Below are 115,343 nucleotides of genomic sequence, written 5' to 3'. Positions count from 1 at the left end.
CTGCATATTACCAAGCGGCGTTTGCCGAACACTGGTAATTACTCCAGCACCGTGACAACGAGGACAAGTTACCGGCGATTTACCTGGTTTGGCACCAGTACCATGACAAGTTTTACATTCTACATCACGATCATACTTAATAGTTGTAGTTTTACCAAAAACTGCATCCATAAAATCAAGTGTCATTGAATATTGTAAATCGCGTCCCTGACGTGGGGCAGTCGGGTCACGACGAGAACGGCCACCGCCACCGAAAAATTGGCTAAAGATGTCATCAAAGCCGCCACCAAAGTTAGAATATGCTTGACCACCGCCAAAGCCGCCGAAGCCTTGACCACCACCTTGAGGACCAGCCGATCCAAACTGGTCGTATTGAGCGCGCTTTTGACTATCGCTCAGTGTCTCATAGGCCTCATTAATCTTTTTAAATTTTTCTTCTGCACCAGGCTCGTGGTTAACATCTGGGTGGTATTTTGCCGCAAGCCGGCGATATGCACGCTTGATGTCTTTTTCGGATGCATCCTTAGAGACACCTAAAATGTCATAATAATCTTGTTCTGCCATATAAATACCTCATTATTTTATTGCTTGTTTAGTTATACCACAGCCAGCAAACGAAAGTAAAAGCCAAAGTCCTTTTTTCTGGCCTTTGGCTTTTACACTAACATTTTAAGACTGTTTACCGCAGGCTATTTCTTGTCGTCTGGTGTAACGTCCTTAAAATCACCATCAACAGTATTATCATCATTACCATTGTTGTTACCATTTTGTTGGTTATTACCACCAGGCTGACCATTAGCAGCACCGCCTTGGGCACCTTGAGCTTGTTGATAAAGCTTTACACTAAGATCTTGAATAACCTTATTTAAGGCATCTTTCTTTGACTTCATCTCATCAAGGTTACCACTTTCTTTAGCCTTCTTTAATTCATCACGAGCACTTTCAGCCTTTTTAATGTCATCTTCAGGAACCTTGCCCTTAACTTCTTTCAAAGTCTTATCAACTTGGAAGAGTTCTTGATCTACTTCATTCTTTAAGTCGACTTCTTCTTTCTTCTTCTTATCAGCTTCAGCGTGCTCTTCAGCATCTTTCTTCATTCGCTCAATTTCTTCATCACTTAAGCCGGAGTTAGACTTAATAGTAATGTTTTGCTTCTTATGAGTTCCTTGGTCTTCAGCTGAAACATTTACAATACCGTTTTTATCGATATCAAATGTAACCTTAATTTGAGGAACACCACGAGGAGCAGCAGGAATATCTGTTAATTGGAAATTACCTAACGTCTTATTATCTGCTGCCATTGGACGCTCACCTTGAAGAACATGAATATCAACAGCTGGTTGGTTATCAGCGGCAGTTGAGAAGATTTGACTCTTTGAAGTAGGAATAGTTGTATTACGATCAATTAATTTAGTGAATACACCACCCATAGTTTCAATACCAAGTGAAAGTGGCGTAACATCAAGTAAAACAACATCCTTAACGTCACCAGTAAGGACACCACCTTGAATGGCAGCACCTAAGGCAACGGCTTCATCAGGGTTAATTGAGTGGTTAGGTTCCTTGCCCGTTAATTCCTTAACCATTTCTTGAACAGCAGGGATACGAGTAGAACCACCATTTAAGATAACTTCATCAATGTCATCAAAAGTAAGATCTGCATCCTTCAAAGCATTTAGTACTGGTTGTTTTGTTCGTTCAACTAAGTCATTAGTTAATTGGTTAAATTGTGCCCGACTTAAGGTCTTTTCCAAGTGTAATGGGCCATTTTCACCAGCAGAGATAAATGGTAAGCTAATTTGAGCTTCCTGAACACCAGACAAGTCTTTCTTAGCCTTTTCAGCAGCGTCCTTTAGTCGTTGAAGAGCCATCTTATCTTGAGATAGGTCAACACCGTGTTCTTCTTTGAAACCAGCAATTAACCAGTCCATAATCTTTTGGTCAAAGTCATCCCCACCTAAATGAGTATCACCATTAGTGGAAAGTACTTGGAAGACACCATCACCTAATTCAAGAATAGAAACATCAAACGTTCCACCACCAAGGTCGTAAACAAGGATCTTTTCATCTTTGTCCTTCTTATCAAGACCATAAGCTAATGATGAAGCAGTTGGTTCGTTGATAATCCGCTTAACATCTAAACCAGCAATCTTACCAGCATCTTTAGTGGCTTGCCGTTGTGCGTCGTTAAAGTATGCAGGAACAGTAATAACTGCTTGGGTAACCGTATCACCAATGTAATCTTCAGCATACTTCTTAATGTATTGCAAGATCATTGCTGAAATTTCTTGTGGTGTGTACTTCTTGCCATCAACTTCAACAGTATAGCCTGCTTCACCCATGTGACTCTTGATGGATGAGATCGTGTTAGGGTTAGTAATTGCTTGCCGCTTTGCTACTTCCCCAACCTGGGTTTCACCGTTTTTAAATGAAACAACAGATGGTGTCGTCCGACTTCCTTCTGGGTTGGTGATAATCTTAGGTTCATTACCTTCCATAACAGCAACCGCAGAGTTAGTAGTACCTAAATCAATACCAATAATCTTATTACTTGCCATAATTTAATTCCTTCTCTCACTAATTTATTGAGCTACAACTACCATTGCAGGGCGTAGTACCCGATCCTTTAGTTGATATCCAGCTTGAAGAACATTAACAACTGTTTCAGGACTTTGACCTTCTTCAACCGGAACAGTTTGGACTGCCTGATGAAGGGTCGGATCAAATGTTTCGCCATCAGCTTTAATTTCAGTAATACCGTGATCATTTAGTGCTTTTACTAGATGATCATGAACCATTTGAATACCCTTTTTTAGTTGTTTACCGTTATCATCAACAACTTCAATTGCTAATGCCCGCTTAAGATTGTCAAGAACAGGTAAAATTGACTTTGCTAAATCCTGACCATCATATTTAAGGATTTGGGCCCGTTCTTTATTAAAACGGTTTGTCATATTTTGAATTTCTGCTTCTGCTCGCAAATACTTGTCATCTTTATCAGCAAGCTGTTTCTTCAAACTAGCAATTTCTTCTTTTAATTTTGAAGTTTGATCTAATTTTTCATTAGAATCATCTTTTTTTGTTTCTTTCTTTGGTGCCTTTTCATTTTCAGCAACCGTTTGTTTTTGTTGATCTTCTTGTTTTTCTTTGGCCAATTAACTCGCCTCCTATGAATCATAATAGTGACGGTAGAAATCTAACAACCGTTTGGCTAATTCCTGTCGAAAAGCATTTACAATTCCGATTGTTCTGGAATACGGCATTCGTGTTGGTCCAAGGACTGCAATAATCCCTCGACCATACTGTTCAACGTTATAGCTTGCTGTAATTAAACTATAATCATCTAGCAGCTTATTCTTAGAAATTTCTTGACCGATTTTAACATTAACTCCATTATCTGACGAAAGAGTAGAATCAAGAATATTTGATAAATTATCATTTTTATCTAGCAGTCCGTACAAAGATTGAATAACATGGGGATCATGCGTACTTGCGAAATCAAGCAAGTTTAACCGTCCGCCAACAAAAAATCTTTCACGTGCTGCTTGGGATAAAACATTATCAAAAATATCAAGAAAGCCATCAGGACTATGCATATAATGCAAAACCCGCAACGGAATATCATCTTTTAGTCGTTTCACTACTTCAGACAGTGGAAGCCCAACCAACTGATCATTAATCATCCTGATAACGGCTTGCATTGCATCAGTATCAATGTCTGGTGGCAAAGTGAATGATTGATTCTCAACTTCGCCACTATCAGTTACAAGAATAGCAATCACTTTATGATTACCAAGTGGAACTACTCGAAAACCGCTTAACCGAACGCTTTCTTGTTCTGGTTTTAAAGTAAATGCAGTATATGAAGTTAAGTTTGATAAGATATCTGCCGAGTGCGAAATAATCTCGTCAATCTTTTGGAAGCCGGTTCCAAGTGAGTTTTGAATAACAACCAGATCATTATCCGTAACTGCCTGTGGATCAAGCAAATTATCTACATAATATCGATAACCGCGCTTTGATGGAACCCGACCTGACGAAGAGTGCTCTTTTAAGATCAAATCATTGTCTTCTAAAACTGCCATCTCATTACGGACAGTCGCTGAACTGACCTTAAAAGGCAACTTTTCTGCTAAATGTTTTGATCCGACTGGTTGACCAGTCGAGGTATATTGACGTACAATCGCTTGCAGAATCTTTTTCTGACGTTGTGTTAGCATTGAATATCACTTCCCCTTTTAGCACTCATTAGGGTCAAGTGCTAAACACACTGTATAATATACCAATTACCACCCTAAAAGTCAAGAAACGTCAAACAATTTTTTAAGGAGAGTATCCATGAAACATAAAGACCAGCGCTATATCCAGCCACAGAATACAAAAGAAGCAATGATAATAATTCAAAAACTGTTTAATAAATACCGTAACGCTCCATTAACTAATGAACTGCTAGAATATCATAACAATCTTATTTATCGTCTCCAGTCAGATATAAAGGATGCTGCCATTAAGGAAAATAATCTCGGACAGCTAAAAGCCCTTAACTCAATGACAGATATTATGCGGAACTGGACGGCTGCCCGCCTAAATGGAAAGCCTTTCAATGGTAAAATGCGTCACTTTAAATTAGTTACTGATGGCGGATTTAAGTTTGAACGAAATATTCATAAAATTAATCAGACAACCAATCATCATAGCAGTCGGCATTAATTACAAAAAGAGGTTTGAAAAGTTAGCCTACATATTTATGGGCAGCAAATTCAAACCTCTTTTCCTTTATATTTTACTTAATTTGCGACGGGCGTCATGTTCATCACGTTTCATTTGTGCTACTAACGCATCGGCACCATCAAATTTCTTTTCGCCACGTAAATACTTATACCAACGCACAACTACCTCTTCACCATATACCATTTGTTGAAAATCAAAGAGATAAATTTCCACGGTAAGCTGGTTTCCATCGCCAAAAGTAATGTTATGACCAACGCTAGCCATACCTTTATACCATTTACCGCCAATTTTGACAGTTACAGCATAAACACCAATTCCGGGAAGACGCTCTTCTTGAGGGTGCTCAACGTTAATAGTGGGAAAGCCAAGGGTCCGTCCACGAGCAAGACCATGAACTACTAGACCAGTCGTTTGGTAAGTATATCCTAGTTCCCCATTAGCAGCTTCAACTTTGCCGTTATCAATCAGTTGACGAATTTCACGTGAACCGACTTTTTCTTGCGTTCCATCCTCAGTAAATTTAGGAACTGTTACTACTTCAAACCGCCCAGCAGCATATTTAGGCAATAAGACCATTGATGCTTCTTCTGCTTCCCCATAGGTATGATCAAAGCCAGCGACAACTGTTTGAGCATGAAAGCTAACAAGATACTGGTCTACAAACTGTTGAGGTGTCAAGCTGGCAAAAGATGACGTAAAACTAATTAAATAAACAAGGTCAACCCCTAATTTATCTAACAATTCTAATTTTCGATTTACTGTCGATAAATACTTAAAACCACCCTTATATTGACGGTAAACCACTCCAGGCGCATGGTCATATGTCAAAACCGCTAAGGGCAATCCCTTTTCATGAGCAATTTCACGAGCACGAGCAATTACTGCTTGGTGACCGCGATGAACACCATCAAAAAAGCCCATCGCAAGAACAATTGGCCCTGCTGGAATCATTTTTTTATCAAAGGGATGGTGAATTTTAATAACTTGCAACTCTTACACTCTCCTCAATTAACTGCGAACATTTTAGTTGGTTTATACATATTATTTTTAGGATCTAAATGATATAGTGCTTTTACTTGTCCATCAAATAATAACACAATTTCATTTTCACCAGTATTAAGTTCACTTGGCGCAAGCCAGCCCCCATTTTGAACCTTTTTCCACTGTTCTGTTTGAAGAGTTAACTGTGGATAGTCCTTTAAGGCATAATCCAATGGATACATATATTGTTGCAAAGTTTGTGTAGCTACTGCATCTCGCACATCATCTAAGCTTAGTGTTTGATCCAATGTAAATCCGCCGCTTTTTAATCGGGTTAATAAACTCATTACGCCCGGATAACCTAATTGACGGGCAAGTTCAACAACCAGCGTTCGAATATAGGTTCCCTTGCTACATTCAACATTAAAGCGAATTCGTTGCTGTTTATTTTCTTTATCATATTTTGAACTAAGCAGCTCAAATTTATTTATTTTAACTTGGCGTTTAGGTCGGTCAACAGTTTCACCGGCACGCGCATATTCGTACAACTTTTTGCCATTTACTTTTACAGCAGAGTACATCGGTGGAATTTGGGTAATCTGACCAGTAAGATTATTCATAGCTGCGACAATTTTATTCGTTGGAATCTCGTTTTCAACCGTTTTCTCCGCAACCTTTTCACCATCAAGGTCTTGAGTAGTGGTTGCAAAACCAATTAATAATTCTCCTTGGTATTGTTTTCCAGAACTCATTAAATAGTCGACTACCTTTGTTGCGTTGCCAACACAAATTGGTAAAACACCTGCAACCCCTGGATCAAGGGTTCCCGAATGACCAATTTTTTTAGTTTTCAAAATTTGGCGTAGTCGACTAACACAAGCGAAACTAGTCATACCACGTTCTTTATATAAAGGGATTATTCCGTCCATCATTATTCCTCCAAAAGGGGAGCGTGATCGCCGTCATAAGTGGCTTTGTTCTCACGCCCAACGATCACAAATAGGCATCTAGAGTTCGACTTTACCGGACTTTAGATGCCATTTGTATACCGCGTTGTTCACTTTTATATCATTAATAGAGCCTATGTCACAACTCTTTTTTACTAATTATTTTTCCTTTTTGTGTAAGTCGTTAATGAGTTGATCAATCCGACTACCATAAGCAACTGATGGGTCTTTTACAAATTTAATTTCCGGAGTCTTGAAAATATTAAGACGTGCGCCTAACTCACTCCGAATCAGACCAGTTGCCTTATCTAATCCCGCTTGTGCTTTTTCAGCATCTGAAGCAAGATCGGACAAAATACTATAGTAAATAGTTGCTTGCTGGAGATCACCAGTAACATCCACACCTGTAATTGTAACATTTTGCACACGTGGATCACGAACGCGCTTTAACAAGATTTCATCAACGTCTTTTTGAATTTCTTGAGCTAAACGATCTACTCGATATTGTTTACTTGGCATCTTTATCTCTCCCTCAGCTTTACTTAACAGGAACTTCCTTCATCTTGTAGGCTTCAATAACATCCATTTCCTTGATGTCATTATAGTTTTCAATAGTTAAACCACATTCATAACCTTGTTTAACTTCTTTAACATCATCTTTGAAGCGTTTAAGACTACCTAGTTCCCCTTCATAAATAACAACACCATCACGAACTAATCGTACCTTTGCATCACGGGTAATCTTACCAGAAGTAACCATTCCCCCAGCAATTGTTCCGATCTTAGAAGCCTTATAGATTTGCCGTACTTCAACTTGACCAATTGTTTCTTCTTTGTAAACTGGTTCAAGCATTCCCTTCATCGCATCTTCAACTTCTTCGATTGCATCGTAGATAACACGATGAAGACGGATATCAATACTATTAGAATCAGCTAGTGTTTTAGCTACAGCTGTTGGCCGAACGTTAAATCCAATGATAACCGCGTTAGATGCTTCAGCTAAAGTAACATCGCTTTGATTAATTGCACCAACTGCTTGGTGAATAATATCAACTCGAACACCATCAACTTTAATCTTTTGAAGGCTCTGGCTTAATGCCTCAACAGATCCTTGAACATCTGCCTTAATAATAATTGGCAGTGTCTTCATTTGACCTTTCTTCATTGTAGCAAATAGGTTATCCAATGTTACATGGGAAGTCTTTTGACGTTCTTTATCCATAGCCCGCTTAGCACGCTCTTCACCAGCGGCACGGGCAGTCTTTTCGTCATCAAAGACAACAAAACGATCCCCGGCTTCAGGGACTTCATTTAACCCCGTAATTTCGACAGGTGTGGATGGAGTAGCTTCTTTAATCCGCCGACCATTTTCGTTAGTCATTGTCCGAACACGACCAAATGTATTACCAACAACAATTGGGTCTCCAACATGAAGTGTCCCTTGTTGAACCAAAATAGTTGCAACAGACCCACGACCTTGGTCAAGCCGAGCTTCAACAACTGAACCAGCTGCATTTTGATCTGGGTTAGCTTTAAGTTCCATCATTTCCGCTTGGAGGAGAATCATATCAAGCAATTCATCAAGGTTCTTGCCAAACTTAGCAGAAATCTTAACAAAAATAGTGTCACCACCCCAGTCTTCTGGGATTAAGTTATACTTGGCTAATTCTTCAGTTACACGGTCTGGATTAGCACCGGGCTTATCAATCTTGTTAACTGCAACAATAATCGGTGTTTCAGCTGCTTGTGCGTGGTGAATAGCTTCGACAGTTTGCGGCATAACACCATCATCAGCTGCCACAACTAAAACGGTGATATCCGTAATATTAGCTCCCCGCGCACGCATTTCAGTGAAGGCCGCATGACCTGGTGTATCAAGGAACGTAATTAAATGGTCGTTATAATGTACTTGGTAGGCACCAATTTCCTGCGTAATTCCCCCGGCTTCATGTTCAGTAACATGAGAATGACGTAACTTATCAAGCAAGGTAGTCTTACCATGGTCAACGTGTCCCATTACAGTAACAACTGCAGGACGTGAAACTTGATTTTCAGTATTATTCTGCTCATCTTCAAACATCTTATCGATATCTGAAACATCGACTTGAACCTTTTCTTTAGCTTCAATACCGTAATCAGTTGCTAATAATTCAATAGTATCCTTATCAAGTGACTGATTTTGATTAATCATTACACCGAGCATAAATAGTTTTTTAACAATTTCAGCTGGGGACCGGTGTAAAATTTTTCCTAAGTCTTGAGCATTCATTCCATCGGTATATTCTAATACTTCTGGAAGCGGCTTATCCTTACGTTGCGTAGGCTGCTTATGAGCTACTTCCTTTAGCCGCTTATTCTTATTGTGCTTTTTGTTTTTCTTATTCTTCTTATTAAATCGTTTGCCGTTACGACCTTGATCGTTATTCAAGCTACCGCCGAAACGACCGCCCTTATTGTTTTGATGTTGATGATTATCTGACGTCCCACCATTGTTCTGGTGGTTATTTTTCTTTTGGGGACGATCATTTTGCGTCTTGTCTTGATGTTGACCACCATGATTTTGTGCATGGTGATTATTTTGCTTGTTATTATTGCTACTATGTGGCTTTTGCTTAGTAGCTTGTTGCTTGTTAGTTGGTTTTTGTCCGCCACTTGCAAGTTGACGTAATTGTTGTGCCTGATCTGGGGTAACAGAAGACATGTGACTTTTAACTCCCATCCCTTGTTGATTAGCCATATTAACTAAGTCCTTGCTAGGCATTTTTAATTCCTTAGCTAATTCATAAATTCGTTCCTTAGCCATATGCTCACGCTCCTTATTTCATCGTTAGTAGTTCCTCAAACTTTCTTGCAAAACCTGATTGCATCACACAAAAAACGGTTCGTGATTGTCCCGTCGCCTGACTGAGCTGGTTCCTTGTAAAGTCTGTTGAGAAAGGAATACTGTAAAACTTACATTTATCAGTAATTTTCTTAGCACTTGCCCTTCCTGCATCAGATGCGAGGAACACAAACTTTGCCTTTTTAGTTTGAATATTTTTTAAAACGATCTCTTCACCGCTCTGGAGTTGCCGTGCTCGTCGGGCAATTCCTAATAGGTTTAAAACCGATTGTTTATTTTTGATCATTGCCAAATAACTTTTGCCGTGCCTGTAAGTGATCAGCATACTTGATTAATTCATCATAGAATGATTCATCTAGTTGAACATGAAAGGCCTTTTCAAAAGTTTTTTCTTTCTTAGCACGTTTTGCAATTTCAACGTCAACTGCAACATATGCACCACGGCCAGGCTTTTTACCAGTTGGGTCTAAGGAAACCTCATCTTCCTTATTTTTTACTACCCGAATTAACTGTCGCTTAGGCATCATTTCACCAGTAACAATGTCTTTACGCATCGGTATTTTTCTCTTTTTCATCATTTTCACCCCGCTGCTTAATAATTACTTTAATAGTTAGTCTTCACTGTTCTCTGCGTCTTCTTCTGAATCAGCCATTGGTTCATCTTCAGCTGCTTGGTCACTTTCTGCCATTTCAGAAGCTGATTTAATATCAATCTTATACTTGGTCAACCGTGCAGCTAATCGTGCATTTTGTCCCCGTTTACCAATTGCTAATGATAGCTGGTTATCCGGTACAACTACTGTGCATGAACGTTCAGCTTGCTCTTCACCGTCTTCTTCTGTCGTACTGTCTTCAGTATCGGTTGCCGGCTTATCCTCATTAAAAATAACGTCTAATACTTCAGCTGGGTTCAAAGCATTTGCAATAAACTCAGCAGGATCCTTAACATATTCAACAATATCCATGTTTTCGCCATCAAGTTCATTAACAATTGCTTGAACACGCGAACCACGTGGGCCTACACAGGTACCGACAGGATCAACATTCGGATCATTTGAGTACACAGCCACTTTAGCACGATCTCCAGCTTCGCGAGCAATATTTTCAATTAAGACAGTTCCGTCCTTAATTTCAGGTACTTCACGCTCAAATAATCGCTTTAATAATTCGGGGGCTGTTCGACTAACAAAGATTTGCGGACCACGCCGATCGTCATTTACTTTTGTTACATAAACTTGGATACGATCATGAACCCGGTAATGCTCATTAGGCATCTTATCTCTAAAGCCCATCGCACCTTCTACTCCGTCTCCTAAGTCAACATATGTAAAGCGCTTATCTTCACGAGAAACTTCTCCCGTAATAATTTCATTTTCATATGTCTTGTACTTATCGTAAATAATCTTTCGTTCTTCTTCACGAAGGCGTTGCATTACGACTTGCTTTGCGGTTTGAGCAGCAATTCGTCCAAAGTCACGGGGAGTAACTTCTTCACGAATCTCGTCACCAATATCATACCCTTGACCATGGGGAAGTTTACGTGCATCGGCTAAACTCATAAATTCGTTACTATCCGCTTCAACCGCTTCTTCATCATCAGTAATTGTTTTTACGGCATACACTTTAATATTGCCAGTAAGAGAATTAAATTCTACTTCGACATTTTTATCACCGTAATTTTGCTTATAGGCGGACTCTAAAGCCTGCTCCAATGCTTCAATAACAATTTCTTTTTTGATACCCTTTTCTTTTTCAAGATAATCTAGGGCGCCAATCATTTCAGTATTAATCTTTGGCTTACTCAACTTTTGACACTCCTTTAATGCTAGAATTTAATCGCTAATCGGGCTTGTGCAATTTTTTTACGATCAATCGTAATCTGCCGATGGCGAGTCTTATCTAAGTAATCTAACGTAATCTCTTTTTCTGATAATTGCGTCAGTGTACCTTCATAAACTTTTTGACCATTAATCTGTTGGTAAAGAGAAATGTGAATGTAATGATCAATTGCCCGCTGATAGTCTTCTTCTTTCTTAAGCGGACGTTCTGCACCTGGTGAAGATACCTCTAAAAAGTAAGCCTGTGGGATTGGATCAGGTTCAACATTGTCTAATGCCTCACTTAATTCATCACTAACAATAGCACAGTCTTCAAGTGTAATTCCGCCGTCCTTATCAATGTAAACGCGGAGGTACCAGCTCTTACCTTCTTTTACAAATTCTAAATCATACAAGTAAAAATCATGGTCTTGTAAAATCGGCGTTACAAGATCTGTTACAGTTTCTACAACACTGCTCAAACGTGTCACCTCCATTATTTGCAATAAAAAGAGCGAGCATCTCTGCTCACTCCCACGAGTTATTTACCATAATTTATTGTAGCATGTAACTTGTTTACTGGCAAGTAATGAAGCTTTCTTTCAAATGTATTGCCTAAAACAAGCTGAGTTGATTCTCATCAGGTAGCTTATCTAGTACATGATTATCCGTTAAGAAATCAATAAGGGTTTGCGAAACTTTCCCCCGCTCTGCTAAATCCTCTTTAGAAAGAAATGGTCGTTCTTCACGTGCGGCTACAATTTGTTTAGCAACATTCAGTCCCAGACCAGGAACCGCACGGAATGGGGCAATTAATGAATCGCCGTCGATTAACCAGTCGGACGCATCTGATTTTTCAATGTCGACCATCTTAAATTTGAACCCACGCTCTAACATTTCATTTGCCAATTCAAGGATTGTCAATAAGTTCTTTTCCTTTGCACTGGCATCGTTTCCTTTATCATTTATTTCTTTCATCCGCTGTTTAACTGCGTCTTTACCATGCGACATAGCAACCACATCGAAATCATCAGCACGGACTGAGAAAAATGCACAATAATAAACTAACGGGAAATAGACCTTAAAGTAGGCAATCCGCAACGCCATTAAGACATAGGCAGCAGCGTGCGCCCGCGGGAACATATATTTAATCTTTAAACATGAATCCATGTACCATTGCGGAACATTCGCCTCATGCATTTTCGTTTGCCATTCATCTGGAATACCGCGTCCTTTTCGCACGTGCTCCATAATCTGGAAGGCAATTTCCGAATCCATTCCATAGTGAATCAAGTCGGTCATAATGTTATCACGACAACCAATAACATTGGCGATTGTTGCAATTCCCTGCCTAATTAATTCCTGGGCATTATCCAGCCACACACCGGTTCCGTGAGAAAGGCCAGAAATTTGTAGCAATTGTGAATAGTTCTTCGGGTGTGTATCTTCTAACATCCCTCGAACAAATCGCGTTCCGAATTCAGGTAATCCTAAAGTACCAGTCTTACTTTGAATCTGTTCTTCAGTTACACCTAAAACTTTAGGACTTGAGAAAAGCGCCATCACCCCTGGATCATCCATCGGAATTGATTGCGGATCAATCCCTGACAAATCTTGTAAAGCACGAATCATCGTTGGATCATCATGCCCTAAAATATCCATTTTAAGAATATTATCGTGGATCGAGTGGAAATCAAAGTGTGTCGTTTCCCAGGCCGCAGTTTGATCATCAGCCGGATACTGCACAGGGGTAAAGTCATAAATATCCATATCATCTGGAACAATAATAATTCCAGCTGGGTGCTGTCCGGTTGTTCGCTTAACCCCGGTTGCACCTTTAGCCAATCGATCTTCCTCAGCCTTTCGGAATTCCTTTTCGGTATCTCGTTCGTAGGCTTTGACATAACCGTACGCCGTCTTATCAGCGACCGTTCCAATTGTTCCGGCACGAAACACATTTTTTTCGCCAAACAACACTTTCATGTAATTATGGGCAATTGGTTGATAGTCACCGGAGAAGTTCAAATCGATATCAGGAACCTTATTTCCTTTAAAACCAAGGAACGTTTGGAAAGGAATATCATGCCCATCTTTTACCATTAAAGTCCCACATTTAGGACACTTTTTATCTGGCAAATCAAAGCCTGAACTGTATTCACCCTGGGTATAGAAATGTGTAAACTGACAATTTGGGCATCGATAATGAGGCGGCAACGGGTTAACTTCTGTAATTCCCGACAGCGTTGCAACAACACTTGAACCAACGGAACCCCGCGATCCAACTAAGTATCCGTCTTTATTAGACTTTGCAACCAGTCGTTGAGCAATTAAGTAATGCACGGAGAATCCATTTTTTACAATACTGTTCAATTCCAGTTCAATTCGGTCTTGCACTAACTGCGGCAATGGATCTCCATACCATTTCCTTGCTGTATTCCATGTCCGATCTTGGATTTCTTGTTCGGCACCTTTCATATGTGGCGGATAAAGTTTGTCCTTCACCGGCCGAATATTATCATCAATTTCATCAGCAATCTTATTACTATTTTCAACAACAACTTCGTGAGCTTTTTCTTCACCAAGGAATGAAAATTCTTTAAGCATCTCATCAGTTGTCCGGAAGTGAACATCTGGACGTTCTGTCCTGTTTAATGGATTTGCGCCACCCTGTGAATTAATTAAGATCTTGCGATAAATTCCATCATGAGGATCTAAATAATGAACATCACCAGTTGCAACGACTGTTTTATCAAGTTCATCCCCCAATTTCACCATATTCTTCAAAATATCTTCAAGGTGGGCCTCATCCGCGATCACCTGTTGTTCAAGTAATGGTGCATAGTTTGGTTTAGGCTGAATTTCAATAAAGTCATAGTAACGAGCCTTTTCTAAAGCTTGTGAATACCCTTTTTCCATCATTGCTGTAAATACTTCTCCAGATGAACAAGCCGTTCCTAATAACAATCCTTCACGATATTTTGTAAGAACTGTTCGTGGAATCCGTGGTACCCGATAGAAGTATTCAACGTTTGACAGGGACACTAGCTTAAATAAGTTTTTTAAACCAGCTTGCGTCTGCGCAAAAATTGTAACGTGGAACGGACGTGCATGACGATAAGCATTGTTTTCTTCCATATGTTTATTCAAGTCATCAACGTACTTTACGTCATAACGAGCCTCTGCATCTTTTAAGAACTTATAAAGCAAGTGTCCGGTTGCTTCGGAATCATAATTAGCTCGGTGGTGATGCTCTAAGGCAACCTTAAATTTCTTACTAAGTGTATTTAACCGGTACCCACGCATATCAGGATAAAGAAACCGTGCTAAAGGCAGCGTATCAATTACCGGTTCTGTAATTCTTTCCATTTGGTGACGTTCATAACCAGTATTCATAAAGCCCATATCAAATGACACGTTATGCCCAGCAATGATAGATCCCTTACAGAAGTCCTTAAACATTTTGAAAACTTCTTCTTCAGTTTTCGAGCCTTGAACCATTTCAGTGGTAATACTAGTCAAGTTAGTTGTTTGTTCTGATAATGGAAATCCCGGATCAATAAATTCGTCAAAGCGCTCTAAAACATTACCATCCTGCATCTTAACAGCAGACAATTCAATTACCTTATCATAGATTGCTGATAAACCAGTTGTTTCCACATCAAAGATAACATATGTCTGGTGAGCAAGTGATTGATGGTTTTCGTTATATACTAATGGAATTCCGTCATCAACAACGTTTGCTTCCATTCCATATATCATTTTAATTCCTGTTTTTTGGGCAACACTAAATGCTTCCGGAAAAGCTTGTACATTTCCGTGATCAGTCACCGCAATTGCCGAATGCCCCCACTTGTGCGCACGAGTAGCAAGTTCGGTAATTGAATTAGTGGCGTCCATCTGACTCATTGTAGTATGAGTATGGAGTTCTACCCGTTTCTCATCTTTTGGTGCTTGGTCTTGACGTTCTGTATGAGTAACTTCATTTACATCGTAGGCAGTAATTACTAAGTCCCGCATCCACGTATCTTCCTGAACCGGACCACGAACTTTCAACCACATTCCCGCCTTAATATTTGCAAACTGAGCTTCTTCATCACTATTTCTGGAAAACTTCTTTACAGCAAACGATGATGTGTAATCAGTTATTTCAAATGTTAATAATTGGCGTCCAGATCGTAATTCGCGGATTTCAGCATTAAAGACGTACCCTTCAACAACTACAGAGCGCTCTTCACCCTCAATGTCCTTCATTTGCACAATATTTTGCTTACTATCAATTAACCGTCCTAATTGAACTGGACCATCAGCAGGAGCAACTGGTGCACTCTTTTTAGTAGCCTTAGTAGCTTCATTTTTCTTAATACGAGCAGCCGCCTTAGCAGCAAGAGCGGCATCCGCCTTTTCATGCTTAGCTTTAAGCTCCTCAATTTTAGCTTGGGAAGCCGATTGATCTACAAAAGGATGAATTCTAAATTTTGGAAAGCCAAGTTCTTGGTAAGAATTTTCAATTGTATCTAATGCTTTTTGCGCTAATAGGTCTTTGATAAGTTCATTTTCAACCACTAACGTTACCCGACCGTCTTTTACTTCGGGCGCTGTTTGTAAGCAAGCTTGCTGAAGCATCGGCGAATCGCTAACTGCATGGTTAATAATAAACTGCCAATAATTAGCAATCTGAGCCCCATCAAGTTCAGTCATCGGTGTACTAATTTTTAAGCTAACTTTTGCAATATCCTTAAACCCTAATTCTAAGCTTTGATTAAATTGAGTAAAAAGATCATACGGCAAGGCTTTATTAAAGATTAAGTGAAACTCCCAATGACGAGACTTTTTATGGACAACAACTGATTGAACTGCGGCATTTCTGAATGCAGAATTGTCTTTTTCGGGAAAATGAATCTGTTCTAGTAGTTTTCCAAATAATTCTTGGCGACTTAATCCCACGTTCTAATCCTCCTACTTAAAAATGTGGTGCGAATAACGTTATCTATCATAACATCGCAACCACATTAATTTAAATTATTTATTTGCTTCTTCGTTTAATTGCTTTAATAAGATGCCAATTGTATTTACTAATTCTTCTTGCTTAACCTCTACAGTTTCACCTGTTTTACGAATCTTAATTTCTACAATCCCATCTTGAGCTTTCTTACCAACCGTTACTCGAATAGGAATTCCAATTAAGTCAGAATCGGCAAATTTTACTCCGGCGCGTTCTTTACGGTCATCAACAAGAACCTCGTAACCCGCTTCAGTTAGCTGTTGGTCAATCTTATCAGCCATTGCCATTTGATCTTCTTTTTTAGCATTAACAGGAATAACGTGAATGTCAAATGGAGCAATGCTGTCTGGCCATACTAATCCATTTTCATCAGCATTTTGTTCTGCGACTGCGGATAGTAAGCGTGATACACCAATTCCATAACATCCCATAATTACATCTGTTAACCGACCATTTTGATCTAAAACTTGTGCCCCTAACTTTTGAGAATAGAGCGTTCCAAGTTTAAAAATATGACCGATTTCAATCCCATTAGTAAATTTAATTGGATTTCCATCAGGAGCTATTTCCCCTTCTTTAACATTACGAAAATCGCCAAATTGGTCAACTCGGAAGTCACGATCAATATTGGCATTAACATAGTGGTAGCCATCTTCATTTGCACCACATGCCATGTTAACTAAGACCTTAACATAATTATCAGCAAGAATCTTTACATCTTTGTTTACGCCTACCGGACCTAATGAACCTGGATGAGCATTGAGATATTTCATTGCATCTTCTTCAGTAGCTAATTCAAGTTCCTCGCAATCCAACGCATTAGTAACTTTTGCTTCATTTACTTCATCATTACCACGCATTAATACTAATACTGGTTGATATTCATCCTCGCCCATCTTAGCAATGTACAACATTGATTTGATTACTTGGCTAGAATCCATAGCAAGACTCTCAGCAGCTTCATCAACCGTGTGCGCTCCAGGAGTTGCTTTCTTTTCTAACGGTGCTTGAGCGGCTGTTTGTTGAACTCCGGTAAATTTGCTTACCGCCTTCTCAAGATTAGCTGCGTAATCACCATCAGTATAAGCAATAATATCTTCTCCAATTTCCGCAGGTGCAGAGAATTCTTGCGAGTTTTTGCCTCCAATTGTTCCTGAATCAGCTAAAATCACTTTATAATTCAGACCAATCCGATCAAAAATATTACGGTAAGCCTTAGCCTGTAATTCATAAGCATCATCGAGCCCTTTTTGATCTGCAGAGAAGGAATAACCATCTAACATTTCAAATTCTTTTCCTCGAAGGATACCATAACGGGGACGGTCTTCATCACGAAACTTATCTTGTAACTGATAGACAACTAAAGGTAATTTCTTATATGACTTAATACTATCACGAATTACTTCGGTAAAAGTTTCTTCATGGGTTGGACCAAGAATAAATTCACGATCACGACGATCAGTTAATTTAAATAAGTTGTCTCCATAACTCTCATAACGTCCTGACTTCTTCCATAAGTCAGCAGGAACAAGTGCAGGCATCATCATTTCGATAGCGCCAGCACTTTCCATCTCATCACGAATAATGCCTTCAATTTTCCGAATAACCCGATATGCTAATGGTAAATAAGACCACACACCAGCAGATACTTGATAAATGTAACCTGCCCGAATCATCATTTTATGGCTTAAGACTTCCGCATCACTTGGAGCCTCTTTTTTTGTTGGAATTAATACTTTTGACTGTTTCATAAAGAATATACTCCTTTGTTAAATTACCGAATAAAATATCTCTGAATATCGTTCCACGTTACTAGAACCATCAATGTTAATAAAATCAAGAAACCAATCATTGTGATAACACCTTCAGCTTTTTCTGGAATTGGCCGCCGAATTATCGCCTCAACAATATTTAGCAGTAACTTACCACCGTCTAATGCCGGAATCGGTAGCAGGTTAACAATCCCTAAGTTAATGGATAATAGCGCCAAGAAGTTTAAGACACCATTGATTCCTAATGAAGTAGCTTGTGAAGTACCAGCATAAATTGCTACTGGGCCTCCTAAATCATTTAAGCTAAAGCCATGAGTCACCATATGACCAAGAACACTAAATATCAATGTACCAGCCTGAACAAATTGCTGCCAACCAAACTTTAAGCGGGCTGCAAGGCCAGTCTCTTGTTTCTCAACAATCCCAATTTGTCCCACTTTTTGGTGACCGCGTTCCACTGCTTTAGGTTTAAGCTTAGTTTGATAAGTGTGCTTTCCCCGTTCATATGTGATCGTTACGGTTTTATTGGGTTTGTTTGAAATATTTGTCGAAAGATCCGTCCAGTTATTTATTTTCTGGTTATTGACTTTTGTAATTCGATCTCCCGCAGTTAAGCCCGCTTTATCCGCAACAGAGCCTGTATTAACATGTCCTAATTGATTACTATTAGTTGGAACACCTGTTAAGGTAAATCCAAGGATAATAAATACTATTAATGACAAAATAAAGTTATTCATTGGCCCTGCAAAGTTAGTCATCATTCGCGCCGGAAGACTTGCAGAGCGGAATTGTACATCTCGTGGTGCAATCTGTACTTTAGTGCCATCACGTTCAATAATCATTGCATCATGATCAACACTGTATACTTTTAGTTGATCTTCATCACCATTGACGTATCCTTTTATCCATAAGCCATCTTCTAAATCACAGGCAACCAATTGAAGGGGAATCCCTTGAAATAAGGTTGTCTTATCACTGGCATTAATACTGATAACTTTATCTTGATCATTTAATTGAATTGTCAATGGCGTCCCTGGCTTTAATTCATCCTGATCTTCATCGTCAGCACCAGCTAAACGGACATATCCACCCAATGGCAGAATTCGGATTGTATAGGTAGTACCATTTTTTCGTTTCCACCAAATTTTTGGCCCCATACCTATTGAAAATTCACGAACTAAAATTCCTGCTCGTTTAGCAAAATAATAATGGCCATATTCATGAACAAGGACAAGGATTCCAAAAACAATAATAAATGTAATAATTGTTATTATCAAAAAATCTCTTCCTTACCTTTAATTAAATGATCCCTAATAAATGAAGCATTGGCATAACAATTAGCATACTATCAAAACGGTCGAGAATACCACCATGTCCAGGAAGAATCTTTCCCGAATCTTTCACGCCATAGTAGCGTTTTAATGACGATTCAATCAAATCACCAAATTGACCAAATATTGAAAGAATTAGAGTAACAAATATCATCGTTACCCATCCCGCACCAACAGGAATAAAGTAACAATAGATAGCCAAAATAATAATAGCTGCTACAGTTCCGCCAATTGAACCTTCCCAAGTTTTATTTGGACTAATCTTAGGAGCAAGTTTGTTTTTACCAATCTTTCGTCCAATTAAATAAGCTCCACTATCTGTGATCCAAACAATTAGCATTCCATATAATAATGTTTGAAAGTTAATTGCACGAGCAGTAATAAAGTAATGGAATCCGATTCCAATATAGAGCATTGCTAATGTTAAAACACCAGCATCATCAAAAGTAAAACGCTGCTTCCGAATGACTGTATGTAATAAGAGTAAGACTACTAAAATATAAAAGCCAAACCACCGCGTTGCAACGCTGGGTAAAAAGTCAAGCCAGCTATCAGGCAGAATCAATAGGGCAACACCCAAATAACTAACTAAAGCTTCAAATGATATTACAAACATTTTTTTCATTACTAACACTTCTGACATTGCAATAATTCCAAGTGCAACTGCTGCAATTGTCAGTGGCCAATGACCATACACTATAAGCGGTATAAAAATTGCAAGTGCAATTACCGCGGTCGTTATTCTTGTTTTCAAAACAAAATCCCCTTATTAATTATTGATTTTTTAAACCACCAAATCGTCGATGACGTCCTTGATATGCAATAATTGCATTTTCAAGTGATTTAGCATTGAAGTCTGGCCAATGCTCTGGAACAAACTCTAATTCACTATAAGCAATTTGCCAAAGCATAAAATTACTGATTCGTTCCTCACCACTTGTCCTAATCAAAAGATCTGGATCGGCATATTCACCTAATTGTGCCGACATAAGATAGTTGCTAAATGTAGTTTCAGTAATGTCAGTAATATCAAGGCTGCCAGACTTAACATCTTCAGCAAGTTTTTGCGCAGCTTGAGTTAGCTCATCACGACTACCATAATTCAAAGCAAAGTTTAAGATCATTCCATCGCAATTAGCGGTGTCTGCCATTGCATCACGAACCGCTTGCTGAGTCGATTCTGGAAGCCGCGTGATATCACCCATTACAGTTACCTTAACATTATGTTTAACCAAATCTGGCACAAAGGTTGAGAAGAATCGAACGGGTAGCTGCATTAAATAGCTAACCTCGGAAGAAGGCCGTTTCCAATTCTCAGTCGAAAAAGCATATAGCGATAAGACTTTTATTCCCAATTCACTAGCAGCAATTGTAACTTTTTTTACAGTCTGCATTCCTTGTTTATGACCGGCTACTCGCGGAAGATGCCGTTTTTGTGCCCATCTTCCATTACCATCCATAATAATAGCAACATGATTAGGAATCTTTTCCATATCAAGTTGGTGGTTTATTTTGTCATTTTTATTTTTGGAAAACACTAACTGTTCCTCCATTTTTGTTATGTACTTAGGATTAATTAGCGAAACATTCGTCACAATGTTAAAACTTGAAAATTAAATCCCGCCAATTAATTATAGCCTTTATTATACCAGAGGCAAAATTTCTTTTGTTAATCCGCAATAAATTGTTACATAGTTTTAGCATAAGCACTTGAAATTTGACAAAAAATAAAAGGCTGTGGACTTGTCTTAGGTTCACAACCTTTTACAACCAAAGAAATTAGCCTTCCATTAATTCCTTTTCTTTTGCACTTGCAATATCTTCAAGGTTCTTAATTCCAGCATCAGTTTCATCTTGGACTTTCTTTTCAAGATCATGAAATTCATCATCATTAAAGTCCCCGCTCTTGTTCCCCTTCTTTAGGTCATCCATTGCTTCTCGACGTACATTTCGAACAGCAACTTTGGCCTTTTCTAATTCTGCTTTTACGTCTTTTACTAATTCTTTTCGCCGGTCTTCCGTTAGTTGGGGAATAATTAACCGAATTGAGCTCCCGTCGTTTTGTGGAGTTAGTCCGAGATTTGAAGCATAGATTGCCTTTTCAATTTCTTCAAGTACGCTCTCATCGTAAGGCGTAATTAACAATTGACGTGCTTCTGGAATTGTAATTGATGCAACTTGGTTTAATGGAGTAGGTGCCCCATAGTATTCAACCTTAACTGAATTTAATAAACTAGCATTAGCTTGACCTGCACGAATGTCTGCAAGGGTCCGTTGCAAGGCATCACCTGATTTTGCCATTTTCTTCTTGGCATCATTTAAAATATCTTTTCCTGTAGCCATATTATTAGTCTCCTTCAATTGTCGTACCAACTTCTTCACCAGTTACTACTTTCATGATGTTTCCTGGTGTATTCAAATTAAAGACTACCAATGGAATGTGATTGTCCATTGATAATGAGCTGGCAGTAGTATCCATTACATGCAAATTCTTTTCGATAATATCCATATGTGTCAAATGATCGAATTTGGTAGCGTCCTTTACTTTATTTGGATCAGCAGAGTAAACGCCATCAACACCATTTTTCCCCATAAGAATTGCATCAGCATTGATTTCAGCAGCCCGTAACGCAGCTGTTGTATCAGTAGAGAAGTATGGGCTTCCCGTTCCACCAGCAAAAATAACAATTCGATCTTTTTCTAAGTGCCGAATTGCCTTACGCCGAATATATGGTTCAGCGATCTGACGCATTTCAATCGATGTCTGTACTCGCGTTGGAACATCGATTGATTCGAGAGCATCTTGTAATGACAAAGCATTCATAATCGTTGCTAACATTCCAATATAGTCAGCTTGAGCACGTTCCATCCCTAGTTCAGCACCAGTAACACCACGCCACATATTACCGCCACCAACAACGATAGCAATTTGAACTCCTAAGTCATGAACTTCTTTTAGTTCTTTAGCAACGTCTTTTAATACCGGTGGATTAATTCCGAAACCTTTATCTCCTGCTAATGCTTCTCCACTAAGCTTTAATATAACTCGCTTATACTTAATGTCTGCCATGCGATATCCTCCTTGAATTTGCAAGCTAATTTCTAAAAAAGGACGCACTACATTGAGTACGTCCTCCTACCGACCGAACGCTTAGTTCATTTGGTCTTTAACTTCTTGAGCAAAGTCATCTTGCTTTTTTTCGATTCCTTCACCAACTTCGTAACGAATGAAGGACTTCAATTTACCATTTTTACTTGTAACATATTGTTCAACAGTTTGGTCAGAGTCCTTAACAAAGTCTTGATCAGCTAAGCAAATTTGTGAAAGGAACTTGTTTAAACGACCTTCAACAATCTTGTCAACAATCTTTTCAGGCTTACCTTCGTTTAAGGTTTCTTCCTTAAAGATAGCACGTTCATGGTCAAGACGTTCTTGAGAAACATCATCACGAGTCATGAATTCTGGATTAATAGCTGCAACGTGCATTGCAACATCCTTGGCAGTATCGTCATCAGCACCTTCTAAGACAACTAATGCTGCAATTTGGCCACCTTGGTGTAAGTAAGCACCGAAGCTGTCACCATCGTTCTTTTCTACAACAGTGAACCGACGAAGACTAACTTTTTCACCAGTCTTTTGTGTAGTACTGATAATATCATCATTTAATGTACCATTTTCAGTCTTAATTTCTAATGCTTCTTCAACATTAGCAGGTTTGTTTTCACTAATTAACTTAGTAACTTTCTTTAATAAGTCCTTGAATGGTTCACTAGCAGCCACAAAGTCAGTTTCTGAGTTTAATTCAACAATTGCAGCAGTGTTGCCATTAACAGCAATATCAGCTAAACCTTCAGCTGCAACACGATCACTCTTCTTGGCAGCTTTTGCAATACCTTTTTCCCGAAGATAGTCCATTGCCTTGTCCATGTCACCATCACTAGCAACTAATGCCTTTTTAGCATCCATGATACCGGCACCGGACTTTTTACGTAATTGCATAACTTGAGCAGCTTTAATTTCAGCCATGACGAAATCTCTCCTTTTATTTAATATCTTAGTTGAAAAAAGGGCTGTTCAGTACTCAGGCCAGAATGGTCCGTACAAAACAGCCCAAGAATTAATATTTTAGTCTTCTTTGCCTTCAACGCTGTTCTTTAAGTTCTTTAATGAATCTTCAGTAACAGTTTCATTAGCAGCGTTGTCATCTGCAGCAACTTCTTGTTGAGCATCATCTTGACCTTGCTTACCTTCAACAAATGCATCAGCCATCTTTGAAGTGATTAAGCGAACGGCACGGATAGCATCATCGTTTGATGGGATAACGTAATCAATGTCGTCTGGGTCAGTGTTAGTATCAACCATGGCAACGATTGGAATGTGTAACTTTTGAGCTTCCTTAACAGCGATTTGTTCCTTGTGAGGATCCACGATGAACATAACATCTGGGATCCGTGGCATATCTTCAATACCACCAAGGAAACGTTCAAGCTTTTCACGTTGCTTAGTTAAAACGGCAACTTCCTTCTTAGGAAGAACATCAAATGTGCCGTCTTCGCTCATCTTCTTAAGTTCTTTCAAACGAGCAATCCGTGATTGGATAGTCTTCCAGTTAGTTAAGGTACCACCTAACCAACGATGGTTAACGTAGTATTGACCTGCACGAGTTGCTTCTTCTTCAATAGCATCTTGAGCTTGCTTCTTTGTACCAACAAATAAGGCAATACCGCCGTTAGCAGCAACATCCTTCATGTAGTTGTAAGCAGTATCGATTAACTTAACAGTCTTTTGTAAGTCAATGATGTAAATACCGTTACGTTCAGTAAAGATGTATTCTTCCATCTTAGGGTTCCAACGACGAGTTTGGTGACCAAAGTGGACACCGGCTTCAAGCAATTGCTTCATAGATACAACAGACATAATATACCTCCAAATTGTTTTTCCTCCCCAGTCTTCTCCTGGCAATGGGACTTAAATAAAGCACCCTCACCACCATCGTTCTGGGTGTGAAATTGGCGTGTAACACCGAAATATAGTATACAAAAAAGCTTACTACCTGACAAGCTTTTTCACTAACTTATTTTAAAATTTAACCAACTTATCAGATGTTCCAGTTGTAATTAAATCCAGATTAGCAGATAGGCTCATTTTAACCATGTTTTTAATGGCCTGGTCAGTATAAAATGCAATATGCGGTGTGATTAAAACATTTGGCCGTTTAACTAAATTCTTAAATTCATTATAATCAACACTCTGTTCGTCAATTTGCTGATTAAAGATCTTAGTTTCTCCAGTCATCACATCTAAAGCCGCTCCCCCAACTTTACCACTGTCTAATGCCGCAATTAACGCCTCTTCATCTACCAACGGCCCTCTTGCTGTATTAATAAGCAAAACTCCATCGCGCATCATTGAGAAGGTCTCTTTATTAAGCATCTTATCAGTTGCAGGAACATGAGGTAAGTATAGCGAGATAATAGTTGCACGTTTATATAATTCTTCTAAGCTAACATATTCGACAATTCCGTCTAGTTCTTTATTTTTGTGACGGCTATATGCGATTACCTTCGCGCCAAAACCAGCAAAAATTTTGGCAGCAGTCGATCCGATATTACCAGTTCCAACAATCCCTACTACTTGTTTATTCATTTCTTTAGCAATATGCGGCGCCCAATTATAGTCTCCCTTAGCTAGTTTTAGGTAAAATTCCTTTGTTCGGCGTAAAAGGTTAAGCGCTTGGGTAACTGAAAATTCCGCAATTGCAGCCGGTGAATAAACGGGAACGTTTGTAATTTGAAAACCCAGTTCAGTTGCCAACTGGTGGTTAATATTGTCTACTCCAACATTTCGTAAGGACATTTTGGTAATTCCATTTAAAGCTAATTGCCGTAACGCTTCGTCTGGATAAGGTTTTTGCTGAAAAACAACAACCCCATCGCTTCCTTTAGCAAGTTGAACACTCTTTTCATTCAAAAGTTCTGTTGTTGTTTCAACAGTAACTTTTGGATGCTCATCCTGCCACTCCTTAATATAAGGTACTTCATCGCGGTATACACCATATACATAAATTTTCATATCAATTCCTCCGTAAATTTAATAAATCAACGCCATGTTCTTTTAGGTAATTTTCTTTTTGGCGTCGCGTTTGATGCTTGAAATGGTATTCAGCACTTAAAGCATCATGTTTTGATGTGAATTCCTCTGAATAAATAAGTTTTAGCGGATGCCGTTTCTTAACACGCGTATACTTTGCTCCCTGATAAACTTGGTGTGCATGAACACGGCGTTCAACATTATTAGTAAATCCGCAGTAAAGGGTATTATCAGCACAGTAAAGGACGTAAATATAGTAATTCTCACTTGCCATATAATAGCTCCTGAACTGCAGTAGTATAACTACCATCACTTCCATGAACGATCAACGGCGGGACAATTTTCATTCCTCCCGGCTTCCCATCTTTAATCAGCTCAAGTAATAAAATATTAGCATCTCGATCCGGTTTAGGATAAATAAATTGTACTCTTTTAGGCGCCAATCGATTTTTCTGACAAACTTGAAGAATTTCGCCTAAACGATCCGGACGGTGAACAAGATAGCCATGTCCGTTCATCTTTAATAACCCGCTCATCTTTTGAATAACCGTTGTTAAATTAGTAGCTATTTCATGACGCGCAATTGCCAACGCTTTATTAGGATTTTTTTGACTTTGAGCTGTAACCGGAAAATAGGGAGGGTTGCAGAGAACAATATCAACTGAATCTTTTGGAACGTATTCATTAATATTAGCAATGTCATCATTAACAACTGTGTAACGATCTTGTAAGTTATTTAATGCGATTGACCGGCTTGCCATATCAGCAATTTGGGGTTGCAATTCCACTTCCGTAAAGGTTCCCCCTAATTTATCATGAAGGAAAAGACCAATTGCACCATTGCCAGCACATAGATCAACAATTTTTATTTTTTGCCGATGATTCACGCGAACAAAATCAGCTAATAATACTGCATCCAGTGAAAAAGCAAAATAATGAGGGTTTTGTATTATTCGTACATCTTGACTATATAATTGATCAATTCTTTCATCTTTTTTTAAGATTCTTTTATTTTCCATTCTTTTCTCCATTATTTTTATACTTGCAAGATTAACTTTTTTTCGTCATACTGATGAACGAAAACTTTATTTTGTTATAGATTGGAAGATTAACATGCTCTATACTTTCCTTGTAAAAATCGTTAATCCATTTTTAACACTGATTAACGGTCGGCCCCAAATATATAATCGGGAAAAAATTCCAGATGGCAATTATATTATTATTGCTCCTCACCGTACATGGATGGATCCTGTACTTCTAGCTCTTGCTGTTTGGCCTAAAAAATTCAGTTTTATGGCTAAAAAAGAGCTCTTTAAAAATCCGCTTGCTAGTCGGTTCTTAAAAGCGCTTAATGCTTATCCGGTTGATCGAAAGAATCCTGGCCCTTCTGCAATCAAAAAACCAGTTACTATTTTAAGGAAAACAGATCTATCGACAATTATTTTCCCGAGCGGATCACGTTATTCATCGAAACTAAAAGGAGGCGCGACTGTTATTGCAAAAATGGCTAATGTTCCTTTAGTTCCCGCCGTTTACCAAGGGCCATTAAAGTTTAGCCAATTGTTTACTCGCAAGCCACGTCACATTGCATTTGGCGACCCAATTTACATTGACCGTAAGCAGCGACTTACTCCTGAGGTACAGGCTGATTTGGAAAAACAAATGCAAGACGCCTTTGACAAGCTCGATAAACAGATTAATCCCGAATACAAATATATTGTTCCGCCTAAACCTAAAGACGATGAATTTTAATTTGCTAAATAAAAGGATGTGATAAAAATCACATCCTTTTATATTATTTACGATTTGATTTTTTTGCTTGTGCTTTCATCGCTTGCATCATTTGATGTAATTTACGACTTGATGGTTTTTGCCCCATTTGAAGCATCATTGTCCGCAGCATCTCTTCCGAAATCGGTGGATTATTGCGGAGGTAGTTTTCCATGTATTTACGTGCACCAAAGAAGCCGATAACTAAACCGACTAATAGTGCAAGAATCATTAGCATGATCGTCATACCCACAATTACTTCCTCCTTTGCTCGTTACCTATCCATCTTACACGAAAGAGTAATTTTTGAAAAGGCTAAATTGTCTTTAATCATCACGAAGCCCTTTTTTACGTTGAATTTCACGAACTTTTTCTGGCGTTACTTCTTTACCCTCTTTATCAAAGATCCGCATCATTTCAATGTTGCTACGCATTGCTTCTCGGAAATTCTTCAAATATTCCTTTCGCAAACGTTCTCGTTCTTTTGTTTCTTCTTCGGTTAGACCTTCTTCTTTATTTTTATGAGCAAGCTCATTGATTCGCTTTAAAAGCTCCTCTTGTTCTTTAGATTCAGCCATCATATCATCTCCTTAGCAAGACTGATTTTACTTATTTTATAAAAATAATGCAAATCACGAACGTACGTTTGAAATATGCGTTCATCTATGATAAGCTTAACACAATTAATGATAATGAGGTGTCAATATGGCAAAGGCAGCGAAAAATAAACAAATGGCCGTACTAAATTATATCCATAAACAAGTTGAAGATCACGGATATCCACCGACTGTCCGCGAGATTTGTAGTGCTGTCGGATTATCTTCTACATCCACTGTTCACGGACATATTTCCCGCTTAATTGAACAAGGTTTCTTGCAAAAAGACCCTTCTAAACCACGAGCCTTAGAAATCACTCCAAAGGGTCTTGATATTTTGGGAGTAAAGCCTACCCAAAAGGAAATTCCAATGCTAGGTGTAGTTACAGCTGGTCAACCGATTTTGGCAGTTGAAAATGCTACTGAATTTTTTCCGATACCTCCTACCATTCAAGATAACAATGACCTTTTCATGCTTACTATTCGCGGTACTAGTATGATCAAAGCCGGAATCTTTAACGGTGATCAAGTTATTGTCCGTAAACAGGCTACAGCCAAAAATGGCGAGATTGTTATTGCAATGAACGATGACAATGAAGCAACCTGCAAACGATTTTACAAGGAAAAAGATCGGTTTCGTCTACAGCCAGAAAACGACACTATGGAACCTATCTTCTTAGATAATGTTAAGATCTTAGGCAAAGTCGTCGGCTTATTCCGTGACCATATCTTTTAGAGATACTTATAAAAAAGCAACTGGAGATAACATAAAGTTCCAGTTGCTTTTTACGTTTAAAATATTATTTGATTTGATAAATACGCTGATGATTTTTCTGCCCTTTCAAGATAAAAGGTGAATGATCATTGGCGTCATCAAATTCAATATCTTTATCATTCATTCCTAATTGGCTGTTAAACATTTTTTCATACTGGGCTACCGACACTTGCTGACGATTTGCTAATTCTTGTGCAACATCATTCATATATTTCTGATACCCCTCTTCTAAAATTCCAGTGTAAAATTCCCCTTCGGCACCAGAACCATAACTGAACAGTCCGATCCGGCTACCTGCTGTTAGATCTTTACTATTTTGAAGAAGCGACATCAGCGATAAATATAAGGATCCTGTATACAGGTTACCAACTTTCCGCGAAAAAAGTTGGCTAGCTGTTAATTCGTCTCGTAAATGATTTGCTGTTTCATCATTTCGGTCACCCAGCAACCCTTCAAGACCCTTTTTACCCATTTTAGTAAACGGCATATGAAACGTAAGTGCTGCAAAATCTTCAAGTCCGCGTCCAGTTAATTGCTGGTAACGGTTAAATGTCTGCAAGAAGAAATCGATATAAACATTTGTTGAGTATTTTCCATCAACTAATGCTTCTGTTGCATACAGGGGCCGCCAGAAATCCATAATATCCTGACTATAAGCGACGGTTGTATCCTCTAGCGATAAAAGGTGAGGATTAGAAGAAATTAACATTGCTACTGCCCCAGCGCCTTGTGTAACTTCCCCAGGAGTATTTAACCCATAGCGCGCAATATCAGCTGCGATCACAAGAACGGTTTCTTGAGGATTGAGTGCTACTAATCCCTTGGCAAATTGTATGCCGGCCGTTGCCGAATAACATGCTTCTTTCATTTCTACTGTTCGCGTGAAATCATTAAGCCCCAGTAATTGCTTAATATAAATAGCACTTGCTTTAGAATTATCAATTCCGGATTCTGTAGCAACAATTACCGTTGAGATATTTTTAGCCAAGTCAGGGGTTAGTAATTTCTGCGCAGCTGCCGCACCTAAAGTAATAATATCCTGCGTTGGTGGCACAACGGCTTGCTGATCTTGGCCAATCCCAATCGTAAATTTATTAGGATCTACACCCCTCTCCTTTGCTAATTCAACAAGGTCTACATATTCATTTGTCGTTGCAAATGCCATTCTATCAATACCAATTCTCATTTCTCTCATCCTTTTACTAAGATTATTTATTTAATATTATAACTTATCCATTGTTTGATTTAATAATTCATCAACCTGATTATTTCCAGCATTAGTCGAATGTCCCTTAGTCCAATCAAAATGTAGATCAGTAAATTGAGGCAGAAGGTGAGCTATCTCTTTCCACAGCATTTGGTTTGCCACTGGCTTACCACTAGTGGTTACCCATCCACAACGCTGCCAGTTAGTTAACCACCCTTGAACAATCGGGTCAAGAACATAGTGTGAATCTAAAATTGCAATAATTTTTTTGTTTTGTAAATTAAGTGTTATTAACTTCTTTAACGCATGAACCAACGCTGTTATTTCCATCTTATTATTTGTTGCGCCCAGCTCACCATCAGTACCTGTATAATTTTTATCGTTAGTCTGAATTAAGTATGCCCAAGCTGCCTTATCATCACTTTTAACGTGTTGACCTAATTTATTTCCATGGTTGCGTGAACCACCATCAGTATAAATGTAGATAGCATCAGAAGCATTTATACTTTTTTGAATTGGCATCACAGTTTTCTCTTGTGCATTTAACCATTGCTGAGCATCTGTAAGCGTTGCGAATCCTTTAAATTTAGCATTAGGATACCCGTTAACCTGTCTTTGACATTCTGCCCAGCTTTGATAAATTCCCGGTTGCCGTCCTTTTTTGACTGCATAATATTTCTTTACCATAAAAATCCCCTATTAAACTTTTAAAACGTTATATCATACATTAAGATATCATATCAGTTCAAAATTGTTTCTGCAAAACTAACCTTCCTATTTTCACTACTATCTAAGAATTCCTTTACGCTTTATTATTTTTTTGTTACAATAATAAAGTTAATAGATATGGAGACATACTCAAGTGGCTGAAGAGGACGGTTTCGAAAACCGTTAGGCGTGTAAAAGCGTGCAGGGGTTCAAATCCCCTTGTCTCCTTTTTGAAAAGAATTGCTGATATTCAATAGTTGTTAAAATATTGATATATCAGCTTTTTTTATTTTTAAATTTGCATTATATAACACTACTTTTAATCTATTTAGCAAAGCAGTTATCAAAACCTAAATCGTCATGTTATTATGTTGGATTTACACTGATAATAAAAAGGCAGCTAACTTGTATTGGTTAGCTGTCGTTAAATTAGTTTTGATCCGCAATATCATAGGTTGTTTTTCCATCTTTAGCAGTATAGAGCGCCTTACTTGAATCACCGGGGTTCATAATGCTTATCGAATAACCATCCCCTAATGCTTTTGAAACTTGTCCTGAATTGCTTTTAATTGATTTGGTTAAGTTTGACCATCCCATTTGTTCAGCTTGGCTAGGATCCTGTGCTAATGCCTTCAATGCCTCAACTGTATTATCATCTGTCGGGGTAATTTGGAATGTTTTGCTATCTTCATTATAGTCAACAGTCCCAAGTTTTGAATATCCCTTTTGCATTTGCCGCAAAACAGCCATCGTTTTATTTTCTTGTTGTGCTTCATTAGCACTTGAGTTGCCAAGAGCAAAGCCATTAGAGAAAGAAGAAAAACTATTTGATTGTGCGACACGAGAAGATGAACTACTTTGATTAGTTGCCGTAGAATTATTGTGGTGGAAATAAGGTAGGTTGATCGCACCATAAACGATCGCAATAATACTTAAAACGACAATAATGGTTCCACTCTTCCATTCACGGTATTGTTGCCATGAGTTAGCAAGGTAAAACCCACCAAGAATTAAAAACAGTGCACCCATTATTACTAGAAAAATCATAAATTAACTTACTCCTTTTTATTTACATATTGATATTGTCTCGCATTGTCCTTACTGATACAACTAAAAATTTAAAAAGAAAAAAGGCCAGTTTTCCAGCCCCTCCTCCTGATTAAAATTCCATCAATGCTTTCATATCGTAATCTTTAATCTTATCACGACCATGAAGATCTTTTAATTCGATTAAAAATGCGCAGCCAACTACAATGCCACCCATTTGTTCAACCATATCAATAGTTGCCGAGATCGTTCCACCAGTAGCTAAAAGATCGTCTACAACTAAAACACGTTGTCCAGGTTTAATCGCGTCAGCTTCCATTTGAAGAGTAGCAGTTCCGTATTCCAAACTATAAGTTGCACTAATTGCTTTACGAGGCAGTTTCCCTTTTTTTCGTGCTGGCGCAAAGCCTACTCCCAACTCACGAGCAATAGGGCACCCAACGATAAAACCACGCGCTTCTGGTCCTACTACCATATCAACTTTTTTATCTTTAGCATAATTAACTAATTCGTCGGTTGCTTGCTTAAAAGCAGCCCCATCAGCCATCAATGGCAGGATGTCGCGGAAAATAACGCCTTTTTCTGGATAATCCGGAACACTAGCTACATATTTGTAAAGGTCTAAAGCCATGAGATAAATAGTCTCCTTCAATCTAAATTAAGATATTGTAATAACCATTTGGCAACAGTTGCTGTGTCATTAAACAATAACTGCTGTTCAATTTTGTACTGTGCTAATTGTTTTTTATACCGTTTTGTTTGTGTTAAATCAGTTTTATCAACTAAATTATTAAAGCTCAACACATCACTCTTTATTGTAACAAATCCAGCCTCAGAAAACACTTGAATCATAAAATTTAATCGATCAATATTAATTTTTAAATAACGACTAATTGCTTGTAACTGAGCAGACCAATTCAATTGTTTCTGTTTATAAATAAATCGATAAAGCTGGGCAAAATCTGTCCGTGACGGGAGTCCAGCCAAATATGCACTTTGGCGTTGGTAGAGTAATAACCGAATAACTGCTGGTTCTCCTTTATCTGCTTCAAAAATCTCTTTTAATGTTTCTTCGCTAACCGGACAATCAACTAAGGCAACCCTTTTACCTGCAAAGTCTATTTGCCGGGCTTCCTCGACCGATAGTGCATGTCCTGGCGTAACATGAGGTGCAATGTTTTCACGTAGTTTAGATTCCTGAACAATATAATAATCATGGGCCGTAAACAATTGCGGTGTAAGTTTGTTTGTACGCTCATCAACAATTACCGTTCCATTAATCTGTAAATCTTCTAGCATTAGTTGAATGCTTTGCTTTCCTCGCCATTCATTCAAACTAATCTTTACTGCCAAATTAGTTTCCCCAGTCGGCGAATTTAAAAGCGGTGCTAAGTCTCCCTGGCCGAATGCCACGACAGTAATTTTACCTGTTTCAGCAATTATCGAAAACCTTAAATGCTGACCATCCTGCCCCATTGTTTTTACGTCAGCAATTTGAACACCATTTAGCCTAAAAATAGGTTCTATATTTCCCGGACCAAATGGAGCAACACGTTGAATGTCATTATATAATTGCAGATTAATATCATCCGGATTGATTGACATAGCAATTGGTAAAACCTGTTTTACAGTTTGATCAAACCTCTGTTGCTCTGCTTCATCCTCTAAGGCACTTTCTAAAGCACTAATGTTGTCTTCAGTGAATGATAGTCCACATGCTGCAGGATGACCGCCAAATGTTGTAAATAGTTCCCGATGAGCTTCTAATGCCTTAAATAAGTTAAAAGCTTCAGGACTTCTCCCAGACCCCTTTACTACACTTGGATTTTGTTTATCCATTGAAGCGATAATTGTGGGCTTGCCGGTTTTATTCATAATCCGGCTTGCTACAATGCCCAAGACCCCTTGATGCCAGTCTTTACCAATAATTAATAAGATCTTTTTATTTTGGTTCTCAACGCTGCTCGCCTGTTTATCAGCCTCTACCATAATCTTAGCAACCAACTGTTGACGTTCTTTATTAGCTTGATCAACTTCCTTAGCTAGTTGCTGAGATTCATCCTCATCTAAACTCGTTAATAATTTAACGCCATCATTAGCATCTGCTATTCGCCCAAGGGCATTTAACCGTGGTGCAATTCCAAAACCAATATCCTGGTCAGTAAGATTAGCCGGGTTAATGCCTGCAAGCTTCATTAAAGCTGCCAATCCCGGCCGCATTCCCTGACGTAATTGTTGAATACCATAAGTAATTAATGCATGATTTTCACCCGTAACATTAACTACATCTGCAATTTCGCCAATAGCAACCAAATCAAGCTGTTCAACCGGAAATTCATCAGTTAATGCCCAGGCTACTTTAAATGCGACTCCTACGCCAGACAAGTCTGGAAAAGGATAATCACTGCCGGGATAACGCGGATGAACAATTGCTACTGCATTAGGTAATTCAGCAGGCAGCTCATGGTGATCGGTGACGATAACATCAACACCTTTTTTCATTACTTCATCGATAACATCTTTCCCGCTCACACCATTATCTACGGTAATAAAAAGCTGCGTTCCATCATTAATCAGTCGTTGGTAAGCTTGGGCATTGGGACCATAACCATCAGTAAAACGATTAGGAACATAATAATTTACGTTAGCCCCAATCGATACCAATGTTTCATACATTAAGGCCGTACTTGTAATCCCATCTGCATCATAATCACCGTAGACCGTAATTTGTTCCTGGTTTTCAATTGCCTTTTCGATTCGTTCAACAGCCTTATCCATATCATGTAGCTGATGCGGATCATGGATTTCATCCATTGTTGGTTTAAAATATTTTTTTGCTTGTTCGACATTATTAATCCCACGCTGAACCAATAACGTTGCTAATATTTTAGAAATCCCTAATTCCTTTGTTAAAACATTGATAGTATCTGATGAATTATTGTCTGCAATCTGCCACTTAAACTTTGCATCAATCATTTAAATTAAACCACCATTTCAACACCAAACTAAACAAGAGGCTGGGAAATCTCAGTCTCTTTGTTTTTTACTTTATTATTTCAATTATCTGGACAACCATCATCAAGGTTACAAATTTTTCTTATCTTGTTGGAAGTCAAAAAACTTTTTAATAGCCCAATCGCCTAAACCAGGGATAACTTGGTAAGCCCAGCCAAGATATGCCACGTATCCTGGAACATTGATTTCTCGTGTTTTATACCCTACATTATTCCAAATTCGACGCGCTAAATCTTCTGGGGAAATAAACATCCATTTTGGCAAATGAGCGCGATAAGTGTAGTCATTATCAGCTTTATCAAAGAACGGTGTATCAATTGGTCCCGGATTTACTGTTAATACTTGAACCCCATAATCCGCTACTTCCATTCGCAAAACATTATCAAATTGAATTACTCCCGCCTTAGTTGCCGAATAAACAGCACTATTTGGCGTTGGAAGTTTTCCGGCTAATGAACCCATATTAATAATTGCACCATACCCTTGGTCCATCATTTGCTTAGCGACACAGCGGCTAATATACATTAACGCTAATAAGTTAGTATGAACCATTTTTTCCATCGACTGGTATGATTCTTTAACGACAGGAATAAAATCACCTAACCCAGCAGAATTAATTAAAACATCAATTCCGCCTACTTCATGCTGAACCTTTGAAAGAACAGCATCAATTTGATCAGGGTCAGTAACATCAAGCTGGTAGGCAAATGCCGGTCGACCAGATAATATCAAACATTTTTTCGCTACTTCTTGTAACTTTTCCAGATTACGAGCAGCAACTACTACTATCGCACCACGACGGGCAGCTTCAAAAGCCAATTCTCTCCCAATTCCGCTTGAGCCACCTGTAATTAATACTACTTCATTTCGTAAAAAGCGTAACATCTTTACTCTTTTTAACATTTTCGCCATCTCTTTTCATTTTTTGAATGGAATATCAATCACATCAAAGTCATTCACAACGCGAGTATCAGGAACAATATTTCGAACTTGATAAGCTAACTGGTAAGCAGCCTTGCCTGTATAGCGGGCCGAAATATGATTTAATAATAATTTTTTTACGCCAGCTTTTTTAGCAATTTCAGCTGCTTGTTTACTAGTTGAATGGTAGTAATTATGGGCCATTTTTGTTTCATCTTTGGCAAAAGTACTCTCATGTACTAATACATCAGCGTTCTGTGCTAATAACACAGCATTATGTGTTTGTCTTGTATCGCCTAAGATAGCAACAATTCTCCCTGGTTGCGGTTTCCCAATAAAATCATGACCATCTAAGGTGCGGCCATCAGGAAGCGTTACTGTTTTTCCTGCTTTCAGCTGACCATAAATCGGCCCCGATGGCACATTTTGTTCTCGCAATTTTTCAACTTGTAGTTCTCCAGGATGATCAGCTTCTTCAATCCGATAACCAAAGCAGGCAATTTTATGATCCAATTTACGAGCAATTACTCTAAAACCATGATCATTAAATAATTCGCCATCATCAGTTAATTCAACAAAGTGCAAGGGATAGCTTAATCGCGATTCGCTTACTTGTAAAGAAGTTTGGACATATTGCTTTATGCCAACTGGCCCATAAATCGTTAATGGCTCAGTCCCTCCTTGGAATGAACGAGAACTTAATAATCCTGGTAGTCCAAAAATATGATCGCCGTGTAAATGAGTAATGAAAACTTTTTCTATTTTACGTGGACGAATAGTTGTGTGCAGAATCTGATGTTGCGTAGCTTCACCAACATCAAACAGCCAAATTGCATTCCGCTCTTCTAATAATCGCAACGCAACACTTGCTACATTACGCTGCTTACTTGGTGAACCGGCGCCTGTTCCTAAAAATTCTAGTTGCATTGATAACTTTCCTACCTTCGTTACATATAATTTTACTGAATAAATTCAAAGACAAATTTCTCGATTCTTACAAGGTCGCCATCTTGGACACCCTTAGCTCTTAACGCATCATCAACCCCCATGTGCCGCAATTGACGAGCAAACCGTAGTTGACTTTCTTCATGAGTTAAGTCAGTCATCTTAAATAACCGAATAAGCTTCTCACCGCCAAGGACCCACGTACCATCTTCATCTTTAGTGATAGTAAAGTCAGCCGTGCTATCTGCCTTCTCAGGGGCAGCTGCACGATATTCAGCAGTAAGCTCTTTATCATGGCTTTCACTATCAAATGATGGTGTCTTATCCAATAGGTCAGCGGTCAATTGCATTAATTGCTGAACGCCTTGGTGGGTTACCGCTGAAATTGGGAATATTTCAGGTTGACTTTCTAAAGTCTTATCTGTGGCTAAGTCTGCTTTAAATGTAGCTAAATTATCATCGGAATTAGGTAAGTCCATCTTAGTAGCTACTACTATTTGTGGACGTTTTAATAATTCTGGATCATAATTTGCAAGCTCTTTATTAATTTGCCGGTAACGTTCAATCGCTTGGTGCGGATCTTCACTACTCATATCAACAAGATGAAGAAGAACACGGGTCCGTTCGATATGCCGCAGGAACTTTAATCCAAGTCCAACACCTTTGGATGCCCCCTCAATTAATCCAGGCATGTCTGCCATTGCAAAATCACGGCCATCCGGTAGCATTACCATCCCCAAATTAGGAGTTAGCGTTGTAAATTCATATGCGGCAATCTTAGGTTTAGCACCAGTTACAACTGATAATAATGTTGATTTTCCAACAGACGGGAATCCAATTAAACCAACATCGGCTAGCATTTTTAGTTCTAGTTCTAAATAATGATCTTCTCCCGGTTCACCATTTTCTGCAATTTCTGGAGCCGGATTCTTAGCACTAGCAAAATGGATGTTTCCACGGCCACCACGACCACCGTTAGCAACAACGAGTTCTTGGCCCTGCTCAACTAGGTCACCAACAATTTCACCGGTATCCAAGTCCCTAACGGTTGTTCCTTGGGGTACAGCAATAACAGTATCTTCAGCACTTGGCCCCGTCATTTGTTTACTCATTCCATTGCCACCGTTTTTTGCCTTAAAGATTCGGTGGTAGCGAAAGTCCATTAAAGTCCTTAAACCTTCATCCACTTTTAAGATAATGCTACCGCCACGGCCCCCATCACCGCCAGCAGGACCACCGTTTGGAACATATTTTTCGCGACGAAACGCAACCATTCCATCGCCACCCTTACCAGCATGTACTTCAATCTTTATTTGATCAACAAACATATTCATAATGAATGTCTCCGTTCTTTAGTCTAATATTTAGTATATTTAAAAATTTAATGTGTGTCAAAATCAGTCATGACTACTTCGTTTTGCTACTTCCGCATTTTTTTGAAGTGATACTTTGATTAATTGTGCTGTTGAACGATTAATTCCTAATGAATGAATCTCATCAACTGACGCTTGGGCAATTTTAGTAATTGAGCCGTACTTTTTTAGTAACTTTGTCCGTGTTCGTGGACCGACACCTTTAATCTCATCTAACCGTGAACTTAGAGAGTGCTTTGTATGAACACGGCGGTGAAATGTGATAGCAAATCGGTGAACCTCGTCTTGAATCCGTTGAACTAAGTAAAAGCCCTGACTACGCGGATTCAGGTTAATATGATGATCATCATCACCAAATAATAGATCAGCAGTCTGGTGCTTATCATTTTTCACCATTCCTACTACTGGAATATCAAGCCCTAATTCATTTTCTAATACATCCTTAACTGCATCCATTTGAATCTCACCGCCATCCATGAAAATCATATCAGGCATGGGCTTATTTTCTTTTAATAACCTCGAATAACGACGACGAATAACTTCCCTTGTACTAGCCGCTTCATCAGCATGATTAACTACGGTTTTTAACTTATACTTACGATAAAAGTTTTTCGCGGGCTCCCCATTAATAAATACAACCATCGCACTTACCGGATCAGCTCCTTGAATGTGGGAATGATCAAAAGCTTCAATTCGGTGTCCTTCCGGAAGGCCAAGTGCATCTGTAATCTCCTTCATTGCACCGGTTGTTTTACTTTGATCCATTTCTAATAAGCGGAATTTTTCATCAAGCGACAACCGTGCATTCTCCTGGGCCATCGCTAACAGGTCCCGTTTCTCCCCACGGACTGGTGTCCTAACCGGCACCCCTAGGATCTCACTAATTTCTTTATTAGGAAGCCCTTTAGGCAACAATATTTCATGAGGCAAGATATTATTCCGTCGATTATAAAATTGAAGAATAAAGCTGGTCATTTCTTCTGTTGCTGTATCAACAATTGGAAATAATTTTTTCTCCCGTTTCATCAATCGTGCTTGCCGGATAAAGAAAATCTGAATTGATAGCCATCCTTTATCCATATAGAAATTAAATAAGTCACGCGGTGTTTTATCATTTGAAATAATCTTTTGTTTTTCAACAGTCACCTCAATGTAATGAAGCTGGTCACGAATTTCAGCGGCGCGCTCAAATTCCATGCTATCGGCTGCTTTGAGCATCTTGTCGGTTAATTGTCGCTTCACTGTGGTGGTATTCCCATTTAGGAATGATTTAATTCTTTTTATTTGGTGATCATACTCGCTTTGCGGAACCTTTTTAAAACAAGCTCCCAAGCATTGACCCATATGATAATACAAGCAAGGACGCCCCTGATACCCATTACAGCGCCTTAATGGGTAAACCTTTTGGATAAAATGCATTGTCTCTTCAGCGGCATAAACATTCGGGTATGGACCGAAGTAGTATCCGCCATCTTTTTTTATTTTACTTACAATTTTAATTTGCGGATCATGCTCATTGGTTATCTTTATGTAAGGATAGCCGGTTCCTTTTTTTAACTTAATATTAAAATACGGTTGATGTTTTTGAATTAACGTTATTTCAAGTAAAAAGGATTCCTTATTAGTAGAAGTTACGATTGTTTCAAAGTCTGCAACCTCTGATACCATTTTAGCAACTTTACCAGTATGACTACTCTTAAAATATGAGCGCACTCGATTTTTTAAATTTTTAGCTTTACCAACATAAATTATCTGATCATTAATATTTTTCATCAGGTAGCATCCTGGCTTGTCAGGTAACAATGCTAGTTTATGCTCTAAATGTTCACTGGCCATAGTAGAATCCCTCCGAAAAATTTGTTAACACTATATTATATCTGAAAAAGCATTACCTTGGCAAAAGAAGTGTTTATAAATAATTGTTATTTATTAAGATTTATGCTAGCATTTTGTCAAATATAGAAAAGGAGCTTTTACAAATGGGATTAGTCACTAGAAGAAACGAGCAGCTCGACAAATTATTTGATCAATTTGCAGTTGACCCGAAAAAGCCAAAAGCAAAAGTAGAAAAAGTGGATAAGGATAAGAAAAAGAATACCGACAAAGCAGATAAGAAAGATTAAAAATAAGCGGAGATGTGATGAATTCATATCCCCGCTTATTATTTAACCTTGTTTTTTGAAACCAGCTGGATATCGCCGATTTAACTCGTTAATGTTTGCTTTAGCTACTTCTTCAAACGGAATATCTGCCCATTCTGCTATCTGGGATAAGTACCATAAAACATCACCCATTTCATGAATGAGTTCTTTGCGATCTAACTTACGTCCCCGAAAAGTATAATTTTTTACTAAATCAACAACTTGTCCTGACTCACCTGCTAATCCTAATGCACAATTCGTCAGTACTTGTTCGTTTCCATATAAGGTTCGTTTTGCTGCATTTTGATATTCATTAAAATCCAACTTAGTTCTTCCCCATTCGCTCTTCAATCCATTGCCAAACATCATCTTTACCCTTTTTTTCTGTCGCCGAGAATAAAATAATCGGTGTCGACTTATCAACTTCAAGGGTCTTTTTGATAAGACTTAGCTGACGGTTCCACGCACTCCGCTTTACCTTATCAATTTTAGTTCCAACAACCAATGTCGGAATATTATAATATTGTAGCCAATTATACATATTAACATCGTCAGGAGTTGGTGCATGTCGAGCATCCACTAATTGGATAACTCCACGCAATTGCTCACGCTGGGTCAAATACTGCTCAATCATTTGCCCAAAACGCTCTCGTTCCTTTTTTGAAACCTTTGCATACCCATAACCTGGCACGTCAACAAAATATACTTTATCTTCAACATTATAAAAATTTAAAGTTTGTGTTTTACCAGGCTGGCTTGATGTATGAGCAAAATTCCGCCGATTAATTAAAACATTGGTTAATGATGATTTTCCAACATTAGAACGACCAACTAATGCAATTTCTGGAATATTAGTTTTTGGATACTGCTCATCACTTACCGCACTAATTGTCAAATCTACATTGTGAACTTCCATGCCAATCCCTCATCTCCTACCTTTTAAGAAGCTTTTTCGTCTTTTAAAACGTAACGAGGTTCTGTATGCTGAGTTACACACCGTTTATCAATAATAACTTTTTCAACATCCTTGCGACTTGGTAAGTCAAACATTACATCTCGCATAACATCTTCAATAATCGAGCGCAACCCACGAGCACCGGTATTACGTTTTATTGCTAACTGCGCCATTGCCCGCAATGCACCATCAGTAAAGGTTAATTCACTGCCATCAAGACGGATTAACTCTTTATATTGCTTAACTAGGGCATTCTTAGGCTCTGTAAGAATTCGAACGAGGTCATCTTCATCAAGTTTCTCAAGAGCCGTCATTACTGGTAATCGACCAATAAATTCTGGAATTAATCCAAATTTAAGTAGGTCCTCAGGAATAACATGTTGCAATATATTCTTATCAGTAACAGTTTCAGCTTCTCGGGAATCCGTACCAAATCCAATTGTCTTATCTCCAAGACGTTCTTTGACAATTGTTTCGATCCCATCAAAGGCTCCACCTACAATAAAGAGAATATTTTTAGTATCTACTTGAATAAACTCTTGCTGTGGATGTTTTCGTCCCCCCTGAGGCGGTACATTAGCAATTGTTCCTTCAAGAATCTTTAATAGAGCTTGCTGAACCCCTTCACCTGAAACATCACGGGTAATTGATACATTTTCACTTTTCTTAGCGATTTTATCAATTTCGTCAATGTAGATTATTCCTTTTTCTGCTCGCTCAACATCAAAATCGGCTGCCTGGAGCAACTTTAGGATAATATTTTCAACATCTTCACCCACATAACCAGCTTCAGTTAATGTAGTTGCATCTGCAATAGCAAACGGTACATTAAGGATTCGTGCTAATGATTGGGCAAGATATGTTTTCCCTGAACCTGTTGGCCCAATCACCGCAATGTTACTTTTCTGCAATTCAGTATCATTATTATCGCCACTCATCATAGCATTGACACGCTTATAGTGATTATAGACAGCAACTGCTAATGTTTTCTTTGCATCGCCTTGACCAATTACATAATCATCAAGCTCTGCAACAATTTCTTCTGGCGTTGGAACACGAAATGCCTTTTTTGCTTCATCTTCTGCTAGTTCTTGATCAATAATTTGTTTACAAAGGTCTACACATTCGTTACAAATATAAACACCAGGACCAGCAACAATTTTTTTCACTTCATCCTGGGATTTTCCACAAAATGAACAGTGAACTGAATCCATACCACTGGTATCTTCAAACATAAATGGACCTCCTCTAAGACTTATTAAAACATAATAACAAAATTACCGTTTAATTTCGACTAATTAAACTCTCCTTGGCAAAAAAAACGCCCAATCAAAGTGATTGGACATTTTGATTAGTAATCATTAAGCTAATTACTTATTTGTCAGACTTTTTATCGTCCTTAACTTGCTTTGCTGAATCAGCAACCAAGTCAACTGCCTTCCGAATCTTGATGTCATGAGTCAACATATCATTTGATAATGCCTTCTTCACAGCATCTTCTTCCATTCCATATTGCTTAGCAAGATCAGAAACTTCCTTAGCAATTTCGTCTTCAGTAGCATCTAACTTAGCATCGTCAACAATTGCTTCTAATACAAGGTTAGTTTTTACACGTTGTGCAGCATCATTAGCAAATTGCTTCTTCAAGTCTTCTTCTTTTGTACCAGTAATTTGGAAGTACATTTGAGGACTAATTCCTTGTTGTTGCATACCAGCTAAGTATTGTTGCATTTGACGGTTAGTATCATCATCTAACATTGCTTGTGGAATATCTTCAATTTCAGCATTAGCAACAGCCTTGTTAATAGCAGCGTCTTCAATGGCAGCCTTTGCTTGATTATCCTTTTCTTCTTGAAGTTGTTTCTTAGTCTTTTCCTTCAATTCTGCTAAAGTATCAACGTCTTCGTCAACATCCTTTGCAAAATCATCATCAAGTTCTGGTAATTGCTTTTCCTTGATTTCGTGGATCTTAACTTCGAATAATGCGTCTTTACCTGCAAGGGACTTTTCATGGTAATCTTCAGGGAAAGTAACATTTACATTAACATCTTCATCAGCATTGTGACCAATTAATTGATCTTCAAAGCCAGGAATGAATGATCCTGATCCCAATTCAAGAGAATAGTTTTCTGCAGAACCACCATCAAACTTCTTGCCATCTACACTACCAGTATAGTCAATAACAACTGTGTCACCCTTTTCAGCTGGCTTGTCTTCTTTTAATACAAGTTCAGCTTGTTGTTGACGCTTAGTTTCAAGTGCGTCATCAACGTCAGCATCAGTAACAGTAGTGTCTTGAGCTGGAACTTCCATACCCTTATATTCGCCTAATTTTACTTCTGGCATAACGTCAACTTCAGCAGTTAATACCCATGGTTGACCCTTTTCCATACTCTTAATATCAATCTTAGGTTGATCAACAGGTTGGATATTAGTTTCTTTTACAGCTTCGTTATATGCATCAGGCAATACCTTGTTTAATGCATCTTGATATAATGATTCTTCACCGTACATTTGGTTAAAGATTTGACGTGGGACACGACCCTTCCGGAATCCCGGAACAGTAATCTTTTTACGAGTTTCAACGAATGCTTCGTCAATTCCCTTGTTAATAGTGTCGACATCAATTTCAAATGTCAATGTACCTTTGCTGGCATCGCTATCGCGTTCCCATTTTGCTGACATTTTATTTCCTCCAATAACAAATCAATTTGACCAATTAATAAAAATAATTAGTCTTTACATACTATATTAGTTTACCGTAGGAGACCAGTAATTGCAACTTATTGCGAGCTGATCAACTAGTTATTTTTCAAATAAATTTCCTAAAGAAAAAAGACTTGGGAAAACCCAAGCCTTTTTAGCGCACATGCACTTAAAATTAGTCTAAGATGTCAGATACAACACCGGCACCAACAGTGTGTCCACCTTCACGAATAGTGAACTTAAGACCCTTTTCAAGAGCAACTGGCTTTTGTAAGTTAACAGTAAATGTAACGTTATCACCAGGCATAACCATTTCTACACCATCTGGTAATTCAATAGTACCAGTAACATCAGTTGTGTGGAAGTAGAATTGTGGACGGTAGTTTGAGAAGAATGGAGTGTGACGACCCCCTTCTTCCTTGGTCATAACATAAACTTCACCCTTGAAGTTCTTGTGAGTTTGGATTGAACCTGGTTCAGCCAAAACTTGACCACGTTGGATTTGATCGTGTGAAATACCACGAAGAAGTACACCAACGTTGTCCCCAGCTTCACCAAGGTCAAGAGTCTTGTGGAACATTTCCAAACCAGTAACAGTTGACTTAAGAACGTCATCAGTTAAACCAACGATTTCAACTTCGTCACCGATCTTAACAGTACCACGATCGATACGACCGGAAGCAACAGTACCACGACCAGTGATAGTAAATACGTCTTCGACAGGCATCATGAATGGCTTGTCAGTAGGACGCTTTGGAGTTGGAATGTAATCATCAATAACATCCATTAAGTGAAGGATAACCTTTTCTTGTTCTGGGTCACCTTCAAGTGCCTTAAGAGCGGAACCACGAATAACTGGAATATCATCACCAGGGAAATCGTATTCGCTAAGTAAGTCACGAACTTCCATTTCAACTAAGTCAACTAATTCGTCATCGTCAACTAAGTCAGTCTTGTTTAAGAAGACAACGATGTATTGAACACCAACCTGACGAGCAAGAAGAATGTGTTCACGAGTTTGTGGCATAGGACCATCAGTAGCAGCAACAACAAGGATAGCACCATCCATTTGTGCAGCACCAGTGATCATGTTCTTAACGTAGTCAGCGTGTCCAGGGGCATCGATGTGTGCGTAGTGACGCTTTTCAGTTTCGTATTCAACGTGGGCAGTGTTGATAGTGATACCACGTTCCTTTTCTTCTGGAGCAGCATCGATATCAGCGTAATCTTCTGCCTTTGCTAAACCTTTGGCTGCCAATACCTTTGTAATAGCAGCAGTTAAAGTAGTCTTCCCGTGGTCAACGTGGCCAATAGTACCAATGTTAACGTGGGGTTTTGTACGTTCATAATGTTCTTTTTCAGCCATTAATGAAAACCTCCTGATAATTTACAAGTATAATGCCAGTACACCATAAACGGTGGCCGACATACCCTTATACATATTGTACAACTTCTTTTCGCCAATTGAAAGCTTTAATCTTAGGCTCTGAAGAAGAATTCTTAAATATAATATCAACTATCTGCGCATTTGTAAATGTATTTGACTAATGTTTTTCCATTAATTCATCAATCTGTTCTCCTAAACGGGATTGCCACTTAGCTGCGCCAGACTTTTCTTTAATTGTTTTTCCTTCGATTCGTCCGATTAAAATATTAATCCATTCATCAATATCAACAATCGTTTGTTCTACCCGCGGATATAAAAACATTACCTGTAATTGAAATTCCTGGCTTGCTAGCCTTTCCGTTTGCGGATTCTGATTTCCGCATTTAATTGAAATTAATCTTTTTCCCTCAGCAACAATCGGTAATCCATTTAACGGTAATAAATCAGCTGGTATTACGGTATACTCGGTTTTATCTAGCCAATAAATAGTAACCGGATCGTTCACCTGTAATTTACATAACAATTCAACTAAACTCGATTTTACAAGCGGATGAGTATACGGATCACGCAGTAAGAATTTAGAGCCTGTAATAAATTCATTTAACGGTAATTTAAAGGCTGCTTGCAACCTACTCTGCTGCTCAGTAAGAGAATAATCACCCAGATGGTAAAAGTCTCGCAATCGCGCCTGCAGTGTCTCCTGATATTCTTGGCGCGACTTTTCTTCGCCTGCAACTACTAGGGACAATAACTTATCTTGCCACTGAGAAAGGTTACTAATTACCTGTCTTGCTAAAACAAACAATTCATTTTGAACTAAAATACTAATAGCAATCTGAGCATCTGTAAAATCATCAAACATCACTTCTAAATACTCAAATAAATACGTACATGCCCTTGTGAACTGTTGTGTATGATATAGGGCAATAATAGTTAATCGCCCTACTTCAGAATCATCGACTTCAGTTACGAGTTCCTCTAAAATTTCACTAGCATCTTGCCACTGCTCTTCGTCAACTAATTTTTTAGCTTGGAGGTATTTATCTTGTTGGGCTTCATTCATCGTATCACCCTTTTTTCTAAATCAAATGCAATCTTCATCATTTTTAATTATGACACGTTCAAATATATATTCACACAAAAAGAAATTTATTTATTGAGACACATAAAGGCTGAGAAAAAACTTTTTGCTTTTTCCCAGCCTATTAGCATAATAGCAACATCACTTATAATTATTTATTTTCTCTTGCCGCTCGCTTTTTACCACGGCCACGATGATGTTCTTTATTTGACCGTTGTTTTGCTGGGGCTTCTTCTTTTTTCTCAGCAGCATTCTTATTTCTCTTTGCATGCTGATTAATTTCCATAATTACTGGTAAGATTACCGGATGACGCTTTGTCTGATCGAATAAGAAACGGTTCAGCTTATCACGAACATCTTGTTTTAAGTGGCTCCAGTCAAATTCTTTTTGGTCAAGATTTTCTTGCACAATTTTTTCTACTAGGTCCGCACTTTGTTGCATAAGCTGACGATTAGTCTTAACAAACACAAAACCGCGAGATGTAATTTGCGGACGGGCCACAATTTTCTTCTTCTTACGATCAATTGTTGCTACAACAACGAAAATCCCATCTTCAGATAAAACACGCCGGTCACGGAGAACGATATTACCAATGTCACCAACACCCGTACCATCAATCATCGTATTACTTACATCGATATGTTCACCAACATGGAATTTACCGTTTTTATAAGTTAAAACGTCCCCTTTATTAACAATAAAGATATTTTCTTTAGGAATCCCAACTTTCTCTGCTAATTCAGCGTGACGATCCAGCAGTCGATATTCTCCTTGAATAGGAATAAAGAATTTTGGCTTCATAAAGTTTAACATCAACTGTTCATCATTTTGATTAGCATGTCCAGAAGGGTTTAAATCGTCAGAGATAAATTTAACTTCTGCTCCTGTCCGATAAATCATATCCTTTGTCTTTTGCACTTCTGTCTCTTGTGCATATGAAGGAGTTGTTGTTACAAACACAAGGTCTGTCCCTGTTAGTTGTAAATTAGGGTTATCGCCATTAGCAATTTGCTGTAAGGATTTGATTGGCTCACCCATTTTACCAGTCTCCAAAATAACAACCTGATTAGGCTCTAATTTTTCAGCTTCTTTTCGGCTAATAAAAAGATCATCCGGCAAGTCTAATTTACCTAAATCCATCGCTGTATCAATAATTTGTTCAATATCTTCACCAGACAAGACAATTTTACGATTTACTGCAATTGCTGCATTAATGATTTGCTGAACACGCATAATATTAGAAGCAACACTAGCAACAATAATTCGGCCATTTTGATACTTAAAAGTCTCTTTAATATACTCGCCAATATCTTGTTCTCGGGCAGACGCACCTGTGATTCCAGCCCCAGCAGAATCACTTAAAAGCGCCAACACACCTTGTGAGCCAATTTCGGCTAATCGCGCTAAATCCGTTTGATAACCCTTTTTAGCGGTTTGATCAAACTTAAAGTCCCCGGTGTAAACAATATTTCCTGCCTTAGTTTCTAAGACAATCCCCAATGTTTCAGGAATTGTGTGGGTTGTCTGGAAGAAAGAAACAGTCACATCGTTAAAATCAATCGCGGTTGAGGCGTCTACAACATGAAAATCCTTAAATTTCTTAACTTCTTTATGGCTCTTAACTGCCAGCTTTGCTAAAGCAATTGTCATTTCACTACCAAAGACTGGAACATTAAAGTCCATTAAGAAGTATGGCAAAGCTCCAATCGAGTCAGCATGTCCATGAGTTAAAAAGACACCAACAATTTTATCCTTATGCTCACGTAAATATTCCCAATCAGGAATGACAACATCTATTCCCATCAACTCATTTTCTGGGTACTTTAATCCAGTATCTAAAATAAAAATTTGGTCTTCAATCTCAACGGCATACATGTTCTTTCCATTTTCACGTACACCACCAAAAGGAATAATCTTAATATTATTATCCATTGATTTGGCTCCTTTGATATTTAGTTTTGAACCTCTTACTAACTAATCGTATATCAGTAAGAATTTTCTATCGTTCATAATAGCTATAAATATCTTACCACAATCAATGAGAATTATGGAATAAAAACAAAAACACCCTACCTTCAAATAAAGGTAGAGTGCCTGAGCAATAGTAATTACCGACGTAAGCCTAACTTTTGAATAAGTTCACGGTATGCAGGTAAGTCAGTCCGACGTAAGTAAGCTAATAAGTTACGACGGTGACCGATCTTCTTCATTAAACCACGTTGTGAGTGGTAATCATGCTTGTGTGTACGAAGGTGGTCGTTCAATTCGTTAATATCTGCAGTTAAAACAGCAACTTGAACTTGTGTTGAACCAGTGTCTCCTTCGTGTGTTGCAAATTCCTTAATAATTTGATCTTTACGTTCTTTTGAAATAGCCATGCTATTTTCCCACCTTTCAATATTTATCCGCCTAAGTTCTAAGTATAACGTCGGTGAGGATCGCTAAACTGAGAAGAGGCAATTGCTACTTTATTGAAGTAACCTATACAAATATACATAATATTTCTTAATGATGCAACTATTTCTAGTAAATTTTGACTTGATCCGCGTTAGCTATTGCATTGCTGGCTAGTCTTTTGTATAATGACAAATGTTGAAAATTCTGGTCAACTGAAAATCGGGTAACGGAGGTGAAACTCATGCCAATCATCAAATCAGCAATTGAACGTGTTCGGACTAGTGAAAAAGCTGAAGCACGGAATGCTTCACAATTAAGCCAAATGCGGACTGCTATTAAGAAGTTCGACAAGGCAAAGCTTGCTGGCGCAGATAACCTTGATGACTTATACAAGGCTGCTATTTCAGCAATTGACCGTGCCCACTCTAAGGGTCTTATCAAGGCTAACAAGGCTGCACGTGACAAGTCACGTCTTTCAGCACGTTACGCTAAGTAAATAAAAAGAGCAACTATTAATTTTGGTTGCTCTTTTTATTTTTCACTCAAAATGCTAACAATTAGATTATTTTATCCTTACATAACGAAAATCCCTAGAGCTAATTTTGACCTAGCTCTAGGGATTTTTCTAAAAAAATTCTATCTCTTAATTAGTTGTCTTTTATTTTGTTGAGAATATTGCAGCATAAACAACTGAAATAACAATGAAGGATCACGTTGAGTCGTTTTTAATGATTGTTCTATCCGGATTAAACCTAAATAAGCATTTTCAAGACTTTCCATTGAAAAATTACGAATAGTTTTTAAGGCAAGCTTGACTCGGTAAGGGTGAACATTGAGTTTACTTGCTAAACTTCCCTGACTGAGGCCGCGATTGCTTAAGGTTTTAATTTGAATCAATAAACGGAACTGCCCTACTAGAACCGCATTTATTCTTAATGGTGGCTGCTGTCCTTCAAGTAGTTGTTGATATAAATCTAACGCTCTCGTTTGACTATGTTGGAGGACAGCCGTTACTAAGTCGAAAACATTTTCATCTAATGATTGCGGGACTAATGCCGCTACCATTTGTTGATCAATCTTTTTCCCTTGATATGCTAAAATTTTTAATTTTGTCAAATTAGCATTCATCATTTCATAATCTGCATTTGTTCGCTGGACCAATTCATCTAATGCCCCTGACGTAATCTCAAAATCATCAGTTGCTAATTGTTGTGCTACCTTTTGCCGCGCTTGTTGCTCATTAAGGGGACTAGCATCAACTAGGACTGCTGTCTTTTTTAAGAGTTTTACAATTCCTTTGCGTCCATCAAGTTTTTCATAAGGAGCTGTAAATACAAGAACTGTTGACGATTCTGGATGTTCAAGATACTTTTTTAAGCTATCTAAATCATGTTCAACTTTTGAATGTTTTTTTTCGCCTGTTAGAAAAAAGGGCTTATTAACGATAACTAAGCGCCGTTCACCAAAAAAAGGCGTTGCCATCGCGTCATCTAAGGCTACTGCTAATGGTGTAGTTTCCATGTCATAACGCCCAATATTCATAACCCGTTCATTTTCAGGAATAAGTCCCATAAATTTATCAATTGCCTCTTGTTGAAGTACCTGTTGAGTTCCTAAAACTAAATATACCATCGCTGGCGTCTTTGTTTTTAGTTGCGCAGATAATTGGGTAACGTCCATTTTGTTTCATCTCCCCTCAATGTAGTTTTCAATTTTCCTTTTTGACCAAAGTATATATATTGTATCATTCCATAACGTTGCGTCGATAAATAATTTATATTTAACATTTGAAAATGATCAATTGTTATTTTATCTGGGTGATGATACCGATTAAAACGTCCAGCAGAAATTATTGCATACCTAGGGCCAATCGTTTGAAGAAAAGACAGGTTACTAGATGTCTTACTTCCATGATGCCCTGCTTTTAAAATATCAATTTTTAATTGGGGGTATTTTTGAATTACTTTTTGTTCATTTTGCTGATCCAAATCGCCAGTAAAAAGAAAAGTTTTACCACCAAAATTTCCAGTTAAAACCAATGAATCTTCATTTTTCCCTTCTCCAGTTGTAAAAGGATGCAAGACCTGTAATGGCAGCTTAGGAATTTTCACCGTATCAGTCACTGGAATTATCCTTACTGTCCTTTGTTTAGCACTATTAACCTTATTAAGAAAGCTATCCTGCCGTTCCATACCAGCCGGAACAATTATCCATTTCACATTTATATTATCTAAAATTGTTGTTAAGTAACCAATGTGATCTGCATCGTGATGACTCAAATAAATCGCATCTAAATGGTTTATCCCCTTACTTTTTAAGTAATTAATCGTTATTCGTTGTGCATCATTTTGGCGATTTCCTATATTAGCCCACTCAGGCTTCCTAAAGTTTAACTTGCCTCCAGTATCAATCATTAACACACGGCGGTTAAATGGTTCACGAATAATTATGGAGTCTCCTTGACCAATATCAACAAAAGTAACTTCCCCACTAAACGGAAAATGAATAACTCCTCCTGTTATAACATACATTAAAATTAGTGCTTGCCATAATTTGGGTGAAAAGCCTTGAGAGAATACTAATAATGTTAACAAGAATAGTAATATTGCCAATAATAATGGCGGTTTGCCAAAATGAATCATTCCTGGAAAACTTGATAACCAGTCTAACAGGTGTTGAAAATGTTGCAGACCAGCATTAATCACATATGTTAAAAACGGGCAAATCTTAAAACTAAGTGCACCAATTAACACAGCCGGAAAAATAATAGCAGCAAATAACGGAATAATTAAATAACTAACTAAAAAGCTTAAAAAATGCACCTCGTATACGTAACTCAACAATGAGGGTAAACTTATTAAGTTCAAAAAAAGGGATTGTTTAAAGCCATGAATTGATGATGGAAGCACTTGTAATACAAAGGATAATAAATAGCTTAACTGACCCCCTAAAGTTAGCAACAACATTGGGTCAATTACTAAACCGATTAATAAACTAATGGACCACCCATCAAGCGGATCTAAATGAAGATACTCGTGAAGCAATCCTAGTTCCGCCATTATTGTCGCCCGGATTAAACTCGCTGCTCCTCCACCGATAATAAGGTAAACAGGCAATAAAAGAATCAAAAATAAATCAATCATTTCTCTTGTCCACCATAATTGAACCAATATTCGCCGAACTAAAACTGTTAAGAGTACAATATGCATCCCTGAAATACAGAACAAATGCAATAGCCCTAATTTCTTAACACTAATCATTAACTCTGCCGAATTCTCATTACTGTTACCAATGATTAACTGCTGGCAATAGGCATTAATAGGATATGGTAAGCAATCAAAATATAAACTGAGCTTTTTTCTCCATTCATGGCATATTCTCTTCATTCCATGACCTTGCTCAGTGATTAGCGTTATTCGACCAATTCGGAATTCATTACAAATTCGGCGATGGTAGCTATAGTGCAATTTATCAAATTGATTCTCATTTGTATTTGGAATAATTGGTTGGATTTGACCATCAACTTCCCAAACAGAAGTCTTTGTTAGATTATTAATATTATTTGCCTGTTGCCTTGATTTTAGTGAGAAAGAAATTAGTTCCCGTTGCCCAGTACGCAGATCCTTTGCAATTCCCGTCATAAAATTTCCAGAAATCCTTAAATCATCTGGGTATACCAGTAACGTCTGCTTAATTCGCACCCGCTCACTGACCAGTCTCATCGCTAAATTTTGCTTTATTATCAAACAAAAGCCTAGCATTAAAACACATATCAGGCTGCTAATCCCCAGCACTATTTCACGCTTTAATTTAACTAAGCGAAAAAATAGTAATAGCAACAACAAAAATAACCAGTGTGAACCGAAGAAACTAACGGTCACCAATCCAGCAGTCAACGCTGGAAAAATCCAAAAATGATGGATATGCTAATTCTGCTCTGGATTAATGTATTGATCCAGATTTACCTGTTCTAAAATATTACTATCTAACTTAATTTGATGAAGTTCCACATTTTTTAGTTTAATTAATTTCATTGCATAGTCATCATTATGATAATTACGAATATAGTTTATCTCCTTAATCCCAGTCTGTAATAAACTCTTTGTACATTGTAAGCAAGGAAAGTCCGTTACATAAAGACTCGCCCCATCTGCAGAAACGCCAAACTTTGCACATTGTAATAATGCATTCATTTCTGCGTGGATGGTTCGCACACAATGTCCATTTCGTAAATAGCAACCTTCATCTATACAATGATCATCTCCTGCAACAGAACCATTATATCCGCCAGCGATTATTCGCTTATCACGCACCAAAACCGCCCCGACCGACAAGCGATTGCACGTACTCCGCGATGCCAATAATGCTGCCTGAATCATAAAATACTGATCCCAACCAATTCTCTGTTTCATAATATTTCACTCCTCTTTATTTGAAGTATAGTATAGCAAAAACTTTCATCAAATTAAAAATTAGACTGATAAATGATCTTTCAATTTAGCAACCGTCTTATCACCAAAGCCGTTTATCTCTTTTAGCTCTTCAACGTTCTTAAATTGACCGTGTTCCTGGCGATATTGTAAAATCAAATCTGCTTTTTTATCGCCGATTCCTGTAATTTGGCACAGTTGTTCTTTAGTTGCGGTATTTAAATTTACCATTGAAGAGTTAGCAGCTTGGCCTCCATCTACAGAAGAAGTGCCTGTTTCAACTGGTCCTTGAATGGTTTCACCTTGGACCGGTATATAGATCATTTGCTGGTCAGTCAGTTGTTTAGCTAGGTTTACTTGGCGCAAATCAGCATTGGGTAACGGCCCGCCAGCGATACTTAATGCTTCATTTATGCGATCTTCTGCTTTTAATTGATAAACGCCCGGTCTTTTCACCGCACCTTTTATATCAATTGCCACTGATGACTTAGCAGGCTTAGAATTCGTCATACTCTCTCTGCTATCACTACTTGCTAAAACAGCATTAGTATTTGTACTTGAAATAGGTAAATCGTTATCATGGCTGTTAGTTACCCAGTATCCACCAACAGCTGCTATAATCATTAGGATAATTATTTGCAGCCGATACCGGTCCCAAATCGCTGCTAATTGTTCCATCCTTTCACCCCCCTATATTATAAATACGTAAAAATTTAATTTTTGCATTAAAAAAGCGTGATCCAATTCTGGTATCACACTTTTTTAGTTATTTATGTGTCTGTAGGTAGTTTACTGCTTCATCAAAAGAGGTTACTGGAACAACTTTCATTCCTGGAGCATATTTCTTAGCTGCTTTTTTTGCCATTTGATAATTGGTCATATGGTCTTCTTCATATTTTAAGATTTCTTTTGTTGGCTTGATATACGGGGCAAAGAAAATTGTTGCGCCAGCACGATGGGCAGCAATCACCTTTTTATCAATACCACCAATTTCACCTACTGTTCCATCTGAACTTATTGTTCCCGTTCCAGCTATTTTACGACCATGCTGTAAATCTTTACCGCTAATTTGTTGATAAATCTGCAAACTAAACATCAGTCCGCCAGAAGGCCCCCCGTATTGCCCAGCATCAACCTTAACCGGAATTTTCGTTTTTACCTGCATGTTATTCGTTAAAATAATTCCAATTCCAGTTTTATTGGTATTGGCGATTTTAACTAGTGGATGGGTTACCGTTTTAGTTTTACCATCGCGAGTATAGGTAACTGCTAATGGTGTGCCAATTTTTTTAGCAGCAATGTACTTTTGAAATCCTTGCGCCGTATTAAAGTGACGTCCATCAACCTTGGTAATTGTATCGCCGACATGAATATCACGTTTAAATTTGGAATTAGGCTGGACCTGAAGAACATAGATCCCTAAATAATGCCGATCTACTTTCTGATGCGCTGCTTGATAAGCTACCGCAATTGCCTCATTAATTGAGCTATCCATGTAAAACTTTTGGACACGGTCAAAGGTTGCGCTATTTTGTCCCCCTGTTACATCATCGGCACTTTCAATCGACATATATGGTACCATTTTCGCATATAAATAAGTAGCTGGGTGAGCACGCTGAATTGCGACCGAAGTTAACATAAAACTACCCTTATAGCGATCAGGATGTCCCTTTATTTTTACAAATGATTGTAAATCAGCTGCCGTACCTGGACTTTCAATGTATGAATTTAACGGCCAAAACAGGAAACATCCTAATAGTAGAACCAGTCCTAAAACGACACCGATTCGCCGTAATATTACATTATCTTGTTTCTTCATTATCTTGCTTAACCCGTAACATTTCGCGTTCTGCTAACCGTTTTTTCAATGCTTCGTTAATATTGGCTGGTAAGTAAGCAGAAATGTCACCACCAGCTGATGTGACTTCCTTTAGTAAGCTACTTGATAAATGTTGATATTCTGGTTTTGCAAGGAAGAAGACCGTTTCGCATTGATCATCCAAAAAGTTATTCATTGCCGCGATATCCCGTTCATATTGAAAATCGGTTGTATTTCTGAGACCGCGCATTAAATAATCGGCACCAATTCGATTCATAAGGTTAACTGTTAAACCTTCTGTTGTAATAACAGAAACATTATCTAATCCGCTAACTGCTTCTTTAATTTGTGCCACTCGTTCTTCCACGGTAAACAATGGATTCTTGCTCTCGTTTGTCATAACCGCAACTGCCAATTGATCAAACAGGGCACTCCCCCGTTTAATTAGGTCCAAGTGTCCAAGAGTTAATGGGTCAAAGGATCCTGGAAATACTGCAACTTTCATTATTCTGACTTCCTTTCACGTTGATAAATAGTCAATACCGTTATTCCATATTCTTGCCGACGAATAAATCTAAATCCAGATAAATCAGTTGGTAAATTTGCATTTTGATCAGTCTCGGCAACTATAATGGCGTCATCTGCCAACAAATCATTCTCTACCATTTTTGTTAAATCATCAACAATTTGTTGCTTAGCATATGGAGGGTCTAAAAATACTAAATTAAATCTTAAACCATCTTTTTTAAATAAATTTAATGCTTTATGGGCATCCATCTTATAGACATCAAACTGTTCCTCGTGCTTTGTAACAGCAATATTCTTTTTAATCGTTTTAATCGCTTGATACTGACGGTCAACAAGAACTGCCCGCTTAATACCACGTGAAACGGCTTCAATACTCAAACCGCCACTTCCCGCATACAAATCAAGACTTGTTCCTTCATCAAAATAAGGACCAATAATATTAAATAAAGCTTCTTTCACTTTATCTGTTGTTGGTCGTGTTGCCATTCCAGGAACAGCACTAAGTTTACGACCACCAAAGTCTCCTGCAACTATTCTCATTTCTTATCATCCTCATCATGTAGTCGATAAAGTCCTGTTACTTCAAGATCCGTTAAAGTTGGATCTAAATCTGGGCGTGCTGATAATTCGACTTTCCTTACCGCACGTAATCGACTTACCTTTTCCTTTATCTTTTCAACGTCACTCTGGTCTACATACATTACCACATAATGCATTCGGCGTGAAATGTAATCAATTTGGCCATAGTGACGCAGTGCCCGAATTACACGGTTATTATTAATATAAATTATTAGCGATCGACGCGGAATTAATTTAAACATCCTTTTCGCCTCCCGCTTCTGGAATAAATGGCTTTCCCATCACTAACCGTTCACGATTTTGCTGCATACTAATATTCATTACAATTCCGACAGTAGCTGATAAGATCAACATACTTGAACCACCATAGCTAATAAATGGAAAAGTAACACCTGTAATCGGCAATAAGCCGAGAACCCCACCAATATTAAAAAGTGTTTCAACCGTCAAAAATGTAGCAGAGCCGTAGCAAATCAATGTTTCATATAAACTGTCAGCACGGACCCCAACCTGAATTATCCGACAAATCAAAAATAATAAGGTAACCAAAATCACAGTAACACCTACTAATCCTAGTTCTTCACTAGTAATCGACATAATGAAATCGGTGTTTGGTTCTGGAAGATATCCTAACTTTTGGATACTATTTCCAAGACCAACACCAAATACGCCACCGTTACTAATTGCATAATAGGAGTTAACCAGCTGGCTTCCTGACCCGCTCGCATTCCCAAACGGATTTAAGAAAGCGACAAAACGAGCAACTTGATATCCGCCACCCTGAAGCATTCCAGTTTCCACTAGTCTTTCAAGGCCCAGATAACCTACAGCAGGTAACACAAGAATTATCCCTAATCCAAATCCCCACTTATAATCAGCTGCTAAAAGCATAATAGCAATAATTGCGGCATTAATTGCCATCCCCCCGATGTCAGGTTGAATCACAATTAAGCCAAGAAATACAATTACAATTAGCCAGGGTCCTTTAGCATCAGTCGTAAAATGCTGTCCACGTTGACGAATTTTATCCATGCGATCTGACAAATACAAAATAAAATACAATTTGCAGATTTCAACTGGCTGGATATTAAAGAATCCTAAAGATATCCAGCCCTTTGCCCCATTAACCGCCCTACTAAATACTAGTACGATTACAAGGAGCGCACCGACCACTAACGTTGAATCACGTAAAAACTTCGGCGTACGGTAATGTCTTAAAGGATAATTAGCTAAAATTGCCATTACCGTTACACCTATTAAGACATATATTGTTTGTTTTATTAGATATCCTAGCGGCGATCCACCATTTTGCATCTCAATGGAAGCACTCGCAGAATAGACCATTACAATTCCAATCAAACATAAAGCAAGGTATGGGACTAAAATGTAATAATCAAGGTAGCGGATATTATTCCATACAGAACGAATCTTACGGAATCTTAGTTTCTTTTTACTCACAAAGTGCACCTACCTAAAGATAAAATACAACCATTATTATACAACAAAAAAAAGCCTGAGAAGCCAGTCAGCCTCCCAAGCTTTTTTAAATATTTACTTCCGTGAAGCAGCACGACGACGTTTTGCTTCCTTTTCCCGTGCATTAGTATTAAGAATCTTTTTCCGAAGACGAATATTTTCAGGTGTAATTTCACAATATTCATCCTCGTTTAAGAATTCAAGTGATTCTTCAAGGGAGAAGTGAGTAGGAGTCTTGATATGAGCCATTTCGTCTGAACCTGCAGCACGAACGTTTGTCAAGTTCTTACCCTTAGTGATGTTAACAGTGATGTCATTTTCACGACTGTTTTCACCAACAATCATACCTTCATATACTTCCGTACCTGGATCAATCAATAACTGTCCACGGCTTTCAATACCCATCATTGCGTAGGTAGTAGCCTTACCAGCATTCATTGAAACAAGGGTACCCTTTTGACGACCAGGGTTCCAGTTCTTAATAACTGGGGCGTACTTTTCAAAAGTATGGTTCATAATCCCGTATCCACGAGTCATTGTCATAAATTCTGTAGAGTAACCAATTAATCCCCGTGAAGGTGCCAAGAAAATCAACCGAGTTTGACCGTTCTTAGAAGGTTCCATGTTCTTCATTTCACCTTTTCGCTTAGCTAAACTATCAATTACGGCACCGGTGTACTCATCTGGTGTATCAATTTGAACTTCTTCAAATGGTTCACACATTGTACCATCAATTTCACGATAAATAACTTCTGGACGAGAAACTTGAAGTTCATATCCTTCACGACGCATTGTTTCAATCAAGATGGAGAGGTGTAACTCACCACGACCAGAAACAGTCCATGCACCTGGCTCATCAGTGTCATCAACACGTAATGAAACATCTGTGTGCAATTCATGGCGTAAGCGATCTTCAAGTTGACGAGCAGTAACAAACTTACCTTCACGGCCGGCAAATGGTGAATCATTAGTCCGGAATGTCATTTGAAGTGTAGGCGGATCAATTCGTAATGGAGTAAGTGCTTCTGGGTGGTTTGGATCAGTAACAGTTTCACCAACATTAATATCTTCCATCCCTGAAACAGCAATCAAGTCTCCAGCCTTTGCTTCTTGAATCTCAAGACGCTTCAAACCGAAGAAACCAAAAAGCTTAGTAACACGGAAATTATGCTTGGTACCATCAAGCTTCATAACAGTAACGTTATCACCAACCTTGATCTTACCACGAACAACACGACCAATACCGATTCGACCAACGAAATCATTGTAATCCAAGATGGCAACTTGGAATTGAAGCGGTTCATCAGAGTTGTCAATTGGTGCTGGGATTGTCTTGATGATGGTATCAAATAATGGCTTCATGGTGTGTTCTTGCGTAGAAACATCTGAATCATAACTTGAAGTACCGTTCATTGCAGAAGTATAAACAACTGGGAAGTCAAGCTGATCTTCATCAGCACCTAATTCAATAAAGAGGTCAAGTACTTCGTCAACAACTTCTTCAGGACGTGCACCTTTACGGTCAACCTTATTAATTACAACGATTGGTGTTAAGTGCTGTTCAAGTGCCTTCTTAAGAACAAACCGTGTTTGAGGCATTGTTCCTTCAAATGCATCGACAACAAGCAATACACCATCAACCATCTTCATAACACGTTCAACTTCACCACCGAAGTCCGCGTGTCCTGGTGTATCCAAAATATTAATTTGATGGCCTTCATATTTAACAGCAGTATTCTTTGAAAGAATAGTAATACCACGCTCACGTTCAATAGCGTTAGTATCCATCGCACGATCTTCAATTGAAAAGTGTTCTGGTAAAGTATCTGATTGCTTTAACATTTCGTTAACCAAAGTAGTCTTACCATGGTCAACGTGGGCAATAATCGCAATGTTACGAATGTCGTCACGAGTTTTCAAAACTTGATTCTCCCTTTCGTCATATCATTATTTTATTAAGTCGAACAGCAGCGGCTTATCAATAGCCAATTTCATAAAAAAACTGTGACATCGCGGTCACAGCCTCGACAACTAATTGATGATCTGTCGAATGTCTCGACTAACCTGCCTCGTTGCTACTAATACAAGATTAGATGATAACACATTAATGGATCGACCGTCAATCGATTTCACAACTAAGCCTAATTCTTCTGCCAACATTCGGCCAGCAGCAAGATCCCATGGCTTTAAATTAGAAATATAAGCACCCAGCTGCCCAGTAATTACATCAATCATTTCAATTCCAGCACTGCCATACATTCTTAAGCCGATTGCTTCTTGTGCGACCTCTTTCAATGATGAGTTACCGCTCAAAGTTAGCGTTCGATTCATTGCTAAAAGACTTTCACGCAGGCCGAGATCCGCTGGCTGATTAAGCTTTTTATCATTAACATAGACACCATCCCCACGACGTCCATGATAAAGGCGGCCGTTAATTACATCAAGAATATAACCAAGTACCGGACCGCCATCAATATATAATGCCAGCATAACAGCAAAATTATTGTGCTGTTTAACAAAATTCATTGTTCCATCAATGGGGTCAACAATCCACACATGTCCTTGCATGTTAGTTATTTGGCGGTCACCAAATCCCTCTTCACTTAAAATCTGACTATCTGGATCAATTTTACGCAATTGATTGTTTATCAACTGTTCATTTTCGCGATCAATTGTCGTTACTAAATCCGTATAATTCGTTTTTGTATCAACCTGATAGTTTTCTCCCATTTTTTCAAATGCATTTTGACCCGCCTGACGAACTATTTGCTGGGCTTGCTGATCTAACTCTTTAATACTAATCATTTTCTCGCCCAACCATTTTAATTTTCTTATCTGACGATTCTTGCGCCGCTTTTACAACTTGATAGAGAACATAACCAGAACTCTTTTCAAATTCTCGGCCAAGCTGCTTTTCTTCAGCTTTTGAAGGAACAACCTGCTTAAACGTACGGTAACAGTCTAAGATTTTACTACGGTCAATGCCGACTTCATAAGCATCCTCAACCGCACGAAACATGGCAATTACCTGTTCCATTTCTTTAGTTGTCCATGATGGATCAAGCGGATAACTATAGTTTTGTGAATTCATTCTTTGACCCTCCATTATTTTGCTACTTGTATTATACAATCCAATCTAAAAATTAGAAACTAAGGACAATAAAAAGAATACAAAAAAGTTCAGAACGAGTATTTTTCGTCCTGAACTATTTTTTTAGGAAAGATTCTGTTAAATATGAGTTGGGAACCCAAGTGCAATATCTGCAGCTTCTTGAACCGGTTCATTCAATGTTGGGTGCGGATGAATTGTTAAAGCAACATCTTCAACATTCATACCGCAGTTAACGATTAATGAAAGTTCCCCTGCAAGATCACTTACTCCTGGGCCAACACCTTGAGCACCAATAACGTTCTTCTTATCTTTAGTGTAAATAAGGCGGATAAATCCTTCAGGTGAGTCAAGAGAAACCGCACGAGCGTTACCAGCAAATGGGAATTGAGCTGTTGATACTTCAATACCCTTATCCTTTGCTTGATCTGCCGTCATGCCGACTTGAGCCAATTCAGGATCAGCAAAACAAACCATTGGCACGCCAACCCAGTCATTTGCTGTATTCTTACCTGAAATTGCTCCTGCAGCGGTTTTTGCTTCAAAGAACGCCTTATGAGCTAAAGCAGGTCCTGGAACAATATCACCAATTGCCCAAATACCAGGTACATTAGTCCGCCCTTGTTGGTCAACGATTACTTGATGGTGGTCATTAAGTTTAACACTGGTCATGTCAAGACCAAAGTCATCAGTATTTGGCTTACGACCTACCGATACCATACAATAGTCAGCCTTAATACTCTTTTCTGCACCATCTACTTCATAAGTAACGGTTACGCTGTCATCATCTTGTTGAGAGTTCTTAGCCATCGCTTTTGTTACGATGTCAACACCCTTCTTTTCAAGATTCTTAACAACGATATCAACCATATCATGGTCAAAGCCGCCCAGGATTGAGTCTGTACCTTCAATAATTGTTACATGAGCTCCTAAGTTAGCATATGCCCCAGCTAACTCAGTACCAATGTAACCACCACCGATAACAACTAGTTCACTTGGTACTTCTTTAAGGTTAAGTCCACCAGTTGAGTCAATAACCCGACCTTCAAATTTAAAATGAGGGATTTCAACTGGACGACTACCGGTTGCCAAGATTAGGTTCTTCCACGCAATTGTCCGACCATTATCGTTGTCCATAAATTGTTTAGGACCCGGCTTAATAACCCGAAGCTGGTGATCATTATCAAGAATTGCTTCTCCATCGATAATTTCAACTTTATGCTTCTTTAAGAGCATCTTAACACCACGAGTCATCCGGTCAACAACCTTGTGATCCTTCCAGTCTTGGGTCTTTGTGAAGTCTAATTTGGCATCAGTCTTTGAAATTCCATAAACTGAAGAATCAAGTGTTTGTTGATAACGGTGTCCTGCCGCAATAAGCGCCTTTGAAGGAACACAGCCCACATTCAAGCAAACACCGCCAAGACCTGGATCACCCTTTTCAATTAAAGTAACTTTTTGTCCTAATTCAGAAGCACGAATAGCGGCAACATAACCACCAGGACCTCCACCAACGATTACTGTATCTTTTTGTTCAACATCAGCCATATTATCCTAAGCCTCCAACGCAAGCAATTCAGGGTCATGCAATAACTTCTTCAAGTAATTAAGGGCATTTTGTCCCAAACCACCATCAATTAACCGGTGATCAACAGTCAATGACAGCTTCATCATGTGACCAACAACAATCTCACCTTGTTCGTTAACAATAGGTTCAGTAGCAATTGTACCAACACCTAAAATAGCAACTTCTGGCTGGTTGATGATTGGAGTAAACCATTTACCGCGCATTGAACCGATGTTAGAAATCGTCATTGATGTACCAGCCATTGAATCTGGACTCAACTTGTTATCTTCAGCTGCTTGAGCATTATCTGCGATTTCCTTTGCGATTTCAATCATGCTATTTGAGTCAGCCTTTTTGATGTTTGGTACATATAGGCCATGATCAGTATTTGTAGCAATCCCAATGTTGTAGTAATGCTTTTGAACTAATTCCATTGTGCTGTCGTCGATTGAGCAGTTAAACTCTGGGAACTTCTTCATCGTTGCCACTAACGCCTTAACTACATATGGTAAGAAGGTTAAGTGAACACCTTGTTCTGCGGCAACTGGCTTGTACTTCTTACGTTGAGCCATTAACTTAGAAACTTCAACATCATCAAACAATGTAATCATTGGGCTAATTTTAACGGAATCACGCATGTTTTTAGCAATAATTTTCCGCATATTAGATAGTGGCTCACGTGTTTCAGCGTCTTCACCAGCACCTTTGTATGGCTTAATCGTGTTTCCGGCAGCTTTAGCAGGAGCAGCTGATGTAGCAGCTTTCTCGCTCTTAGCAGGTGCAGTTGCGGCCGCTCCATTAAAGTTATCAATATCTTCTTTAAGGACTTGTCCATGATTACCGCTTGGTTGGACAAGGGAAATATCAACACCCTTATCACGTGCATATTGACGAACAGAAGGCATTGCCATTACTAACTTATTAGGTTCAGCTAATGGTGCAACTCCCCCTTGAGCTGGTGCAGGACTTTCTTCTTTAGCAGCTGGTGCCTCTTCTTTTGGCTCCTCTGCTGGTGCTTCATCATCATCGCTATCTTCAACTTCTACATTCGTACTTGTTTCAGACTTACCATCATCGATTTCAGCAAGCTTGTCGCCTTTCTCTACATGGTCATCTTCATTAACAAATAACTTAGTAACGGTTCCATCAACTGGTGATACCAACTGAGTAGTTGACTTATCAGTTTGGATTTCGATTAAAGCATCATCCGCCTTAATTTTGTCACCTTCTTTAATGAGCCAAGATGCAACGTCACCTTCAGTTAAACCTTCACCCATTTCTGGTAATCTAAAAATATATGCCATATCGTATTATCTTCCTTTCTAATCCACACTCTATTAGTAGTTAACTACTTCACGTGCGGCATCCTCAATTTCACGTGCTCCTGGAAGCCATACATTTTCGGCTTGTGGGAATGGGTAAACTGAGTTAGGAGCTGCAACTCGGGTAACTGGTGCGTCAAGGTACATAATTGCCCCTTCAGAAATTGCTGAAGCTACTTGTGCACCAACACCAGCCATCTTTTGTGCTTCTTGAGCAATAACAACCCGATGAGTCTTCTTAAGCGATTCAAAAATTGTATCTGTATCAAGTGGATAAAGCGAACGTAAGTCAATGATTTCAGCTGAAATATTATCCTTTTCTAACTTCTTAGCAGCCTTTTGTGCTTCAGAAACTTCCCCACCATAAGCAATAATCGTTACATCCGTTCCTTCTTGGACAACATTAGCCTTATCCAACGGAACAGTGTATTTATCGTCTGGAACTTCGCCTTTTACAGAACGGTAAAGACGGAGGTTCTCAAGGAATAGAACTGGATCATTATTTTCAATAGCTGAAATAATTAATCCTTTGGCATCATATGCTGAACTTGGAGCAACAACCCGTAATCCTGGAATACCAACGAAGAAGTTTTCAAGATCATCCCCGTGTAATTCAGCAGTATGAGTTCCACCACCATAAGGAGTCCGGATAGTAATCGGTGCATGACGAGTACCATTGTATTGGAAACGCATCCGTGACATCTGAGCAGCAATTGAGTCCATTGCTTCAAACGTAAAGCCCATAAATTGAATTTCTGGAACTGGACGCCAACCAGTAGCTGCTAATCCAATTGACATTCCTAAGATACCTGATTCGGCAAGCGGTGTACTGAATACCCGGTCAACACCGTACTTTTCCTGAAGACCATTTGTAGCCCGGAAAACACCACCATTTTTACCAACATCTTCACCGAATACTAAAGTCTTAGGATCTTCGGCTAAAGCAATGTCAATACCTTCAGTAATTGCTTTGATATAAGTCTTTTTAGCCATGATTACTTCGACTCCTTTTCTTCGTACTTCTTAATCTGTTCTTTAATATCTGGAGTTGGAACTTCAAATGTCCGCTTCAACATATCGCTAACCTTTTCTGGTTCTACAGAGTCAGCTTCCTTCATTGCTTCTTTAAAGCTTTGTTTGCATTCATCAATATACTTTTGTTCTTCATCTTCAGACCAAAGATTCTTCTTAGTCAAGTACTTGCGAAGCCGAATTAGCGGATCCTTATCAAACCATGGCTTTGTTTCCTCATCTGTCCGGTAACGACTAGGATCATCACCGGCAGAACTGTGTGCACCAAACCGGTAAGTTAACGTTTCAATTAACACAGGACCATTACCGGCAGCGGCAAATTCACGAGCTTCCTTAGCAACTTCATAACAAGCCAAGACATCCATTCCGTCAACTTGAACGCCAGGGATACCAGCAGCAACACCCTTTTGTGCAATTGTTTGTGCTTCAGTTTGTAACTTACGTGGGAATGAAATAGCCCAGCCATTATTTTGAATAATAAATACGGCAGGTGCTTGGAATGCGCCAGCAAAGTTCATCCCTTCATAAGTATCACCTTGTGAAGAACCACCTTCACCAGTATAAGCATAGGCAACAGTATCTTCTTCACCGTTTTTCTTAATTCCAAGTGCACCACCAGCCATTTCGACCATTTGAGCACCGATAATAATTTGTGGACGAAGAGCTCGCGCATCAAAAAGGTTCCCTTTGATGTGACCCTTTGACCATAAGTACATTTGAGCAACTGTTGCCCCGTGTTGAATTAGTTGTGGCAAGTCACGGTATGCTGGGAATAAGAAGTCTTGCTTCTTAAATGCAGCAGCAGTCCCCATTTCAGATGCTTCTTCACCCCAGGTTGGTGCATAAAAGCCTAAACGACCTTGCTTAGAGAAACTCATTGTTTGTTCATGCAAAGCACGTTCCCAAACCATTTTCTTCATTAAATCAACTAATAAATCATCACTGAAATTAGCCATTAGGTCCTTGTTTACAACGTTACCGTTTTCATCAAGAATCTGTACAGGCTTTGCATATGGAGCCCCTTCATTGGCTTTAATCTCAGCAAAATTAACAGCTTTGGTATTGGCCATATTTAACATTCCTTTCCAAATCCAATTAACATCATGTAAGCGATTGCCTACCTACATTTCTAGTATAACTGATTGTTTGAATAATACAATCGCTTTCATGAACTTAATCAACGAAAATGTCGCAATTTCTCGTCAAAAGTAAACGTTTCCGTTAAAAAATAATATTCTTTTAACTAAATATATCTTTATTAGCAATTTCTGGTAGATATGATAGACTAATATATGACGAATTTTTAAATGGAGGTATAGTGAGTAATGTATTTAATGAAAGATATTACCCGTGATGGCAACCCTGTTTTGCGCAAACGGGCTGCTAAGGTCTCATTTCCTCTATCTGATGAAGACCAAAAATTAGCAAAAGATATGATGCAATATCTAGAAGTTAGCCAAGATCCCGAGTTATGTGAAAAATATAAATTACGGGCTGGCGTTGGGCTTGCCGCTCCACAAGTTGGCGTTTCAAAACAAATGGCTGCTGTATTAGTCCCTTCACCAGACGAGAATGGCGAACCATTATTCAAGGATGTAATTATTAACCCAGTAATTGTTAGCGAATCTGTTCAATACGGTGCGCTTACAGAAGGCGAAGGTTGTCTCTCAGTTGATAAAGACGTTCCTGGATATGTTCCACGTCATGACCGAATTACTTTACGTTATCAAGACGTTGACGGCGAAACACATAAGGTTCGGCTAAAGCATTATCCAGCAATTGTTTGCCAACACGAAATCGATCATTTACATGGCGTCCTTTTTTATGATCACATCAATAAGAAGCAGCCATTTGAAGCTCCTGCTGATACGGTAATGATTAGTTAGCAAAAACTATTTGTAAAACTGTATTACATATTTATCGATATAAAAAGTACCCGGTAATCGTTAGGTCTCTACCTAACAATTACCGGGTACTTCATTTTATCATTCTCTTTACTTGCTGTTTTGATTTAAGCGTTTTAAATCATCAATGTATTCAACCGTTGCTTCATTAACTAAATATGCTATGTCAATGTGAAGGATCCCCTCATAGGTCCACCAATCAGTTATTACAAATGCTTGCTTAGCTTTAGGCGCCGTTTGCAGATGATGTTGTTTTGCATACTCATCAAGCAAACTTGCTAACTTTTGTTTAGTAAAGTCATCTAAACTAATATCAGCCTTTTTATAGTCAAAGTGATATTCAAATGCAAGAACACCTTTCCCCCATACATCTGCAACAATCTGCGAGTCGAGACTCTTATTCCAATGAAGCAATTCCCTTAAACAATCATTTAAGGCCGTATCAGTTACCCTTTGTGCATTATTTCTAACCATCATTGTTGCTCGGTTAAGAACTAACCGGTGAATTGCGAGATAAAGGATAATAACAATTATTGCCGCAATAAAGCATATTATAAATATACTCATTTCCAAACACCTCTTTGACCTTTACTTTTATTTAATAATACCATGTTAGGAAAATTTAGGACACATTAGGTCATATGTGATAGAATAAGTAAGGTAAATTACTGCATAATATCTTTAATTAAGGAGTTTTTAACAGTATGACTTTTAAAGTATACTACCAAGCTGATAAGACTAAACGTCCAGTTCGTGAAAACACTCAATCATTATACCTCGAAGCTGATTCAGAAGCTGAAGCACTATTAATGGTTGAGCATAATACAGATTATAATATCGAATTTGTAGAACAACTTGATGAAAAGGCCCTTGCATACGAAAAGCAAAACCCTAATTTCAAGCTAACGACGTTTTAATCTTTAATTATTAACCGTGAGGCTGGGAGAAAGCAAATATTTTCTCCCAGCCTCAACAATTTAACAAACATTAGTAAGATAATGCGGAAACCAACCACAAGATTTGGCATAACAAACAGCTTGTACCGTGCCAGCCTTGTTAGGGAAGGCTATTCCCCATTCTCTTATTCTTCGCTTTTTAGCATTATCAAAGGAGGAATATTGATGAATTATTCCATCATCCTCAACCGTCATGCTGGTAATGGCAATGCTGAAAAGGCATGGGCCACTATCAAGCCGCTTCTAGATCAACAACAAATCGATTATCATATGGAAACGACTAAGTATCCTAATCATGGAGAATATCTTGCAAGTCAAATTGCTCAATCCCACTCTGCAGCTTCATCTATTGTTATCGCAATTGGTGGTGATGGGACATTACATCAGGTTGTTAATGGCTTAATGAAAACTGCTAAGCAGTTGGATAAAGCGCCTCTCCCTGTTGGCTATATCCCTGCTGGTACCGGTAACGATTTTGCTCGCGCCTATGGAATTTCTTTACATCCGCATCAAGCATTAAATCAAATTTTGACTGCCAACAAATCGCAGTTCATTAATATCGGTCACTACCATGAAGCAATTCGCGGGGAAGATGGCTACTTCCTTAATAATTTAGGAATTGGTTTTGATGCTGCGATTGTTAGTCGTGCTAATACTTTCAAGTCGCGTCATAAAAAGAACCATATCGGTCGATTTACTTACTTGCAAAAAGCAATCGGGGTTATGTATGATCAGGAGCCTTTCACGTTAATGATTCAGCAGGATCGCAAGCGATTTATTTTTCCTAAAGCATATATTGCAATTGCTAGTAATCATCCATTCATTGGTGGCGGTTTTAGAGTTGCCCCTCATGCCTCGCTAACTAAGCCGTCACTAGAGTTAGTGGTTGCTGAACGAAAAAATTGGCCGCTAACTACCTGGCAATTGCTTCAATTAACAAGGGGAAAACTTGATCAATCACGGTTTGCTCATCATTTTCAGGGTAATAACCTTCATATTACAACTACTTCACTTGAATTCAGCCAGACGGACGGGGAAGAAATGGGCAATCGGTTTATCGACATTGCTCTCAATATAACACAGTATCCAATTTGGCAAACACAGAAATAGATAAGACGATAAATTATAATATAAATTCTATTGCCAAGATAAAACACAAATAGGGTTCCAGCAGTCGGCAAATCCGATTTCTGGAACCCTATTCTTTATACTTCTTACAACAAAAGCGTGAGAAGGAAGCAATAAATAGCTTCTGTCACGCTTTCTTTTTAGTCATATTTATAGTTTAGTCTTCAGAAGCTTCCATTGCTTCTAGAATAATTCGTAACTGACTGCACTCCTCACGTAAGGACTGCATCTCTTCACCATATTTTGGCTGAATAGTAACAGTTTGGGTACCTGCGCATTGCTGTCCCTCTTGTTTGCATAAATCATCTAAGCGAGACTGCGCACGGTATAAATCTTCTTCAATTTCATGTTTGTTACTCATATCTAACACTCCCCAATAAATGTGAAATATTTTTAGAGCAATACTGGAATTGCAATATAAGTAAGATAACACGAGTACAGAAGAATGTTAACCCCTTTTAAGTTACATCTTTGTTACTATCTAATGAAAAGTTTCTAATAATCTATCAACGATTATTTAACAGTTCCGGCAAAACTTGGATTGAAGTATGGACTAATAGTGTAAGTAGCAACATTAGTCCCCGGCTTAGCAGCAGCTACATATTGATTATTTCCGGTATAAATTGCAGTATGATAAGTTGATCCGTGGTTCCCCCAGAACAGAAGGTCACCCGGTTTAGCCTCACTAACAGGGTGCTGGTCAACACAATTTTCAAGCGCACCTGTATAGTGTGGTAACTGCTTTCCTTCTGCATTGGCATAAACATACTTAACCAAACCAGAACAATCCATGCCACTGAGGTTTTCACCGCCCCATACATATGGAACACTATTAGAATTAGCAATCTTGGTAGCTAGACTAACAACCGACCCGTGTTGAAGATCTTGACCGGCATTAGGTGCAGCTTGTTGTACTGGTTGATTAGTTACCTGTGATTGTTGCGGTTGAGCCTCTGATGCTGCAGCTGGCTGTTGTGAAACAGGAGCAGCATTGCTTTGTGGTGCAACAGTTGCTTGTGAAGCCGGAGCCGTTTGTGCCACCGGTGTTTGACTTGCTACTGGAGCTGCCTGAACAAATGATTGACCATATAGCACAGTATTATTAACAGCAGTTGAAGCAGGTTGCATTTGTGGAGCAGCACTGTTATTAGCTAAAGCAGATGTTGGTTGAGCATTATCAGTCTGTACCGCACTAGCTGCTTCTACCTTGTTGTTAACTGCTGTTGAACCTGCCGTAGAAACAGCACTTTGTACGTTAAGGACAGCTACAGATGAAGCATCACTGGTTACGGCAGCAGAACTGGCTGCGTTTTGATAATTGCTGTCAGCTACCGGTTGTTGCACAACTGCAGAGCTAGAAGCTACTTGAGTACTAGTGACAGCTTGTTGAGATGCCGGACTTGCATTAGTTGCTTGTACTTGACTTGCTGAAACTGGCGCGGCTTGTTGTTGTGGTTGCTGAACCGCTGCTGCAGAAGCAACTGGTCCTGTTACACTTAATTGCTGACCAATGTATAAGGAATCATTAGCACCTAGGTTATTCCAAGCCATCAATTGATTTACCGTAATATTATACCGGCTAGCAATTGAGCTAAGAGTATCACCAGGTTTAACAGTATAGCTGCCATCAGCATTTAAATCTGTACTTGCATCATGGACAGATGGTAGCGTTAATTGTTGACCAACCGTGATTAAATCAACGCTATCACTTAGCTTCTTAACTGATGGGTTTGCTTGTTCTAACGCACTAACTGAAAGTCCATGCTGTTTAGCAAGCCCCCAAATCGTATCCCCCGTCTTAACTGTTAGCTGTTCAGCGTTTACAGCTTGCGTCGATACTGCCAATAAACTGAGGGCACTAACTGCTCCCGCAACGACCCCGTGAGACCGATGACTATTCGAATGATGTGTTCTTTTACTCATATAAATAAAACACCCTCCCAAAAATCCTCAAAATAAATAAACAAACAATAAAAAAGTGAAATACACAATTTAACTTTACCATTATTTTCCAAAAGCGTATAGCAATTATTAGAGTGTTCTTAAAAAACGTTACTTTTTCTTAAGAAATAAATCTAAGCCTGGTAAAGCAAGGTTTAATTCATCATTTCATTTTTTACATGATCCATTCGGCTTACTAATAATAATTCAATAATCGTAATAATACTCATTAATAAGATGGAATAGCGGCTAGTTGTTAAAAAAATAATAATTGCAAGAATACATAAAACCCAGTTTAACCACCTTTCTTGACGAATAACGCGGACAAAATCCTTCGTAATTTTATCTGGACGCTGACTTGCCAAAAAGCCCAACTGGCCATGTAAACGATTTTCCCAAATCACCAGGCCTAGAAAGGCAATTGAAATAATAAAGGTTATTAAACTATTCATCTTTTTCCTCACTATCATCAGCATGGATCGTCTTATTATTTGCTTGCGATTCATTATATCGCGCTGACAAAATTTGCTGGTATTTCTCCATAATTACTTTATCAATTGGCGTGTCATTAAGAGTTGGGTATTTTTTCTTAATCTCATCTAAAACTTCATCTGAAAAATCATAAATGGTCTTTACTTCTTTTTCACCATTAAGAAAGGCCATCGTTTCATCATAGTCAAGTGTAACTAAATCACGCTGGGTACGATCAGCATCTGGCTGGTGAAGTACATCTGGGTCATCTTTCAGATCCTCACGAAAGCCATTTTCATCATATTGATAATTATTTTCTTTCATTTTAATTTAAACTCCTCAATTATCTTCCAACTTATTATACGGTCTTTAAGATTCTAAGCCAAGTTAGTAGTTGTTAATAATTGCACCATTACAAAAATAGTGAGAAACACTCTTCTCATCAAAGAAAGTTATTTCCCACTATTTTTATTTCTTATTAACTGCTCGCCTTAATTAAACGCGCAACATTTTCTGCTGTCCGTGCAATATCTGCAGGTGCATCTATTAGTGCTTGCTTTAATGGCTTAGCACCTTCTGGAGTAGCAAAAATTGCATCGATTGCTGTTGATGAATATAGTTCATCTACACCTTTACCAATATTTCCTGCTAAAACAATTACTGGAGCATCGGGTGCAACCTTTTTCGTTGCTTGGGCGACTCCATACGGCGTTTTACCAAATCTTGTTTGGAAATCGATTCCGCCCTCACCGGTAAAAACATAGTCAGCACCAATCGCCTTTTTTCGTAACTGGGTTGCTTCAATAACTAATTCCACTCCCCGTTTCATGATTGCTCCTGTAAAAGCCACTAATCCTGCGCCAAGCCCGCCTGCAGCTCCAGCTCCTGCAATTCCTTCAACATCGGCACCGCCACATTCAACAATCTTTTGGGCATAATGATGGAGGTTCTTATCCAACATATCAACCATCTTTTCATCAGCCCCTTTTTGCGGTCCAAATACCGCCGCTGCTCCATCTTTTCCAGTTAAGGGGTTAGTAACATCTGATGCAACTTGAATGGTTACCTTTTTTAATCGTGAATCTAAGTGAGTGAAATCTATTTGCGCCAGGTCCTTTAATGCACCACCGCCTAAGCCAATTTCACGGTTATCAGCGTCAAGTAAACGTGCTCCAAGAGCTTGCGCTAATCCTGCCCCACCATCAACGGTTGCACTTCCGCCAATTCCAATAATTATTTTCTCAACACCATGATTAAGGGCATCTTTAACCAGCTCTCCGGTCCCATATGTCGTCGTAATGAGGGGATTGGCAGTATTTTCATCAACAAATTGGAGGCCGCTTGCTGCTGCCATTTCAATTACTGCTGTTTTACTATTACCAAGGAGGCCATACTCAGCAGCAACTAACTTATTTAACGGGTCATGGACGCGAGCAGTTACTTTTCGGCCATCAGTAGCGTCAATTAAGGATTGGACAGTTCCTTCGCCACCATCAGCCATTGGAACTAAAACGTATTCGACATCTGGATAAACTCTCTTAATTCCATCGGCTATTACTTCGGCAGCTTCCTTTGCCGTTAGTCCGCCCTTAAATGAATCCGGCGCAATTACAAACTTCATCACTGATTATCCCTTAAATTAAGCCATTTGCTACCAAACGTTCTGCATTTTCAACTGTATTCCAAGCAGCGCCCTTAAGCAGGTTATCTGCAACAACCCACATGTTGAAGGCCCCAGGATTTTCTTCATCAGCACGAAGCCGGCCAACAAAAGTATCCCGCTTGCCAACCGCATTAATTGGCTGTGGATAAATTTGGTGGGCAGGATCATCCTGAAGTACGACACCAGGAGCATCCTTTAGTACTGCTCGTAATTGGTCAACAGTTACCGTTGGATCATCAACTGTAAAGTAAATTGATTCACCATGAGCAATTGGCACCGGTACCCGGACACAGGTGGCCGTAACCTTAATATCCTTGGCATTCATATCGTTAAGCATAATTTTCTTTGTTTCATGGATCATTTTCCATTCTTCATGAGAATAACCATCATCTTCAAAGACATCGATTTGCGGAAGTAAATTAAATGCTAATGGGTAGTGCTTCTTGTCGCCCTTTGTCGGCAAAATCTTAGCATCGGCTTTCATATCTTTACCATCAAGATAGTCTTGTGATTCTTGACGCAGTTCGTTTAATGCTGATTGACCAGCCCCTGATGCAGCTTGATAGGTTGAAACGATAATCTGGTTTAATCCAAAAGCCTGTCTAATTGGTTCAAGTGCCACCACCATTTGAATTGTAGAGCAGTTAGGGTTAGCAACAATTCCATGATGATCTTTTAATGCTTCCTCATTTACTTCAGGAACTACTAGCGGTACATCTGGTTCCATTCGGAATGCACTGGTATTATCAACACAAACAGCACCACGCTTAACAGCTTCTGGCAGAAACTTCTTCGATACGGATCCACCAGCTGACGAAAGGACAATATCAACCCCATCAAAGGAAGCAGGAGTTGTTTCTTCAACCGTAACTGGTTGTCCTTTGAATGATAATTGCTTGCCTGCTGACTTAGCTGATGCCAGTAATTTAACATTCTTTACCGGGATCGTTGATTGTTCTAATTGTTGAATCATCCGTGTTCCAACCGCACCAGTAGCACCTAAAATTGCAACATTATATTCCTTACTCATCTTAGTTCCTTCTTTCAACCTATGCTAAATTATCCATAAAATTTTGTAGCCGTTCAATCGCTGTATCGATAACAGTATCTGCCGCAGCATATGATAAGCGAATATGTCCTTCGCCGCCAGGGCCAAATGCATTTCCCGGAATTACGCCAACCTTAGCTTCATGTGCTAGTTTACGAGCAAAGGCCATGTCATCATCCCCAAATTCAGCGGGAATTTTAGCAAAAATATAGAATGCTCCATCGGGCAGGGCAATTTCAAATCCCATTTTACGCATTGCTGTAGCAAGTTTATCGCGCCGTTGCCGATATACTTGTTTGAATTCTTGCGGGTCATCTTCACCATTTTCAAGAGCTTCAATCGCAGCGGCCTGAGCAGTATCGTTTGGTGCCGTTACCATAAATGAATGCATTTTTGACATTGCCGCAATAAATTCTGCTGGTGCCGCTACATACCCTAACCGATAGCCAGTCATGGCATGTGACTTTGATAAACCACTAATTAAAATAGTTTGTTCTGGCAAAAGCGTTGCAAGTGAGTAGAAAGGATGATCATACATCAATGAACTATAAATTTCATCAACAATTGCATAAATATGATGTTTCTTAATCACCCTTGCTAATGCTCTTAACTCATCTTCTGTATAGGACCGCCCAGTTGGGTTATTAGGATAGTTTAAAAGGACTGCTTTTACTGCGGAGCCTTCTTTGGTTAAAACTTCTTCTAACCGGTCAGCAGACAGTAAGAACCCATCGTCAGCAGTATTTACTTTAACAGGTTCTGCCCCCGTCAAAGAAACACTGGGAAAATACAATGAAAAGGCCGGGGTCGGAATAATTACCTTATCACCAGAATTTAACATCGCAAAAGTCGTGGCTGTTACCGCTTCTGTTGCCCCAATTGTCACTACAATTTCTGTAGCGGGATCATAATGAATGTGCCGACTTTGCTCAAGATACTTGCTAATTGCCTGCCGTAATTCAATTTTCCCTTTACTTGCTGAGTAATGCGAATCGTCATTTTGAATACTATTGATTGCTGCTTCTTTAACATGCGCTGGAACTGCAAAGTCCGGTTCGCCCAGAGTCAGTTTTACTAAGCCCGGAATAGCAGAAATCTCTTCGTCAAAAGCACGAATCTGCGCAGGCGGAACAGCAGCCAGACGGTCATTAATGGTTGTTTTTAACTCGGCATCGAGCTTTGGCATTTCTTCACCCTCTTATAAAATATTTTCTAAGCCAATTACTAATTCGGATAAATCATCAATTTTTTCAAGTGCGACTTTAACCCCATTCATGAATGATTGACGGTCAAATGAATCTTGACGGATTGTTAATGCTTCTCCATCACCGCCAAAAAGGACTTGTTCATGAGCAATATAACCAGGCAACCGCACAGCGTGGATCTTAATACCATGATAATCACCACCGCGTGCGCCAGAAAGACTTTCTGTTTCAGCCGGATTTGTTTCATGGACGGGCCGAACCTGATCGATTAATTTTGCAGTACTTAATGCGGTTCCAGACGGTGCATCCTTTTTATCACCATGATGCATTTCAATAATTTCAACATCAGGGAAATATTTTGCAGCCTCTTGAGCAAATTTCATAAGAAGGACCGCTGACATTCCAAAATTAGCAGCAATTAATCCGCCCAGATGTTTCTCCTTACTGAGGGTTACTAGTTCTGCTTGCTGCTCATCAGTCAATCCTGTCGTCCCCACAATTGGTTTCATCTCATGTTCAATTGCAAATTTAACATTTGAATAAACCGCATCCGGTAACGTGAAATCAATCCAAATATCAGCAACCCCTTCTTCAATCTCAGATAAGCGCTGGTAAGGATGAACAGATGAAGCAAGGTGATATTCAGCCATGTTTTCGCGCGTTAAATGTGGTGCAAGCGCTGCAGTAATTTCAAATCCTTCAAGTGAATTAACAAGGTCAACAGCTTTTTGCCCCATTGCACCGGTCGCACCAGCAATTAAAACTTTTTTCATTATCTATTCCCCCAAGTTTAATGGTAAGTTCTTTGTTGTTAACGAATTAGCAGGTAATGATAACGCATCTTCTAGCTCCCGTTTTTCATCTTCATTTAATGGTAGGATTGGTAAACGACAACTACCAGTACTAAAGCCCTGAGCATTCAAAACTGCCTTAACCGGTGATGGTGACGGGAACATAAATAGGGCGGCCATCCGTGGCGTTAACCACCGTTGTAGTTTTCCAGCAGTTTGGTAGTCACCCTTGTATAGGGCATCGTACATCTGCCGCATTTGGTCAATGTAAGCATGAGAAGCAACCGAAATCACTCCATCTCCTCCTAAAACGCGCGCAGTTAACGCTTGAGCATCTTCACCAGTAAAGACGGCAAAGTTAGGATCGCGGTGTTCAACGATATATTCAAGCTCTTCTAAAGATGCACATTGCTTTACAGCGGCAATATTCGAATGGTGAGATAATTTAACAATGGTTTCTTGAGTCATTTTTACACCGGTTCGTCCAGGAATATTATAAATAACAATTGGCAGATCAACATTGTCAGCAACCGTCGTAAAATGAGCTTCCATTCCTCGTTGGTTAGGCTTGTTATAAGGAGGAACAACTACAAGCGCATAGTCAATTCCATCAATTTGAGCAACTTCATTAGTAAAAGAAATCGTTTCTTTGGTGTTATTACTTCCTGTTCCCGCAATCACCGGAACGCGGCCATTAATTATCTTTCCAAAGTGCTTATAAAGCTCAATCTTTTCATCATGGCTTAATTCAGGGGTTTCACCAGTCGTTCCGCCAATAACAAAGCCATTACTGCCATGCTCAATTAAGTAATTTGTCAACCGTTCCAAACTAGCATAGTCAATTTCTCCTTCCTTATCAAAAGGAGTGACGATTGCTGTCATTAAGTCTGCCTTTTCTAATAATGTCATTTTATTTCCTCCATTATACTTAACCATTAATTCTGCATCCGATATTCGAGAAAACCGGTAATTGCATCAACACCGCGTTTAATAGCAGCCTCATTCGGCGTAAGAGTAGCTGAATGCAATTGCGAATTATCTTCAACACCAAGCCAAAACATGGTTCCTGGGAATTTAGCTAATAAATAACCAAAATCTTCGCCGGTCATTGCCGGTTCAGTTTCAATAAAATTAACTGCTGATGTTGTTTTCATATATTGGATAAATCGTTTTGTTAATTCAGGATTATTCTCAACTGGCCAATAACCACCTTGGTTTAACTCAAGCTCAACATCCATATTAAAGCTGCGGCCAATTCCTTCACATAAATCTTTTAACCGTTGATCAATTGTTTCAATCATTGTTTGGGTTAATCCCCGAATTGTTCCTTCAATTCGCGTATGCCCGGCAATTACATTCCGAATTGTTCCACCGTCAATTTTACCAAGTGTGATAACACCGCTTTGAATTGGATCAATGCTTCGCGAAATTACTGTTTGGACTTGGAGAATCAATGCAGCAGCAGCAACAACCGTATCATTAGCATCTTGAGGATAAGCGGCATGACCGCCCTTACCATTAAGATCAATGTTCACTTCAGTGGTTCCCGCAAACAATGTTCCCATCCGACAACCAATTGCACCAGCTGGCAAATCAGGATTATCGTGTAAACCATAAAATTCATCAGGACACCATTTACCACTAAACAGGCCAAGTTCATATGCCCGCTTACCACCATTTTCACTTTCCTCTGCTGGTTGGAAGAAAAATAGCAAATTATCTTGTGGTTGATGCTCACTAAAGTAATTTAATACGCCAAGAGCAACTGTCATATGAATATCATGCCCACACGCGTGCATTACACCTGGATGGGTTGAAGAATATGGTAAGCCGGTCTGCTCTTTAACAGGCAAGGCATCAATATCTGTACGATAACCAATTGTGCGTTGGGGATTCTGACCATGAACAAGGACCATTAATGCTGTTGGTAATTCTTCAGGAGTCCGAACTTCTAAAAATTCATGGTTAAAGTTAGCAATTGTATCAGCCAAGTATTGATGAGTTTCAAATTCCTGTAAAGCCAGTTCGGGGATTTGGTGAAGGTGGCGACGAATATGAATTAACTCTTCTTCTGTTAGCATACCCAATCTCCTCCTAAAGTTTCCGCAAATCGTCCTCTAATTCTGTCTTGCCAGCAGTCTGATCATCAACATTCTTAATGAATTTAGCTGGTACACCAGCAACCATTGTATGAGGGGCAACATCATGAGTTACAATCGCACCAGCGGCAATTACGGCCCCTTCACCAACATGAACTCCTTCGATTACTACTGCATTTGCACCAATCATTACATTGTCATCAATTCTAACTGGTTCAGCAGAAGCGGGTTCAACAACTCCGGCTAAAACTGTTCCAGCACCGATATGACAATGACGGCCGACAATTGCTCGACCCCCAAGGACTGCTCCCATATCAATCATCGAATCAGCACCAATTTCAGCACCAATATTAATTGTTGCCCCCATCATAATTACGGCATTATCACCAATAAGGACCTTATCCCTAATAACTGCTCCCGGTTCAATCCGCGCATTGATATTCTTAAGGTCAAGCAATGGAACCGCTGAATTTCGGGCATCATTTTCCACATGGTAAGATTCAATTGCCGAACTATATTGTTTTAATAATGGTTCAATAATGGTCCAGTCACCAAAAATAACTCCTGTACGTTGTTCAACAAATGCTTCAACTTCTGCAGGAAATTCTAAATCCTTTAAATTCCCCTTGAGATACACCTTTGCCGGAGTCTTTTTAGGAGCGTTACTAATGTAGTTAATAATTGCTTGTGCATCTAATTCAGCCATTTTATTTACCTCTTTCTTCCTTTATATATGTCTCTTTATTGTCGATATGGTTCATCTAAATGAATTAAGTCATCATAGGTTTCACGTTTAATAACAACTTGTGCTTTACCATCTTCAGCGAAAACTACTGCTGGCCGTGGATTACGATTATAATTTGAAGCCATTGAATAACCATAGGCCCCGGTATCAAGCATTGCTAAAACATCCCCCGGCTTCGTTGCTGGTAAAGCCTGATCCTGACTAAGAATATCACCTGATTCACAATACTTACCTGCTAATCGAACATGTTCGACTAGGTTTGCACGAGGATTGCTTGCTAATACTGTTTCATATTGTGCCTCGTAAAGGGCTGGCCGAATGTTATCACCCATCCCGCCATCTACTGTTACGTAAGGTCTTAATCCGGGAACAGCTTTACGTGAACCAACCGTATAAAGATTATATCCAGCCGGACCAGCAATAGAACGACCTGGTTCAATCCAAATAGCTGGCATCATAAGGTTTGTTTTCTTGATTTCATCTTTAATTGCCTTGATAATTGCTTCAACAAATTCTTCAGGAGCAAGCGGTGTATCGTCTTTTACGTAACGAATGCCAAAACCACCGCCAACGTTAATTACCGAAGCTTGATAATTAAACTTTTCTTGCCAATGAGCAGCAACTTCAACCAGCTTCTTAGCGACTCCTTTAAATCCGGCAAGCTCAAAAATTTGTGAACCAATATGAGCATGCAGGCCCTTCATCTGCATTCGTGGATTTGCAAGAACTTTTGCTAATGCTTCATCAGCCTGCCCGGATTGAAGATCAAACCCAAACTTACTGTCAACCTGCCCTGTTTGAATGTACTTATTTGTATGAGCAGAGATACCCGGAGTAATCCGAAGCATCACGTTGACCTTTGCATCACGTTCTTCTAACACATCTGTTAGTAATTCAATCTCGTGGAAGTTATCAATCATGATCGTTCCAACATGATGATCAATTGCCATTTCTAATTCTTCACGTGATTTATTATTTCCGTGAAAGCTAACATTAGCCATTGGAAAACCAGCTTTAATCGCGGTGTATAATTCACCACCAGAAACAACATCCGTGTGACCGCCCTCTGCTGCGACTACTTGATACATTGCGATTGCTGCAAAAGCTTTACTTGCATAGCTAACCGCATACTCAACATTATTTTCTTCAAAAACATGCTTGAAAGCACGAATTTGTCGGCGAATTTGTTGAACGTCATAAACAACTAACGGGGTACCATATTGATGAGCTAACTCAACTGCATCACAACCACCAATCATTAAATGACCAGCTGAATTTATTTGTTGATCAGTAATTTGTTCATTCATTTATAATTCCTCCACAAGATTTGTAGTAAAGAGGTCGCATAAAAAAATTCCACTGTTTGCGCAAACAAACAGTGGAATTCACTTTATCCATTCTGATTTGTCGATAGCGCAACGCAGGCTCCTATTGTCCTGCGACAGTCCGTAGCTTATTCAACTACGACCCAGCTACTTAATAATGCCAAATTAAGTGCTTCGGCAACTTCCCTGTTCAACTAACCTTATCGTTTGGCAAACTAAATTAGCTTACTAGTGTCGGTTGCGCCTCTTCGATTTATACATAGCTTATAAGTCTTTTATGAGAATGTCAATACTTATCATTAAATTAAAAAAATATTTTTTAATCTATTAGATGTAAATAATATTTTTTGGCTTAACTTATGCAATATAAAGACTTGCATGTCGCTATCAATATGTTAGAATTCGATTAAATTATTTTAGGGATAAATTAGCAACCCTAATCATCTCAAAGGAGTTTCAAACATGAAAGTTGTAAAATTCGGCGGCAGTTCCCTTGCAAATGGTGAAGCCTTCCAAAATGCGATTAATATTATTACTTCTGATCCGCAAAGACGGGTAATTGTTACATCTGCACCAGGGAAACGTTTTTCCGAAGATATTAAGGTCACTGATTTATTAATCAAATATGCCAATGCGGTAATAAACGACCAGGACCCAAGTAAGATCGTTGAGCAAATTCTAAACCGATACCGGGATATTGCTGACTACTTTGACTTACCAGCAGATAACCTAACGCCATTAAAAGACCGGCTGGAAGATCTGCCCCGCCAAATTTACCCTAATGATAGTTACCTTTTAGCAGCATTTAAAGCTCACGGTGAACGCTTAAATGCTCAACTAATGGCAATTATTTTACAACACCTCGGCTATGAAGCACGGTTTGTAACTCCTAGTGAAGCTGGAATTACAGTCACAGGAACCCCCAATAATGCAAGCGTTATCCCAGAAACCTATGCTAACTTAAGCCAGTTTGCATTTAATGACAGTGAACTACTGGTCTTCCCAGGTTTTTACGGCATCACCCTTGCCGGACACATTGCCACTTTTTCTCGTGGCGGTTCAGATATCACCGGCGCTATTTTAGCATGTGGTTTACACGCGTCAACTTACGAAAACTTTACCGATGTTGATGCTATTTATGCTGCCAACCCCCAAATAGTTGATAATCCACAACCAATCACGAAAATGACCTATCGTGAAATGCGTGAATTATCTTATGCCGGATTTTCCGTTTTTCACGATGAGGCATTAATTCCTGCTATTCAGGGAAATATTCCAATCAATGTACGAAATACCAACGATCCTGATAAGCCAGGAACAATGATCGTCCCTGACAAGGATTTTCAACCAAGTGATATCGTGACAGGTGTTGTAAGCGGTAAACATTTTGCTGCTTTATACCTTCACAAATACCTACTCAATAAGCAGGCCGGTTTTACCCTCCGTATTCTGCAAATTCTGGCAAAGCATAACATTTCATATGAACATATGCCTTCTGGAATAGACGACATTACGATTATTCTGGACCGAAATGCCATCAACGATCAATTGATTGATACAATTTGTAACGAAATTCAAGAAGAAATTAACCCCGACCGCTTAGAATGGATTGACAATTATGCCATCACCATGGTTGTCGGTGAAGGAATGCGCGATCGAACCGGGGTTATCTCAGATATTTTAGTTTCACTTGCTGAAAAACGGATCTCTGTTACAATGATCAATCAGGGGTCTTCACAGATTGCAATTATGATTGGGACAGACGATAACGATGCTGATGAAGCAGTCCGCGCAATTTATCACCGTTTTTTTGTAAACTAGGAGGAAGCTTATGGTGCAATTATTAAAAGTACATGGATCACAAAATACCTTTTTCATTCTTGATCAAACACAATTACAAAATCCACTTTCAGATGAAGAACTTATTAACTTCACGCAAAAAATAACCGATCCCTCAAACGGTATTCTTGGTGGTGCTGACGGTGTTTTAGTTGTTAATCAGCCAACCCGTCCAGGCTCTGTAGCACAAATGCGTGTAATAAACGCGGATGGGAGTGAAGCCTCAATGTGCGGCAATGGCTTGCGAACTGTTGCCCGTTACGTTGCTGAACGTGATAATTTAACCGACTTTAAAGTCGACACGATGAATGCTAGCCTTCGCGTCCGTAAACATGAAGACTTAGCACCTGGTGTTCCTGCCTTTGCGGTCGAAATTTCACCGGTTAAATTTGATCATACCGCCCTTCCTTTTAATAACTTAGGTCGGAAGCGGCTACTAAATACCCTTGTCCCAGAACTTTATCCTGGCCTATATTTCTCTGCGCTTGCTGTCCCTAACCCCCATTTAATTAGTTTTGTTAACAAAGAAACTTTGCACGGGCCAGCGCTTAAAGAATTAGGCACACGGCTAAATAGCGATAATCCCTATTTTAGTGATGGTGTAAATGTCAATTTTGGATATATTCTCGGTCACAATGAACTTTTTGTTAAAACGTTTGAACGGGGAGTCGGTTTTACAAATGCTTGCGGGACAGGAATGTCAGCTACTAGCTTAGCGTTAGCCCTCACTCATCCGGACATGGCCTCTTTTAATGAGCCAATCAACGTTTACAATCCTGGTGGAATGGTAAAAACGATTCTTCACCGTGATAATTATAATTATTGGATTGAATTAATCGGTAATGCTACATTTACCCACACCCTTACCGCAGAAGAAGCCGCATTACATCAAGCAGATCTGACTGCACTAAGCAAAAATATAACAGAAAGCAACGAAAACAAAGCATATTTAGCATTTGTCAATTCATTACCATCACTAACTTTTTTTATATAAATATATTATTTACGGTTAAACAACGTATCAATTGATTGGTTATTGTGAATTCGAACAATTGCCTCTTTTAATAAATCATCTACTGACAATTGGACTAGCTTTGGAAATTCCTTTTCTTTTGGTAGTTGGATTGTATCAGTTACAATCATTTTTTCAAGTGGCGATTTTTGGAGAGTATTTACTGCATCTGCAGATAGGACAGCATGGGTAGCAATTCCGTAAACCTTAGCTGCACCAAAGTTCTTTAATGCTTGTGCAGAGAGGTCCATCCGTACACCAGTATCAACAATATCGTCAACAATAATTGCTGTCTTACCCTTTACATCACCAATTACATATTGCGGAACTTCTTGGTCAACTCGTTCACGAACTTCATCATTACGGTTATCGATAATAGCAATCGATGCCTTAATATGTTCTGCATATTTCCGTGCAAGGTTAACACCAGCATGGTCGGGGGCAACTACGACAATATCGTCCCCTAGGTTCTGCTCTTCAATATACTTGGTGAAGAGACTCGTTGCCTGTAAGTGATCAACTGGAATATCAAAGAAACCTTGAACCTGAGGAGCATGTAAATCAATTGTTACCAATCGACTAATTTGGTCCATTTCAAGAAGGTTAGCAATTAGCTTAGCTGTGATTGGTTCACGGCTCCGCGCTTTCCGATCTTGGCGTGCATAACCATAATATGGCATCACAACATTGATCTTAGCAGCACTGGCCCGTCGTAAAGCATCAACCATAATTAATAATTCCATTAGGTTAGTGTTAACTGGATCAGAAACTGACTGAATTACATAAACTTCACAACCACGAATACTCTCGTCGATAGTAATTTTAATCTCCCCATCAGCAAAGTGACTAATTGACGCTTTACTCAATGGAATTCCTACTCGTTGGGAAATTTGCTCAGCAAGCTTAGGATTTGAATTTAATGAAAATAGACGCACATTATCGGCATTTTTAATCTGGGTCATTTTTGTACTCCTTTAAAGTTCGACAATAATCATAACTATTATGACAACAAATCAGTGTTCAATCAAGTATTATTTGCCTTGGTGCAGACTTTGTAAGCTAATATTATCCATCCCGATTAATGGATCAATAGCATCCGAATTAATAAGGTCTGCGGTCAAAACATATTGTCGAGGATTATTACTTGGTGACCGCGGTTGCGCAACTTCTTTTTTGTGAATGGACCTACTATCATCATCTTTGTTCTCGGCAAGATCTTTTGTTAACGAACTTGTTGAGATCTCTTCAGGCGACTTTAGTTCACCATGCCTGCTCCACACTTTTCCGAGGCGGTCAACCAACGAGGTCCGCCGATTAACAGCCTCATTTTTTACACTGGTCATCACGGCATATGGTTCTCCCATCATCACTAATTTTTCCGCAGCACGTGTGATTGCCGTATATAAAAGATTTCGTTGAAGCATTCGACTGAATTGCTGAACAATGGGAAGTAATACCATCTTAAACTGACTTCCCTGTGCCTTATGAATTGAAATACAATATGCTAACCGTAACTGATTCCATTCCATTCGACTATATTTTACCTCGTTACCATCAAAATCAACGGTAATCGATTCATTCCGTTTGCCTGCCGTCTTACTATTTTCAATTGCTGTTATTTTTCCAATATCACCATTAAAAATATTCTTTTCCGGCACATTAACAAGTTGAAGAACCTTATCTCCTACCCGCAATATTTGTCCCCTAAATTCAATTTCCTGTTTCCCATTAGCTGGCGGATTATATGCCTGCTGTGCAAGTTCATTTAAGCGATCAATTCCGGCTTGTCCACGGTACATTGGCGCTAAAATTTGAATATCGTTAGCTGAGTAGTTTCGTTTCTTTGAAAGGTCAATAATCTGTTGAACGACACTTGGCACCTGATTGGCGTGGCAGGAAATGAACGAGCGATCTGGCTTTTTATTGACTAAATCTGGCGGCAGCTTCCCCTCTTTAATCGCATGAGCTAATGGAATAATTGTTGAATCAGCAGCTTGCCGATGGATATTCGTTAGCTCAACTTTCGGTAATTCGGCAAAATCTAATAAATCATGGAAAACTTGGCCGGGCCCAACTGATGGCAGCTGATCTTTATCACCGACTAAAACCACATGCATTGAAGTTGGTACAGCCTGAATAAGAGTCTTAAACAAAAGCGTATCAACCATCGACATTTCATCAATAATTAATAATGATCCTTCTAAGTCACGGGCATTTAAATCAGTCGGCATTTCTCGGCCGTTAAGCCCTAATAACCGGTGAATCGTACTTGCCGGTAAATCAGTAGCTTCACTCATCCGCTTAGCTGCACGACCAGTTGGAGCAGCTAATAATACGGGAAATGATTTTTCCTTATATTCATCAACATCTAGTGATATATCATGAATTTTTGCATAACTAGCAACAATTCCCTTAATAATCGTCGTCTTGCCTGTACCTGGTCCTCCCGTTAATAACATTACTTTGCTATTTAGGGCTGTCTTAATTGCTTCTTTTTGAACTTGATCATAAGTTATTCCAGATTGGTCAGCTACCTTTGTAACAACTTTATCTACAGTCTTAGCTGGCAAATTTTCTTGCTCTACTGTTAAAAGACGGTGTAAGTGATCCGCAATTTGCCATTCCGCATTATATAGGGCAGTCGGATAGATTTTTTCATCGGCATAGCGAATTCCTTGGTTCTTCTCTAATTCTACAATCTGGTCAGTGATTAAGTCAGTTGATACTTGCCCACCGCTCCCCTGAACGAGCAATTGGATCGTTTGCTGAAGTAATGGCTTAGTGGTCGTATAAGTATCTCCTGTTTCCATCGTTAAATCATCAAGTGTTTGAATAATCGCAGCATTAATGCGCCGCGGATCATCAGGAGCAATTTCTAATCGCTGAGCTACTTGATCAGCCCGATTAAAACTAATCCCATCAATTTCAGCAGCTAGTTGGTAAGGATTTTCATGGATTATATGAAGGGTCTCATCACCATATTTATCAAAAATTGCACTACTAAGGTTCGCACCAAATCCAAGATCATTTAAACCAATAATAATTTGATCCATTCCTTGATTTGCTCGCAGGTTATCAATTAACGCGTCTTTTACTGCTTTGCGGAGTTTTAGACTATCTAAAACATGCGGATCCGCAATAATTCTATCAATTGCATTAGTCCCTAATTTATCAACAATCTTTTCAGCAGTCTTTTCTCCAATTCCTGCAAATTGTTTTCCTGATAAAAAGCTAATTAACCCGTCCTTGCTTGTTGGTCGGTTTGCATGATAAGAAGTAGCTTGAAACTGTTGACCATATCGCGGATGTTCTACAATTTTTCCTTCAAATCGATAAGTCTGATCATCACTTAAGTCGCCAAAGCTCCCTGTTACTGTGATTTCCGGTTCATGCCAATCAAAATTTGCTTCTTCTACTGAAACAATAAGTACCTTAAAAAAAGAATCAGGGCTGTTAAAAATTTCTGATTGTACTTGACCAATAAAAAAAGACGGCTCCGTTGGCGTCTTAAATAGGTCGAGTTCTTCAGCCATAGAAGTCATCCTTTCACGTTACTAATCTTTCTTTTGAGTTGTTTGAAGCGTCTTTTCAATATCATTTAGTCGCTGTTCGCTCTTATGATAATAGTTTGGATCTAATTGCTTAGCTTGTGCAAGATAATCCTTGTACGGCTCGCCAAGTACCATTGCGACAATTCCCCGATTAAATTGTGTATCTGCACGACCGGGATGATATTTTAAGATCGCGTCATAATAAGTTTTAGCCTGTTTAAATTCACCAAGTGCTAGTAATGAATCTCCAATCACCTGATTAATTTCAGGATCGTCGGAACGTAATTCAAGAGCCGTTAACCCATAAGCAACTGCCTGTTTGTGCTGTCCCTTCTTCATATAGCTTTGCGCTAACATAAGGTAGGAATCTCCCTTTAGCTTTGGATCATCAATTTTGTTATAAAGATTAATAGCTGCATTGACTTTGCCAACTTCATAGTAAAGATTACCAAGTCCATAGTTCAAAAGATTCATAGCATCTGTATCGCCCTTAGCTTCAAAAATCCCTAGGGCCTTCATAAAAAGTTCTTCTGCCTGTTGATAATCATTTAACCGGGTTAACAAAGAACCTAAATCATAGTAGTTATTTACTTTTTCTGGGTGTTCATCGATTGCTTCTACTAATTTATGAACTAATTTCTCCGTTTCCTTTTTCTTAGGATCGCGAAAGTCTTTTTTCTCTGTCATTAAATATCACCTCTTAAATGGTATCGGTTGGGTCAACCTTATTTTTGTGAAGGTAAGATGTGTCATTCCACTTTTCTAGTCTGAAATGGCGAGCATCATCAGTTGTAAGGATCGTTGTCGAGGTATTGCTTAATCCGCCACGGTCTTTCAAGTGCGCAAGAGGAGTACCAATTAATGCATTAATAGCCGCATTTAAAGCAGCACCATGTGAAATAATTAAAATATTACCGTCAGGATACCGCCGACAATATTCTTCAATTGCCGCCCGAAAACGTGTGATTACTGCAGCAAAGCTTTCACCTTTAACTAACGATTCATCGTACTTATCAGGATGATGACGAAAGTTTTTTAAGACTTCAGGCCACTTTGCAGCAACATCTTCAAAGTGCATCCCCTCCATCTCTCCAAGATTGAATTCCTTTAATCGGCTATCAATTGTCAATGGAATATCTTGATTTAGATGGATTAACAAAGCCTGTGCCGTCTTTTGTGCACGCTTTAAGGGACTAGTATACGCATGCGCAAAAGGGATTTTTTGTAGAGAACCCGCTAATAATTCAATTTCACGATAACTTTTTTTTAATAATGGTGAGTCACCATTGGCACCTTGATAACGAGATTCTAAATTCCATTGTGTTTTTCCGTGCCGAATTAAGTAAACTTTTGTCATCTCTGTCGTTACTCCTTTTATTTACTATCTTACCAGAGTTTGCGGCAATTGTTTATCACAGAGTTATTCTCTTATGTATATTTAAGAAGGCAAAAGCAAATTTACTTCTGCCCTCTTAAGGTTTAAATATGAATTAAACGTACTGGAGTTGTCGGTCATGACTGTAGGCACGGTCAATGATGGCACTTCCAAGACATTCTTCACCATCATAAAAGACCACCGCCTGGCCTGGAGTGATAGCCCGCGCAGGATCATCAAACTCAACGGTTACCATCTGATCATCATCAGATAAGTGGACAGTAACACCAACATCAGTCTGACGGTAACGGAACTTAGCAGTACAATGAAAATCACGGCCGTATCGGCTAACAACATCATCAACCCAGTGAATGTCACTAGCTTCGAGGTGAGTGGCATAAAGGTGATCATTATCATAACCCTGACCAACGTAAAGAACATTTTTACTCATGTCCTTGCCAATTACAAACCATGGCTCATTGCTTTGTTTATTGCCACCAAGGCCTAGGCCCCGCCGTTGTCCAATAGTGTAGTACATAAGGCCCATGTGTTTACCTACAACCTTGCCGTCAAGCGTCTCCATATTACCTGGTTGAGCAGGAATATACTGACTTAAAAATTCCCGAAAATGACCATCTTCGCCAATAAAACAAATTCCAACTGAATCCTTCTTATTAGCAGTAGCAAGTCCCGCTTCTTCGGCAATCTGACGAATCTCAGGCTTAGTATAATTAGCTAATGGAAACATTACCTTATCTAACTGTTTGTAATCAAGCTGGCTTAAAAAGTAAGTTTGGTCCTTATGCTGATCTTTTGCCCGCATTAGGTGCATCCGACCATTTGCGTCCCGCTTTACGTTGGCATAATGTCCCGTCGCAACATAATCTGCCCCTAATTGGTTTGCGTAATCAATAAAGGCCTTAAACTTAATTTCTTTATTACAAATAACATCGGGATTAGGGGTCCGCCCTTTCTTGTATTCGGCAATGAAGTACTTGAAAACCCGGTCCCAGTATTCCTTTTCAAAGTTAACGGAATAATATGGAATCCCAATCTTAGCAGCAACTTTGGCTACATCTTTGTAATCTTCAGTGGCAGTACAAACACCATTTTCATCAGTATCATCCCAGTTCTTCATAAAGACACCAACTACATCATAACCCTGGCGTTTTAAGAGGAGGGCTGTGACTGAAGAATCAACGCCTCCGCTCATTCCTACCACAACACGTGTATGACTATTATCAGCCATTAATTATCACCATCATTTCGTATAGATTCTGGAATAATCTACGATTGAAGGTCGCATGCATCCAGTGATAACAATTGTACCAGAGTCTTACCGTGCCTGCACAGTTTTTATTTAGTAAATATTTGCCGCGCAACCATCTCATCTAAAATATAGTGATATTGTTGAACAAATTCATCTGCGCGTTGATGATTAAAAATATTAACTTTCCGCAAACCATTTCCTGAGAGTGTCTCCATTTTAAAACCATCTAGATTACTATTAATCAAAATCCGAAGACGAGCGACCGGTTTAAATGGATTATCAGTATCAAGGCTTCCAAGATATTCAAAATTCCCACGTTTAGTTTGCTCAAAGCCAAGGTCAAGCAACGCATATTTTTTTATTGCCGGGCTAATCGAATATTTGTCCTTATCGCCAGAAATTTGGACTGTTTTTGTAAATTCCATTTTATTTTTCTCCATTAATTTGTTTTAGCTTTTCAACAATTTTAATAATCGTTGTAATTAGTTTATCGATATCCTCTTCAGTATTTAAACCACCAAAGCTAATTCGAATTGACTCACTAATTCGTGGACTATCTTTACCAAACATCGCTGTTAAAACATGTGAAGGCTCAATACTTCCGGCAGTACATGCGGAACCGCCTGAAACTGCAATTCCTGCAAGATCCAGGTCTGTTTGAATTACATAAGTTGAAATTCCTTTAAACCATAAGTTAAGGACGTGTGTTTTATTAATTTGACCATTAATTTCAAAGTTAACATTATTTTCCTTAAGCGCGCTGACAATCTTCTGTTTAAACCCATAATAACGATTGCGCCGCTCTTCTTTTACTTCTGGAGTATTCAATTCTACAGCTTTGGCAAAGCCCGCAATGCTGGGAACATTTTCAGTTCCGGCGCGGCGTTTAGTTTCTTGGTCGCCCCCCTTAATGAAACTTGGAAAACTAATACCGTCACGCCGATATAAGAATCCCATCATTTTGGGGCCATTAATTTTATGAGCTGATGTTGAAAGCATATCAATGTGATCCGCCTTCACATCAATTGGTAAGAGGCCATATGCTTGAACAGCATCTGTATGGAACCACGCTTGATGGTCTTTCAAGATTTCACCAATTTCATGAATAGGCATTTGACTGCCAACTTCATTATTTTCCATCATGATAGTTACTAAAATCGTATCATCACGAAGGGCAGCCTTAAAATCATCAATTGAGATATTACCATTTTCATCAACTGGCAGGTACGTTACCTCAAAGCCGTGTTCTTCTAGAAAGTGAAGCGGTTTTAAAACAGCCTCGTGCTCAATTGCAGTTGTAATAATGTGTTTACCAAGTTTTTGCCGCTTAAAAGCTGTTTGAATAATGGCAGTATTATCACTCTCTGTTCCCCCGCTAGTAATAATAATTTCGTTATCGTCGGCATTGATACTTTGCGCCAATATATGACGACTGTTTTCCATTACTAACTTAGCATGACGACCATATGAATAACCAGTGGAAGCATTCCCCCACGATTCTTGCATTTGTTTAGTTACCTCTGCAATTACTTCCGGGGTCATCGGAGTTGTTGCTGCATTATCCAAATAAATCTCACTCACAAGTTTTCATCCTTCCATTTACGTATTACTTATCTAAATCGCCGAAAAGCTGTAATAGCATGTTTGCTGAACGTTTTCCGGCATCAATGATAAAATCATCAAAACTAACACCAGCATCTTCATCACCCGTATCAGACATTGCACGCACTACAACATATGGAACGTGGTGGTCAGTTGCGACTTGGCCAACAGCTGCTCCTTCCATTTCGCTAGAAAGCGCGTCTGGAAAATGATTTAGAATTCCTTTGATTGCATCTGTACTTGCAATAAATTGATCACCAGAAACAATCAAGCCGCGTTTCACATTTAGGCCAGTTTTTTCGCCCGCTTTTTCTAAAGCCTTGCCCCATTGTTCTGATGCCTTAAATCGTGGTTCCTTTCCCGGTAGCTGACCATAACGGTAATTAAAGGCGGTTGCGTCAACATCGTGATAAGCTGTTTCTGTTGAGATTACAATATCACCAACATGCAACCCTGCGCCAATTCCTCCAGCTGAACCAGAATTAATTACGACGTCAGCTCCACAATCAGTAATTAAGTGTTCAGTGGTTATTCCAGCCTCAACCTTACCAATTCCAGATTCGACAAGAACAACTTCTTGGTTATTGATCCTGCCAAAAAGGTAGTCTTTCCCGCCAATTCGTTTTTCTTGCCTTGCTGTGAGCTTTGCAGTTAGTTCTTTAATTTCCTCTGGCATCGCACAAATAATTCCAAATCGCATAATTTTCTCCTTTATCCAACATAAAATAATATTAAGTAAACAATAATAATTGCTACAATCAGGGCAACAATTGCTATATTTAGTCGTCGTTTTAATCGTGCCGTCTTTTCTGCAACCGTTTCATCATGACGTTGACCGGCTGCTGCCTCTCGACTATAAATATGGTCAGCAGTCCCTGTTAATGGTTCATCACTTGATTTTTGTTCTGCCTGTCGCTGTTGTTGACGGTATTGACTGCGCGACATCCGTGATTGCTGCTCATCTTGTTGTTTATTATCCACGTCTGTTCATTCCTCGCCAGTAATAGATTGCCATGATTGTCTTAGCATCTTCAATTTCGCCCCGATCAATCATTTCAAGTGCTTGTGGTAAAGTTACTTCGCTTAAAACTAATTGTTCATCCTGATCTTGTGGCAGTTCATTAGTAACACGCTCTAATCCCGTGGCTAAATATAGGGTCATGTATTCATCCATACAGCCAACAGAAGTATAAAATGAAGAGATCTTTTTCAAATTTGCTGCTTCATACCGCGTTTCTTCATTTAATTCCCGTTTAGCAGCATGAACCGCATTATCAGCATCACGTTGATCAAGCTTCCCAGCAGGAATTTCAAGAGTTGTTTTCGCAATTGGTGCCCGCCACTGCTTTTCAAGAATCATTTTGTTATCAGCAGTAAGAGCTAAAATAGCGATTGCTGGTGCATGATGAACGATTTCTCGTTGCGTTTGATTTCCGTATGGGGTTATCACTTGTTGAACTTCAACATCAATTAAATGCCCATGAAAAACTATTTTGCTGCTTATTGGACGTTCTTCAAAATCCATATAAAATCCTTCCTTATCCTAAAACACGTACATGTGCTGCTTGCGGTCCTTTTTTCCCTTGAACAATTACTAACGATACTTCTTCACCCGGATGGAGGATCCGATGTCTTGTTCCTTCAATTCCGCTGTAATGAACAAAAATTTCTCCTTCGTGAGGAACTGTAATAAATCCCCACCCTTTTTGTTCATCAAAGCTTTTAACTCTTCCTTTGAGCATTTTTCACCAACTCCAAAATAAAATACCAAGCAACAAGCGTCACTTGGTATTTTACACCGCTTAAAAATAATTGTCATTTACCGGTTGGCGAAATCCGTTAATTTTTAGATATTATTAGTTTTCTAAGCCCTCATCAACTGTTTCAGGGAAATTCTTGCGAACGATTGCAGCACAACGAGCACATAGTTCAGGGTAAGCCGAATCACTGCCAACATCCTCTTTGACCATTCGACAACGAGCACAGGTTTCACCCTTAGCAGTTGTAACCTTAACTGCAACACCGTCATTATATTGGTCAGCATCAGCAGGAGCTTCGTCAGCGGCATGTTCATGAAGGGCAGAAACTCCGAGTAACAATTGAACATTTTCATTAAGACTATCAAGCAATTGCTTCTGACTGTCTGTTAAGTAAAGGTCTACTTGTGCTTCAAGAGACTTACCAATTAATTTAGCATTCCGTGCTTCTTCAAGACTCTTGAGTACATGTGACCGAACTTCCATAAAGTCATCCCACTTGTTCAATAATTCTTCTTCATTGTCAAAAGTACGTGGATCAGGAATTTCTGTTAATTGAACAAAGTCTTCTGGTTCATTCATATAACTCCAGACTTCTTCAGTAGTATGAGGAAGAATTGGGGTAAGAAGTTTAACCAGTGTCAATAAGATATCATAGAAGACTGTTTGCATTGAACGACGAACTTCTGAGTTTTCTGCTTCAATATACAAGACATCTTTGGCAACGTTCATGTAGAAAGCAGAAAGATCATTATTAACGAAATTGATTAAAAGCTTGTATGCATTTAGGAAGTCGTAATTATCAAAGTATTCCCGCATCTTCTTTAAGAAATGATTGAGCTTAACCAGCATGTATTTGTCAACTGATTGAAGTTTTTCGTATGATACGGTGTTTTCTTCTGGGTTGAAATCAGCGGTATTAGCTAGTAAGAACCGGAAAGTATTTCTTAACTTCCGATAAGCTTCGGAAATCTGTTGGAAAGTACCCATTGAAACCCGTACATCGGCAGAAGTATCAGCACTCATTACCCATAAGCGAATAATTTCTGCACCCATTTGTTGAACAACCTTATTAGGGTCAATAACGTTTCCTTGAGATTTACTCATCTTGTTGCCGCGCTTATCAAGCGTAAATCCTTGTGAAACAATTTCTTTGTACGGAGCATGACCAGAACAAACAACACTTGTGATCAAACTAGAATTGAACCAACCACGGTACTGATCAGATCCTTCAAGATAAAGATCTGCTGGATATGTTAAGTAATCACGTTCAGCTAAAACCCCTTGATGTGAAGAACCAGAATCGAACCAAACATCCATAATGTCAGTTTCCTTAGTAAATTTACCATTTGGTGAATGTTCATTAGTATATCCTTCTGGCAAAAGGTCTTTTGCATCCCGTTCAAACCAAACATTAGAACCATACTTAGCAAATAAGTCAGCAACATGATTAATTGTTTCTTCTTCCATAATTGGTGTGCCATCTTCAGCATAGAATACCGGTAGCGGTACACCCCAGACACGTTGACGAGAAATTACCCAGTCGCCACGATCCTTGATCATGTTACGAAGACGAACCTTTCCCCATTCTGGATGGTACTTCACATCTTCAAGAGCATCTAAAATATCTTGACGCATCTTATCGATTGAAACAAACCATTGATCAGTTGCCCGGAAAATGATTGGTTTCTTTGTCCGCCAATCAAATGGGTAGCTGTGTTGAAGCGGTTCTTGAAGAAGCAATGCATTATTTTCTTCTAGCTTTTGTAAGGAAACATCATCAGCATCTTGGTAGAAGACACCTTCAAATCCTTCACCGTTATCCTTTGTTAATACCCCTTGATCAGTAATCGGTGCAAAAATTGGTAAATCATATTTCTTACCAAAGTTGTAGTCATCGTCCCCATAACCAGGAGCCGTGTGAACTAAACCGGTACCGGCATCAGCAGTAACATAATCGGCTAATCCTACCAAGAGGTCGCGGTCAAGGTATGGGTGTTGTGTTGTCATTCCTTCAAGCTCTTGACCAGCAAAATGATCGACAACTTCATAATCTTCCCACCCAAGTTTTTCAGCTAACTTTTCAAGGAGATCTGTTGCAACGACAAACTTCCGATCATCATTAGCAGGTTTTACAACTGAATAATCAAATTTAGGATTAACTGCAACGGCTTCAGAAGCAGGCACTGTCCATGGAGTGGTAGTCCAAACAACCATGTATGTATTATTGTCTAAGCGTCCTTTACCATCTTTAACTTGTTCAGCAAAGAAAGCTGTCTTAGCAACAACATCGTGGTATTCAACTTCAGCTTCCGCCAAGGCAGATTCTGAAGACCAAGACCAGTATACCGGCTTCTTAGCCTGATATAAAAGCCCCTTCTTTGCAAATTCACCAAATACGCGAATCTGAGCAGCTTCAAATTCTTTATCAAGAGTAAGGTATGGGTGGTCCCATTCACCACTGACACCTAAACGCTTAAAGTCAGTTCGTTGCTTGTCAACCTGCTTTAATGCATATTCTCGACATAGGTCACGGAATTCTGTTAAACTCATCTTTTTTCGATCATAACCAGATTTTGTTAATTGGTGTTCAATCGGTAAACCATGAGTATCCCAACCAGGAACGTAAGGAGAACGATATCCGGACATGGACTTGTAACGAACAATAAAGTCTTTAGAGATCTTATTCATTGCGTGACCAATGTGAATATTACCATTAGCATATGGAGGGCCATCATGAAGGACAAATGTTGGCTTACCCTCATTTAATTTTTGTCGTAATTCATAAACTTTATTTTCTTCCCATAGCTGTTCCCGTTGTGCTTCTGTAACAGGCAATTTCCCACGCATTGGAAATTTTGTACGGCCAAGGTTTAACGTATCTTTAACACGCATTTTAATTACCCCTTTCATCAATTCTTGTATTTTAATAAAAAAAGCTTCTTCCCATTACTGGGACGAAGCTTCTTCGCGGTACCACCCGGATTCAAAACTTTAATATTTAAAGTTTCCTTAAGTCATTAGATAACGATAATGAACCGCCTCACCCTACTAAGCTCAAATGAGGTACTCCGAGATGATCAGGAATAACTAAACATTATCAACCTCTCACCAATTGTTGACTCGCTTTAATGTTATTTAATTATTCCACTTCTCTTCACCGATTTTATTAAAATACGATACTAGTGATATTACTTGTTGTTATCTGGGAAGACAACAACAGTTTCAGGTGAACTCCCCTTATCATCATTGGTATCAGCTTCTGAAGCTGGAGCAGCATCTTCTGCTGGCTGTTCAGCAGGAGCAGTTGGTTGTTGCTCTGATTGAGCAGGTTGTTCTTCACTAGCAGTTGTTGCAGTTGATTCTACACTGGTTGCTGAACTGCTGTCAAGACGACTTCCCAAAATTTTTTCAATTTCATCATATTTACTCAAATCATCATTTTCCAAAAGCTTATCCCACTCGTTACTCTTAATAACTTCTAACTGTGATTCAAGCATTACTTGGAGTCGTTGACGGAAGATCCGCGTTTGCTTACGAAGGTCATTAGTTTCACTTGTCAATTTCTTAGTAGAGTTAGCAGCATCTTCAATTACTTGATTTGACTTGTCATTAGCTTCTGAAACAATATCAGTTGCCTGCTTTTGTGCTTCACGAATCATAATATCTGCTTCACGTTTAGCATTATTCTTAACCTTATCCGCTGCTTCTTGTGCAACAAGAATTGATTTGTTCAAGGAATCCTTTAAATCAGCGAAGTACTTAATTTTACTATCATTAGCCCGTACTTGTTCCTGTAAGTTATTGTTTTCAGTTATCAATTCCTGAACAGTTTGTGAAACCTCCTGAATGAATTCTTGAACTTCTTCAGGATTGTATCCCCGCATCTTAGTACTAAATTCTTTATTATTAATTTGATCAACCGTCAAACTCATGAGTAAATTCCTCCATTCAAATTACGCATTTACAACCGAAATGGTAATTCTTTCTTTATCTTTTTTTGTTTTTCCATTAGTCATGTCGATCCTGAGTCGTCCTCCATGTCGAACAGAAATCAAATCATGTACATCGACCTGATAATCTGGACGATTAATTTCTTCCCAGTTTAATCGAACCTGACCGTGCTCTATTAACTGTTTTGCTCGATTCCGTGAATAGTTAAAACCCGCTGCTATGATAGCATCTAGTCGTAATGATGAAACCGTTGTGACCAATGGTGTCCACTCGTCTTCAGGTGTCAAAACTGCTTCATCAGCAATCTGAATCCATTTAACCTTTATCCTGCCAACATGATCAACGTTTTTACGTAAATATTCAGCCATCGTTTTTGACACGATAACCTGCCAATGGATCCCATCCGTTAAAATGTCACCAAACGCATTACGCTCCAGTCCTTCACCAATCAAAGTTCCCATAATTTGACGATGGTGCAGTTCCGAAAACTTGATAGGATAATTAACTTCTAAAATCTGAAGAGCAAAATCTTCTATAGAGGGTTCATAATAAGGCGGATAAATTAAAACTCGTTGCATCTCTGCGCCTTGCCAACCACCATACATTTTTATTTTAACATTGTTATTGCGATTAACAATCGTTTGAACAATAAAACGTTCACGTGGATTTAAAAAAGGAGTTAGGATAGGGCGATATTGGCCTTCAGCAGTAGCTGTCCAGTCATTAACTTGGTCGATAAGCGGTGCTTCATCTGGACGAAAGTGCTGTTTAATATTATTTTCGTTCAAAATTACTCCCTCTTAATTGTTAAAAAATTGCTGAAAGCTGTGCTAAGCCAGCCTGTACAAAATATAAAACTAGAATAGCAACCATTGGGGCAAAACTAATTCCACCAATTGGCGGGATAAAGTCAAACCAATGCATGTATGGTTCGACTAACCGGTTGATAATATCGCCCAATCGTGAATTGCGAGCATTAGGAAACCAAGACATAATACACCACACAACGATTACTAAAATATAAGCATCAACTAATTGGTTAATTGCCCATAACAAAAACGCGATCATATAAACTCCTTTTAGTGATTAAAATTTATCACTATCATTTTTTAAATTACTTGTTAAATTACCAGAAATCTCATAATTTTTTGGTGTGCATAGAAAAATCTCTTTGCCGATCCGTTTCATCTCACCATCAATTGCAAAGACTGTCCCATTTAAAAAGTCTACTAATCGTGCAGCAACACTTGAATCCATTTGCGTAAAATTAACAATTACTGCATGTCCTTCAAGTAATTGTGAGGCAATTTGTTTTACATCCGCATAAAGGCGCGGTTCATATAACGAAATTTGACTCATTTGATTTACACGGCCGCTATTGATCGATACAACTTTATTATTTGAATTCGTTGATGCTACAGAATTTTGATCACTTGTTTCATAGTATTCTTGTTCATCAATATCTTCATCACCAAACAAGCTTTTTAGGAAATTTGCTGCCATTGTATTTAACCTCCTTAATGAGTTTAGACATAAAAAGGCGGATTATTTGATCCACCTCTTTAATTTAATATTTTACTTACGACGATTCTTGAAGAACGGTGGAGTCGATAAGTTAGTATCATCATTGTCATCCGTATTAGCCGCATCATCGTTAAATACATTAAATTCTGGCTTAGTAACATGAGAAAACTCATTGTCAGAATTACGAGTTTGATTATTGGTGTCGGCTGTTGGATCATTCCATCCATCAAAAGGATCACGTGATTTAGGTTGAGGTTGTTCAACTGGTTGTTCTTCACGTGAAACAGAACGTGTTACCCGCGGAGCATCATTTTCTGCTGGCTTTTGTTGTTGGATCTTCTTTTTCTTATCGATTCCAGTAGCGATTACAGTAACTCGTACTTCATCACCCATTGACTCATTAAGAGACATACCAAATGAAATATCAACATTAGTCCCAGCAGCTTGCTTAATAACATCAGAAGCTTCTTGTGCTTCAAACATTGATAAGTCCTTACCACCCGTAATGTCCATTAAGACATGTTGAGCCCCATCAATTGATACTTCAAGTAACGGGGAAGAAATAGCTTTCTTAGTAGCTTCTGTTGCACGGTTCTCACCAGTTGAAGCACCAACCCCCATTAAGGCAGAACCTTGGTTAGACATTAAGGTCTTAATATCAGCAAAGTCAAGATTAATATATCCAGGAGTAACAATTAAATCAGAAATTCCTTGTACACCTTGACGAAGAACATTATCCGCTTCCTTAAATGCTTCCATCATTGGGGTCTTCTTATCAATCATTTCTAGCAAACGATTATTAGCAACAATAATTAAAGTGTCAACATTTGACTTTAACTTTTCAAGTCCTTCAGCAGCATATCGTGCCCGACGCGGTCCTTCAAATGAAAATGGCCGTGTAACAACACCAACAGTTAATGCTCCGCTATCCTTTGCAAGCTTAGCAACAACCGGTGCTGCACCGGTACCAGTACCACCGCCCATTCCGGCTGTGATAAAGACCATATCGGCTCCTTCTAAGGCTTTTTTAATTTGCTCTTCACTTTCTTGAGCAGCTTTTTCGCCAACTTCTGGATTGGAACCCGCACCTAAACCTTTAGTTAACTTAGGTCCGAGACGAATCTTAGTCGTAGCTTCAGAATTATTTAATGCTTGTAAATCGGTGTTAGCAACAATAAAGTCAACTCCTTGCACTTTTTCAGCAATCATTCGGTTGACGGCATTACCGCCACCACCACCAACACCAATTACTTTGATTCGTGCTTCCGCGAATTGGTTTTCGTTAGTGAACGTTTCGTTATCCATAGCAGTATTCCTCCGTTAAATTAGTCAAATAGGTTATTAAAAATATTTTTAAACCGGTTACTAAGCCCATTTTGCTTCTTCTTCTTTGGCTGCGGTTCCTCAGTAACTGGACGCTGTGTTTGTTGTAATTTAGTTGGTTCTTCCGTCCATCTTTGACTATTAGTACTAATTGACTGTGTCTTTTCTTCATGTGGACTCTTAATTGTATCAATTCGTTGAACCGTTTGCTTAATTAAACGATCGATATCTGACAATTGATTTTCATACATTCCCAACGCCAAACTAACAGCGTAGCGAGGGTGACGAATTCCCATTTGTTCTGGGACACTCACCTTAATATTACCAGTAAAGTACTGCTCAGCAAGTTCTTTAATACCTGGTAAAGCAGCCACTCCGCCAATTAATACCACGCCCCCAGGTAATTCAGGGGCATGGATAGCTTTTAGTTTGCTTTGGATACGGTCAAAAATTTGTCGTACCCGTGCTTCAATTATTTCTGATAAATACTGCTCTGAATATTGGACAGGTTCATTTTGTCCAACAACATCAACATCTACCTGCACATCTTCATCAGCTAAGGATGCCATTGCATATCCATGGTTAAGCTTAAGCTGTTCGGCATTTTTTAATGATGTATTCATAACGGTAGAAATATCTTTTGTAATATATTTTCCGCCTTCAGGATCAACATAAGTATATTTTAATTGATGATCATGAATGATACTGGTAGTGGTTTGACCACCGCCTAAATCAATTACAACTGTTCCAAAGTCCTGTTCCCCATCATTTAAGAGGTTAAAATCTGTAGCAATTGGTGTAATGACAAAATCTTTAATATCATACCCTGCCTGTTGAACAGCTTTCTTTGTGTTGTGAATAATGGTCTTAGGACCCGTATAAAGAGTCGCCTTCATTTCTAAACGAACGCCGACCATCCCCCGAGGATCTTTAATACCAGAGAAACCATCTACAGTAAATTCTGTTGGAATTAAATCAATTATTTCACGTTCCGGTGGAATACTTTGCGTTAATGCTTCTCGCGCAACATCAATTACATCTTGGTTGACAATCTCTCTTGACTGTCCTCTTGTTGCAATTGTAATCATACCGTGAACCCGTTGCATTTGTAAGTAATTTGCCGGTAAGCCAACTACAACACTTTTAATTTCAACGTTGGACTTTTCCTCGGCCTGTGCTACCGCCGCCGAAATTGCCTGGGCGGTTTTATCAATGTCGACAATAACTCCTCGGTTTAATCCTGCCGATCGTTCTACACCAACACCAATAACTTTCAACTGACCCTTAACACTTTCACACACCAGTGCCTTGATCGAGGTGGTTCCAATATCTAATCCAACGTATACTTCTGAATTATTCATTCTAAAAGGAACCCTCCTAAGACTATTATTAACTGAATTATTTATAATTTATTTAACCTACATAAGATTTTACCACACATAAACAATGACAAAAAAGAGAATTATCAAGGTTTTTCACAAAATCATTTATCCTTAGAATCATAACTATAGGAATATGCTCCTACCTGAAGGTCAATTACCCCTTTATCTTTCATGTTAGCTGCAATTGCCGGGTAGTAGGCAAGCTTATCACCAACTGTATTTAAGTCAGCATAGACTGTATTGCCATCGCGCATATAGATAATAATTCGATCAGGATATTCCTTCGTTGGCTGATAGCTCACACTTGAGATACCATTTCTAATTGCTGGTTTTAATTTACCAAGTTGACCAGCAGTTATTGCCAGTGCCTCTTGATGGCCGTCAAACCGTTTATAAGCAATCCCATTGTCAGCAGTTTTGGTTCGTTGTAACTGGCCATTTGCTAAAACTGCATATGTATCATTATTCATTACTGCTGTCCCTAAAAGCGCATTTTCTTTTACTACCAGCTGAAGGGACTGCGGGCCGGTTACCTTAATCACTAAATTTTTAATTTGCGGATTTTGTTTTTTAGCATCATTAATAATCTGGTGCCGGCCTAGGTAAACGCCCCAGATAAAGCGTCCTGGATAAATCTTGGTCTCCTTTTCAACCTGCGCTTTTGTCAGATCATGATTCCCTTTTACTTCTAAGTTCTTAACCTTACTATAAGGCGAAATAATATAAAGCATTAGGAGGAGAATTAAGCTAAATAAAATAACTAACTTTAATACCCGTTCACCATTGGAAACATAACGCTTAACTTTAATCCCATGGATCTTATTCCCAATATGAGCTTTAGCAGATTTTTTATTCCGTTGCCGTTGTTGAGCAGCAACACTTCGCTTTTCTAGTTCTGTTAAACGCCCTGAGTATTTATGATGTTCAACAGCCGATTTATTATTTTCCACTTTTTCTCCTCCTTTCAGCTTATTTTTTAATTTTGATGTTCATCAATCGCCTTATGCAAGACCTTGATCAACCGGTCTGCTGCATCTGGCCGGCCCATCTTTCGAGCAGCTGCAGCCATCTCTTTACGCAATTGAGCGTTTTCCATAATTTTATCAGCCTGAGTTAACAAGGAACGCACATCTAACTTGTCTTCCGTAATCATCAGCCCGGCATTATTTTTAACTAGCGCCTGAGCATTTTTTACTTGATGATTTGCAGTAACATAAGGACTAGGAATAAGAATTGTTGGGACACCCAGCGCCGTTACTTCAGCAATAGTAGTTGCTCCTGCCCGCGATACTAACGCTGCTACTTTAGGCATTTTAGCTGGCATATCCTTTATATAAGGTACTACTTTAACATTATCAGCTGGTTTAATGTTCGCTGTTTCTAATTGCTTTTTTACATCATCATAACGCTTTTGCCCAGTTGCAAAGATAACTTGGTACGGTCGCTTGTTGAATTCAGGAATAGCATCAACGACCGTCTTATTAATTTTAGGCGCTCCTTGACTACCCCCAAAAACCATTAATGTTGGTACATCATCCTTTAGACCATAGCTTGTCCAAGAGAAATCACTGTCTTTTTGAGCAGCAACTTGTTGAGCACGAGGATTTCCTGCCATTGTAACCTTATCAGCTGGAAATTGGTTACGCGCTGCCTCAAATGCAATTGCAATCTGGTCTACATAACGGCTTAAAAATTTGTTTGTAACGCCAACAACACTGTTCTGTTCATGAATAACCGTTGGAATATGTTTTTTGGCAGCAGCATATAAAACTGCTCCGCTAACATAGCCGCCCGTACCAAGAACCACATCTGGCTTAAAATCTTTGACAATCTTTTTAGCGTGATGAACAGAATTCAAAAACAAATAGACAGTCTTAATATTTTCTAAGGAAAGTGACCGCTTAAATCCCTGCATATGCATCGTTTCAAGCTTTATTCCAGCATCTGGAACGATTTTATTTTCAAGTCCACGAGTTGTTCCAACATATAGTACTTCGGTATCTGGTTCAACTTCTTTAAGGCGTTCAATCAATGCTAATGCCGGATAAATATGGCCGCCTGTACCACCGCCTGATACTAATAATCGCATCTTATTGCTCCTTCTTTCCTGTTAATTTTTCAACTGCTTCAATAAATTTATCACCACGAACTTCAAAACTAGGGAATTGATCCCAACTTGCATTAGCCGGTGATAATAAAATAACATCCCCGGGTTCGCTTAGTTTCCAAGCTTCAGGTACAGCGGTAATTGCATTCTCACTTTCAACAATCGAAGGGATTCCCGCTTGTTCAGCAGCATCCTTCATCTTATCCTTGCATTCTCCAAAAACGATAATTGCTTTAACATGCTTCTTAAAATAAGGAACGAGGCGCTCAAATGTATATCCACGATCAAGCCCCCCTGCTAAAAGAATTACTGGTCGGTCAAATCCTTGAAGTGCTACTTCAGTGGCCTCAATGTCAGTTGACTTTGAATCATTATAGAAAAGACGATCTTGATATTCCAGCACGTATTGGAGACGGTGACGAACCCCGCTAAATGTTGTTAACACCTTTTCGATGGCTTCATTTGTAACACCGCTTAGTTTTGCGGCTGCAATTGCTGCTAAAGCATTTTCAACATTTTGCGGTCCAATGAGACGAATATCCTTTGTCGCCATAACTTTTTCGCCGCGCCAATAAATAATTCCGTTTTCAACATAGCTTCCGTCATGACTCTTATTCAAGCGCGAGAAAGGAACAATGGTCGCCTGGCTCCGTTGAGCAATTTTCTGCCATTCATCACGGTCCCAGTTAATTACTAAAAAGTCATCTTTAGTTTGATTGCGCGTAATATTCAGCTTAGCATTAATATAATTTTCCCGTGTTTTATGATAATCCAGGTGATTTGAAAAAATATTAGTAATAATTGCAATATGCGGATGAATCGTTGGCGCACCTAATAACTGGAAACTTGATAATTCAGTAACAAGAGTATCATCAGGTCCCAAGCTTTCTGCAACCTTACTAAATGAGATCCCAATATTACCTGCATACTTTACTTGATGTTTTGCATTTTCAGCAATCATCAATTGAGTCAATGTAGTGGTTGTTGTTTTACCATTACTTCCAGTAACACTTACTAAATGCCCATCAAAAATTTGCCAGCCTAATTCTGCTTCTGTAATAATCGGTGTCCCTTTTTTTACAAATTCTGCGACAAGTGAATTATCATATGGTATTCCTGGATTTTTAACCACTATGTCAAAACCTTCATTAGCGAGCGAAAGAGGGTTGTCACCAGTAATCACTTTAATACCGTCAGCTTCTAAATCCTCAATAACCTTATTATCTTTAGGAGTTGCCTTATCATTAGCTGTAACATCTGCACCGAGTTTTACTAGCAAATGAGCAGCATTAATTCCGCTAATTCCAAATCCCATTACAAGAACTTTTTTTCCTTGATATTTGTCAATTTTCTTCATTTATTCTTACTCCTAACCAACTAATAAGATTGTCGTAACAGCAATAATTGATGCTACTAAACCAATAAGCCAAAAAACAATATCAATTTTCCATTCACTCCAGCCGCTCATTTCAAAATGATGATGGATTGGAGTCATCTTAAAGATTCGTTTACCTGTTGTCTTAAATGAAGCCACTTGAAGGATAACACTAGCAGTTTCGCAAACATAAACAATCCCAATAACCAGTAATGACCATTCGTGGTGCAGTAATAATGAAACAGCAGCAAGTGAAGCACCAATAGCTAACGATCCCATGTCACCCATAAAAATTTTGGCAGGTTTATGGTTGTATGGGAAGAAACCAAGCAGCGTTCCAATCATCGCTAAACAGAAAAGAGCAATTTCCGGATAGCCGGGTTGGTTTAAGTTTACCAGTGCAATAATCAAATATGCAGCAAATGAAGTGATTGATAAACCACTAACTAGCCCATCTAAGCCGTCAGTAAGGTTGACCGCATTTGAAAAACCAACAATCCAAAAAATAATGAATAAGCCGTAAAGCCAACCAATTTGAGTTGTCCCGAAGCCCATTTGGAATCCTTCATGCTGATAGATAACAGTAAAGACCATTGCAGCTAACACTTGACATAGCGCCTTTTGCCATGGCTTAAATCCTTCATTTTGATGGTGAAAGATCTTGATACTATCATCCCACATCCCAATTAAACCATAGACAACCAGAACGAAGAGAAGAGCCCATAACGTATTAGTTATTAAGCCCTGCCAAGCAGCTACCCATAAAACAGTTACTACCGCTGAAAAAATAAATAGTAAACCGCCCATCGTTGGTGTCCCTGCTTTTTTAGCATGCCAAGTCGGACCTTCTTTTCGAATCTGCTGTCCTTCTTTTTTTGCCCGGAAATATTTAATTAGTGAGGGCATTAATAGGAATGTGATTAAAAATGAACTAAGAATTGTCAAAACTGCACTTAAGAAATTCATATTTACCTCCGATTAGTTTATATGCTAGTTTTTAGCTTCATATTGAACAGTTAATGTTGTACCACGCTTAATTGGTGTGTTTGGTGAGATGCTTTGCTGAGTAACGTAGCCAGTACCGTTTTCTTTTACATTTAATTTTAGGATCCTGGCAAGCTGCTGAACATCGGCAGAACTCCAGCCGGAAATATCAGGCATCCGATATTCACCACCCGCATCCAAAATAACGTGTTGATCAGTCAATACCTGTTGATTAGGCTCAGCAGATTGTTGCTTAACTTTTCCTTTAGAACCAACTATAACAACCTGCATTCCCTTTTTAGACAATTGACTATTAGCCTTCTGGGTTGTCTCGCCAATAACATTAGGCATAGTAATAACTTTTCGCTTAGCTTTTTCTGCTACTTTCTGCTGACTTAACAACATTTTCATTGTTGGATTAAAGACACTCGCAATTTGCTTAGTAGCTGGTTTCTTTAAGTTTTGCGGCTGCCGAAGCGTTACGTACATAATATATTTAGGATTTTTAGCAGGAGCCATCCCAACAAATGAGTAAAGGTAATTAGTATCACCAGTTGAGTAACCATGCGCTCCACCAATTTGCGCGGTGGCAGTCTTTCCGGCAATACGATATCCTTTGATTTGATAATCATGACCTAATCCTTTTTGATCATAAATAACGCCCTGCATATAGCCAAGCACTTTCTTTGCGGTCGATGCTTTTATTGGGTGACCAACAACTTCTGGCTTTACTTGTTTAACAGTTTTTCCGTTATTGCCATTCACAATCCGGCTAATAATATATGGTTTCATCATCTTACCATTATTACCAATTGCACTAAATGCCTGCATCATTTGCATCGCATTTACCGTTATCCCTTGACCAAAAGCGGTATTAGCCTGAGCAAGCGCACCCTTAAAAGTGGTGTACCCATTCACTTCGTTACCCATTCCGATAACATTAACTTTTTTAAGTAATCCAAACCGTTTGATATACTTCATCCAAGTATCGGCACCCATATCCTGTTCAACATGAGCAAAACCAACATTACTAGACATATCAAAAGCATCTTTATAGGAAATAGTTCCCCATCCAGAACTCGACCAGTCGGTAATTTTTCCGCCACCCATTGCCCAAGTTCCTGAATTAAAGGTCGCATCGGGATTAAAGTGTCCCGTATCGATAGCAGCTGCTAAAGTCAATATCTTCATTACAGAGCCAGGCTCATAAGCATCCTGTACTAGCATATTTCGCCAGACAGGATTATTTTCAGCATGAAGGGTTGGTCGCTGTGTGGCAGCAATAATCTTACCTGTTTTCGCTTCCATCACAACTGCAGTCATTGAATTAGCATTGGAGCTCTTATAAGCCTTGTTAATTTTATTCTCAAGAAAATGCTGCGTTTGCGAGTCAAGGGTCGTGTAGATGTTATCCCCATTCACTGCTTTTTTCATTACTTGTTTTGAATTTGCAATTTGGTACCCGTATACATCTTGCTTATCTTTTCGCAAACCGTTTACTCCGGTAAGTTCTTTATCAAAATATCCTTCTAAGCCTAATTGACCGACTAAATTAGTTTCGTCTGTTCCATTCTTAGTCTTTACCTTGGGAGTTGCCATTCCAATTATCTGGGAAGCAAATTCACCTTCTGGATATTGGCGCGCTGGAGTAGCAATAAAATTGATCCCCGGTAGATGACGTTTTTTTATTTTTTGCATTGTTGATGCAGAAAGATTACTCCCAGCACTCCCGAATTCAACCTGGTATGCTTGTCCCTTTGGCTTTAGAGCTTTTTCGATTTGAGCCGGTTTAAGGTTTATATATTGAGATAAAATCTGAGCGGTTTTCTTACGATCTTTAACGTAGAGCGGCTTGCCATCAGAAGATTTTTGCGTCCGGTCTAAAACAGCATATAGGGTGTACTTGCTAGTATCAGTTGCCAGTGCATTCCCATCGGCATCATAAATGTCGCCCCGTCGCGCTTGAATTATACGCTGCTGAGTATAAATCTGCTCAGCTTGTGATCGTAAATTAACGTGTTGAACATCCTTATTTATTGCGATATACGCAAAACGAACGATAAATAAGGTAAACAATCCAACCGTGATTAGAAAGAGCCATTTGCCAAAGGTCCCTCGGTTTTCTCTATGTCCCCTATTTTTCGTTCGTTGTGGCTTCTTATTCATTATTTATTAACGTTCCTTACATTTGAATTTTTATCTGTTAATCCATATTTATGTGCTGCTGATTTCAAATGCGATTGACTCGTCAATTCAGCAATTTCTTGCTGCGAACTTGTATTACTACTTTTCGCTTTACTAATTTGTGTTTGAACATCTTGCAAATGTCGTTGCTGATTATTAATACTAATTTTTGTTGAAAGAAGACTAATCATTAAGACTAACGTAATTAAACTCCCCGCAGCTACTAAAAAACGTTCAAACTTTGACCACCTAACTGGTTGAGGTGATGTTTGAGGCTGGCGATAAGTCTTTTTCTCTGGCATTTGCAGAGGCTGTTCTTGCCCTGCTAATTGCCTTGCCGCATTTGAAACCATAATATGTCACTTTCCTTCTTTAATTCTTTCAATTATTCTCAACTTGGCACTATGCGCACGATGATTTGCAATTAATTCTTGATTACTAGCTATGATTGGTTTTTTGTTAATTAGTTTAAAATTTGGCTCCATTCCTGCTGGAATTACAGGTAATCCTTGTGGCACATCAGCACTCAAGGATGTTTTCTCCCGAAACATTGTCTTAACTAATCTGTCTTCTAATGATTGGAATGTAATTACACTAATCCGTCCGCCAACATTCAACAAGGTCAGTGCTTGCTCCAACGATTCCTCTAGAGCACCCAGTTCATCATTAACGGCAATCCGAATTGCTTGAAAACTCTTCTTAGCGGGATGACCGCCATGCCGCCGGGCTGCTGCCGGAATCGCTTCTTTAATTACGTCAACCAGCTCAAATGTTGTCCTAATTGGTGTCACCGCACGACGCTGTTCAATTTTTCTTGCAATCGACTTGGCAAACTTTTCTTCACCATATCGGTAAAGGATTTTAACTAAACGCTCGTATGGCCAATCGTTAACTACTTCCATCGCTGATAGTGCTTGTTCCTGATTCATCCGCATATCAAGCGGCGCATCATGTTGGTAACTAAAGCCGCGTTTAGCATCATCAAACTGTGGCGACGAAACTCCTAAATCATAAAGAATACCATCAATACGATTGACATTGTACTTATTTAATTCCGCTTTTAAGTTGCGAAAATTATCTTCTACTAATGTTAATTTATGCTGATTGATTTCTGTTCTTAGGTATTCTTTATTATATTCAATTGCAGTCTGATCTTGATCAAAAGAATACAGATGACCACCCGCTAGCTGTTGTAATATCGCCTGCGTGTGGCCACCACCACCTAATGTTGCATCAACGTAAGTGCCAGTTGATTGCACATTTAATCCTGCTACGGCCTCCTTCAAAAGTACCGTTACATGTTTAAATTCTGCCATCAACTAAAACCTCCATTAAAAATCAATATTAAGATCTTCTGCAATTTCATCAAAATTGTCTGCTGTATCACTCGTAAATTTATTCCACCGGTCTTCGCTCCAAACTTCTAACCGGTTGGAAACGCCAACTATCACACACTTTTTTTCAAGTGCTGCGTGGGCTCGCAAAGTCGAGGGAATATTAATCCGCCCCTGCTTGTCGATTTCACAATCAGTCGCAGCAGAATATAAAAAACGTACAAATGCACGTGCATCACGCTTTGTTAGTGGTAAAGCTTTTAGTTTCTGTTCTAAAAGTTCCCATTCTTTTAATGGATACCCGAACAAGCACCCATCTAACCCCCGAGTAACAATAAAGTGTGTCCCCAATTGTTCTCGAAATTTGGCTGGGATTATTAGTCGACCCTTAGCGTCAATAGTGTGAGTAAATTCGCCCATTAACACGACTAATAACCTCCCTTACCACTTTATAGGTCAAGTCTACCACAATCCCCCACTTCTCACCACGTAATTTTATGAATTTTATCAAAAAGTAATAGATGTTCTAAATAGTCTGTAAATCCCAAAAAGTTAAAATAATATACGGAAGTTGGACAGTAAAAGGATGGGTAGGTTAATAAGGTGCTAATCAACAGTTTAAGCTGCCAGTTAGTTACTGCACTATGAAATCTTTATCCTTTAAAATATTTAAGAGGTTGAGATATTTCCCAGCCTCTTAAACAAGCGGTAACCATGAAGAAAAAAACAAGCTACCAATATATATAATTAATGCATAATATGCAGAATAGCGCCAGAAAACTGGCCAATAACGGCGATAAATGAATTCATGATTATGAACTATCTGAATACCAATTAATATCAGCGCTAAAATCATCCAAACAGCAATTGGATAGGCTGGCCAATAAAATCCTAAATTAAAAATAATTAAGATCCACAAAATAATTGTCCATTCCCACCATAAATGTTTATGTTTTTTTACCTTATGTGAGATTTTCAATAAAAGATGTTCTACAACTCCTACTATTAATAATAAAATAATCTCTAAAATAATGACTTTAATATTAACCGTCAAGATTTTCAGTCCCTTTCTTAATGTCCTAAATAGTTTTAGTTTAACATAATCTAAAACAAGATTTGAAAAAGACAATTAAAATGCGGTACACTACTATTACTGATAAAAATGGAAGGATGGTTAATAATGCAACGAAAAAAGAAAACTCGTTTCCAAAAAATTACCATGGTTGCAATTTGGCTAATGTTAATTGCAATGCTCGGCTCATTAATTTTTGGTGCAGTAGCATCCTTAAACTTAATTTAACTCCTTAAAGATCTCAATCGTTTCATATATAAATGGGGCTCCAGGATTCGGCTTTACCGAATACTAGAGCCCCATTCGTGTTTTGAATTATAAACTATTAAAGTGTATTTTCATCCTTTTGTTTATAAACTTCTCGTGGTTTTGAACCATTAGCGGGTCCAATAAAGCCACGTTGTTCCATATCGTCAATAATCCGTGCAGCACGATTATAACCAATTCTAAAGCGACGTTGGATTAGCGAAGTCGATGCTTTCTGCTGATCAACCACGAAATCTAATGCCTCTGGAAATAATTCATCTTCCTCTTCAGCCTGCTCTTCTTGTTCAATTTCATTATCTGTTACAACCATATTATCATCGTATTCAGCAGCACTCTCACTCTTAATAAAATCAACTACTGCTTCAACATCATGATCAGAAATAAATGCTCCTTGAATTCGAACAGGCTTATTTTGGTCGATCGGTTCAAATAACATATCCCCGCGACCAAGGAGTTTTTCAGCTCCGTTAGTATCAATAATAGTTCGTGAGTCAATCCCACTCGAAACGGCAAAAGCAATCCGTGACGGGACATTGGCTTTGATTAATCCGGTAATAACATCCACCGATGGGCGCTGCGTTGCTAAAATCATATGAATACCAGCAGCACGTCCCATTTGAGCAATCCGGACAATTGCATCTTCAACGTCATGAGAAACAGTCATCATTAAATCCGCTAATTCGTCAACAATTACTAACACCAATGGTAATTTAGACTGCGAATCTTCGGGATGCTCATCATTCTGTTGCTGGACAAATTTATTATATCCATCAAGATTTCGTACTCCGAATTTAGCAAATAATTCATATCGGCGCTCCATTTCAGCAACCACCTTACCAAGTGCCCGCGCCGCTTTCTTAGGCTCTGAAACTACTGGACTTAGTAGATGAGGGATACCGTTATAAACACTTAATTCAACCTTCTTGGGATCAATCATCAACATTTTAACCTGATGAGGTTTAGCTTTTAATAGGATACTTGTGATAATTACATTAATAGCAACTGATTTCCCACTCCCCGTTGCTCCTGCAATTAAGAGGTGCGGCATCTTGGTTAAGTCTGCCATCTTAACATCGCCAGTAACGCTTCTGCCAAGAGGTACTTCCATCGGTTTGTCATTATTAGGAGCATTCTCAATCATATCCCTAAATCCAACAGTGGCAATTTGCTGGTTCGGCACTTCGATTCCAATCAGTGATTTTCCAGGAATAGGAGCCTCAATCCGAATATCCTTTGCCGCTAAAGCAAGGGCTAAATCATCGGCTAAATGAGTAATCCGACTGACTTTTACTCCCACTGCAGGCCGTAACTCATACTTTGTCACTGAAGGTCCAAGATTAACATTTTCAACTGTGGCATCGACACCAAAAGATTTTAATGTCTGCTGAAGAGTTTGCGTATTTTTCTTAATATTACGTAAGTCTTCTTGCTGATCGGTCGCTTTCACTTGACTCAATAAGCTAATTGGGGGTAATTGATAATCATCATCTTCTTTAGCATCGATTCCGGTTAATGTTCCCTCGGAGTCTATTTGATTTTCAGAAGAAGTGTCGTCCCCATTGATATTACTTTCTTCATCATTCTGGCTTTCACTTGCTACCCGAATGGTTGGTTCGCTTGCTGTGGCGGTAGGAGATGATGAAACTGCAGCTGATGCCAATGGTGGGGTCGATGTTTCAGGCTCTTGATCAGTAAAGAAATCCTTTACTTGTCGTGATGCTCTAGCAATTGGGGCACTGATTGAAGAAGCAGAGGCTGGTCTTGCTACATTCTCAGACCTCTTTTTTATTAATTGTTCATGAGCATTCGCCATTGCTGTTCCGGATTTTTTGATTCCAATTCCTAGTTTTACCAAGAAGTCACGCCATGGTAAAGCGAAGAAAATAATAATTCCGATAATCATTAATAACCATGCTAAAATGGCTGTCCCAACTTCAGAAATTAAAATATTGCTTCCATTATATAAGTAAGCGCCAATCATCCCCCCGCCCACAGAAACTGTCGAATCACCATTAAAAATAACCTTACTAAGACTATTCCAGGTAGTTTCAATTATTTTGGCGTGAAGATTCAAACGCTGAAACATAATAGTTTGCAACCACATTAAAAATCCGGTATAAGCAATAAGCGTACCAGCAATCCAGCGTTTCTTAAAATGCGGCCAATGACTATAAAGTGCAAAACATAAGCCATACAGGAACACAATAACCATTGCGAGCGGATAAGATTCGCCAACGAAGATTTTAAAACAGTTATCAAGGAAAGTACCCAATACTCCTAGATTAAATAAGCCAACTAACATTAACAGGCAAACAATAACACCAAGCAAGTTATCGATTAAACGATATTGCTGTTTTCTCTTCTTTGTCTGCCCTTTTGTCCGGCGGGATGATACTTTTTTTCTTCTCGCCATCTTATCATTGCCTCCCTAATCCTACTTTAATTTATCAAATTCATAACGGTGGACACGCGCTAATTGGGGAAAGTTCTGTTGCCGCAGTGCTTCATAAATAACGATTGCGGCGCTATTTGAAAGGTTTAATGCCCGAATATTTTCATCATTTTGAGGAATCCGAATAGCATTTTCAGGATATCTTTGCATAAACCGTTCTGGTAGCCCTGTTGTCTCTTTTCCAAACAAGAAATAATGATCCCCTTCACCAGTATAATCTACATCGGTGTAATCATGCGTGGCAAATTTTGAAACAATGTACAAGCGGTTGATATCAGGAATTGTTTTCATAAATGAAGGCAAGTCTTCATGATATGTAATTTTTACTTTATCCCAATAATCCAGTCCAGCTCGCTTCATGTGTTTATCATCTGTTGAGAATCCAAGGGGCTTTATTAAATGCAGCTCTGTATTCGTACCTGCACAAGTACGAGCAATATTCCCGGTATTAGCTGGAAAAAGCGGTTCAAACAAGACAATATGGTTTGTCATAATAAAAATCTCCTTAAACAAATAAAAAAAGCAGGGTCTCGGTGTGGGCACGGCGAAACGCTGCTTTAATGAAGTACTCCTTGATAATCACCAACGAATTTATCCATTTCGATGTCAATTATCAAACGATTTCTTATAATAATTTAGCACTAAATTATCGCAGATGCAATATTAAATTAACTTTTTTTCGTAATTAATAAACTAACATCAACAGTGATTGTTGATAATTGTTCAAGTTCTTCTCGGGATAATTTTTTAGCATTTTCTCCCCAATGCAACGGAGTCATTTCCAACAGTGCCTCTTGTAACCCATTTGGAATATTGAAACGATACTTTAATTTTTTAATCTGGCTATTCGGATAGTGGTGTTTAAATAATTCTACAACCCGCGAGTTATCGTATTGATAGTTACGCTCTCCATCTTGGTATAAAAGGTGGCGTAATTCAATTAAATAATTAGCATTGGGAATTACCTTAATTAGCATTCCATTATTTTTTAAGACCCGATTAAATTCTTGATAATCTGACGGAGAAAATAATTCTAAAATCAAATCAAAACTTTGTGCAGTAAATGGTAATTTCCGCAAATCAGCAACGCAAAAAAATGCTGCTAAAGGTAATTGGGTTGCTAAAGTTATTCCTGGTTTAGAAATGTCGAATCCAATCATTGTATCAGAATATTTCAAGCGAAGAGTGTTTAATTGCATTAATGGAGTTCCTTCACCAGTACCAACATCCAAAATCTTCATTGGCTTTGCTGGCAGCAATTTACTGATTTCTTCAATAATAGGACGAAATAGTCCCGCATTTAGGAGCTGCCGGCGCGAATTAAACATTTCACGACCATATTCAGTGTTGGCGGCACCATTAAGGAAATGAAGATATCCATGTCGGTTAAAGTCAAAGCGATGGTTATTAATACAAACAAGACTATTTCCTTCTACTTTTTCCATCGGCTGCTCGCATACGGGACATTGGAACAGATCAATATTACTTTTTACTAATTCACGCTGACGTTCTACTTTTTTCACGTTCTTTCCTCCATTAACTAATAATAAAAAATACTAAGAACAGTGTATCACAGCTAGAATTACGGTGGGCAAATTGCTATTATATAGGTAAGCATTTTCAAAAAGGAGGAAATTGAATTGATTGAACAATTTCTAATTGGAACTTATACCAAAAAGACAAGTAAAGGAATTTACAAGGTCACTCTTGATACTGATCAAGAAAAAATTACCGATGTAAGCTTGGCAATCCCATCACAAAAGCCAGCGTATCTACAAGTGGGCCAAGACGGTCGGATCTATGCTATTAAGCAAGTAGATGATCAAGGGGGAGTTGCTTCATATTCCTTAGATGACAATAATGCAAAGATGTTAAGTGAAGTCTTAGCAGCCGGTGCACCACCTGCATATGTAGGTGTCGATGAGAAACGTCATTTACTTTACAGTGCTAATTACCACACTGCTAAAGTAGATGTGTTCAAGATTAATTCAGACGGCACTCTTACCCAAACTGATTCGGTTTTGCATGAAGGTGCAACTGGTCCACAACCAGAACAAGAAGCTCCTCATGTTCATTATGCTGACTTAACTCCCGACAACCGGTTAGTAGTTTGTGATTTAGGAATGGATCTTGTTGTTGTCTACGATGTATCTGACAATGGAAAACTAACAGCTGTTTCACGTTACAAATGTGAGGATGGTTTTGGAACTCGTCATATTGCATTCCACCCAAATGGCAAGTACGCATACCTATTAGGGGAATTAAGCAGCAAATTAGAAGTATTAAAGTATAACAGTTCAGATGCTTCTTTTAAGCACTTACAGACAATTAAAACAATTCCTTCAACATGGACTGTCCATAATGGAGCAGCAGCTATCCGTATTTCAAGCGATGGTAAATTTGTATACACTTCTAATCGGGGAGAAAACACAATTGCTGTCTTTGAAATTCAACCAGATTTCACCGTTAAGCATATCCAGTCTATTTCTACTGAAGGTGATTTCCCACGCGACTTTAACTTAAACCAAGATGAACATTACCTTTTAGCTTCAAACCAAAACACAGATAATCTTACCCTTTACAAGCGCGATCCAACAACTGGTAAGCTAACTCTTCTGCAAAAAGATGTAGCTTGTCCAGAACCAGTTTGCGTTATGAGATGGAAGTAAATAGTGTAACATAACTACAATTATCGGCTCTATAATATCTGATATTGATATAGAAAGTAGTATTTCCATATCAATATCAGTTTTTTTGCTTTTAAACTAAAAAAGAGGTCCGCCCTCTGATACAATGAAATCGCCAAATCACACAGAAAAGAAGGTAACCTCCATAAATAATAGTACAAGAACTTTCCTTAATTTAACAGATCTTTATTTAATTTTTTCAAAAATAGAGAATTAAACTTGGCTTAAAGTCTCAACTTTCAACTTGTCGGAATTGAGCGTGTTAAGATAATAAAACGTGTTACCTATAGTTATCGCCTTCTTGTAGCCTTTAGCAAAAATTTATTTAATTAGTAGTCACTAAATCTTAAACAACTAAAAAGAACCGTCACAGACGAATTTTCGCATATCAATATGACTTGACGTAGTGCGAGATTTCTATATTTCCATCAGTAAGATGTTTAACGAAGATCAAAAAAAGACCTGAGAAGAAACACTCCTCAAGTCTTTTAATAATCATTTAGCGTGGCAACGTCCTATCCTCGCAGGGAGCGATCCCCCAACTACTTTCGGCGTGTTGAAGCTTAACTTCTGTGTTCGGCATGGGTACAGGTGTATCCTTCAAGCCATCATCAC

At 38.8% G+C, this 115,343-nt stretch carries 114 protein-coding genes, 1 tRNA gene, 1 rRNA gene, 1 riboswitch and 1 other annotated feature (1 of these 118 running past the window's edge); of the genes, 13 read left to right on the top strand and 103 right to left on the bottom strand.

Annotation, left to right across the window (positions count from 1 at the left end; genetic code table 11):
• The 4 genes from dnaJ to hrcA all read right to left on the bottom strand — a co-directional run.
• Positions 1 to 564, bottom strand: partial view of a molecular chaperone DnaJ gene (gene dnaJ / locus H5S41_RS06050; protein WP_182602702.1) — the 5' portion only. 585 nt of this gene lie to the left of the window's left edge; 564 of the gene's 1,149 nt are visible here — the first part of the coding sequence; it begins with the start codon at positions 562 to 564; its stop codon lies beyond the left edge, outside the window.
• Positions 565 to 689: 125 nt separating this feature from the next.
• The gene (gene dnaK, locus H5S41_RS06045) at positions 690 to 2,558 is read right to left on the bottom strand and encodes a molecular chaperone DnaK (RefSeq protein WP_182602701.1); all 1,869 of its coding nucleotides are present in this window, start codon (positions 2,556 to 2,558) and stop codon (positions 690 to 692) included.
• A gap of 24 nt (positions 2,559 to 2,582) precedes the next feature.
• Positions 2,583 to 3,155, bottom strand: coding sequence for a nucleotide exchange factor GrpE (gene grpE, locus H5S41_RS06040; RefSeq protein WP_153709756.1), 573 nt, complete (start codon positions 3,153 to 3,155; stop codon positions 2,583 to 2,585).
• Positions 3,156 to 3,167: 12 nt separating this feature from the next.
• A complete protein-coding gene (gene hrcA, locus H5S41_RS06035) occupies positions 3,168 to 4,220 on the bottom strand; it encodes a heat-inducible transcriptional repressor HrcA (RefSeq protein ID WP_182602700.1) in 1,053 nt (350 codons plus the stop codon).
• 118 nt (positions 4,221 to 4,338) lie between these two features.
• Here hrcA and H5S41_RS06030 point away from each other — a divergent pair, with 118 nt between their 5' ends.
• A complete protein-coding gene (locus tag H5S41_RS06030) occupies positions 4,339 to 4,710 on the top strand; it encodes a hypothetical protein (protein ID WP_182602699.1) in 372 nt (123 codons plus the stop codon).
• A 66-nt stretch (positions 4,711 to 4,776) separates the two neighbouring features.
• On the opposite strand, the gene ribF is transcribed toward H5S41_RS06030, so the two are convergent.
• The 20 genes from ribF to H5S41_RS05930 form a co-directional block, all read right to left on the bottom strand.
• Complete coding sequence (ribF, locus tag H5S41_RS06025) at positions 4,777 to 5,721, bottom strand: riboflavin biosynthesis protein RibF (RefSeq protein ID WP_182602698.1); 945 nt, start codon at positions 5,719 to 5,721, stop codon at positions 4,777 to 4,779.
• A gap of 14 nt (positions 5,722 to 5,735) precedes the next feature.
• The gene (gene truB / locus H5S41_RS06020) at positions 5,736 to 6,641 is read right to left on the bottom strand and encodes a tRNA pseudouridine(55) synthase TruB (RefSeq protein WP_182602697.1); all 906 of its coding nucleotides are present in this window, start codon (positions 6,639 to 6,641) and stop codon (positions 5,736 to 5,738) included.
• 177 nt (positions 6,642 to 6,818) lie between these two features.
• A complete protein-coding gene (rbfA, locus tag H5S41_RS06015; RefSeq protein WP_153709761.1) occupies positions 6,819 to 7,178 on the bottom strand; it encodes a 30S ribosome-binding factor RbfA in 360 nt (119 codons plus the stop codon).
• A 19-nt stretch (positions 7,179 to 7,197) separates the two neighbouring features.
• Positions 7,198 to 9,462: a translation initiation factor IF-2 gene (gene infB, locus H5S41_RS06010; RefSeq protein ID WP_182597894.1), complete on the bottom strand. Its 2,265-nt coding sequence runs from the start codon at positions 9,460 to 9,462 to the stop codon at positions 7,198 to 7,200.
• Positions 9,463 to 9,475: 13 nt separating this feature from the next.
• Entirely contained in the window at positions 9,476 to 9,787 is a 312-nt protein-coding gene (locus H5S41_RS06005; RefSeq protein WP_182602696.1) for a L7Ae/L30e/S12e/Gadd45 family ribosomal protein, read from the bottom strand.
• Positions 9,774 to 10,076, bottom strand: a complete 303-nt coding sequence (gene rnpM, locus H5S41_RS06000; RefSeq protein ID WP_153709817.1) for an RNase P modulator RnpM — start codon at positions 10,074 to 10,076, stop codon at positions 9,774 to 9,776. The genes H5S41_RS06005 and rnpM overlap by 14 nt, the downstream gene beginning before the upstream one ends.
• A gap of 36 nt (positions 10,077 to 10,112) precedes the next feature.
• Positions 10,113 to 11,306, bottom strand: coding sequence for a transcription termination factor NusA (gene nusA / locus H5S41_RS05995; RefSeq protein WP_182602695.1), 1,194 nt, complete (start codon positions 11,304 to 11,306; stop codon positions 10,113 to 10,115).
• Between the two features lie 20 nt (positions 11,307 to 11,326).
• Positions 11,327 to 11,800, bottom strand: a complete 474-nt coding sequence (gene rimP, locus H5S41_RS05990) for a ribosome maturation factor RimP (protein ID WP_153709765.1) — start codon at positions 11,798 to 11,800, stop codon at positions 11,327 to 11,329.
• 133 nt (positions 11,801 to 11,933) lie between these two features.
• A complete protein-coding gene (locus tag H5S41_RS05985) occupies positions 11,934 to 16,262 on the bottom strand; it encodes a PolC-type DNA polymerase III (RefSeq protein WP_182602694.1) in 4,329 nt (1,442 codons plus the stop codon).
• Positions 16,263 to 16,337: 75 nt separating this feature from the next.
• Complete coding sequence (locus H5S41_RS05980) at positions 16,338 to 18,071, bottom strand: proline--tRNA ligase (protein WP_182602693.1); 1,734 nt, start codon at positions 18,069 to 18,071, stop codon at positions 16,338 to 16,340.
• 23 nt (positions 18,072 to 18,094) lie between these two features.
• The gene (rseP, locus tag H5S41_RS05975) at positions 18,095 to 19,369 is read right to left on the bottom strand and encodes an RIP metalloprotease RseP (protein WP_182602692.1); all 1,275 of its coding nucleotides are present in this window, start codon (positions 19,367 to 19,369) and stop codon (positions 18,095 to 18,097) included.
• A gap of 22 nt (positions 19,370 to 19,391) precedes the next feature.
• Positions 19,392 to 20,177 (bottom strand): phosphatidate cytidylyltransferase, encoded by a 786-nt coding sequence (locus H5S41_RS05970; protein WP_182602691.1) that lies wholly within the window; start codon positions 20,175 to 20,177, stop codon positions 19,392 to 19,394.
• A gap of 19 nt (positions 20,178 to 20,196) precedes the next feature.
• Positions 20,197 to 20,976, bottom strand: coding sequence for an undecaprenyl pyrophosphate synthase (uppS, locus tag H5S41_RS05965; protein WP_182602690.1), 780 nt, complete (start codon positions 20,974 to 20,976; stop codon positions 20,197 to 20,199).
• A 226-nt stretch (positions 20,977 to 21,202) separates the two neighbouring features.
• Positions 21,203 to 21,766 carry a ribosome recycling factor gene (gene frr, locus H5S41_RS05960; protein WP_182597901.1) on the bottom strand — a complete coding sequence of 188 codons (564 nt, stop codon included), beginning with the start codon at positions 21,764 to 21,766 and terminating at the stop codon, positions 21,203 to 21,205.
• Positions 21,767 to 21,770: 4 nt separating this feature from the next.
• A complete protein-coding gene (gene pyrH, locus H5S41_RS05955) occupies positions 21,771 to 22,493 on the bottom strand; it encodes a UMP kinase (protein WP_153709771.1) in 723 nt (240 codons plus the stop codon).
• 81 nt (positions 22,494 to 22,574) lie between these two features.
• Positions 22,575 to 23,450: a translation elongation factor Ts gene (gene tsf, locus H5S41_RS05950; protein WP_163705235.1), complete on the bottom strand. Its 876-nt coding sequence runs from the start codon at positions 23,448 to 23,450 to the stop codon at positions 22,575 to 22,577.
• Between the two features lie 99 nt (positions 23,451 to 23,549).
• On the bottom strand, positions 23,550 to 24,341 hold the full coding sequence (rpsB, locus tag H5S41_RS05945) for a 30S ribosomal protein S2 (RefSeq protein ID WP_153709773.1): 792 nt from the start codon (positions 24,339 to 24,341) through the stop codon (positions 23,550 to 23,552).
• A gap of 162 nt (positions 24,342 to 24,503) precedes the next feature.
• On the bottom strand, positions 24,504 to 25,496 hold the full coding sequence (locus H5S41_RS05940) for a D-2-hydroxyacid dehydrogenase (protein ID WP_182602689.1): 993 nt from the start codon (positions 25,494 to 25,496) through the stop codon (positions 24,504 to 24,506).
• 1 nt (position 25,497) lies between these two features.
• A complete protein-coding gene (locus H5S41_RS05935) occupies positions 25,498 to 25,788 on the bottom strand; it encodes a GIY-YIG nuclease family protein (RefSeq protein WP_182597903.1) in 291 nt (96 codons plus the stop codon).
• The gene (locus tag H5S41_RS05930; protein ID WP_182602688.1) at positions 25,778 to 26,533 is read right to left on the bottom strand and encodes a tRNA1(Val) (adenine(37)-N6)-methyltransferase; all 756 of its coding nucleotides are present in this window, start codon (positions 26,531 to 26,533) and stop codon (positions 25,778 to 25,780) included. Before H5S41_RS05930 ends, H5S41_RS05935 begins: the two co-directional genes overlap by 11 nt.
• 94 nt (positions 26,534 to 26,627) lie before the next feature.
• On the opposite strand from H5S41_RS05930, the gene H5S41_RS05925 reads away from it, so the two are divergent.
• Positions 26,628 to 27,266, top strand: a complete 639-nt coding sequence (locus H5S41_RS05925; RefSeq protein ID WP_182602687.1) for a lysophospholipid acyltransferase family protein — start codon at positions 26,628 to 26,630, stop codon at positions 27,264 to 27,266.
• A gap of 43 nt (positions 27,267 to 27,309) precedes the next feature.
• On the opposite strand, the gene H5S41_RS05920 is transcribed toward H5S41_RS05925, so the two are convergent.
• Together H5S41_RS05920 and H5S41_RS05915 are read right to left on the bottom strand one after the other, a co-directional pair.
• Positions 27,310 to 27,537: a YneF family protein gene (locus tag H5S41_RS05920; protein ID WP_003666855.1), complete on the bottom strand. Its 228-nt coding sequence runs from the start codon at positions 27,535 to 27,537 to the stop codon at positions 27,310 to 27,312.
• Positions 27,538 to 27,610: 73 nt separating this feature from the next.
• Entirely contained in the window at positions 27,611 to 27,862 is a 252-nt protein-coding gene (locus tag H5S41_RS05915; RefSeq protein ID WP_153709778.1) for a DUF896 domain-containing protein, read from the bottom strand.
• Between the two features lie 127 nt (positions 27,863 to 27,989).
• Between H5S41_RS05915 and lexA the strand changes: the two genes are divergently transcribed.
• On the top strand, positions 27,990 to 28,616 hold the full coding sequence (gene lexA, locus H5S41_RS05910; RefSeq protein ID WP_153709779.1) for a transcriptional repressor LexA: 627 nt from the start codon (positions 27,990 to 27,992) through the stop codon (positions 28,614 to 28,616).
• A gap of 64 nt (positions 28,617 to 28,680) precedes the next feature.
• On the opposite strand, the gene H5S41_RS05905 is transcribed toward lexA, so the two are convergent.
• Together H5S41_RS05905 and H5S41_RS05900 are read right to left on the bottom strand one after the other, a co-directional pair.
• Positions 28,681 to 29,841, bottom strand: coding sequence for a hydroxymethylglutaryl-CoA synthase (locus H5S41_RS05905; protein ID WP_182602686.1), 1,161 nt, complete (start codon positions 29,839 to 29,841; stop codon positions 28,681 to 28,683).
• 36 nt (positions 29,842 to 29,877) lie between these two features.
• Positions 29,878 to 30,549 carry a ribonuclease H family protein gene (locus tag H5S41_RS05900; protein WP_182602685.1) on the bottom strand — a complete coding sequence of 224 codons (672 nt, stop codon included), beginning with the start codon at positions 30,547 to 30,549 and terminating at the stop codon, positions 29,878 to 29,880.
• Between the two features lie 161 nt (positions 30,550 to 30,710).
• Between H5S41_RS05900 and H5S41_RS05895 the strand changes: the two genes are divergently transcribed.
• Positions 30,711 to 30,798, top strand: a tRNA-Ser gene (locus tag H5S41_RS05895).
• A gap of 201 nt (positions 30,799 to 30,999) precedes the next feature.
• Here H5S41_RS05895 and H5S41_RS05890 read toward each other — a convergent pair.
• From H5S41_RS05890 to uvrC, 7 genes are all read right to left on the bottom strand, one after another.
• A complete protein-coding gene (locus H5S41_RS05890) occupies positions 31,000 to 31,617 on the bottom strand; it encodes a DUF308 domain-containing protein (protein WP_182602684.1) in 618 nt (205 codons plus the stop codon).
• Positions 31,618 to 31,729: 112 nt separating this feature from the next.
• Positions 31,730 to 32,248, bottom strand: coding sequence for an adenine phosphoribosyltransferase (locus H5S41_RS05885; RefSeq protein WP_182602683.1), 519 nt, complete (start codon positions 32,246 to 32,248; stop codon positions 31,730 to 31,732).
• 17 nt (positions 32,249 to 32,265) lie between these two features.
• Positions 32,266 to 34,593 carry a single-stranded-DNA-specific exonuclease RecJ gene (gene recJ / locus H5S41_RS05880; RefSeq protein ID WP_182602682.1) on the bottom strand — a complete coding sequence of 776 codons (2,328 nt, stop codon included), beginning with the start codon at positions 34,591 to 34,593 and terminating at the stop codon, positions 32,266 to 32,268.
• Positions 34,594 to 34,701: 108 nt separating this feature from the next.
• On the bottom strand, positions 34,702 to 35,535 hold the full coding sequence (locus H5S41_RS05875) for an SDR family NAD(P)-dependent oxidoreductase (protein WP_182602681.1): 834 nt from the start codon (positions 35,533 to 35,535) through the stop codon (positions 34,702 to 34,704).
• Positions 35,536 to 35,550: 15 nt separating this feature from the next.
• Positions 35,551 to 36,480 carry a ribonuclease Z gene (gene rnz / locus H5S41_RS05870; protein WP_182602680.1) on the bottom strand — a complete coding sequence of 310 codons (930 nt, stop codon included), beginning with the start codon at positions 36,478 to 36,480 and terminating at the stop codon, positions 35,551 to 35,553.
• Between the two features lie 32 nt (positions 36,481 to 36,512).
• Positions 36,513 to 37,832, bottom strand: a complete 1,320-nt coding sequence (gene obgE / locus H5S41_RS05865; RefSeq protein WP_182602679.1) for a GTPase ObgE — start codon at positions 37,830 to 37,832, stop codon at positions 36,513 to 36,515.
• Positions 37,833 to 37,895: 63 nt separating this feature from the next.
• Complete coding sequence (gene uvrC, locus H5S41_RS05860; protein ID WP_182602678.1) at positions 37,896 to 39,707, bottom strand: excinuclease ABC subunit UvrC; 1,812 nt, start codon at positions 39,705 to 39,707, stop codon at positions 37,896 to 37,898.
• Positions 39,708 to 39,850: 143 nt separating this feature from the next.
• Between uvrC and H5S41_RS05855 the strand changes: the two genes are divergently transcribed.
• Positions 39,851 to 39,994, top strand: coding sequence for an SPJ_0845 family protein (locus H5S41_RS05855; protein WP_163705215.1), 144 nt, complete (start codon positions 39,851 to 39,853; stop codon positions 39,992 to 39,994).
• Positions 39,995 to 40,036: 42 nt separating this feature from the next.
• On the opposite strand, the gene H5S41_RS05850 is transcribed toward H5S41_RS05855, so the two are convergent.
• From H5S41_RS05850 to rpsO, 8 genes are all read right to left on the bottom strand, one after another.
• The gene (locus tag H5S41_RS05850) at positions 40,037 to 40,336 is read right to left on the bottom strand and encodes a nucleoside triphosphate pyrophosphohydrolase family protein (RefSeq protein ID WP_182597914.1); all 300 of its coding nucleotides are present in this window, start codon (positions 40,334 to 40,336) and stop codon (positions 40,037 to 40,039) included.
• A gap of 1 nt (position 40,337) precedes the next feature.
• The gene (gene yihA, locus H5S41_RS05845; RefSeq protein ID WP_182597915.1) at positions 40,338 to 40,928 is read right to left on the bottom strand and encodes a ribosome biogenesis GTP-binding protein YihA/YsxC; all 591 of its coding nucleotides are present in this window, start codon (positions 40,926 to 40,928) and stop codon (positions 40,338 to 40,340) included.
• Positions 40,929 to 40,951: 23 nt separating this feature from the next.
• Complete coding sequence (clpX, locus tag H5S41_RS05840) at positions 40,952 to 42,202, bottom strand: ATP-dependent Clp protease ATP-binding subunit ClpX (protein ID WP_182597916.1); 1,251 nt, start codon at positions 42,200 to 42,202, stop codon at positions 40,952 to 40,954.
• Between the two features lie 139 nt (positions 42,203 to 42,341).
• Positions 42,342 to 43,652 carry a trigger factor gene (gene tig / locus H5S41_RS05835; protein WP_153710579.1) on the bottom strand — a complete coding sequence of 437 codons (1,311 nt, stop codon included), beginning with the start codon at positions 43,650 to 43,652 and terminating at the stop codon, positions 42,342 to 42,344.
• 196 nt (positions 43,653 to 43,848) lie between these two features.
• Positions 43,849 to 45,039, bottom strand: a complete 1,191-nt coding sequence (tuf, locus tag H5S41_RS05830; RefSeq protein ID WP_153710580.1) for an elongation factor Tu — start codon at positions 45,037 to 45,039, stop codon at positions 43,849 to 43,851.
• 178 nt (positions 45,040 to 45,217) lie between these two features.
• The gene (locus H5S41_RS05825) at positions 45,218 to 46,123 is read right to left on the bottom strand and encodes a hypothetical protein (protein WP_182602677.1); all 906 of its coding nucleotides are present in this window, start codon (positions 46,121 to 46,123) and stop codon (positions 45,218 to 45,220) included.
• A gap of 169 nt (positions 46,124 to 46,292) precedes the next feature.
• Positions 46,293 to 48,074: a ribonuclease J gene (locus tag H5S41_RS05820; protein WP_182602676.1), complete on the bottom strand. Its 1,782-nt coding sequence runs from the start codon at positions 48,072 to 48,074 to the stop codon at positions 46,293 to 46,295.
• 176 nt (positions 48,075 to 48,250) lie between these two features.
• Complete coding sequence (gene rpsO, locus H5S41_RS05815; protein ID WP_003666833.1) at positions 48,251 to 48,520, bottom strand: 30S ribosomal protein S15; 270 nt, start codon at positions 48,518 to 48,520, stop codon at positions 48,251 to 48,253.
• Between the two features lie 260 nt (positions 48,521 to 48,780).
• Between rpsO and rpsT the strand changes: the two genes are divergently transcribed.
• Positions 48,781 to 49,035 carry a 30S ribosomal protein S20 gene (rpsT, locus tag H5S41_RS05810; RefSeq protein ID WP_003666832.1) on the top strand — a complete coding sequence of 85 codons (255 nt, stop codon included), beginning with the start codon at positions 48,781 to 48,783 and terminating at the stop codon, positions 49,033 to 49,035.
• Positions 49,036 to 49,175: 140 nt separating this feature from the next.
• Here the strand turns inward: rpsT and holA are convergent, their stop codons facing one another.
• The 16 genes from holA to pdhA all read right to left on the bottom strand — a co-directional run bounded on the left by holA (position 49,176) and on the right by pdhA (position 65,471).
• Positions 49,176 to 50,219: a DNA polymerase III subunit delta gene (gene holA, locus H5S41_RS05805; RefSeq protein WP_182602675.1), complete on the bottom strand. Its 1,044-nt coding sequence runs from the start codon at positions 50,217 to 50,219 to the stop codon at positions 49,176 to 49,178.
• On the bottom strand, positions 50,189 to 52,261 hold the full coding sequence (locus tag H5S41_RS05800) for a DNA internalization-related competence protein ComEC/Rec2 (protein ID WP_231833127.1): 2,073 nt from the start codon (positions 52,259 to 52,261) through the stop codon (positions 50,189 to 50,191). The genes holA and H5S41_RS05800 overlap by 31 nt, the downstream gene beginning before the upstream one ends.
• A gap of 204 nt (positions 52,262 to 52,465) precedes the next feature.
• Positions 52,466 to 52,951, bottom strand: coding sequence for a ComE operon protein 2 (locus H5S41_RS05795; RefSeq protein ID WP_153710585.1), 486 nt, complete (start codon positions 52,949 to 52,951; stop codon positions 52,466 to 52,468).
• Positions 52,952 to 53,011: 60 nt separating this feature from the next.
• A complete protein-coding gene (locus tag H5S41_RS05790; protein ID WP_182602674.1) occupies positions 53,012 to 53,647 on the bottom strand; it encodes a helix-hairpin-helix domain-containing protein in 636 nt (211 codons plus the stop codon).
• An 88-nt stretch (positions 53,648 to 53,735) separates the two neighbouring features.
• On the bottom strand, positions 53,736 to 54,788 hold the full coding sequence (locus tag H5S41_RS05785; protein WP_182602673.1) for a SepM family pheromone-processing serine protease: 1,053 nt from the start codon (positions 54,786 to 54,788) through the stop codon (positions 53,736 to 53,738).
• The gene (gene coaD / locus H5S41_RS05780; protein ID WP_153710588.1) at positions 54,772 to 55,293 is read right to left on the bottom strand and encodes a pantetheine-phosphate adenylyltransferase; all 522 of its coding nucleotides are present in this window, start codon (positions 55,291 to 55,293) and stop codon (positions 54,772 to 54,774) included. Before coaD ends, H5S41_RS05785 begins: the two co-directional genes overlap by 17 nt.
• Entirely contained in the window at positions 55,293 to 55,856 is a 564-nt protein-coding gene (rsmD, locus tag H5S41_RS05775) for a 16S rRNA (guanine(966)-N(2))-methyltransferase RsmD (RefSeq protein WP_182602672.1), read from the bottom strand. Before rsmD ends, coaD begins: the two co-directional genes overlap by 1 nt.
• Positions 55,853 to 56,137, bottom strand: a complete 285-nt coding sequence (locus H5S41_RS05770; protein ID WP_153710590.1) for a YlbG family protein — start codon at positions 56,135 to 56,137, stop codon at positions 55,853 to 55,855. The genes rsmD and H5S41_RS05770 overlap by 4 nt, the downstream gene beginning before the upstream one ends.
• Complete coding sequence (locus H5S41_RS05765) at positions 56,130 to 57,353, bottom strand: FtsW/RodA/SpoVE family cell cycle protein (protein ID WP_182597925.1); 1,224 nt, start codon at positions 57,351 to 57,353, stop codon at positions 56,130 to 56,132. The genes H5S41_RS05770 and H5S41_RS05765 overlap by 8 nt, the downstream gene beginning before the upstream one ends.
• Positions 57,354 to 57,446: 93 nt before the next feature.
• Positions 57,447 to 59,291, bottom strand: a complete 1,845-nt coding sequence (typA, locus tag H5S41_RS05760; RefSeq protein WP_153710591.1) for a translational GTPase TypA — start codon at positions 59,289 to 59,291, stop codon at positions 57,447 to 57,449.
• Positions 59,292 to 59,402: 111 nt separating this feature from the next.
• Positions 59,403 to 60,176: an inositol monophosphatase family protein gene (locus H5S41_RS05755; protein WP_182602671.1), complete on the bottom strand. Its 774-nt coding sequence runs from the start codon at positions 60,174 to 60,176 to the stop codon at positions 59,403 to 59,405.
• Positions 60,169 to 60,462 carry a UPF0223 family protein gene (locus tag H5S41_RS05750; RefSeq protein ID WP_182602670.1) on the bottom strand — a complete coding sequence of 98 codons (294 nt, stop codon included), beginning with the start codon at positions 60,460 to 60,462 and terminating at the stop codon, positions 60,169 to 60,171. The genes H5S41_RS05755 and H5S41_RS05750 overlap by 8 nt, the downstream gene beginning before the upstream one ends.
• Positions 60,463 to 60,600: 138 nt before the next feature.
• A complete protein-coding gene (lpdA, locus tag H5S41_RS05745; RefSeq protein WP_182602669.1) occupies positions 60,601 to 62,028 on the bottom strand; it encodes a dihydrolipoyl dehydrogenase in 1,428 nt (475 codons plus the stop codon).
• Between the two features lie 6 nt (positions 62,029 to 62,034).
• On the bottom strand, positions 62,035 to 63,351 hold the full coding sequence (locus H5S41_RS05740; protein WP_182602668.1) for a 2-oxo acid dehydrogenase subunit E2: 1,317 nt from the start codon (positions 63,349 to 63,351) through the stop codon (positions 62,035 to 62,037).
• Between the two features lie 33 nt (positions 63,352 to 63,384).
• Positions 63,385 to 64,362, bottom strand: coding sequence for an alpha-ketoacid dehydrogenase subunit beta (locus tag H5S41_RS05735; protein ID WP_153710595.1), 978 nt, complete (start codon positions 64,360 to 64,362; stop codon positions 63,385 to 63,387).
• Positions 64,363 to 64,364: 2 nt separating this feature from the next.
• Complete coding sequence (pdhA, locus tag H5S41_RS05730) at positions 64,365 to 65,471, bottom strand: pyruvate dehydrogenase (acetyl-transferring) E1 component subunit alpha (protein WP_182597929.1); 1,107 nt, start codon at positions 65,469 to 65,471, stop codon at positions 64,365 to 64,367.
• Between the two features lie 255 nt (positions 65,472 to 65,726).
• On the opposite strand from pdhA, the gene def reads away from it, so the two are divergent.
• A complete protein-coding gene (gene def / locus H5S41_RS05725) occupies positions 65,727 to 66,287 on the top strand; it encodes a peptide deformylase (protein ID WP_182597930.1) in 561 nt (186 codons plus the stop codon).
• 108 nt (positions 66,288 to 66,395) lie between these two features.
• On the opposite strand, the gene H5S41_RS05720 is transcribed toward def, so the two are convergent.
• Complete coding sequence (locus tag H5S41_RS05720; RefSeq protein WP_182602667.1) at positions 66,396 to 66,872, bottom strand: hypothetical protein; 477 nt, start codon at positions 66,870 to 66,872, stop codon at positions 66,396 to 66,398.
• 137 nt (positions 66,873 to 67,009) lie between these two features.
• Between H5S41_RS05720 and H5S41_RS05715 the strand changes: the two genes are divergently transcribed.
• Both H5S41_RS05715 and H5S41_RS05710 read left to right on the top strand, forming a co-directional pair.
• On the top strand, positions 67,010 to 67,222 hold the full coding sequence (locus H5S41_RS05715; RefSeq protein WP_153710599.1) for a DNA-directed RNA polymerase subunit epsilon: 213 nt from the start codon (positions 67,010 to 67,012) through the stop codon (positions 67,220 to 67,222).
• A 204-nt stretch (positions 67,223 to 67,426) separates the two neighbouring features.
• Positions 67,427 to 68,371 (top strand): diacylglycerol/lipid kinase family protein, encoded by a 945-nt coding sequence (locus H5S41_RS05710; protein WP_182602666.1) that lies wholly within the window; start codon positions 67,427 to 67,429, stop codon positions 68,369 to 68,371.
• Positions 68,372 to 68,546: 175 nt separating this feature from the next.
• Here the strand turns inward: H5S41_RS05710 and H5S41_RS05705 are convergent, their stop codons facing one another.
• From H5S41_RS05705 to lysA, 12 genes are all read right to left on the bottom strand, one after another.
• Positions 68,547 to 68,750 (bottom strand): hypothetical protein, encoded by a 204-nt coding sequence (locus tag H5S41_RS05705; protein ID WP_153710601.1) that lies wholly within the window; start codon positions 68,748 to 68,750, stop codon positions 68,547 to 68,549.
• A 152-nt stretch (positions 68,751 to 68,902) separates the two neighbouring features.
• Positions 68,903 to 70,312: a LysM peptidoglycan-binding domain-containing protein gene (locus tag H5S41_RS05700; RefSeq protein ID WP_182602665.1), complete on the bottom strand. Its 1,410-nt coding sequence runs from the start codon at positions 70,310 to 70,312 to the stop codon at positions 68,903 to 68,905.
• 173 nt (positions 70,313 to 70,485) lie between these two features.
• A complete protein-coding gene (locus H5S41_RS05695; protein ID WP_182602664.1) occupies positions 70,486 to 70,782 on the bottom strand; it encodes a hypothetical protein in 297 nt (98 codons plus the stop codon).
• A complete protein-coding gene (locus tag H5S41_RS05690) occupies positions 70,775 to 71,125 on the bottom strand; it encodes a hypothetical protein (protein WP_182602663.1) in 351 nt (116 codons plus the stop codon). The genes H5S41_RS05695 and H5S41_RS05690 overlap by 8 nt, the downstream gene beginning before the upstream one ends.
• Before the next feature lie 154 nt (positions 71,126 to 71,279).
• Entirely contained in the window at positions 71,280 to 72,422 is a 1,143-nt protein-coding gene (locus H5S41_RS05685) for a glycerate kinase family protein (protein ID WP_182602662.1), read from the bottom strand.
• A gap of 13 nt (positions 72,423 to 72,435) precedes the next feature.
• A complete protein-coding gene (locus tag H5S41_RS05680; protein WP_182602661.1) occupies positions 72,436 to 73,494 on the bottom strand; it encodes an aspartate-semialdehyde dehydrogenase in 1,059 nt (352 codons plus the stop codon).
• A 19-nt stretch (positions 73,495 to 73,513) separates the two neighbouring features.
• Complete coding sequence (locus H5S41_RS05675; protein ID WP_182602660.1) at positions 73,514 to 74,698, bottom strand: aminotransferase class I/II-fold pyridoxal phosphate-dependent enzyme; 1,185 nt, start codon at positions 74,696 to 74,698, stop codon at positions 73,514 to 73,516.
• Between the two features lie 12 nt (positions 74,699 to 74,710).
• Positions 74,711 to 75,490 (bottom strand): 4-hydroxy-tetrahydrodipicolinate reductase, encoded by a 780-nt coding sequence (dapB, locus tag H5S41_RS05670; protein WP_182602659.1) that lies wholly within the window; start codon positions 75,488 to 75,490, stop codon positions 74,711 to 74,713.
• Between the two features lie 3 nt (positions 75,491 to 75,493).
• Positions 75,494 to 76,417: a 4-hydroxy-tetrahydrodipicolinate synthase gene (gene dapA, locus H5S41_RS05665; RefSeq protein ID WP_182602658.1), complete on the bottom strand. Its 924-nt coding sequence runs from the start codon at positions 76,415 to 76,417 to the stop codon at positions 75,494 to 75,496.
• Between the two features lie 26 nt (positions 76,418 to 76,443).
• On the bottom strand, positions 76,444 to 77,589 hold the full coding sequence (locus H5S41_RS05660; RefSeq protein ID WP_182597939.1) for an N-acetyldiaminopimelate deacetylase: 1,146 nt from the start codon (positions 77,587 to 77,589) through the stop codon (positions 76,444 to 76,446).
• Positions 77,590 to 77,602: 13 nt separating this feature from the next.
• Positions 77,603 to 78,313: a 2,3,4,5-tetrahydropyridine-2,6-dicarboxylate N-acetyltransferase gene (gene dapD / locus H5S41_RS05655; RefSeq protein WP_182602657.1), complete on the bottom strand. Its 711-nt coding sequence runs from the start codon at positions 78,311 to 78,313 to the stop codon at positions 77,603 to 77,605.
• Positions 78,314 to 78,348: 35 nt separating this feature from the next.
• Positions 78,349 to 79,659 carry a diaminopimelate decarboxylase gene (gene lysA / locus H5S41_RS05650; protein WP_182602656.1) on the bottom strand — a complete coding sequence of 437 codons (1,311 nt, stop codon included), beginning with the start codon at positions 79,657 to 79,659 and terminating at the stop codon, positions 78,349 to 78,351.
• Positions 79,660 to 79,754: 95 nt separating this feature from the next.
• Positions 79,755 to 79,934, bottom strand: a riboswitch (Lysine riboswitch).
• Positions 79,935 to 80,139: 205 nt separating this feature from the next.
• On the opposite strand from lysA, the gene H5S41_RS05645 reads away from it, so the two are divergent.
• Together H5S41_RS05645 and dapF are read left to right on the top strand one after the other, a co-directional pair.
• Positions 80,140 to 81,498 (top strand): aspartate kinase, encoded by a 1,359-nt coding sequence (locus tag H5S41_RS05645; RefSeq protein WP_182602655.1) that lies wholly within the window; start codon positions 80,140 to 80,142, stop codon positions 81,496 to 81,498.
• Between the two features lie 10 nt (positions 81,499 to 81,508).
• A complete protein-coding gene (gene dapF / locus H5S41_RS05640) occupies positions 81,509 to 82,510 on the top strand; it encodes a diaminopimelate epimerase (RefSeq protein WP_182602654.1) in 1,002 nt (333 codons plus the stop codon).
• A gap of 5 nt (positions 82,511 to 82,515) precedes the next feature.
• Here dapF and H5S41_RS05635 read toward each other — a convergent pair whose 3' ends face one another.
• From H5S41_RS05635 to H5S41_RS05505, 27 genes are all read right to left on the bottom strand, one after another.
• A complete protein-coding gene (locus tag H5S41_RS05635; protein WP_182602653.1) occupies positions 82,516 to 83,490 on the bottom strand; it encodes a ribose-phosphate diphosphokinase in 975 nt (324 codons plus the stop codon).
• A 69-nt stretch (positions 83,491 to 83,559) separates the two neighbouring features.
• Positions 83,560 to 86,061, bottom strand: a complete 2,502-nt coding sequence (gene recD2 / locus H5S41_RS05630; protein ID WP_182602652.1) for an SF1B family DNA helicase RecD2 — start codon at positions 86,059 to 86,061, stop codon at positions 83,560 to 83,562.
• Between the two features lie 21 nt (positions 86,062 to 86,082).
• The gene (locus H5S41_RS05625) at positions 86,083 to 86,766 is read right to left on the bottom strand and encodes a tetratricopeptide repeat protein (RefSeq protein WP_182602651.1); all 684 of its coding nucleotides are present in this window, start codon (positions 86,764 to 86,766) and stop codon (positions 86,083 to 86,085) included.
• A 13-nt stretch (positions 86,767 to 86,779) separates the two neighbouring features.
• On the bottom strand, positions 86,780 to 87,436 hold the full coding sequence (locus H5S41_RS05620) for a histidine phosphatase family protein (protein ID WP_182602650.1): 657 nt from the start codon (positions 87,434 to 87,436) through the stop codon (positions 86,780 to 86,782).
• A 133-nt stretch (positions 87,437 to 87,569) separates the two neighbouring features.
• Positions 87,570 to 88,703, bottom strand: a complete 1,134-nt coding sequence (mnmA, locus tag H5S41_RS05615; RefSeq protein WP_153710619.1) for a tRNA 2-thiouridine(34) synthase MnmA — start codon at positions 88,701 to 88,703, stop codon at positions 87,570 to 87,572.
• 107 nt (positions 88,704 to 88,810) lie between these two features.
• Positions 88,811 to 89,149 (bottom strand): DUF1831 domain-containing protein, encoded by a 339-nt coding sequence (locus H5S41_RS05610; RefSeq protein WP_163705531.1) that lies wholly within the window; start codon positions 89,147 to 89,149, stop codon positions 88,811 to 88,813.
• 1 nt (position 89,150) lies between these two features.
• Complete coding sequence (locus H5S41_RS05605; RefSeq protein WP_182602649.1) at positions 89,151 to 90,305, bottom strand: cysteine desulfurase family protein; 1,155 nt, start codon at positions 90,303 to 90,305, stop codon at positions 89,151 to 89,153.
• Between the two features lie 25 nt (positions 90,306 to 90,330).
• Entirely contained in the window at positions 90,331 to 91,026 is a 696-nt protein-coding gene (locus H5S41_RS05600) for a 5'-methylthioadenosine/adenosylhomocysteine nucleosidase (protein WP_182602648.1), read from the bottom strand.
• Between the two features lie 11 nt (positions 91,027 to 91,037).
• The gene (locus H5S41_RS05595; RefSeq protein ID WP_182597951.1) at positions 91,038 to 91,307 is read right to left on the bottom strand and encodes a hypothetical protein; all 270 of its coding nucleotides are present in this window, start codon (positions 91,305 to 91,307) and stop codon (positions 91,038 to 91,040) included.
• Positions 91,300 to 91,851 carry an NUDIX hydrolase gene (locus tag H5S41_RS05590; protein WP_182602647.1) on the bottom strand — a complete coding sequence of 184 codons (552 nt, stop codon included), beginning with the start codon at positions 91,849 to 91,851 and terminating at the stop codon, positions 91,300 to 91,302. Before H5S41_RS05590 ends, H5S41_RS05595 begins: the two co-directional genes overlap by 8 nt.
• A 13-nt stretch (positions 91,852 to 91,864) precedes the next feature.
• A complete protein-coding gene (locus H5S41_RS05585; RefSeq protein ID WP_153710623.1) occupies positions 91,865 to 92,068 on the bottom strand; it encodes a cold-shock protein in 204 nt (67 codons plus the stop codon).
• Between the two features lie 114 nt (positions 92,069 to 92,182).
• Positions 92,183 to 94,978, bottom strand: a complete 2,796-nt coding sequence (gene ileS, locus H5S41_RS05580) for an isoleucine--tRNA ligase (protein ID WP_182602646.1) — start codon at positions 94,976 to 94,978, stop codon at positions 92,183 to 92,185.
• 55 nt (positions 94,979 to 95,033) lie between these two features.
• Positions 95,034 to 95,253, bottom strand: a binding site (T-box leader).
• Between the two features lie 21 nt (positions 95,254 to 95,274).
• Positions 95,275 to 96,018, bottom strand: coding sequence for a DivIVA domain-containing protein (locus tag H5S41_RS05575; protein ID WP_182602645.1), 744 nt, complete (start codon positions 96,016 to 96,018; stop codon positions 95,275 to 95,277).
• Between the two features lie 21 nt (positions 96,019 to 96,039).
• Positions 96,040 to 96,825 carry a YlmH family RNA-binding protein gene (locus tag H5S41_RS05570; protein WP_182602644.1) on the bottom strand — a complete coding sequence of 262 codons (786 nt, stop codon included), beginning with the start codon at positions 96,823 to 96,825 and terminating at the stop codon, positions 96,040 to 96,042.
• A gap of 19 nt (positions 96,826 to 96,844) precedes the next feature.
• Positions 96,845 to 97,105, bottom strand: a complete 261-nt coding sequence (locus tag H5S41_RS05565; RefSeq protein ID WP_182602643.1) for a YggT family protein — start codon at positions 97,103 to 97,105, stop codon at positions 96,845 to 96,847.
• Positions 97,106 to 97,123: 18 nt separating this feature from the next.
• A complete protein-coding gene (locus H5S41_RS05560) occupies positions 97,124 to 97,540 on the bottom strand; it encodes a cell division protein SepF (protein WP_182602642.1) in 417 nt (138 codons plus the stop codon).
• Positions 97,541 to 97,612: 72 nt separating this feature from the next.
• Positions 97,613 to 98,866, bottom strand: coding sequence for a cell division protein FtsZ (gene ftsZ / locus H5S41_RS05555; RefSeq protein ID WP_182602641.1), 1,254 nt, complete (start codon positions 98,864 to 98,866; stop codon positions 97,613 to 97,615).
• A gap of 20 nt (positions 98,867 to 98,886) precedes the next feature.
• Positions 98,887 to 100,245 carry a cell division protein FtsA gene (ftsA, locus tag H5S41_RS05550; RefSeq protein ID WP_182602640.1) on the bottom strand — a complete coding sequence of 453 codons (1,359 nt, stop codon included), beginning with the start codon at positions 100,243 to 100,245 and terminating at the stop codon, positions 98,887 to 98,889.
• Between the two features lie 122 nt (positions 100,246 to 100,367).
• A complete protein-coding gene (locus H5S41_RS05545) occupies positions 100,368 to 101,216 on the bottom strand; it encodes a cell division protein FtsQ/DivIB (protein ID WP_182602639.1) in 849 nt (282 codons plus the stop codon).
• Positions 101,217 to 101,242: 26 nt separating this feature from the next.
• Entirely contained in the window at positions 101,243 to 102,355 is a 1,113-nt protein-coding gene (murG, locus tag H5S41_RS05540; protein ID WP_182597960.1) for an undecaprenyldiphospho-muramoylpentapeptide beta-N-acetylglucosaminyltransferase, read from the bottom strand.
• 1 nt (position 102,356) lies between these two features.
• Positions 102,357 to 103,730 (bottom strand): UDP-N-acetylmuramoyl-L-alanine--D-glutamate ligase, encoded by a 1,374-nt coding sequence (gene murD, locus H5S41_RS05535; RefSeq protein ID WP_182602638.1) that lies wholly within the window; start codon positions 103,728 to 103,730, stop codon positions 102,357 to 102,359.
• Between the two features lie 12 nt (positions 103,731 to 103,742).
• Positions 103,743 to 104,714, bottom strand: a complete 972-nt coding sequence (gene mraY, locus H5S41_RS05530) for a phospho-N-acetylmuramoyl-pentapeptide-transferase (protein ID WP_182602637.1) — start codon at positions 104,712 to 104,714, stop codon at positions 103,743 to 103,745.
• A 24-nt stretch (positions 104,715 to 104,738) separates the two neighbouring features.
• Complete coding sequence (locus H5S41_RS05525) at positions 104,739 to 106,898, bottom strand: PASTA domain-containing penicillin-binding protein (protein WP_182602636.1); 2,160 nt, start codon at positions 106,896 to 106,898, stop codon at positions 104,739 to 104,741.
• Complete coding sequence (ftsL2, locus tag H5S41_RS05520) at positions 106,898 to 107,269, bottom strand: cell division protein FtsL (RefSeq protein WP_153710636.1); 372 nt, start codon at positions 107,267 to 107,269, stop codon at positions 106,898 to 106,900. Before ftsL2 ends, H5S41_RS05525 begins: the two co-directional genes overlap by 1 nt.
• A 6-nt stretch (positions 107,270 to 107,275) precedes the next feature.
• Complete coding sequence (gene rsmH / locus H5S41_RS05515) at positions 107,276 to 108,232, bottom strand: 16S rRNA (cytosine(1402)-N(4))-methyltransferase RsmH (RefSeq protein WP_182602635.1); 957 nt, start codon at positions 108,230 to 108,232, stop codon at positions 107,276 to 107,278.
• A 15-nt stretch (positions 108,233 to 108,247) separates the two neighbouring features.
• Positions 108,248 to 108,676: a division/cell wall cluster transcriptional repressor MraZ gene (gene mraZ, locus H5S41_RS05510; protein ID WP_163705564.1), complete on the bottom strand. Its 429-nt coding sequence runs from the start codon at positions 108,674 to 108,676 to the stop codon at positions 108,248 to 108,250.
• A gap of 271 nt (positions 108,677 to 108,947) precedes the next feature.
• The gene (locus H5S41_RS05505) at positions 108,948 to 109,304 is read right to left on the bottom strand and encodes a DUF3397 family protein (protein ID WP_182597966.1); all 357 of its coding nucleotides are present in this window, start codon (positions 109,302 to 109,304) and stop codon (positions 108,948 to 108,950) included.
• Between the two features lie 126 nt (positions 109,305 to 109,430).
• Here H5S41_RS05505 and H5S41_RS05500 point away from each other — a divergent pair, with 126 nt between their 5' ends.
• Positions 109,431 to 109,550, top strand: a complete 120-nt coding sequence (locus tag H5S41_RS05500) for a DUF4044 domain-containing protein (RefSeq protein WP_003666746.1) — start codon at positions 109,431 to 109,433, stop codon at positions 109,548 to 109,550.
• A gap of 97 nt (positions 109,551 to 109,647) precedes the next feature.
• Here the strand turns inward: H5S41_RS05500 and H5S41_RS05495 are convergent, their stop codons facing one another.
• The 3 genes from H5S41_RS05495 to H5S41_RS05485 all read right to left on the bottom strand — a co-directional run bounded on the left by H5S41_RS05495 (position 109,648) and on the right by H5S41_RS05485 (position 113,564).
• The gene (locus tag H5S41_RS05495; RefSeq protein ID WP_182602634.1) at positions 109,648 to 112,002 is read right to left on the bottom strand and encodes an FtsK/SpoIIIE family DNA translocase; all 2,355 of its coding nucleotides are present in this window, start codon (positions 112,000 to 112,002) and stop codon (positions 109,648 to 109,650) included.
• Between the two features lie 21 nt (positions 112,003 to 112,023).
• On the bottom strand, positions 112,024 to 112,533 hold the full coding sequence (gene trmL / locus H5S41_RS05490) for a tRNA (uridine(34)/cytosine(34)/5-carboxymethylaminomethyluridine(34)-2'-O)-methyltransferase TrmL (RefSeq protein WP_182602633.1): 510 nt from the start codon (positions 112,531 to 112,533) through the stop codon (positions 112,024 to 112,026).
• Between the two features lie 176 nt (positions 112,534 to 112,709).
• Complete coding sequence (locus tag H5S41_RS05485) at positions 112,710 to 113,564, bottom strand: methyltransferase domain-containing protein (protein ID WP_182602632.1); 855 nt, start codon at positions 113,562 to 113,564, stop codon at positions 112,710 to 112,712.
• 117 nt (positions 113,565 to 113,681) lie between these two features.
• On the opposite strand from H5S41_RS05485, the gene H5S41_RS05480 reads away from it, so the two are divergent.
• Positions 113,682 to 114,710 carry a lactonase family protein gene (locus H5S41_RS05480; protein ID WP_182602631.1) on the top strand — a complete coding sequence of 343 codons (1,029 nt, stop codon included), beginning with the start codon at positions 113,682 to 113,684 and terminating at the stop codon, positions 114,708 to 114,710.
• A gap of 520 nt (positions 114,711 to 115,230) precedes the next feature.
• On the opposite strand, the gene rrf is transcribed toward H5S41_RS05480, so the two are convergent.
• Positions 115,231 to 115,343 (bottom strand): 5S ribosomal RNA (rrf, locus tag H5S41_RS05475); the annotation flags it as partial.

The organism is Limosilactobacillus albertensis, from assembly GCF_014145555.1.
Classification (GTDB): domain Bacteria; phylum Bacillota; class Bacilli; order Lactobacillales; family Lactobacillaceae; genus Limosilactobacillus; species Limosilactobacillus albertensis.
The sequence above is the reverse complement of the archived record's forward strand: the minus strand, read 5'-3'. Positions and strand labels throughout refer to the sequence as shown.

Coding starts and splice junctions, on each gene's coding strand:
- dnaK (WP_182602701.1), bottom strand. CDS start 2,558: ATGGCAAGTAATAAGATTATTGGTATTGATTTAGGTACTACTAACTCT.
- hrcA (WP_182602700.1), bottom strand. CDS start 4,220: ATGCTAACACAACGTCAGAAAAAGATTCTGCAAGCGATTGTACGTCAA.
- H5S41_RS06030 (WP_182602699.1), top strand. CDS start 4,339: ATGAAACATAAAGACCAGCGCTATATCCAGCCACAGAATACAAAAGAA.
- truB (WP_182602697.1), bottom strand. CDS start 6,641: ATGGACGGAATAATCCCTTTATATAAAGAACGTGGTATGACTAGTTTC.
- rbfA (WP_153709761.1), bottom strand. CDS start 7,178: ATGCCAAGTAAACAATATCGAGTAGATCGTTTAGCTCAAGAAATTCAA.
- infB (WP_182597894.1), bottom strand. CDS start 9,462: ATGGCTAAGGAACGAATTTATGAATTAGCTAAGGAATTAAAAATGCCT.
- H5S41_RS06005 (WP_182602696.1), bottom strand. CDS start 9,787: ATGATCAAAAATAAACAATCGGTTTTAAACCTATTAGGAATTGCCCGA.
- rnpM (WP_153709817.1), bottom strand. CDS start 10,076: ATGAAAAAGAGAAAAATACCGATGCGTAAAGACATTGTTACTGGTGAA.
- H5S41_RS05980 (WP_182602693.1), bottom strand. CDS start 18,071: ATGAAACAGTCAAAAGTATTAATTCCAACAAAAAAAGAGGCTCCAAGT.
- uppS (WP_182602690.1), bottom strand. CDS start 20,976: ATGGAGGAACAGTTAGTGTTTTCCAAAAATAAAAATGACAAAATAAAC.
- frr (WP_182597901.1), bottom strand. CDS start 21,766: ATGGCTACAGGAAAAGATATTTTAAATGATGCCAAGAAGAAAATGGCA.
- pyrH (WP_153709771.1), bottom strand. CDS start 22,493: ATGGCAGACATTAAGTATAAGCGAGTTATATTAAAGCTTAGTGGAGAA.
- tsf (WP_163705235.1), bottom strand. CDS start 23,450: ATGGCTGAAATTAAAGCTGCTCAAGTTATGCAATTACGTAAAAAGTCC.
- rpsB (WP_153709773.1), bottom strand. CDS start 24,341: ATGTCTGTTGTATCTATGAAGCAATTGCTTGAAGCCGGTGTCCACTTT.
- H5S41_RS05940 (WP_182602689.1), bottom strand. CDS start 25,496: ATGAAAATTTATGTATATGGTGTATACCGCGATGAAGTACCTTATATT.
- H5S41_RS05935 (WP_182597903.1), bottom strand. CDS start 25,788: ATGGCAAGTGAGAATTACTATATTTACGTCCTTTACTGTGCTGATAAT.
- H5S41_RS05930 (WP_182602688.1), bottom strand. CDS start 26,533: ATGGAAAATAAAAGAATCTTAAAAAAAGATGAAAGAATTGATCAATTA.
- H5S41_RS05925 (WP_182602687.1), top strand. CDS start 26,628: ATGCTCTATACTTTCCTTGTAAAAATCGTTAATCCATTTTTAACACTG.
- H5S41_RS05915 (WP_153709778.1), bottom strand. CDS start 27,862: ATGGCTGAATCTAAAGAACAAGAGGAGCTTTTAAAGCGAATCAATGAG.
- lexA (WP_153709779.1), top strand. CDS start 27,990: ATGGCAAAGGCAGCGAAAAATAAACAAATGGCCGTACTAAATTATATC.
- H5S41_RS05905 (WP_182602686.1), bottom strand. CDS start 29,841: ATGAGAATTGGTATTGATAGAATGGCATTTGCAACGACAAATGAATAT.
- H5S41_RS05900 (WP_182602685.1), bottom strand. CDS start 30,549: ATGGTAAAGAAATATTATGCAGTCAAAAAAGGACGGCAACCGGGAATT.
- H5S41_RS05890 (WP_182602684.1), bottom strand. CDS start 31,617: ATGATTTTTCTAGTAATAATGGGTGCACTGTTTTTAATTCTTGGTGGG.
- H5S41_RS05885 (WP_182602683.1), bottom strand. CDS start 32,248: ATGGCTTTAGACCTTTACAAATATGTAGCTAGTGTTCCGGATTATCCA.
- recJ (WP_182602682.1), bottom strand. CDS start 34,593: ATGATTGATGCAAAGTTTAAGTGGCAGATTGCAGACAATAATTCATCA.
- H5S41_RS05875 (WP_182602681.1), bottom strand. CDS start 35,535: ATGTTAAAAAGAGTAAAGATGTTACGCTTTTTACGAAATGAAGTAGTA.
- rnz (WP_182602680.1), bottom strand. CDS start 36,480: ATGCAACTAGAATTTTTAGGAACAGGCGCCGGTTCACCAAGTAAGCAG.
- obgE (WP_182602679.1), bottom strand. CDS start 37,832: ATGAATATGTTTGTTGATCAAATAAAGATTGAAGTACATGCTGGTAAG.
- uvrC (WP_182602678.1), bottom strand. CDS start 39,707: ATGGCCAGTGAACATTTAGAGCATAAACTAGCATTGTTACCTGACAAG.
- H5S41_RS05855 (WP_163705215.1), top strand. CDS start 39,851: ATGGGATTAGTCACTAGAAGAAACGAGCAGCTCGACAAATTATTTGAT.
- yihA (WP_182597915.1), bottom strand. CDS start 40,928: ATGGAAGTTCACAATGTAGATTTGACAATTAGTGCGGTAAGTGATGAG.
- clpX (WP_182597916.1), bottom strand. CDS start 42,202: ATGTTTGAAGATACCAGTGGTATGGATTCAGTTCACTGTTCATTTTGT.
- tig (WP_153710579.1), bottom strand. CDS start 43,652: ATGTCAGCAAAATGGGAACGCGATAGCGATGCCAGCAAAGGTACATTG.
- tuf (WP_153710580.1), bottom strand. CDS start 45,039: ATGGCTGAAAAAGAACATTATGAACGTACAAAACCCCACGTTAACATT.
- H5S41_RS05825 (WP_182602677.1), bottom strand. CDS start 46,123: ATGAATGAAGCCCAACAAGATAAATACCTCCAAGCTAAAAAATTAGTT.
- H5S41_RS05820 (WP_182602676.1), bottom strand. CDS start 48,074: ATGGATAATAATATTAAGATTATTCCTTTTGGTGGTGTACGTGAAAAT.
- rpsO (WP_003666833.1), bottom strand. CDS start 48,520: ATGGCTATTTCAAAAGAACGTAAAGATCAAATTATTAAGGAATTTGCA.
- rpsT (WP_003666832.1), top strand. CDS start 48,781: ATGCCAATCATCAAATCAGCAATTGAACGTGTTCGGACTAGTGAAAAA.
- holA (WP_182602675.1), bottom strand. CDS start 50,219: ATGGACGTTACCCAATTATCTGCGCAACTAAAAACAAAGACGCCAGCG.
- H5S41_RS05800 (WP_231833127.1), bottom strand. CDS start 52,261: ATGAGACTGGTCAGTGAGCGGGTGCGAATTAAGCAGACGTTACTGGTA.
- H5S41_RS05795 (WP_153710585.1), bottom strand. CDS start 52,951: ATGAAACAGAGAATTGGTTGGGATCAGTATTTTATGATTCAGGCAGCA.
- H5S41_RS05790 (WP_182602674.1), bottom strand. CDS start 53,647: ATGGAACAATTAGCAGCGATTTGGGACCGGTATCGGCTGCAAATAATT.
- H5S41_RS05785 (WP_182602673.1), bottom strand. CDS start 54,788: ATGAAGAAACAAGATAATGTAATATTACGGCGAATCGGTGTCGTTTTA.
- coaD (WP_153710588.1), bottom strand. CDS start 55,293: ATGAAAGTTGCAGTATTTCCAGGATCCTTTGACCCATTAACTCTTGGA.
- rsmD (WP_182602672.1), bottom strand. CDS start 55,856: ATGAGAATAGTTGCAGGAGACTTTGGTGGTCGTAAACTTAGTGCTGTT.
- H5S41_RS05770 (WP_153710590.1), bottom strand. CDS start 56,137: ATGTTTAAATTAATTCCGCGTCGATCGCTAATAATTTATATTAATAAT.
- H5S41_RS05755 (WP_182602671.1), bottom strand. CDS start 60,176: ATGATTAGTATTAAAGAGTTAGATCAGCAAGCCCAGCAAATAGTTCGT.
- H5S41_RS05750 (WP_182602670.1), bottom strand. CDS start 60,462: ATGAATTCACAAAACTATAGTTATCCGCTTGATCCATCATGGACAACT.
- lpdA (WP_182602669.1), bottom strand. CDS start 62,028: ATGGCTGATGTTGAACAAAAAGATACAGTAATCGTTGGTGGAGGTCCT.
- H5S41_RS05740 (WP_182602668.1), bottom strand. CDS start 63,351: ATGGCATATATTTTTAGATTACCAGAAATGGGTGAAGGTTTAACTGAA.
- H5S41_RS05735 (WP_153710595.1), bottom strand. CDS start 64,362: ATGGCTAAAAAGACTTATATCAAAGCAATTACTGAAGGTATTGACATT.
- pdhA (WP_182597929.1), bottom strand. CDS start 65,471: ATGGCCAATACCAAAGCTGTTAATTTTGCTGAGATTAAAGCCAATGAA.
- def (WP_182597930.1), top strand. CDS start 65,727: ATGTATTTAATGAAAGATATTACCCGTGATGGCAACCCTGTTTTGCGC.
- H5S41_RS05720 (WP_182602667.1), bottom strand. CDS start 66,872: ATGAGTATATTTATAATATGCTTTATTGCGGCAATAATTGTTATTATC.
- H5S41_RS05715 (WP_153710599.1), top strand. CDS start 67,010: ATGACTTTTAAAGTATACTACCAAGCTGATAAGACTAAACGTCCAGTT.
- H5S41_RS05710 (WP_182602666.1), top strand. CDS start 67,427: ATGAATTATTCCATCATCCTCAACCGTCATGCTGGTAATGGCAATGCT.
- H5S41_RS05705 (WP_153710601.1), bottom strand. CDS start 68,750: ATGAGTAACAAACATGAAATTGAAGAAGATTTATACCGTGCGCAGTCT.
- H5S41_RS05700 (WP_182602665.1), bottom strand. CDS start 70,312: ATGAGTAAAAGAACACATCATTCGAATAGTCATCGGTCTCACGGGGTC.
- H5S41_RS05695 (WP_182602664.1), bottom strand. CDS start 70,782: ATGAATAGTTTAATAACCTTTATTATTTCAATTGCCTTTCTAGGCCTG.
- H5S41_RS05690 (WP_182602663.1), bottom strand. CDS start 71,125: ATGAAAGAAAATAATTATCAATATGATGAAAATGGCTTTCGTGAGGAT.
- H5S41_RS05685 (WP_182602662.1), bottom strand. CDS start 72,422: ATGAAGTTTGTAATTGCGCCGGATTCATTTAAGGGCGGACTAACGGCA.
- H5S41_RS05680 (WP_182602661.1), bottom strand. CDS start 73,494: ATGAGTAAGGAATATAATGTTGCAATTTTAGGTGCTACTGGTGCGGTT.
- H5S41_RS05675 (WP_182602660.1), bottom strand. CDS start 74,698: ATGCCAAAGCTCGATGCCGAGTTAAAAACAACCATTAATGACCGTCTG.
- dapB (WP_182602659.1), bottom strand. CDS start 75,490: ATGAAAAAAGTTTTAATTGCTGGTGCGACCGGTGCAATGGGGCAAAAA.
- dapA (WP_182602658.1), bottom strand. CDS start 76,417: ATGACATTATTAGAAAAGGCAGACTTAATGACAGCAATCGTCACTCCT.
- H5S41_RS05660 (WP_182597939.1), bottom strand. CDS start 77,589: ATGCTAACAGAAGAAGAGTTAATTCATATTCGTCGCCACCTTCACCAA.
- dapD (WP_182602657.1), bottom strand. CDS start 78,313: ATGGCTGAATTAGATGCACAAGCAATTATTAACTACATTAGTAACGCT.
- lysA (WP_182602656.1), bottom strand. CDS start 79,659: ATGAATGAACAAATTACTGATCAACAAATAAATTCAGCTGGTCATTTA.
- H5S41_RS05645 (WP_182602655.1), top strand. CDS start 80,140: ATGAAAGTTGTAAAATTCGGCGGCAGTTCCCTTGCAAATGGTGAAGCC.
- dapF (WP_182602654.1), top strand. CDS start 81,509: ATGGTGCAATTATTAAAAGTACATGGATCACAAAATACCTTTTTCATT.
- H5S41_RS05635 (WP_182602653.1), bottom strand. CDS start 83,490: ATGACCCAGATTAAAAATGCCGATAATGTGCGTCTATTTTCATTAAAT.
- recD2 (WP_182602652.1), bottom strand. CDS start 86,061: ATGGCTGAAGAACTCGACCTATTTAAGACGCCAACGGAGCCGTCTTTT.
- H5S41_RS05625 (WP_182602651.1), bottom strand. CDS start 86,766: ATGACAGAGAAAAAAGACTTTCGCGATCCTAAGAAAAAGGAAACGGAG.
- H5S41_RS05620 (WP_182602650.1), bottom strand. CDS start 87,436: ATGACAAAAGTTTACTTAATTCGGCACGGAAAAACACAATGGAATTTA.
- mnmA (WP_153710619.1), bottom strand. CDS start 88,703: ATGGCTGATAATAGTCATACACGTGTTGTGGTAGGAATGAGCGGAGGC.
- H5S41_RS05610 (WP_163705531.1), bottom strand. CDS start 89,149: ATGGAATTTACAAAAACAGTCCAAATTTCTGGCGATAAGGACAAATAT.
- H5S41_RS05600 (WP_182602648.1), bottom strand. CDS start 91,026: ATGCGATTTGGAATTATTTGTGCGATGCCAGAGGAAATTAAAGAACTA.
- H5S41_RS05590 (WP_182602647.1), bottom strand. CDS start 91,851: ATGGATTTTGAAGAACGTCCAATAAGCAGCAAAATAGTTTTTCATGGG.
- H5S41_RS05585 (WP_153710623.1), bottom strand. CDS start 92,068: ATGCTCAAAGGAAGAGTTAAAAGCTTTGATGAACAAAAAGGGTGGGGA.
- ileS (WP_182602646.1), bottom strand. CDS start 94,978: ATGCGTGTTAAAGATACGTTAAACCTTGGCCGTACAAAATTTCCAATG.
- H5S41_RS05575 (WP_182602645.1), bottom strand. CDS start 96,018: ATGAGTTTGACGGTTGATCAAATTAATAATAAAGAATTTAGTACTAAG.
- H5S41_RS05565 (WP_182602643.1), bottom strand. CDS start 97,105: ATGATCGCGTTTTTGTTATGGGCAATTAACCAATTAGTTGATGCTTAT.
- H5S41_RS05560 (WP_182602642.1), bottom strand. CDS start 97,540: ATGGCAGCAAATTTCCTAAAAAGCTTGTTTGGTGATGAAGATATTGAT.
- ftsZ (WP_182602641.1), bottom strand. CDS start 98,866: ATGGATAACGAAACGTTCACTAACGAAAACCAATTCGCGGAAGCACGA.
- ftsA (WP_182602640.1), bottom strand. CDS start 100,245: ATGAATAATTCAGAAGTATACGTTGGATTAGATATTGGAACCACCTCG.
- murG (WP_182597960.1), bottom strand. CDS start 102,355: ATGCGATTATTAGTATCAGGCGGTGGTACAGGCGGCCATATTTATCCG.
- murD (WP_182602638.1), bottom strand. CDS start 103,730: ATGAAGAAAATTGACAAATATCAAGGAAAAAAAGTTCTTGTAATGGGA.
- mraY (WP_182602637.1), bottom strand. CDS start 104,714: ATGAATTTCTTAAGTGCAGTTTTGACAATTCTTAGTTCATTTTTAATC.
- H5S41_RS05525 (WP_182602636.1), bottom strand. CDS start 106,898: ATGAATAAGAAGCCACAACGAACGAAAAATAGGGGACATAGAGAAAAC.
- ftsL2 (WP_153710636.1), bottom strand. CDS start 107,269: ATGGTTTCAAATGCGGCAAGGCAATTAGCAGGGCAAGAACAGCCTCTG.
- rsmH (WP_182602635.1), bottom strand. CDS start 108,232: ATGGCAGAATTTAAACATGTAACGGTACTTTTGAAGGAGGCCGTAGCA.
- H5S41_RS05500 (WP_003666746.1), top strand. CDS start 109,431: ATGCAACGAAAAAAGAAAACTCGTTTCCAAAAAATTACCATGGTTGCA.
- H5S41_RS05495 (WP_182602634.1), bottom strand. CDS start 112,002: ATGGCGAGAAGAAAAAAAGTATCATCCCGCCGGACAAAAGGGCAGACA.
- trmL (WP_182602633.1), bottom strand. CDS start 112,533: ATGACAAACCATATTGTCTTGTTTGAACCGCTTTTTCCAGCTAATACC.